Source organism: Flavobacterium sp. FlaQc-48, from assembly GCF_044007335.1.
Lineage (GTDB): Bacteria > Bacteroidota > Bacteroidia > Flavobacteriales > Flavobacteriaceae > Flavobacterium.
On sequence record NZ_JBIPCR010000009.1, the window covers coordinates 173,015 to 266,446 of the forward strand.

A 93,432-nucleotide genomic window follows, 5' to 3' on the forward strand; every position below is an offset into this window, starting at 1 on the left:
AAGTTGCTGCTTTATGGAACAACCAGATGCAGGCTTTTGTAGAAGGAATTGGATTGGGAATTCCGAGTAATACCAGTACAGATCCGCGTCATACGGCAAATGTAACCTCTGAATTTAACGGAGGAGCAGGAGGAGAAATTTCGATGTGGCCTGATGGTTTAGGAATGGCAGCCACTTTTGACCCGAAAATTGTAGAACAGTTTGGACAAATTGCCGCCAAAGAATATCGTGCATTAGGAATAGCGACGGCTTTATCTCCTCAAATCGATTTGGGTTCAGAGCCCAGATGGTACAGAATTTCGATGACTTTTGGCGAAAGCCCGGCCTTAACCAGAGATATGGGGCGTGCTTATATTGACGGTTTTCAAACCTCATACGGAAAAGACGAAATCAAAGATGGCTGGGGTTATAAAAGTGTCAACGCCATGGTAAAACACTGGCCAAGCGGTGGAGCCGAAGAAGGCGGTCGTGACGGACATTGGGCTTACGGAAAATTTGCTGTTTATCCCGGAAATAATTTGCAGCAGCATATTGACCCGTTCATCAATGGGGCTTTCAAATTAAAAGGAAAAACAAGCAAAGCTTCGGCAGTGATGCCATACTATACCATCACTTTTGATCAGGATAAAAAATATAAAGAGAATGTAGCCAACGGTTATAGCAAATACATCATTACCGATTTGTTAAGAGACAAATACGGCTACGATGGTGTAGTTTGTACCGATTGGTTAGTGACTGGAGACGAAGGAAAAACACCTAATCTTTTTGCCGGAAAACCCTGGGGAGTGGAGCATCTTTCGATTGCAGAAAGACACTACAAAGCCATTGTTGCAGGAGTAGACCAGTTTGGTGGGAATAACGATAAAAAACCAGTGCTGGAAGCTTACCAAATGGGAATTAAAGAATTTGGAGAACCTTTTATGAGGGCACGTTTTGAGAGATCCGCAGTTCGATTATTAAAGAATATTTTTAGAACAGGACTTTTTGAAAATCCTTATTTGAATATCGCCGAAACAAAAGCAATTGTAGGGAATCCTGAGTTTATGAAAGCAGGTTATGAAGCGCAGTTAAAATCCGTTGTATTATTGAAAAACAAAGCTTCGGTTCTTCCTGTAAAAGAAAAGAAAACTGTTTTTATTCCGAAAATTTATACCGCTTCCACCAAAGACTGGTGGGGCGTTGCAAGTCAGCCAAAACTGGAATATCCGGTGAATCTGGATCTGGTAAAGAAATATTACAATGTAACCGAAGATCCCACAAAAGCTGATTTTGCGATTGTTTTTGTAACAAGCCCGCAAAGTTTAGAAGGCGGTTATGACTTAAACGACAGAATGAATGGAAGCAATGGTTATGTGCCTATTTCATTGCAATATGGAACATACACCGCAACCGAAGCCAGAGCCAAAAGTATTGCTGCCGGAGATCAGGTGATCGATCCAACGATTACAGACAGAACTTATAAAAACAAAACGGTTACCGTAGCCAACACCATGGATTTGAGAACGATTCTGGACACCAAAGACATGATGAAAGGCAAACCGGTTATTGTTTCGGTTACAGCTTCTAAACCAATGATTTTTAATGAATTTGAAAGTAAAGTTGACGGAATTGTCTTAAATTTCGGTGTTGCTACACAAGCGGTTTTAGATATTATTTCAGGAAAAGCGGAACCATCAGGATTATTACCGGTTCAGATGCCGGCCAATATGGAAACGGTAGAAAAACAATTTGAAGATGTTCCTTTTGATATGGTTTCGCATAAAGACAGCGAAGGGAATGTTTATGATTTCGCTTACGGATTGAACTGGAAAGGGGTTATAAAAGATGCCAGAACAGAAACGTATAAGAAGTAATAGTTTTAATCTCGCAAAGACGCGAAGGCGTAAAGTTTTTTTATTTGGGTTGAGATTTAATTTCACCAAGACGAAGTTGCAGGAGCAAAGTTTTTTATACGCCCATAACACAATCTTGTCATCCTGAGGAACGAAAGATTATACGAGTAACTAGACCAAAATTGGTAACCCTGTATACGGCTTCTTGTGCGATCCTTCGTTCCTCAGGATTAAAAAACAATAAAACCACACATTATATGAAAAATAAAATCACAATATTATTCGCTTGCTGCATGCTTTTAGGCGCAACAGCTCAAGCCCAGGAAACCATAAAATTATATGCCGGAAAAGCACCGGGATCTGAAAACTGGACCCAAAAAGAAGCACAAATGTACTCTGACCTTTTTAAGACTGAAGTAGTATATAATGTTACAGATCCGTCTTTATTGGTCTATCAGGTTCCAAAAGGAGTGAAGAACACCGGAACGGCTATCGTAATCGCTCCGGGCGGAGGTTTCCAGAGTTTGTCCATCAACAGAGAAGGAAAAGAACTGGCTGAGATGCTGAGCAAAAAAGGAATCACGGCTTTTGTTTTAAAATACCGTCTGAACAAAACCGAAACTAATGATCCTGCAAGAGAAATGATGGAGAAATTGAAAGATAGGGCGGCTTTCGAAAAGAACTCTTTGACCACTATAAAATTAGCAGCACAAGACGGGAAAACAGCTTTGAAATATGCTCGTGACAATGCTTCAAAATACGGAATAGATACTCAAAAAGTGGGTATTATCGGGTTTTCGGCAGGAAGTACTGTAGCTATGGAAACGGTTTTAGAAAACACACCAGATCAATTGCCTGATTTTGTAGCCAATATTTACGGAGGTCCAAGACCGGAACTTTTAACGGTTGCGACTCCGGAGAAAAAAATTCCGATGTTTTTATGTGCAGCAAGTGATGATCAGTTAAAACTGGCTCCAAGAAGTATTCAGATGTACAATAAATGGCTGGAGGCAGGACAAAGTGTTGAGTTGCACATGTACTCAAAAGGCGGACACGGTTTTGGGACAGGAAAACAAAATTTACCTGTAGATTCATGGGAAATCCGTTTTGAAGAATGGCTGACATTACAAGGATTTTTGAACTAATAAAGAGAACTAATAAAAAAATAACACATAAAAGCATCGAGATGGGCTAAAAAAGAGCGCGAAAAAGCAAAAATATTTTCTTTCACAAAGCTAAAGCTATGTGCATTAGAAAAAGTGAAACGCCTTCTTACGGATTACAAAGCGATGTCTCTATGTGTTAAAAATAATTACACCAATTGGATTAAAGAGACTATTTAAACTATCTATATTATGAAAAACAATATTATAAAAACAGGAAAAATAACGCTTTTGACAGCGTTGGTCCTTTCTAATTTATCGTGGAATTCTGTTCCAGGTGACGAAACCAATCCACCGCTCATAACAATTAAAGGATTTACGTTTACGGATTTTAACAGAAATGGAAAATTAGATCCTTGGGAAGATACGCGTCTTACTGTCGATCAAAGAATCGATGCGATTATCAAACAAATGACCAATGCTGAAAAGGCTGAACTGCTTATCGGAACCGGAATGCCGGGAATCGAAGTTTTGACAGGTCCCGTTGGAGATTCTAAACAAGGTTTGGTTCCCGGAGCTGCGGGAGGTACTGCTGCTTTTGAACGATTCGGAATTCCTGCAACTGTTGTGGCCGATGGTCCAGCTGGTTTAAGAATTCAGCCAACGAGAGAAAATGACTCTAAAACGTATTATGCCACAGCATTTCCGGTTGGTACGGCTCTGGCTTCAACCTGGAATAAAGCGCTTTTAGAAGAAGTTGGAAAAGCGATGGGAAATGAAGTAAAAGAGTATGGTGTGGATGTTTTATTGGCTCCGGCCTTGAACATTCACCGAAATCCTTTGAACGGAAGAAACTTCGAATATTATTCTGAAGATCCTTTGATTTCAGGAAAAACAGCAGCGGCAATTGTAAATGGGATTCAGTCACAAGGCGTGGGAACTTCGATCAAACACTTTGCTGTGAATAATGAAGAAACCAATCGTTTGACAATCAATGCTCACGTTTCAGAAAGAGCGATTAGAGAAATCTATTTAAAAGGTTTTGAGATCACGGTAAAAGAATCTCAGCCCTGGACCGTAATGTCATCTTATAACAAACTGAATGGTGAATATACTTCTGCCAGAAAAGATTTACTGACTCAGGTTTTAAGAAACGAATGGGGTTTTAAAGGAATTGTAATGACGGACTGGTTTGGAGGTTTCCCGGGTTTTGAATCGATACAAAAAGGTTTAAGTTCTGATGTGGTACAACAAATGATTGCCGGAAACGATCTGTTGATGCCGGGAATTCCGGTTCAGAAAAAAGCCTTGTTAGAAGCTTTAAACTCCGGTAAACTATCTCAGGAAGTAGCAAATACAAATGCGAGAAGAATTTTAGAATATATTTTTCGCACGCCCACTTTCGCCAAATACAAATACAGCGATAAACCCAACTTAAGTAAAAATGCAGAAGTAACCAGAAACGCTGCAGCAGAAGGAATGGTTTTGCTTAAAAACACAAATAATGCCTTGCCTTTTGCCGACAAACAAAAAGAAGTCTCCGTATTTGGGGTTACTTCTTACGCCTGGATTACCGGCGGAACAGGAAGCGGAAGTGTGAACAATAAACACACGGTTTCTCTTTTAGAAGGGTTAACAGCTGCAGGTTATAAATTAGACAAAGAATTGGTTGATTTGTACCAGCCTTATGCAGAAAAAGAAGTAGTGGCTGAAAAAGAGAGAAGAAAAGCCAGAGGAATTTTGGCTTTGCCGGAAAGACTTCCGGAAATGAAAATGGATGATGCTTTTATCGCTAAAAAAGCAGCAAGTTCTGAAATAGCCTTTGTGACTTTAGGAAGAAATTCAGGAGAAGGCGGGGACAGAGTTGTCGATAATGATTTTAATATCGCAAATGAAGAGATCGAAATGCTGGATAAAATTTCAAAAGCTTTTCATGCAAAAGGAAAAAAAGTAGTGGTTATTTTAAATATTGGCGGGGTAATCGAAACAGCCTCATGGAAAGATAAAGTAGACGCTATTTTATTAGCATGGCAGCCAGGTCAGGAAGGCGGACATTCTGTTGCAGATGTAGTTTCGGGAAAAATAAATCCGTCAGGAAAATTAACCATGACTTTCCCGGTAAAATATTCTGATACACCTTCTGCAAAAAATTTCCCTGGAGTTCCTGTTCATAATCCAAAAGAAGTAACGTATGAAGAAGGCGTTTATGTAGGATACCGTTATTACAATACATTTAATGTAAAACCATCTTACGAATTTGGTTTCGGAAGCTCCTATACTACTTTTGATTATACAGATGTAAAATTAAGTGCACCAACTTTCAAAGATAAATTGACGGTTTCAGTTACAGTGAAAAATACTGGAAAAGTAGCCGGAAAAGAGGTAGTACAAGTTTACCTTTCGGCTCCTGCAAAATCAATTGATAAGCCAAAAGAAGAATTAAAAGCCTTTGGTAAAACCAAAGAACTGAAACCGGGAGAAAGCCAGACTTTACAATTGACTTTATCTCCAAAAGACCTGGCCTCGTTTTTAGAAAACAAAAGTGCCTGGATTGCCGAAGCCGGAACCTATAAAGTTTTGGTGGGAGCTTCTTCATCAGATATTAAAAAAGTTACTGAATTTTCGGTAGCCAAAGAAATTACGGTTGAAAAAGTGAAGAAATCTTTTGAACTGGATTCAAAGTTTACAGAGCTTAAACCTTAAGTTTTTTAGTTAGTTATTGTTAGTAAAAAAGCCTTTGAAACAGTTGTTTTGAAGGCTTTTTTTATGCTCTGGTTTTATTTGGAATTCTAAATTAAGGACCTCAGCGTATCTAAAAATGCTTTTACAGTTTTCTTTTCATACGCTTCTTTGATCGATATGACCATAGCAGTTCGTATCATGTTTTTTCCATCAATTGGAATGCTGTAAATACCTTTTTCATTCTTAATAGTTGTCTGTGTCAGGATGGTATACCAGTTTCCGCTTCGAACAAGCTCCAAAAGTGTTGGAATGTCATTGATTTCAATGGCAATTTTAGGGTATAGCTCTTTTTTAATAAAAGCATCATTAATAAATTGTGCGGTGTTATATCCTTTGGCAGGAAGAGCAAGAGGGAGTTCGCTTATTTCCTGCAATGTTATAGAAGCCCTGTTTTTTAAATCAGATTGGGTTGATGTTACGAGAGTCATAGGAGACGTAAAAAGAGCCTCATATTTAAAAAGATTTTCCGTAATAATCTCTTCAAATGTCAGTATAACATCTAATTCAAAGTGATTTAGTTTTTCGAGCAATTCTTTAGAAGTTCCAAAAACAATTTCGAATTGAATTTTAGGATATTGAGGAGCAAATTCAATCAGTGTCCGAGTGACGATATCTCGTAATGCGTAAGTGACCCCAATCGAAATTTTTCCTGTATTCAGATTGTTTAAATCTTTTAATAGCTGAAGACCATCATTAGCCTTGTTAATACTTTGCAAAGCATAAATAGAAAATAATTCTCCTGCTTCTGTTAGTGTAATTCGCTTGCCTATTCTGTTAAAAAGGGGGATTTTTAGTTCTTCCTCGAGTTGCTTAATTTGTTGTGATAGAGTGCTTTGGCTAATATGTAAACTGTTAGCGGCTTCTGTAAAATTGAGTAATTCTTTGGCTTTAAGGAAATATCTGAGCTGTCTGAGTTCCATTCTAAATCGGTTTTATCGATTGATGTGATAGAAAAATAACGTTTTACAAATATAGAATTATTATTGAAATTTGTAGTACTAAATTAATAGAGGCTCCTGCCTTAGTGGTTATGAATATTTTCAGATCTTTAAAGTACAGAAATTTTAAGTTATTTTTTTACGGCCAGTCCATATCCCTTATGGGAACCTGGATGCAGAAAACCGCAGTAAGCTGGTTGGTCTATCGCTTAACAGGGTCGGCATTTTTATTGGGAGTAGTGACGTTTGTGAGCCTGATCCCTTCTTTGGTACTTTCGCCTTATGCAGGAAGTTATGTCGATCGCCACAACCGATTTAAGGTCATGGTTAACAGTCAGATTATTTCGATGCTTCAGGCGGGAGCTCTGGCGGCTATGCTTTATTTCAGGTTCTACAGCATGACAGGCATCATATTGTTGAGTCTTTTACAGGGAATCGTGAATGCTTTTGATGTAATCTGCCGTCAGACATTAATGATTGATATGGTCGACAATGCCGGGGATTTACCCAATGCAATTGCCTTAAATTCAACTATGACAAATCTGGCAAGAGTAATTGGCCCTGCCTTAGCCGGAATTGTATTGAGTACTCTTGGTGAAGATTTTTGTTTTATAAGCAATTTCATGAGTTATATACCGGTTTTAATATGTCTGTACCTGATGAAAATGAAAGTTGTAGTCAATGTAAAACCACAGACTAGTTTATGGGAGGAATTAAAAGAAGGTTTTGAATATATTTCGACTGAGAAAGATCTGATGAGCCTTATTGTCCTTTTGTCGGTAAGCAGTTTGTTTGTGCTGCCTTTTAACACTTTAATGCCCATTTTTGCCAAAGATTTGTTTCATGGTACAGCAAAAACGTTTAGTCTTTTTGAAAGCGCTATGGGTTTTGGTTCTGTATTAAGTGCCATTTATTTAGCCAACTTAAAATCGAATAACCATCTTGTTAAGACTATTATTATATCAGGTTTTCTTTTTGGCGGAAGTGTTTTATTATTGTCTTTTTCAAATATTTTACTTTTGTCTTTATTGTTTATGGCGATAAGCGGAATAGGGATGATGGCACAGTCGGCGGCAATTAACACCTACATTCAGGCACATGCCGCGCCACATATGAGGGGCAGGGCAATCAGTTATTACATAATGGCTTATCAGGGTGTTATGCCGGTGGGAAGTTTATTAATAGGGGTTCTTGCCGAGGTTCTGGGCCCAAAAGAAGCGGTAGCTATATCGGGATGTATCGGAATTTTATCCGTTTTGGTGTTTATTTATTATAAGAAGCGTTTTTTTGCACCTCCCGTACCAGTAACAACATTAGAAATTAAAAAACTTTAAAGCTATTTCAAATGAAAATTATTCCCTTAAATCATGGTATTTATGCTGTGAATAAACAAAAAATATTTAGTTCTTTTTCGTTGGAAAATGCAAATGAAGAGCAGTTAAAAGAACTAAAGATTGCGATATGTCCGTTTTTGATTGTATTAAAAAATGAAATAATTCTTTTGGATACCGGGCTTGGTTTTATAGAAAATGGGGCTCCGGTGCTTTTGCATCTTATAGAAAAAGCGGGCTATAAGGCAAATCAAATTACAAAAGTGCTGATTTCACATTTTCATAAAGATCACATTGGAGGAATTGGCTTTTTTGATGAACGGGATGAATTTGTACCCAATTTTCCAAATGCGGTTGTTTATATGCAAAAGAGAGAATTGGATTTTGCATCAGAACAAAAACAAAGCCCTTCGTATGATTTTAAAATACTCAATCAGTTAAAATCATTGCCAAATGTAGTGATGCTGGACAATGATAAAGGTGAAATTACAAAGGAAATCTCTTATGAGGTTTCTAAAGGGCATACACCATTCCATCAGGTTTTCCGGATTAAGGAAGAAGATGAAATTGCTTTTTACGGAGCCGATGATTTGCCACAAAAAGCCTATTTAGAACTTCATGTTGCTTATAAAACAGATTACGATGGCAAACGTGCTATGGAATCAAGAAAAAAATGGGAGAAGGAAGCCAGAGAACAACACTGGAAAGTGCTTTTGTATCATGATATGAAAACACCTGTTTTGGAATTTTGATTTTAGAAATATGAGAGAGAATAAAGACAATAGAATAAAGAGAATAGAATGGAGAGAATAGAATGGAGAGAATAGAATAAAGAGAATAGAATAAAGAGAATAGAGAAGAAGGGTAGTTGTGAGGCTATCCTTTTTAGTTTAATCTCAAATTTTTCTTTTTTCCAAACAATAAAAATAAAATGCTTTTGATTTTTTCGTCAAGCGAAGAACGCAGAATCGAGAATGCTTTAGTAATCTGGGCTTCAACCGTTTTGATCGAAACATCGAGATGTTCGGCAATTTCGATATTCGTCAGACCTTCTTTTTTACTTAAAATAAAAACCTCTTTGCATTTTGGCGGAAGGTTCTGAATCTCTTTATTAACCACATTCAGAACACGCTGAAATGATTCAGAATCTTCTTCCTGAATAACAGAATGTAAAGCATCATAATACGATTTTTCCAGTGAGAACAGCGATTGGTTTTTGCGATACAAATCGATGAATTCATTGTAAACCAATTTATAAAGAAAACTTTTTAAAACATGATCAGTTTTTAATCTGGTGCGTTGTTCCCAAACTTTAATAAAAACATTTTGAACAATGTCTTCAGCACTGTAAACATTTTTAACAAGGCTGTTGGCATAGACACAAAGTTTGTGATGATAGGTATCGATAAGATAAGAGTAGGCCCTTTCGTCTCCTTTACTAAGAGATTCAATTAAGGTGGCATTATCTTTATAAGCATCGATCTTCATAGAACCAAATATATAAATTAATAGTTTTTAAGGCTAAAATTCGGGCTGTATTTAATGAAATTGGGCCTTTTTTTTATTTTCTATTTGAAAATTAGTACAAATAAAAAGAATCAGAAAGGCCGGAATAAAAGCATTTACTATTTTATCTCTATCAAATTAGTATAGTTTATTGAAAGAAAAGACTTGTGAAAAATAAAAAAATCATTAAAATAAAAAAAACTTTATCAAATTGTTAGGGTTTTGTTTTTTGGATTCGTAATAATATTAAAAACAAGTAAAATGACAGTGAAAAAGTCAGAACGATTAATAGTTAAATTTATCACAAATCAGGCCAGTAAGGACGAAATTGAGATTCTTACTGAATGGTTAAAAGAGGATGAAAATCAAATTGCATTTGATGATTTTGTAAAAATTAATTATGCAATAGATAGTTCTGTGTACAATTTTGATTCAACCGAAACCAAAAGACTATTAACAGAGAGAATTCAAAAAGAGAATAATATTTTTTACAAAAGAAGATTTTCATCCTATTACAAATATGCAGCCATTTTAATCCTGGTTTTAGGCGGATTTTATTTTTATAAGAATTCAAACCTTACTCAGTCTAAACAAAATGTTGTAATCCCGAGAGAAGATGAAATTGTATTGCAGATTGGTAATGAATCAGGACAAACAATTGATCCGGCAGACGCACGAAATGTGACGGACAAATTTGGAAATATAATTGGAAAACAAGAGAAAAACAGATTGGTTTACAGCGGTACGAATACAGACGGAAAACTGGTTTACAATACAATAAAAATTCCGTATGGGAAAAAATTTGAAGTCCAGCTGTCTGATGGAACACTGGTACACCTAAACGCCGGAACTACATTGCAATATCCGGTACAATTTGTAAAAGGCCAGAACCGTCAGGTATACCTTATTGGAGAAGCTTATTTTGAAGTAGCAAAAGACAAAGCCCACCCGTTTACGGTGAATACACAGGAGGTGAATGTTGAAGTTTTGGGAACGAAGTTTAATGTTAATACTTATACAGAAAATACAACCACTGATATTGTGCTGGTCGAAGGTAAAGTTTCGCTTTATAAATACCAGAAAACAGACCATAATCAGGTGTATTTAAAACCGGGAATAAAAGGTTCCAATATAAAAGGACAACCGGGCATTACCACAGAGCAAGTCAATACGGATTATTATACAGCCTGGGTAAAAGGAAGCCTGGTGTTTAAAAATGCTTCTTTTGATGATATTATCAGAAGACTGGAACGTCAGTATAATGTGACTTTCATTAACAGAAATAAAATGCTTGGAAAAGAAATTTTTAATGCCCGATTTGATAACGAACCTATCGAAGCCGTTTTAAAATATTTCAGCGACAGCTACGCCATAGATTATATTATTGACAGGGATAAAATTACGATTAAGTAGAGCGTATAGAATAAAGCGTATAGAGTAAAGAGAATAGAGTAAAGAGAATAGAGTAAAGAGAATAGAATAAAGAGAATAGAATAAAGAGAATAGAATAAAGAGAATAGAATAAAGAGAATAGAATAAAGAGAATAGAATAAAGAGAATAGAATATAGAATACAGATATGGTTAGAGTTTAAAATCAACAATCTAAAGCTTAAAAAAATGCCTATGTAACAAAAATCCAAAAGAAAAAGGATCGTTAGGAATAAAAAAACCGGAAAATGCGCCAACATTTCCCGGTAGAATAAATGCGATCAGTTAATTAACCAACCAACATTAAAAAAACATTTTAAAAGTATGAAAAAACTATTGAACAAAATCAGGTTCGACGAGCCTTTTTTGAAATTTGATTTGAAGATGAAATTGACCACATTATTTTTATTAACCACTCTTACAGTTATGCAGGCTGGAGTTACTTACTCACAAAAGGCAAAGATGTCTTTCAGTGCAAATAATATGACGGTGGGAAAAATCATAGAGAAACTTGAATATACAACAGATTACCGATTTGTTTACAATGTCAGATCAGTAGATTTAAACAGAGTAATAGATATAAATACAAGTAATGTTACTATAGAAACGATTTTAAGTACAATCTTTAATAATACCGGTACAGATTATAAAGTTTCAGGAAATCATATTATTTTAATGGCCAAAAAAGCGCCAATAGAAAAGCCTGAAAAAAAAGCTGAAGTAGATTTTATCGTAAAAGGTAAAGTAACTGATGAAAAAGGAATTCCGTTAGCGGGTGCCGCCGTTTCTGATAACGGTTCGGGAAGAGGCGTTCTGACGGATTTTAACGGAGATTATCAGATTATTGCCACTAGTAGTGAAACAACACTGGCTTTTGCTTATCTGGGATTTATCAGACAGGAAATAAAAGTAGAAGGCAAAAATGTAATTAATGTTGTTCTGAAAGAAAATACGCTTCAATTAGAAGGATTAGTGTTAACTACAGGTTATCAGAATATTACGGCTGAAAAATCGACAGGATCATTCTCTAATTTAAAAGCAAAAGATTTTGCCGAGCAGCGTTTAAGCAGTATCGATAAAATTTTAGAAGGACGTATTGTTGGATATCAGGATGGAAAAATTCGTGGTACAACCTCTATGATGACTGGAGGAACAGCACCTTTGTATGTTATTGACGGTTTTCCTGTTGAAAACACAAGATTAACGCCTTATAATACACTAGAAGAGAATCTTCCAAGTCTGAACTTAGAAGATATTGAAACCATAACAGTTCTAAAAGATGCTGCGGCATCATCTATTTATGGTGCTCGTGCAGCAAATGGAGTTGTAGTGATTACGACAAAAAAAGCAAAAGCAGGAAAAACAACAGTTTCATTTTCAAGTAATTTAACAGTTACTCCTTATAGAAATTACACTGGAAACCTGACTAATTCTGCTGATATTATTGGTTTGGAAAAAGGATGGGCAGATGGAAATCCTAATTTAAAAACGGCTAATGCAAGTACGTATGCACAATCATTGTTAAATAATGCAGTATTTACAAGTTTAGGAATGCAGACTCTTTTAAATGGTTATGCAGGGAAAACTTCAATGGCAGAAATGAATAACCGTCTTGATGCACTGGGGGCTCAAGGTTATAAATACTATGACGATGTAGCGCGATATGCAAAACGCGATCAGTATTTTCTACAGCACAATCTTAGTTTAGGAAAAGCGACAGAAACGAATGCTTTCAACGCTTCTTTGACTTATAAAAGTAATCAGCTTGAGGATATTTATTCTGAAAATCAAACAGTTGGACTTAATTTAAAAAACTCAACTCAAATTAACAGCTGGTTGTCTTTGGACTTAGGGACTTATGTTAATTATGGTAAAGGCGATACGCAAAGTTATAACCCTGTTAATTCACCTACTAGTACAGTTAACGCTGGTTATAAACATCAGCCATACAATCAATTAGTTAATAACGATGGAACTAATTTTGTTTCTACACCAGAATCCCGCTACAATAGTTTTACACTTAATTCTATAAAGAATTATGGTCTTTATAATATGAACATAACTCCGATGGATGAGTTGGGAAGAAATTTAATTGAAAGTAGAAATTTCTTAAACAGAACCTATGCAAAGTTTAATGTGAAATTTAGTCACGCATTTACATACAACGCAATGTTTCAATATGAGTTTGGTTCAGATCGTGCAAGCCAGTTATTGGATAAAGATTCCTATTATGTGAGAAACAAGGTAAATGGAATGGTGACAATTGTTAATAATAAGGCCGTTTATAATCTGCCTTATGGAGATATTATAAAAGAAACAAATCAGTATTCTAATGCTTATAATTTTCGTCAACAGTTAAACTTCAATCAGACTTTTGCTGAGAAGCATGATTTTTCTGCGATTGCAGGTATGGAAATTCGCCATTCTAAACAAGAATATAACGACAATACAAGATACGGGTATGATTCACAGACCTTAGGTTTTGCGCCAGTAAATCAAGCCGATTTATTAAAAGTATACGGGACTGTATTTGGTGGTTCAATGTCACAAAACGAGTTTTCATTAGAAAAAGAATTGCAAAATCGTTTCGTTTCTGTTTATGGAACCGGTGGTTACACTTATGACAAAAGATATACACTTTCCGGAAGTATTCGCTGGGATCGTTCTAATCTTTGGGGAACAGACAGTAAATACCAAAACAAACCAACCTGGTCAACAGGAGCAGGATGGAATATTGATAAAGAATCCTTTTTTGATGTTGCGTGGATAGATGCAATTAAACTTCGTGCTTCATACGGTATTGGAGGAAATATTGCCAAAGATTCTGCGCCGTACTTAACAGCATATTACAATTCTAACTCCAATGTTGGAGGAAATCAGGGAACCGTCAGCAAAAGACCAAACCCGGAATTGTCCTGGGAAAAAACAACAACAACCAATATCGGTTTAGACTTTTCATTATTTAAAAGCAGATTAGACGGAACTTTGGATTTATATAATAAAAAAGGAGAGAATTTGTTAGCGAGCAGTCAGGGAATTCCAACAGAAGGATGGGGGTATTCGACTTACACGCTTAACAATGGACAAATGACCAATAAAGGTGTCGAAGTTACCTTAAGAGGAACTATTGTAAAAACACCTTCATTCTCTTGGGATGCATCTGTTTTATATGCTTACAATAAAAACAAAGTCGATTACGTAAATGTAAAAGCTCCGGTTTATTACCTGCAATTAGATTATCCACAGGCTTATCCAAGAGTTGGAAATAGTTTTAATACCATCTATGGCTACAAATGGGCTGGCTTAAGCAGTACAGGATTACCTCAGGTTTATGATGCTGCAGGAACGGCAGTAAAATACAATCCGGGACAAGTAGATGCTATTGAGGATTTTGGTTCAACAGTTCCTACGCATAGTGGTTCTTTCCATACTTCGGCTAATTATAATAACTTCTCGCTTTCGGCACTTTTCATTTATGAGTTAGGACACAAAGTAAGAAATACATTCCTGCCCATGCTAAGCAATAATTACAATGGAGCAGCGGGAGGTTACGTAACGGATATTACAGTAGTAAACAACCATATTGCAGACCGTTGGATGCAGCCTGGAGATGAGGCTTTTACAAATGTTCCGAGAGCAGTATACGAATATGATCCTGAATTTAATTCCGATTCCCGTACTATTTATTCCTATGCAGATATTAATATTCTGGATGCTTCAAATGTAAGATTAAGTAATGTTTCGCTAGCGTACCAAATGCCGGCCGCACTGATTAAAAGAGTAAAATTAGATGGTATACGCTTCAATTTAAACGCAGAAAACGTGTACACTTTTGCTAAAAGCAGAGATGCTAAGTACCTGATAGGCGGTTTCACATCTCCAAGTTTTGTTTTGGGCGTAAATGTTAATTTCTAATTTATAAAGACTAAACGATGAAAAATATATATATAAAGATAGCGTACTTATTAGCTTTGGGATTGACTTTAGCATCTTGCGAAAATTACCTGGATGATATTCCTAAAGGATCAAAATCACCAACTACATTAGCAGATTATGAAGCTTTTTTACGTGACGAGTACACCAACCACAGAGTTGATATTACCGGGGCGTCGCAATTATTAAATGATCAATATGTAACTGTTGCCAGTTTAGCCAGCAATAGATTGTATAGTGCAAATTATATGTGGGACGAAAATGCCGACCGCGTTGCATTAAAAGTATCAGATGAAACTACATATTACTCAAGTTATGCCGGAATTTCGACTTTTAATTTAATTATTGAAAATGCATTAAGCACCACTAAAGCTACAGAAGCAGAACAAAGAGTAGTCTGGGCAGAAGCAAAAGTATTGCGTGCCATGAACTATTACAACCTGGTTAATTTTTATGCAGATACTTATGTAGCTTCAACAGCTTCAACAAAATTATCAGTTCCGTTGATTACAAGCGCCAATATTAATGCGCCAAGCAAACAGGTAACCATTCAGGAAATGTATGATTTTATTCTGAATGATGTTAAAGAAGCTTTGCCGTATTTATTAAAAGTTTCGCAAACGCCTTTGCATCCAAATTTAGGGGCAGGATATGCATTTTATTCAAGAGTTTATCTGCAAATGAATAACTATACAGAAGCTTTAAAATATGCAGATCTGGCATTGGCAGAGAATAATAAATTATATGACTGGATTGCGTATTACAATACCAATAAAGCAATTATCGATGTTCCAAATTCGTATACGACTACTACATCTCCAATGGGGTATACGTATGTCGAAAACTATACCTATCGTCATGGTACTTATTCTAGTTTAACCACAGAAAACAGTATTCCCGTAGAGCGTGCACAACGTTTTGAAGCCGGAGATGCCAAATTTATCTCTCGTTGGAAACTTTACACGGTTGGTGCAGAAACGTATTATAGAAGAACCTTATCAGGTGCTTTTAATTTTGGAGGTATCACCACCGTAGAAGTCTATTTGATTAAAGCTGAATGCCTGGCCCGTGCGGGGCAAATCAGCGATGCCCTCACCATATTAAATACAGTTCGTAAAACCCGTATCCTCCCGGCTTCTTATCAGGATATTTCGACTACAGATAAAACAACGGCTTTGAATGCTATCTACAGAACAAAAAACAACGAACTTACGAACACGTTGATTCCTTTTGCAGATGCACGCCGCTTAAATGCCGAAGGTGTTTATAAAGTAAGCTACACCAAAACAGCAAACGGAACGACTTACACATTAAAATCAGATTCCCATTTATGGACTATGCCATTTCCTCAAGGGGCTACACAAAACCCAGGAAACGGAACCATAACCCAAAATGTAGCGAAATAAAAATCCCAAAGCTTCCTGAGTAGGAATTCCGAAAGGGGGAGCTTTTCTAAAACATCAATCAAAAATGAATACAATTAAATATAAAATATTTGGATTGTGTCTCGTTTTGTCTATGGTTTCCTATAGCAATCAGGCACAAACTAAAAAAGCAGCTCCACAGTCTTACACGCTCGAAGGAAACATCAAAGGCCTGGAAGACGGAACCACAATTCAGTTAATTCCGGGGGCAACACATTCAGCAGAATCTGCCGTTGCGGAAACGACAAGTAAGGATGGCAAATTTACCTTTACTGGAAAATTAAATGAGCCGCGTTTATTTTATGTCTCATTTGGAAAAAATAAAGGAGCAATTCCAGTTTTAGTTGAAAATGCTAAAATTAAACTAACAGCTGAGGCTGAAGTTCCAAAAAAAGAAGACGAAAGATTTAATTTTAAAAATGAAGTCATTACCGGATCAAAAGCGAATGATTACTATAAAAAAGAAACTGCTTTTAGAGAAGATTTAAATAAAGATTACGCAGATTATCATAAAGGTACCGAAGAATTAGCAAAACTATATTCGAAAGCCAGAACAACAGGAAATAAAAAAGTAATGGATTCGATTGGAAATTCTCCTGAATGGAAAAACTTTGAAGCCAAAGAAAAAGCATTTTTTGCCAAAGTACAATCCAGTTCAGAAAACCTGATTACCAAACATAAAGCGACCTGGTGGGGACCCTTTTTTATGATGACACAATACAGTTATTTCACACCCGATCAAAAGCCGGTTTTTGCACAGTTTTCAGAAACAGCTAAAAAAAGTTATTACGGACAATTGGTAGATAAGGATTTAAATCCGAAGTCTTTGATTGGTACAAGTGTTGCCAATTTTGGATTAAAAGACAAAGACGGAAAAGCATACAATGTAAAAGATATCGTAGCCGGAAAAAAATACATTTTAATTGATTTCTGGGCATCTTGGTGCGCGCCATGCCGTAAAGAAATTCCAAATCTAAAAACGGCTTATACAGCTTATGCAGATAAAGGATTTGAGATTTTAAGTATCTCAATTGATAAAGATGAAAAAGCATGGCTTAAAGCATTGGGACAGGAAAATATGCAATGGCACAATCTTCTGGACGATAATAAAGTAAGCAATGCATTTAATGTAAAAACAATCCCGGCAACGTATTTAGTGGATAGTAAAGGGGTAATTATCAGCGATAATCTAAGAGGTGCAGCATTAGAGGAAAAATTAAAAGAATTGCTTAAATAGTAATAGTCAATTAAAAACAGGCATTAAGAAAAAACGCTAAGATCCAAACAGCTATATGAATTCAGGCAAGTGAAACGCCTTTTTTAAGCTTTCAATCGCTATGTCTCAATGTGTTAAAAAAATACAGGCAAAAACAAAAAAAATAACAATATGAAAAGTACCATCTTAAAATCAGGTTTAGCCGCTTTAGCGCTAATGACCACAATAACTTCCTGCTCTAAAAAGGAAGGTTTTACTATTAACGGAACAATTTCCGGATTAGATAAAGGAACCGTGTATCTCGAAAATACAGATGAAAAAGGAAATAAAAAAATAACAGACTCAGCTCAGATAAAAGAGGGAGTTTTTACATTTACAGGAAAAGTAGCTGAGCCGTTGCTGTATACAATAAAATTAAAAGGTCAGGAATATGGTGCTTTTCTGTTATTAGATAACGAAGACATTAAGATTGAGGCTAAAAAGGATTCTATTTTTAAAGCCAAAATTACCGGGGCAACCCAATACGATATTTACCAATCGTATTACAATAACGAATTCAAAAAAATACAAGCTATTGCCGGGCCCATTTATAAATTATCAGATTCTTTACAACAAAATGGAAAAGTAAAACTAACGCCGGAACAACAAACGATGATGGACAAAAAGTGGAAAGATCTACAAGCTTTCGCTGATGACTTAACAGATAAATATATATTAAAGAATAAAGATAAAATAGGTGCTGCACTAATAATCAGTGACCGAATTGTATCTTACGGGACACCGGAACAGGTAAAAAAATATTATGCTGTATTATCTCCTGAAATTCAGAAATCATTTTACGGAAAACAATTAAAAGCAACCATAGATCTTAATGAAAAAACAGCTATAGGATCTGTTGCCCCTGAATTTTCTCAAACCGACGTAACCGGAAAAGCCGTAAAATTATCCGATTACAAAGGAAAATACGTCTTACTGGATTTTTGGGCGAGCTGGTGCGGACCATGTCGTAAAGAAAATCCAAACGTAGTTTTGGCCTATAAAACCTACCACGACAAAGGATTTAATGTTTTAGGCGTTTCACTGGATGATAAAAAGAAACTTTGGGAAAAAGCCATCGAAAAAGACGGACTAACATGGACACATATTTCGGACTTAAAAGGATGGAAAAATGATGTTGCTGTTTTATACGGAGTAAAATTAGTACCCACTAATTACTTAATTGGACCTGACGGGAAAATTGTAGCCAAAAATCTTAGAGAAGAAGAACTTCAATCAAAACTGAAAGAAATTTTTAGTAAATCCTAAATAAGTTTTTTAGTCACAGTCACAATTGTCAGTTTTTTTGGGCAGTTTTTTCAAAGATTTCAACTGAAAACTATAAAAAAATATCACAAAAATGAAAAAATACATCTTTCTGGGCTATTGCTCATTAGCTTTCTTTACCCTGGTTTCAGCGCAGAACAAATCAATTAACTTTAAGAAAATAAAAGAGTTAGGCGGAATCGAAGAATATTTATACCAGCCCAACGGCATGAATGTTTTGCTTTTGCAGGACAATGCATCACCTGTGGCGACCGTACAAATTGTGTATCGTGTAGGGTCTAAAAATGAAGTTTTAGGAAATACGGGATCAACGCACCTTTTAGAGCATTTAATGTTCAAAGGAACGCCAACTTTCAACAAGAAAAATGGAAATACGATTACGGATGTACTTCAAAATACCGGAGCACAATTGAATGCGACAACCTGGTACGATCGTACGAATTATTTTGAAACCTTACCAAGTGATAAAATAGCATTAGCCCTTCAAATAGAAGCGGACAGAATGCGAAATTCTTTATTATTGAAAGAAGATAAAGAAGCCGAAATGACTGTGGTCCGTAACGAATTCGAGCGTGGCGAAAACAATCCAAACAGTTTGTTGGACAAAGAAATCTGGGCATCGGCTTATATCGCGCATCCGTACCATCATTCAACAATTGGCTGGAAATCAGATATTGAAAAAGCGCCAATCGAAGTATTACGTAATTTCTATAATACGTATTACTGGCCGGATAATGCAACTTTAACCATTATTGGAGATTTCAAAAAAGAAAAGGTATTCGAATTAATCGAGCAATATTTTGGTACAATTACCAAAGCACCAAACGCAATGCCACAACCCTATACCGAAGAACCTCAACAATACGGTCCCCGTAAAATAGTGGTTAAAAAACCGGGAGAATTGGGTGTGGTAAACAAAGCCTATAAAATTCCCGGAGCCTTGCATGAAGATGTACCGGCCTTAAATATTTTGGGAGAAATCATTGGTTCCGGGCCATCAGCGATTTTAAATAAAACTTTTGTAGATACCCGTTTGGGAATTTACGCTTATGCGAATGCTACAAATTTTAAAGAAGTGGGACTTTTTACCATTGGAGTTGGTTTTCAAACGACTTCGAAACATGAAGACATCGACGCTAAAATAAGCGAAGTAGTACTTAAAATTCAGAAAGAAGGCGTGACTCAGGATGAGGTAAATCGTGTCGTAGCCAAAATTAGTGCACAAACTATTTTAGCCCGTGACGGTTCCGGAGTTATTGCATCTGAGCTTAACGAAGCTATTGCAGCAGGAGACTGGACAGATTACATCACCGGAGTGGACAGATTAAAAAAAGTGACGCCAGCAGATGTTCTGCGTGTCGCTCAAAAATATTTAGTCGAAGATCAAAGTACAACCGGATATTTCATTCCGAAGCAAAATGGTACGCAAAATAAAGATACAGCTCAGGCCCATAATTTTATGCCGGAAAATGGACCGTTTTATTACAGAGATCCAAAACACGATCACGACCACGAAGAAGCTGCGGAATCTGTTTTATTGAAACAAATACATAACGCAGCAGAACTTGAAGAGAAAAATGGGGCAGAAAAAACAGCTTCTGCCTACAAAAGAGAAAAAGTAGCAGGAATTGATATTGTTTCAGTTAAAACATCGGCTAAGGATTTCGTGACTGTTGCAGCCAGTATTTCATTAGGAAACTATGCAAACGAAACAAAAAACACGATGATTCCGTCCTTGGCAGCATCTATGTTATCCAAAGGAACAACGCTGAATGACAAGTTTAAATTCTCGGAAAAACTGCAAAAATTAGGGGTAAACTTAAATGTAAATGCCTCGGTTTTTAAGATAAATATTGGTTTTAAATGTTTAAAAAAAGATCTGGATCAGGTAATTGCACTATTAGCAGAAGAACTTAGAAATCCTTTGTTTGATGCCAAAGAATTCGAAAATTTAAAGCAGCAATTCATCGGAAACACCCAACAAAGTTTAAACGATCCGGGCGAGAGAGGCAGCATCGCTTTGTCGCAGGCTATTTATCCAAAAGCAAACCCAAATTATAGTTTAAGTGTAGAGGATAATATTGCCAATATTAAGAACGCAACCTTAGATGAGGTTAAGGCTTTCCATAAAAAATATTTCGGACCGGCATCGATGCACTTGGTAATTGTAGGAGACACTGAAGGCGCAAACTTAAACGCATCAATAAAGAAATCATTCAAAAACTGGAACGGTGGAGTAGTAGAAAACATGAAGTTTGAAGAAGCTGTAAAATCACCTTCAAAAACGCAAGTCGTTACCATTGCTGAAAAACCAAGCGCCGAATTATTCATCGGACAATACACCGGTTTAAAAAGAGCCGATGCTGATTATATTCCGTTTTACATTGCCAATTATACTCTGGGTGCCGGTTTTGCCGGACGCTTGATGCAAACGGTTCGTGACAATGACGGTTTAACATATAATATTTCATCCGGAATGGGCGGAAATATCAGCACTGGAGGTTACTGGATGGTAAATGCTTCGTTTAATCCAACTTTATTTCAAAAAGGCTTAGACGCGACTATGGTTCAGATCGATAAATGGGTCAAAGACGGAATTACCGCAGCAGAACTTGAAAACAAGAAAACCAACTTAATTGGAAGTTTTAAAGTAGGAATGTCAACCACAAACGGAATGACCAGAACGATTTTAAGCTTTATCGAAAGAGGTCTGGAGCCCAATTACATTGAACAATATCCAAAAGATATTGAGAAAGTAACGTTGGAACAAGTCAATGCTGCCATCAAAAAGTATATTCAGCCGGACAAAATGATTGTCATTAAATCAGGTTCACTGGATAAGGATGGTAAGCCTTTGCAATAGCTGTTCTTTAGGAGCATAGTAACCGCATTCTTTATCATCCCCAGGAACGGGGTATGACACATCAGGCTCAACAACGATTGTCAATTTACTTTGTGAAATCTCTACTGCGATCACTTGTTCCTCGGGATGACAAGATTGTATTGCAAACTTTGATAAAGTTACCGCAATCCAATATTGCGACCGCGACTTGAAACCTGAAACCTGAAACCTGAAACCTGAAACCTGAAACAATTTTAATAGTAGTCTTTCATTTTTTTCATATTAGAAACTGAATTAGTAAGCAAATTTTCTAAGAAAGACCGTAAAAGAGCTGTTTGCCAACAGCTCTTTTTTTCCAAAAATATCAAACCAAAACCAATGAAAAATAGTATTGTAACCCTTATGCTGCTGGTGACTTGCAGCATATTCGGGCAAATGTACAATCCGGTAAAATGGAGTACTACTGTCGAGAAAATATCAGATAAAGAATATATTTTAAAAGCTAAAGCATCCATACAATCCGGCTGGCATTTGTATGGTCAATATATTGAAGAAGGCGGGCCGTCGCCAACTGCTTTTACCTTTAAAAATGCGAAGAAAAAATTCGAATTAATCGGAAAAACAACTGAAGACAAGGGACATGAAACAGTAGATAAGATCTTCGATATGAAAATTAAGTATTTTGAAGACAAAGCTGTTTTTACGCAGAAAATAAAATTGACTTCAGATGAAATTCCAAATATCGCTGCTGAAGTCGAATTTATGGTTTGTGATGACAGCAATTGTTTACCGCCATCATCTGAAGAATTATCTTTTAAAATTCCGAGTTCTGAAAAATTGGCTTCCGCCGAAGAAAATACTCTGATCCCTAAGGAAGATGCTGTAATAACAAAAGAAAAAACGGTTATTACAGGAGGAGAAAAAGCAGTTGTAAAAGACACTAAAAAAAATGAATCCAGAGGATTAGTAAGCATTTTTATAATTGCCTTTTTATCCGGTTTTGCCGCTTTGTTAACACCATGCGTTTTTCCGATGATCCCAATGACAGTGAGTTATTTTACGAAACAAAGCAAAACCAAAGCAGCCGGAATCAGAAATGCTTTGATCTACGGATTTTCGATCGTGATTATCTATGTTTTATTAGGTTCTATTGTAACCGCAGTTTTTGGTGCCGATTCGCTGAATGCATTGTCTACCAATGTTTGGTTTAACCTGATTTTCTTTGTTTTGTTAGTCGTTTTTGCCTGTTCATTTTTAGGTGCTTTCGAAATCATGTTACCCAATTCCCTTGCCAACAAAGTCGATTCTCAGGCAGATAGAGGAGGACTGATTGGAATTTTCTTTATGGCTTTGGCATTAGCCATTGTATCTTTCTCGTGTACAGGGCCAATTGTAGGAACATTGTTAGTTGAAGCCGCTTCAAAAGGCGGAATTGCGCCAATCGTGGGCATGTTAGGATTCTCGATCGCTATTGCTTTGCCATTTTCTTTATTTGCTGCATTTCCGGGCTGGCTGAATGCCTTGCCAAAATCGGGCGGATGGCTGAATACCGTAAAAGTGGTTTTAGGATTTCTGGAATTGGCTTTGGCATTCAAATTTTTATCCAATGCTGATCTGGTTTTGCAATTGCATTGGCTGGAAAGAGAAGTTTTCTTAACAATCTGGATTGCTGTTTTTGGCGTTCTCGCACTTTATTTATTTGGAAAAATTACTCTACCTCATGATTCCCCGTTAAATCATATTGCTGTCGGAAGACTGATTTTTGGATTACTTGTTTTAAGTTTTACGATTTATTTGATTCCCGGACTTTGGGGCGCACCTTTAAAACTAATTAGCGGATTTCCGCCACCCATGCACTACAGCGAATCGCCGGACGGATTTGGAGTTTCTAAAAGTTCTGGCGAAACAAAATCAGATTTGCCGGAAGGAGCTGAATTTGGTCCGCAAAATATCATCACATTTCATGATTATAACAAAGGAATGGAATTCGCAAAAAAAGCAGGAAAACCGGTTTTGTTAGACTTTACAGGATATGCCTGTGTGAATTGCAGAAAAATGGAAGAGTTAGTTTGGTCGGATCCTAAAGTTTTAGGTGTTCTAAAGAATCAGATAGTTTTGATTTCGCTGTATGTGGATGATAAAAAAGAATTGCCGCAAAACGAACAATACGTTTCTGAAACCACAGGTAAAAAAATCAAAACGATTGGAAACAAATGGAGCGATTTACAAATTAAAACCTATAAAGCCAATGCTCAGCCTTTTTATGTAATCGTAGACCATGAAAGTACCAATCTAACGGAGCCTTCAGCCTATAATCCGGATATTGAAAATTATTACAATTGGCTGAATTCAGGAATCAAAAAATTCAAAAAATAAACTTGTTTTAAAAGAAATACTATAATGAATGCTATTCTCAATAAAACGGAACCCACACTATTAGAACGTTATTTTTCTAAGTTTAGAGAAAACACCATTGGCGTAAATCATACTTTCGAATCAATTTACGGAAAACAAAAACTACTCTATGCCGACTGGATTGCCAGCGGACGATTGTATTTGCCGATAGAAGATATCATGCTCAATAAAATTGGTCCAATGATCGCCAATACCCATTCGTTTTCAAGCGAAACAGGTAAAGCTTCAACTTATGCGTATCAGCATGCAAGAGATTTAATCAAAAAGCATGTCAATGCAAACGGGCAAGATTGCCTGGTTGCAACCGGAACCGGAATGACTGCCGCTTTATCGAAGTTACACCGCATTATGGGTTTACGTTCCTATGATAATATTTACAACGTAAAACTACATTTTGATGATGAAAGACCAGTCGTTTTTATCACACACATGGAACATCATTCCAATCAGGTTCCGTGGTATGAAACCATTGCCGATGTAGTGGTTTTACCGCCAAATGGAAACAATTTGGTTGATCCCGAAACCTTGTCGGCAGAACTTAAAAAATACGCAGACAGAACTTTAAAAATTGGGTCGTTTACTGCTTGTTCTAACGTTACCGGGATGATTACGCCTTATCATGAACTGGCCAGAATAATGCATCAAAACGGAGGTTTTTGTTTTGTCGATTTTGCAGCTTCAGCGCCTTATGTTCCAATCGATATGCATCCTGAAGATCCGGACGAACAATTAGATGCGATTTTCTTTTCGCCACATAAATTCCTGGGAGGCCCCGGGACTTGTGGAATTTTGGTTTTTAATGAAAAATTATACCAATCTGATTTTCCGGATAATCCGGGAGGAGGAAATGTAAAATGCACGGATCCCTGGGGTGGTTACCATTACAGCGATGCCATCGAAATAAAAGAAGATGGTGGAACCCCGGGCTTTCTGCAAGTGATGCGAACGGCTTTGTGCCTGGAATTAAAAGACCAAATGGGGATCGAAAACATGAAAAACAGAGAAAAAGAGCTTTTAGATCTTTGTTTTTCAGAACTTCAACAGATAAAAGGATTATCTATTTTGGGAGATTTAAATAGGGAAAGAATTGGCTGCGTTTCTTTCACTATAGAAAACATTCATTACAACTTAATCGTCCGGATTATAAACGATCGTTTTGGAATTCAGGTTCGTGGCGGCTGGTCATGTGCGAGTACATACGCACATTATTTGTTTGATATTGATAACGAAGAATCAATGGTAATGACAAACGAACTTCTTCAGAAAAATCTAAGCAATAAGCCAGGCTGGGTCCGAATATCATTGCATCCCACAATGGCAACCGAAGAATTATTGTTTATTTGTAATGCCATACAAAAAATAGCTTCGTATTATGCAGAATGGCAGGAAGTGTATCGCTATAATCCAACAAACAATGAATTTGAAAATATTGTAAATCAGGAAACCATTGCCGAAAAGGTAAAAGAATGGTTTTGTTTAGAATAAGTTTCTAACAGATTTATAAATCAAAAGGTTTGAATCAGATCATTTTTGATTCAAACCTTTTTTTATTTTTCATGAAGGTGAAAAGCCTATTTCACCTCTTTTACGCTGTGTCCATAGACTCCAAAAGATAAAATAATAACAAAACACAACAGCGGAATAATATATCCCGACTGAATATCGTCGTGTTTCATATCAATCAAAGTCCCCATTCCGTAAGGAAGGATTGCACCGCCAACAATCGACATGACCAACCATGAAGACCCCGTTTCCGTATTCGATTTTAAGCCCACAATACCTAAAGAAAAGATCGTTGGAAACATAATCGACATAAAGAATCCGATTCCGCCAAGCGCGTAGATTACGTAAATTCCGGTTCCATAGATCGCTACCAAACATAATAAAATACTGCAAACGCAATAGATCGAAAGCAAAACATAATCTTTAACGAATTTTAAAAAGAATGTTCCAATAAAGCGTCCCGCCATAAACAAGAACCCATAAATACCAAGATAATATCCGGCTGTTTTTTCGTCTAATCCTCCGCCTTGCTGTGCAATCCTGATAAAGAAACTCGTAATACAAACCTGGGCACCAACATAGAAAAACTGCGCTGCCACAGCCCAGCTTAAATGGCGAAATTTTAATACAGAAAAGAATCCCGGTTTTACTTCAACTTCTGCATGTTGTGCTTTCATTGAAGGCAAATGCATGAAATAAAATAAAATAGCAACTAAAACCAATACCGTTCCCAGAATAATATAAGGCAATTTTACTGATGAAGCTTCTTCCAGCAAGTAGGCTGATCTTGCAGCGTCAGACATTGCGGCCATTTGTTCCGGTGTATGATTTTTTCCCGAAAGAATAAATAAAGAACCCACAATAGGAGCGACCATTGCTGCCAATCCATTGAAAGAGGCGGCTAAATTCAATCGTTTAGAAGAAGATTCCGGAGGTCCTAAAATCGCAGCATACGGATTGGCACTCGTTTCCAGAATTGTTAATCCACAGCCAATCACAAATAAAGCAAACAAGAATAATTCGTAAGTTCGGGTATTTGCAGCAGGAACAAACAGAAAAGCACCTGTTGCGAAAACCAATAATCCGGTAATAATGCTGTTTTTATAACCAAAGCGTTTAATTAACATTCCTGCCGGAATAGCCATTACAAAATAAGCGAAAAAGACCGCCGTATCAATCAATGTCGATTGGCGATTGTTTAATTCGCAAGCCTTTTTTAAGTGCGGAATTAAAATAGAATCCAGATTGTGTGCCATTCCCCAAAGGAAGAATAAGCTGGTAATTAATATAAAAGGCAAAAGGTATTTTGTTCCTGTTCCTTTTTCTGTAACGACCTCATGTTGATCGCCAATTTGGTTGGTTATTTGCATAGTTAGTTTTTTTTTTAAGTTAATAGGTTCAAAGGTGCATAGTTATAAAGGCTCAAAGGCTCAGAGGTTCAGAGTTGCAAAGGTTTTAGGTTCAAAGTCAGGAAACCTTTGTCTCTTTGTCTCTTTGTCCCTCTGATCCTCTGTTGACTAGTAATAAATGGTCACAAACAAGAACAACTTCCCCTCTCTGATTGATTATTTCAACGTGTTCTGTGACAGTTCCCATATCCGGTTTTTTGGCTTCTCCTTTTTCCGAGATCGTAATTTCAGAATGAATGGTGTCGCCAATATGTACCGGTTTTACAAAACGCATTCTGTCATATCCTTTAGAAAAAGCTTCCGGATTAATTTCAGATGCGGTCAGGCCAATGCCAATGCTAAAAACCATGGTACCGTGGGCAATACGCTGTCCAAAAGGTTGTGTTTTGCACCATTCTTCATCCATATGATGCGGAAAAAAATCTCCCGTATGACCAGCGTGAACCACAAAATCGGTTTCGGTTATCGTTCGCCCAAAAGTGACGCGCTTGTCACCAATTTGATACTCTTCGAAAAATGTTGATTTGAAATACATATATTTTTTAGTTTGATAAAGGTTAGAGTTTAGGAGTTAGAAGTAAGATTTTTAGAGGCAAGAAGTAAGATTTTTAGAGGCAAGAGGCAAGATGCAAGATGAAAGATGAAAGAGGCTAAGTTTATATGTTAAAAGTGAAATGGAAATAAAAATTATTTAATATCAATTGTTTCAAAATAACGATCAACTAACATCCTATATCTCACATATCAAATCTCAAATCTTTCATCTTGCATCTTGCATCTCACATCTTTCATCTCACATCTTGCATCTTTCATCTTGCATCTTTCATCTCACATCTCACATCTTGCATCTCACATCTTTCTTCCAAATTATAATTCGCCAAGAGTAACCCCGCCGTTTTTATTACTGATATAACAGGCTTCAACGACTTTCATGGTGTCGAGGACGTCCTGAACGCTTGCCAGTAATTGGGTATCTGAACCTTCTTTAAAACGCATTAGGTTGGACATTGTTCCTATAAAAGCTTCGGGAAACCATGAGCCTTCAAGTTTAATTTTTTGCCATTCGTATTCGCCTTTTTCGTTTTCTAAAGCATATTCGAATTCGTCCGGCAGTCCATCAGGATAATTCATTAACAAACCCATTTTGGCTTTTATAGCGCCTTTTGTTCCTTCCCATTTGATATAACTTTCCTCGTGTTTAGGGCCAAAATGATGATCATGGTTGGTATTGATCACGACATGTTTGTCTTCTCCATAATCTAAAATGATGGTAGAGCGGGAGGAGGATAATTTTTTTAGCGGATGTTTGGCCGTTTTGGCCATCACACTCTTCGGATTTCCCAAAAAGGATCTGATGCAATCGATATAGTGAACGCTGTGAAAAAGAATTTCCAATCTGGGGTGTTCCTTAATTAATGGAAACAATTCCCAAGGCGTGTTTACAGTAACTTTAAATTCAAAATCATACAATTCACCAATAATTCCTTCATTGATTAAATGTCTTGCAGCGCTTACAAAAGACGCAAAACGCAATTGAAAATTAATCGCCGCAACCAGGTTTTTGCGTTCACAAACCGCTACGATTTCACGTGCCTGAGCCAGATCATTTCCCATGGGTTTCTGAATCAAAACTGCGGCTCTGTCAGGCAGTTGTTCCAATATTTCGATGTACTGATCGGGTAGAACTGTAATGTCATAAACAGCGTTTGACGGCGCATTTTTAACCGCATCTGCTACATTTTCAAAAACATGTGCAATCCTGAATTGTTTCGCCAGATCATGTGCTTTAGAAATCGTTCTGTTGGTGATGCCAAAAACAGTAAAACCGGCCATTTCGTAAGCAGGCAAATGCGCATCTTTTACAATTCCGCTTGCGCCGATAATGATAATAGGCTGGTTGGTTTCCGGTAATTTAGGTTGATAGGGAATATTCATGTCTATTCTATTTTTTGAATATTAATTTGAGTCTCTTCTAATAATTGTGCCGAAGGAATATCACTATTTATAGCTTTTAAAACCATATGATCGATAAATTCAGCAACTTTTGGCCAAATTGGCGTTTGTGGTAATGTTAGCGCATTTTCGTGAAGCATTTCCAGTTTATGGTAAAACGGAATTAAAGTATTAATTTCTTTATCTTTCCAGGTCGATTTTCGGCAGCCAATTCCGCCTTCTGTGGTCAATAGTTTATCACTTTCCGGAGTAGTGGCAAATCGTAAAAAATCGTAAGCTAATCTTTTGTGTTTGCTTCCCGAACCAATTGTATACAACCAATACACATTCAAAGAAGCTGTTTTATGATTCGGATCGGATGGGAGGGAAGTAATATCAATTTTCCCTTTCACTTTTGATTCTTCGATAACTTCAGCCATCGAAGCAAATCCGAACCAATTGATAGCCATTGCTGCTTGTCCTTCAGCGAAAGCCATTCCCGCTTCAACCGAGCCAAATTCTTTCGACCTGGGATGAACGGCATTTTTGTCATTTACGATTTTACGATAAAAATCTAAAGCCTGAACGGCTGCTTCACTATGAATGGAGATTTGATTTTTCTCGTTGATTAGAGAGCCGCCACGAGTCCATAACTGCAGGCAGAAATCAAAAACCATATTGTGCCCGTCCGGATAATTGGCAAAAATACAGCCGTATAGATTTTGTTCGGGACGGTTAAAGAATGTTGCAATTTCTGTAAATTCTGCCCAGGTTTTTGGAGTAGAAAGCGCGTAACCAAACTGCTTCTTGAAATTTGCTTTTTCAGTTTCGTTTTCGAATAAATCCTTTCTGTAAATTAAACATTCAGGGCCATCGTGAAAAGGAAGCCCGTACGTGCCATTATCCAGTTGTTGTAAATGCAAAAGCGATTTGTGCCACCCGTACGGATAACTTTCAGGAGGATTTTCTGCTATGAATGAATACAAATCAAGAACCGCTTTTTCGTGTACGGCATCAAAAATCCAATCGGTATTGAGGTGCGCAATATCCCATTTCCCTTCTTTTAAACCCTTTTTTAAAATTGTAGTTTCATAAAGTTCGTGCAATTCGAGCGGAATCATTTCGGCTTCAGCCTGAATATTATTTTTAATACAAAATAAATCCCATAGCTTTTGCAGCGTACTCTCGAAAGGATCGAATTTTCGGATAGCGATTCTTATTTTCTTCATTATACAGCTATAAATTCTTTAATAATTTTATCATTATCCTGCCCTAATTTTGGAGAACCTTTGCCAGATACTAAATATTCTCCATCAATTTTAATGGGGCATCTTGTCGTTTCATAGGAGTAACCATCCAGCATTGTTACTTTTTGTGTAAAGTCTAAAACTTTGAAGCCTTCTTCGGCAAAAAGCTGTTGATAGTTTAAAACTCCGGCACACCAAATGTCTGCGGGTTCTAAAATATTCAGCCAGTGATCAGTACTCTGAGTTTGCAAAAGTGTCGCGAGAATATTTTTTATTGCATCTCTTAAAGTGAATTTATTTTCAGGAAACGCCAAAAGTGCATCGCATTTTAAAAGTGAAGCCAGAACCGGAATAGAGCCCATCGCCAAGGCCAGAAAGCCATTTTGGGTTTTGTAAATTCCATAAGGCGCGCCTAAATAAGCGTGAGCATTATTCGTTTTAGTCCGAACCGGTAATTCACCGCCATCATTAAAATAGGTCGTGATGGTTTCAAACTGAAAATCAAAAGCCGATTCTAACATGCTGACCTGAACTGAAGCGCCAATAGTATGAGTGGCTTTTCGGTATAAAGCCGCCAAAATTCCCTGAGCCAAATGTGCTCCGGCCAACATATCGACAATCGATAAACCCATTGGAACCGGACCATCATCCTGATTACCGCTCAGCCACGTTAAAGCCGTTAAGGATTGTAAAAGTAAATCCTGTCCCGGTAAATCTTTTAGATCCGGATGGTCGCCAAAACCTGAAATCGAAGCGTAAATAACATTTGGATTAAAAGCTTTGACGTCATTATAACTTAAACCAATGCGTTCCATAACTCCCGGTCTGAAATTATGCATCACGACATCAGCTTTAGCCAATAGTTTTTTTAATTTTTCAAGTTCCTCAGGTTCTTTAAAATCTATGGCAAACGATTCTTTATTTCTGTTAATGGTATGAAAAACAGAAGATTCACCATTCATAATCAGATCTGATGTATATAAAGTCCGGCAGATATCGCCTGTTCCCGGTTTTTCAATTTTTATCACGCGTGCCCCCAGATCAGCCAATCGCAAACTTGCAGAAGGACCTGATAGAAACTGGCTAAAATCTACTATTAAATAATCCTCTAATGGTTTCATGCGTTGTTTAAAAATTGTTCGTGTATTTTTGAATTGTCTTCTCCAACTTTAGGAGCTGCTTTTGTGCTCTTTAAAATTTTTCCGTCAAGCTGAATGGGGCTTCGGGTTGTGACCAAAGTTTCTCCATCAGAATTTTTGACGGTTTGTTTCAGTTCTAGTTCTTTTACAAAAGGCTGGTTGTCGAGTTCTTCATAATTGAATACTTTTCCGCACCAGATTCCTTCTTTTTGAAGTAATGTTGTCCAATAATCAGCTGTTTGAGTTAGGAGTTTTCCGGCTAATATTGCTCTGATTTCATCTCTTTTTTCAAACCACAGCTGTTTCTCACTATATTTTTTTAAATCAACGCCAAGCGTATTTCCAATAAAAAGCAAATCGCCCATCGCTAAGGAAAGAAAACCGTCCTGAGTTTGATATACGCCGTAGGGAGCACTCAAAAAAGCATGTGCACTTCCTTTAATATCGCCTCTTTCCGGCAACTGACCTCCATCATTTAAGAATGAAGTAAGGGCTTCAAACTGTACATCCAAAACAGACTCTAATAAACTTACTTCGACCAAAACCCCTTTTCCGGTTTTGACTCTTTTGAGTAATGCCGCTAAAATACCCTGAACAAAATGATTTCCGCACATTAAATCGGCCACAGCCAGACCAAACGGAACAGGTTCCTGACTTTTTCTGCCGCTTAACCAACTCAATCCGGATAAGGATTGCAGTAATAAATCCTGTCCCGGTTTTTTTGCCCAAGGACCTTTATCTCCGTAACCTGTAATAGTTCCGTAGATTATTTTTGGGTTGATGGACAATGTTTCATTAAAATCCAATCCTATTTTTTCCATGACGCCCGGCCTGAAATTATGGGTCATAATATCAGCCTGAGCGATCAGTTTTTTAATCAAAATTAAATCTTCAGGGTTTTTAAGATCAGCTGCAAAAGATTCTTTATTTCTGTTAATGGTATGAAACAGCAAACTGCTATCGTCGACAAAAAGATCTTTGATGCTCAATTGCCTGCACGCTTCCCCTTTTACCGGACGTTCGATTTTGATCACTCTGGCACCTAAATCAGCCAATTTTAATCCTGCTGACGGACCTGCCAAAAACTGGCAAAACTCCAATGCAACTAATCCTTCAAGTGGTCTCATGTGGTTTGCAGGTTTAGCGATTTTGCATAAAGCGAATTCAGGACTTCTAAAACCAATTCCTCATCTCCGCCATTCATCAGATAATCACGAACCACATCGCCTGCATGATCCTGAAAATACATATGTCCGGAATATCTTGGACGTAAAAAAGCACGTTCTAAAGCAGGTAAGGTATTCTTGAAATAGTCATGCGTTAAAGCATTAATTCGGTCACTTTTCCAGGCTTGCAGATGCCCCGGTTGTCCGCCATTATCAGCGAATATATTTTGTTGAACCTGTGATGATCCCGTAAATTCAGCATAAGCAATCGCTTCGGGAATATTTTTGCTGAAGGAAGAAACGGCTAAACCGGTTCCGCCCAAAGAACTAATCATCGGGTTGTTATTCAAACGGACCAAATCATAAAAATGAAGTAAGTTTTTGCTGTAACCTGTTCTCGAATAGTTAGAATATCCGTAGGCGAAAGGGCAGTAGGCAATTGCATCAGAATTAACCATAGCCTCATAAACCTGAATTGGATTTCTGTTAAAATTAGCAGGATCGATTAACTGTGCCAATTCGCGGAACATTTGTAAAGCCTTTTTTCCAATTTCTACTGAGATTACTTTTTCATCAGACTGAAACGGAGCTTCGCCCAAACTACAGCAATACATATAAAAACTCATCAAAACATCAACCGGAATTCCGGCAAAAGCCACTAATCCTTTTTTGGCCAGAGCCAATACATCATCATAGGTCTGAGGTACTTTTAAACCTTGTTTTTCTAAAATATCCAAACGTGCAGCTGCAACCGGAGTCGCGGCATCAATTGGTAATGCCCATAATTTGTCGCTAAAAACGTAACTTCCGTATGAACGCCCAACTGTATTGAGTTCCTGATCTTTTATATAGTCAGCAGAAAGGTGATCAGAAAGAGAAAGGATAGCATTGGTGTGCGCACCAAAACCTGTCCACGGATGATCGATTACCAATAAGTCGAATTTTTTAGCCAAATCTTCAATCGATGCGTCGGCAAATTCCTGCAGACTTCTTTTCTCCCAGGTAATTTCAATATTTGGATGTAGTTCTGTAAACCTTTGTGCTGTTGCAACCATTGGCAATAAACCTCTTGTATGATTCCACGTTATGCCTTTTAATAGTATCATTTTTATCGAATTATGTTGTCTTGATATTAGGTAGAATTAATAAATGTAAAAATTACAATTACAAAATTAGAAATAAGATTGAGATGACCAAGAAAATGTAACTTTTTACATTGATTTTTTTGCGTATAGTTTCATTGAAGGTTATTTTTTTTACAATGCCAATAAAAATTGTTATAATTTTTTAAAGAAAGATCATTTTATTATATTAGTAAGAAAATAAAATGTAAAATTATATTTAATCGATTACATTTGTAATTGTGTTTTTTACATTTATTAATTTCAGAAAACTATAACGATATAATTAAAGACTAAATACGAATAAAACATGTTTTCATTACAAAATAAAAAAGCTGTAGTAACAGGAGGAGGTAGCGGAATTGGCAGAGCCATTGCAACATTGTTTGCAAAACAGGGTGCAGAAGTGCATATACTGGATTTAACTGTAGAAAGTGCTCAGGAAGCAGTTGAAGATATTAGGAAATTAGGCGGCAATGTTTTTTCGCATGCCTGTAATGTGGCGAGTCAAAAGGACGTTTTAGCAACATTTGAAGCCATCGGGAATATTCATATTCTGATCAATAATGCCGGAATTGCTCACGTAGGTAAGGTAGACACCACTCCGGAATCTGATTTTGATCGGGTCATGGAAGTAAACGTAAAAGGAGTTTACAATTGTTTGTTCGCAGCAATCCCACAATTGAGACTTTCAAAAGGTGGTGTAATTATCAATATGGCATCCATTGCGGCATGGGTAGGCATCCCGGATCGATTTGCCTATTCTACTGCAAAAGGCGCGGTTATGGCCATGACTTTATCTGTGGCAAAAGATTATATCAAAGATAATATCCGTTGTAATTCGATTTCTCCTGCGAGGGTTCATACGCCATTCGTAGATGGTTTTATTTCGAAAAATTACGCTGGAAAAGAAGCCGAAATGTTCGAAAAATTATCACAATCCCAACCAATCGGACGCATGGGGAAACCGGATGAAATTGCCGCTTTGGCTTTGTATTTATGCAGTGACGAAGCAGGATTTATTACCGGAAGCGATTACCCAATCGACGGAGGATTTATTAAATTAAACAACTAGAGAAAGCTGCTAAGATTCTGAGATACTAAGTTGCTAAGTTTTTTAAGATTTAGGAAATTAGTTTTCAAGCTGTCAGGATAGCAACTCAACAACTTTAAAATAAATAATTAACAAAGTTGCTAAGATACTAAGTCACTAAGACTCTAAGCTAAAAAAAACTTAGAAATTTAGCGACTTTGTGCCTTAGTGACTAAAAAAAACAAAATATGAAATTAATACGTTTTGGAGAAATTGGAAAAGAAAAACCAGGAGTTTTAATTGGTGAAAAAAGATATGATGTTTCGTCAATTGTTTCAGACTTTAACGAAAGTTTTTTTGAAGAAAACGGTTTAGAAAAATTACAAAAAGCATTAGACAGTAATCCGGTTTTACCGGAAGTAGATGCGAATGTGCGTTTAGGATCTCCGGTGGCAAGACCGTCAAAATTAATTTGTATTGGTTTGAATTATGTAGATCATTGTGTAGAAACAGGCGCACCAATTCCAACAGAACCTATCATCTTTTTTAAATCAACCACTTCTTTATGCGGCCCTGATGATGATGTAATTATTCCTAAAAATAGTGTAAAAACAGACTGGGAAGTAGAACTGGCATTTGTTGTAGGGAAAAAAGCGAGTTATGTCGAAGAAGCTGAAGCTCTTGATTATGTTGCGGGATATGCTTTATTGAACGATTATAGTGAAAGAGAATTTCAGATTGAGCGTGGCGGACAATGGGCAAAAGGAAAAGGATGTGATACATTTGCGCCTCTCGGACCCTTTTTGGCAACAAGAGATGAAGTAAAAGACGTTGATAATTTGTCGATGTGGCTAAGCGTAAACGGTAAAAAGTTCCAGGACAGTAATACCTTAAATCTGGTTTTCAAAATCCCATATTTAGTACATTATTTAAGCCAGTTTATGACCTTGCTTCCTGGTGATATTATCAGTACAGGAACACCTCCGGGAGTTGGATTAGGAATTAAACCCGACCCAATTTACCTTAAAGCGGGGGATGTGGTAGAACTTGGAATAGAAGGTTTAGGTACAAGTAAACAAACTGCGGTTGCATATCAGAAGTAATCTAAAACAAAATTGAGAATGAAATTTATTGTATGTGAAAAACCACAGGAATTCAAATTAAAAGAAAAAGAAATACCGGAACCAAAAGAAGGTGAGGTATTATTAAAAATAAAAAGAATAGGAATTTGCGGAACTGATATTCATGCTTTTGGCGGAACGCAGCCTTATTTTGAATACCCAAGAATTTTAGGGCATGAGCTGGCCGCAGAATATGTAAAAGGAAATGCAAAAGGTTTTGAGCCGGGAGATAAAGTAACTTTTATTCCGTATTTCAATTGCGGAAAATGTGTGGCCTGTAGAAACGGTTTAACCAATTGTTGTGTGAATATCAAAGTTTTTGGAGTTCATATTGATGGCGGAATGGCCGAATATGTGACGATTCCGGAGCAGTATTTACTGCACGGGCAGGGATTAGATTACGATCAGCTGGCATTGGTAGAACCGTTGGCAATTGCTGCACATGGTGTTCGAAGAGCCGCTGTCGGACCTAATGATACTGTTTTGGTAATGGGCGCCGGACCAATTGGTATTGGATTGATTCAGTTTGCGAAAATTGCAGGCGCAAAAGTGATCGTGATGGACATCAACGAATACCGATTGGGTTTTTGCAAAAATGAACTGAATGCCGATGCGACAATAAATCCGTTAAACGAAAATGTTACTGCAAAACTGGCTGAAATCACCAATGGCGATATGGCCAATGTGGTTATTGATGCCACGGGAAACAGAAATGTAATGAATGATGCTTTCAATTATATTTCGCACGGCGGAAGATTTGTTTTGGTAGGGCTTCAAAAAGGTGAATTAACGTTTAGTCATCCTGATTTTCATAAAAGAGAATCGACTTTGATGAGCAGCAGAAACGCCACCATTCAGGATTTTGAATATGTAATGGAATGTCTTAAAAACGGAAAAATTGATCCTAAAAAGTACATCACACACAGAACTGGTTTTAGTGATATGATTGACAATTTTGGAAAATTGATTGATCCGAAAAACAATGTGATCAAAGCATTAATAGAATTAGATTAATTCATTGCGTATACTATTTAAACACATAGAAACATAGGTTTTTAAAATTATTAACTAAGATATTTTTCAGAAAATCAAGATTTTTTTCACCTAGCGAAATCTATGGGATTTATTTGAAGTGAAACAACTTTTTTAGATTATGAAAATTATGTTTCCAGGTGTTTAAAATTTATAACTACGGATAATCTCAAATAACCACAAAAAATGGATTTAAATTTAAAAGGTAAAATTATTGTCGTGTCGGGTTCGGCTGGCAAAGAAGGAAGTATAGGAGAAACGATAATCAAAAGACTGGCAGATGAAGGTGCAATTCCGGTACTTGTCGATAGGAATGACAGAGGTTTTGGTTATGCCGAAGCACTTCAAAAAAGAAATATAGATTCATTATTCGTTAAAACAGATGTCACGGATCCTGTTGAAATAGAAAATGCCGTTAAAAAAATCGTTGCAAAATACGGTAGAATAGACGCTGTGATCAATAATGTTGGCGTGAATGACGGAGCAGGTTTAGATTCTAGTTATGAGGATTTCATGAATTCGTTGAAACTGAATGTAGTAAGTTATTTTTTATTGACAAAATATGCGCTTCCATACCTGAAAGAATCGAGAGGAAATATCCTGAATATTGGTTCAAAAGTAGCTCTAACAGGACAGGGGGGAACTTCAGGTTACGCTGCTGCCAAAGGTGGGGTTTTAGGGTTAACCAGAGAATGGGCAGTTGATTTAATTCAGTTTGGAATTCGTTCGAATGCCATTATTATTGCCGAAAGTTTTACGCCGGCCTATGACGATTGGTTGAAAACACTTCCGGACGGTGAAACGGTTTTGAAGAAAATCAACAAAAGTATTCCGTTTGAAAGCCGAATGACCAAAACAGAAGAAATTGCAGATACAGCACTTTTCATCATTTCTAATCGTTCATCGCATACAACAGGACAATTTGTTTTTGTTGATGGCGGTTACGTGCATTTAGATCGTGCCTTAATCAGCGATGTAAATTAATATAAGATGAATAATCGTATTGATTCACATCAGCATTTTTGGAAATTTGATCCCGTAAGAGACAGCTGGATTGATGATTCGATGCAAAAGATCCAAAGGGATTTTTTGCCCGAAGATCTTTTACCGCTGCTTCAGCAGAATCAATTTTCTGGTTGCGTAGCCGTTCAGGCCAGTCAGTCTGAAGAGGAAACGGAGTTTCTTTTAGATTTAGCTTCAAAAAATGATTTTATAAAAGGAATCGTGGGTTGGGTTGATTTAAGAGTATCAAATATAGAAGAACGACTGCATCACTTTTCTTCTTTTAAAAAGATAAAAGGATTTCGGCACGTGGTACAAGGCGAAGCCGATGATTTTATGTTTAGAAAGGATTTTCGTAACGGAATTTCAGCTTTAAAAAAGTTCAATTATACCTATGATATTCTTATTTTTCATCGTCAGTTAACGGCTACAATAGATTTGGTACAACATTTTACGGATCAGGCTTTTGTAATCGATCATATTGCAAAACCGGATATAAAATCAGGTGATAGTGCTTCCTGGAAAAAAAGAATCGAGGAAATAGCAAAATACGAAAATGTAAGCTGTAAAATCTCAGGAATGGTTACAGAAGCTCACTGGAATAATTGGAAACCTTCTGATTTAAAACCCTATTTAGATGTTATTTTCGAAAATTTCCCAGCCAATAGATTAATGTTCGGATCAGATTGGCCCGTTTTGAATGTCGCATCAAATTATTCCGAAGTCGTAAAAACTTTAGAAGATTATATTTCGCAACTTTCTATAGAAGACCAGAATAAGATTTGGTTCGGGAATGCGAGTTCTTTTTATAATTTATAAAGAATTTTATCATTCTCCTTACATAATTAAAGCCGACGGGTTTGATCTTGTAGAAGGCACAATCTCGTCATCTCGACGAAATGACAAAGAAACTTAATAAAAAAGCAGGCTTTCCATCGGAAAGCCTGCTTTTTTATTAATCTATAATCTATAATCTATAATCTATAATCTATAATCTATAATCTATAATCTATAATCTATAATCTATAATCTATAATCTATAATCTATAATCTATAATCTATAATCTAAAACTTCACAGCCCCTTTAGGAACAGTCTCCCCAATAGTAGTTTTCTTTGCAAAATCAAAATTAGCTGATGAAGCAAATTCAATATTCTGAGAAGCCTCTCCATTAATAGAAATTGCTTTTGCTGATGTCGAATTGAATTCTACATTTTTCAAAGACAGATTTTTAGCATTATAAATTTCGAATACATTGCTGTCTGCAATATCCAGTTTTGCATTAGTGATTTTGATTCCCTTAGCATCAATGATCGAAAAACCTTTTTCTGCTGTAGCGATTAAGTTGGAGATTTCGATATTCTCTAAATTCATTTCAGGCAAACCTTGTAGAAATACGGCTTGCTGAGCGCCTTTAATCGTCACATTTTTGATTGAAATGTTTTTAAATTGTGGCGTTTCAACAGTGACAGGCATTGCTTTATTAATAATTTTATCTCCACCTTCTTCTAACGTTTCTGCTATTGATTTTCCTCCGTAATACAAATTAAAAGAAATAGCCTGCGACGGAATATCTGTCATAAAAATATCAGAGATATAAATGTTTTCCACCACACCGCCACGTCCACGGTTACTTTTAAAACGAAGACCAACGTCAGTTCCCATAAAAGTACAGTTCGATACATGCATGTTTTTTACACCACTGGACATTTCGCTTCCAACCGTTACACCTCCGTGTCCGTGATACACGATATTATTTTTTATGATGATATTCTCACAAGGAACGCCACGATCACGACCGTCTTTATCTTTTCCTGATTTAATACAAATCGCATCGTCACCCACATCAAAACTTGAATTTTCGATGATCACATTTTTGCAGGATTCTACGTCAAGACCATCGCCATTTTGTGAATACCACGGATTACGAACGGTAACATTACGCACAATTAAATCTTCAACCATTAATGGATGAATGTTCCATGCCGGAGAATTCTGAAATACAGGGCCATCAAACAAAACTCTTTTACTGTTTTGAATACTTACCAGCACCGGACGCAAAAAGTCATGAATTTTTTCAAAATCTTCTTTCGTTTTTAAGTCAGGGCGTACATTTTGATCGGCTCCTTTAGAAGCATTCATGAAAACTTCTGACGGATACCAGCTTGTTTTGTCTTTATTCAGAACACCGCCTGAAGCAACAAATTTTTTCCATTGCCCCTCCGTTAATTTACTCTTTTTAACCTGTCTCCAGACTTCACCTGAACCATCCCAGACACCGCTTCCGGTGAAAGCAATATTTTCAAGGTTTTTACCATAAATAGGAGAGATGCAGCGCCATGTATTCAATCCTTCAAAACTCGTCTCTATAATCGGATATAAACTCTTGTCAGGAGAGAATTTGATTAATGCTCCGGTTTCGGCATGCAATTCAAGGTTGCTTTTTAAAATAATAGGTCCGGTAAGCCAGATTCCCGCAGGGATAATTACTTTTCCTCCGCCTTTTTTTGAAACTGCGTCTATAGCATCAGCGAAAGCCTTAGTATTGAGAACATAACCGCCATTTACAGCACCAAAATCTTTTATGTTCACACTGTTTTTTGGAATTACAGGTTCTTTGACCTTTGCCATTTTAAACTCAATGTTTTTGTAAGTGTCATAGGATTTCGAATTCTGGGCGACAATGTTCTGCGAACAACTTGCAATCATAATTGCCAAAGCAATACGTAAAAAGTTAATTGGGTTAGTTTTCATTGATATTGTATTATGGTTAAAATTTGAATCTGAGTTGAAAGGTTTTATTTGCTGAATCTGTTTAATGATCCTTATTTTTTTATTGATAAGGAAAAAATAAATTACTATTAATCATAAAACTTAAATGTAATCGATTACACAAATCTATAAAAAAATATTCTAAATATTCCCCTTAATCGAAAGATTGCCACAAAAGAAATAGTAAAAGTTAAGAAAATATCTTTTATCCCCGTTCATTTCAATAATAGCAGGAGGGTACAGGATACTTATATTTTTATGTTCTTCTAAATTGTGCCATATATTTAAGGTAAATGTTAAAATGTCTACTGATGTAAAGTTTTTATTACTTTAAATTATTCTCCTAATAATTTTAATACCAAAAAAAGTTTAAAAATTCAAAATAATGCATTCAAATTCCTTTCGTAAAATTTTCATTGTTTTTTTTATTTTCTGTACCGTCTTTTCAGCCAACGCTGCTGAGATTTGGGTTTCCCCAAACGGAAAAGATACCAATGTAGGGACAAAATCAAATCCTGTAGCAACGGTACAAATGGCAATGCGAAAAGCCAGAGAACTACGCCGATTAAAAGATCCGTCTGTAAAAGGAGGGATTCAGATTATCATAATGAACGGTACTTATTATTTAAACGAACCATTGTTTGTGAGACCTGAAGATTCAGGAACTCCGGAAAGTCCAACCACAATTGTGTCAGATCTAAATGCAAAACCAATAATAAGCGGGGGATTTGAAATTAAAAACTGGAAAAAAGCCCCAACTATAAACGGAATAAAAAAAGCGAATGTCTGGGTGGCGGATGCGCCTAAAATAGCAGGCGAAATTATTAATTACCGTCAGTTATGGGTCAATGACAAAAAAGCGGTGCGTGCTAAGAGCACTTCCGGAAACACCATGGACCGTATTTTGTCCTGGGATCATGAATCGCAAACGTGTTGGATTCCGTTTAAAGACAAGTCGATTAAGTTTGAGCCGGGAATGGAAATGTTCATCACACAATGGTGGTCAGTGGCCAATCTTCGAATCAAAAATATCGAAATTCAAAAAGACAGTGCAAGACTTTCTTTTGAACAGCCGGAAAGCCGTATTCAGAGCGAACATCCGTGGCCGGCACCATGGATTTCGAAAAACAACGGAAATTCAGCTTTCTTTTTAAATAATGGGATTTCGATGCTGAATGAAGCCGGAGAATGGTATTTGGATAAGAAAAATGCCAAAGTCTATTATATTCCAAGAGCCGGAGAAAACATGAATTCGGCTAAAGTTACCATTCCGGTTTTAGAAAATTTAGTAGAAGTAAAAGGCACTATCGATGCTCCGGTACATGATTTTAGATTTAAAGGGATTTCGTTTCAGTACAGCAATTGGCTTCGTCCTTCGCAGCAAGGTCACGTTCCGTTACAGTCCGGTTTGTATTTATTGGATGCTTATAAATTAAAGATTCCAGGAACTCCCAATCAGGCCAGTTTAGAAAATCAGGCGTGGGTAGGAAGACCAAGAGCGGCTGTAGAAGTGAATTATGCTAATAATATTCAGTTTGAATCCTGTCGTTTTGAGCATTTGGCCTCAACGGGATTAGATTTGAATAAAGGAACAAATCATAATATCGTAAAAGGAAACTTATTCAAAGACATTGGCGGAAGCGCTATAAACGTTGGAGTATTCTCAGAAGAAGCTTTTGAAGCCCATTTACCATTAAATGTAAAAGACGAAAGAGAAATTTGTTCTGATGAATTAATTGCGGATAATTTGATTACCAATGTTACCAATGAAGATTGGGGAACGCTGGGAATCAGCGCAGGTTTTGTTCGCAATATTACGATCGAACACAACGAAATTTCAGATGTATCCTACTCCGGAATCGCAATGGGCTGGGGCTGGACACACACGGCAAATGTGATGAAAAACAATAAAATACTTGGGAATAAAATTCATCATTATGCCAAACATCTTCATGATGTTTCGGGCATTTATACCCTTTCATCACAGCCAAACAGCAGAATCGAAGAAAATTATATCGATAAGGTTTACAACAGTCCTTATGCACACGATCCGTTTTTGTGGCTGTATTTGTATACAGATGAAGGAAGTCAGGGATTTACGATCAAAAACAACTGGATTGCGACCGAGAAAATCCTTAAAAATAATAATGGTCCCGAAGGCAATATCTGGCAGGATAACAATCCGTATGTAAGTACTAAAATCAAAGATGCTGCCGGAATCAGAGCGCCCTATACGGACTTAACTAAAGAAGTTTTTATTGATGAAAGCTGGGGATTACAAGAATTGCCAAAATCGGTTGCGATCGAATTAACAGGATCTGATTTTGATATCGAAAAAATAAAATCAACTATAAAAGGATTCCGAATTGTAGGTGAATCGTTGTACCAATGGAAAAATCGCTTGGTGATTTATGGTAAGATGAATCAGCCGGAAAGAACAAAGCGAAAGCTGGCGTTGGCTTTTCCATCCCTTCAAATTAAAATCTTTGAAAATCCGATTTATGATTTCCAAAATTTTGACAGATGCAAAGAGTCAAAACCGGCATCAGAATGGGAGAATATTGTTTTGACAGCCAATTTGGTCGATGATCCAAAGTTGCAAAAGGAATATGTTGATTATCATACCACACAATTCGAAAAATGGCCGGAAATCGCAAAAGGTTTCTGTAATGCTGATTTTCAGCAATTGCAGGTTTTCAAAAATGAAAAACAACTGATACTGATTATCAGTATCCCAAAAGGAGAAAATCTGGATAAACTGAATCCAAAAACAACCCAAAATAATCCGCGCGTTGACGAATGGAATGCTTTAATGAAAAAATACCAAACCGGAATCGAAGGAGCAAAACCAGACGAAACCTGGATATTTCTAAATAAAGTAGAATCGAAATAATTACATATTATTATCCTAATAGGTTTTAAAAACGAGTTAGGATACTATGGAAAATCTAACTATCAAACCAAAAATATAAATGTTAAGAATAGCCATTTTAGGACTCGGAGAAGGCCGAAGCACCATGTCGGCAGCTTTAGGAAGTTCAAAATTAGAACTCGTAAAAGTATGCGACAGAAATGAAGAATTGTGTAAAAAGAGAGCAGGGGAATTTGATTTCCATTCGTACACCACCAATTATGATGATTTATTAAAAGATGATTCCATTGATATCATCGCCATTTATACCCCCGATCATTTGCATGCCGAGCATATAAAACAAGCATTATTGCACGGGAAACATGTAGTTTGTACCAAACCTTTTATCGATGATCTTTCAGATGCCGCAGCACTTTTAGAACTCAGTAAAAAAACAGGTAAAAAGGTTTTTATAGGTCAGAGTTCACGATTTTTTGAACCTGCAAAAAGACAACGAAAAGATTATGAAGAAGGATTAATAGGTGATTTAATCACGATTGAAGCGCAGTATCACGCTGATCACAGATGGTTTTTAGAGAAAGAATGGTCGTTGTTGCAGTCTTTCAAATGGTTGTACGGAGGTTTAAGCCATCCCGTTGATTTCATCAGATGGTATTTGCCTAATATCGAAGAAGTAATGGGGTACGGAATGATCAGCAGTAACGGAAGTGCTGCAGGTTTGAAAAATGAAGATACGATGCACTTTATCTTCAAAGCAACAGACGGAAGAATCGCCAGAGTAAGTGGAGTATATACTTCGCCAACGCAACCTGCGCAGCGTGATAGCGGAATGAGCACGATTTTAAGAGCAACCGAAGGCGCAAGTCAGGCAGATTACCATGAATTGCGTTATGCGGTTACTGACAAAACCGGAGAAGAAAAAGTAATTACGTGGGGAGATTCAGCCTTAAAACATTATTTCCGTTTTGAAGGACAAAGCCATCACGCAGGAGAATATCAAAATTATCTGGAATATTTCGTAGACAGCATCGAACTTAATTTCACGGCTTATCCGGATATGGAAGAAGGCATCGGAACCGTAGCTTTATTGCAAGCAATGGACAGATCACTGCAAACCGGATTGCCAGTAAAAATAGCTGACGTTCTTAACGAATACGGACTATGAACAGCATCTACGATAAATTAACAACGCTCGATTTTATAATTGTTGCCGTTTATCTGGTAGCTTTATTAATTATTGGCTGGGTAGTAAGTGTCAAACAAAGCAAGAAGAACGAAACCCTTTTTCTCGCCGGAAACTCACTAAACTGGTACAGCATTGGGTTCAATATGTGGGGGACAAATGTTGGTCCGTCATCTTTATTGGCATTTGCGAGTATTGGTTACGCCACCGGAATTGTAGCCGGAAATTTTGAGTGGTATGCTTTTGTTTTTTTACTGCTTTTGGCAATGGTTTTTGCACCGCGTTATATTGCGAGCAAAGTAAGCACGATGCCGGAATATATGGGAAAACGCTATGGCGACAGCACACAAAATATTTTGGCCTGGTACGCTTTAGTCAAAATTTTGGTAAGCTGGTTATCATTAGGATTATTCAGCGGAGGCGTTTTAGTACGTCAGATTTTGGGAATCCCGATGTGGCAGAGCGTGACCGTTTTAGTGATTTTTTCAGGAATTTTTACTTTCGCCGGAGGACTAAAAGCGATTGCAAAAGTCAATGTTTTTCAGATGATTTTATTAATTGTCGTTTCATTAACCTTATCTTATTTAGGTTTACAAAAATTGGGAGGAATAGATGTCTTAATTGCTAAGACACCTTCTAATTTCTGGAATTTAGTACAGCCCGCAAACGATGCGCATTATCCGTGGCCTGCCATTTTATTAGGATATCCTGTTGCTGCTGTAGCTTTCTTTTGTACCGATCAATCGATGGTGCAGAGCGTTTTAGGAGCGAAGAATCTGGAACAGGGACAATTGGGCGTAAACTTCATTGGCTGGCTAAAGGTGATGGCGTTGCCCTTGTTTATTTTACCGGGAATTTTGTGTTATGCTTTATATCCTGAATTAGGCAAAAACTCTGATTTGGCTTATATGACCATGGTGACAAACCTTTTCCCTAGCGGAATGAACGGTTTGGTAATTTGTGTGATGATTGCTGTTTTGGTAGGAACAATTGGTTCGTCGCTGAATGCGTTAAGTACCGTCTTTACGAATGATATTTATGTCAAGAAATTCAACCCGACAGCGACTATAAAAGATCAGATTAAGATTGGAAGAATCACCATTGCAGCCGGATGTTTGTTTGCGATTCTGATCGCCATTGCAATCGACAATATAAAAGGACAAAATCTATTCAATATATTTCAGGCGGTTTTGGGCTTTTTAGCACCTTCATTATCCGTTGTCTTTTTGTTGAGTATCTTCTGGAAACGGACGACAAAGAAAGCAGTAAACGCAACATTATCCTGGGGATCTGCTTTTAGCTTATTCGTTGGGGTTTTGTATCTCTGGATTTTCCCTGCTGATGTTTATACCATCTGGCCACACTTTTTATTGATATCCTTTTACATTTTTGCCGTTTTATTGGTTGCAGCAGTTATTATTTCATTATTGGATAAAAGCCCGGAAACCAATTTTTCAGTTGAAGTTGATATTCCTAAAACGAGTATGAAAGTTAAGCTGTTGTTTGGTTTGTTGGGATTAACGATTTTGGCTTTGTATTTTGTTTTTAATGGGAATTAAATAACTCAGAAACATTTCAACCATAGCCCAAGGTTTCAACCTTGGGAAGCATAATGTTATATATTTTGCGCCCTAGTGGTTGAAACCACTGGCTATGTTTGGAAATGCTATAATAGTAATTAGTCTATTTAAGGAAAACCTTATTCTTTTAAAAGTTACTCTTGATAAAGCAATTGCTGTTAAAGCAGATGAATTTGTAGGATTGTAATTCAAGCCACTCTTTGGAGTGGTTTTTTTATGGATATTTTTTATTTTAAAATTTCTGAAGTAAAGATTTTAAAAAAAAATAAAGTCTGATTATTAGCTTTTAGTAGAAACTAGCAACTCTCGAATATCAACTTTCAAAAACTTAGAAATCTCATAAAGTGTTTCAATAGAAGGCTGATATTCATTCGTACACCAACGAGAAACAGTCGATACGGTTTTGCCTAAATGTTTGGCTAATTCCTTATTACTTCTATTGTTTTCAACTAAAACAACCTTTATTCTATTTAGCTTAAGTTTCGACATAATGTTGATTTATTGCTTTTTCATGCAAATATGATATATTTTAAATATAATAAAAAGTATAGTGTAATTATTCAAAAGTGCTATGAAATTATAATTTAATTAGATCTTGTTATTATTTGTAATAAAATTTTTACTACATTTGCTTTAATGAAAGAAAAAACTGAAATAAAGCGATCAGAAAAACGACAATTAAAAATCCATCGAAAATATATTCGAAGATCATATATGCGTTATGTTATATTTCCTGAAATCCGACTTTGTGGGAAGTGGCTCAAAGATATCGGCTTTGAATGCGGACAATCTGTAACAGTTTTACATGAGAAAAATAAAATCATTATCACGGCGAATGATGAAATTGAAAAGAACAAAAAGTAAGGATTGCTAATTATTTTTAATGAAAATGATACTCAGAGATAAACTTTAAAAAATAATTAATAATGCTTCAGAATCCCCGAAGCATTTTTTTATGACGATTTTTAAGTAGTCTGAATGATAAATCTCACAAGCCATTATCTATTTGAAAAAAAATCAAATAAAATTTAAAGAATTAAATAAAAAAATGGGACTAAAATTACAGTCATGGTATAAAAAAGGTTAATTATTCCGCGTAAACAGGACAGTACAGGTTGTGAAATGTAAAAATAACATTTATCTTTAGCCTTAAATTATTTTTATATGAAGAACCAATTTTCAATTTCCAGATTTTTGTTTGTTTGTCTTATTTTTTGTCCTTCCGTTTTTCTGTTTGCGCAGGAAAAATCAAAAGAAGCGACATGGATCTGGTATCCAGGAGATTTTGAAGTTTGGTTAAGCAATAAAATGCAAGTAAAACGTACAGAACGTGAAGCGGTATTTCCACCGCTTTGGCAATATTATAGTCCTTATGCGCTGGTAACTTTTCAAACAGAAGTAGACATTCCAAAACCAGACGAGGTAAAAATCTATTCAGAAGGACCTTTTCAATTACTTTTAGATGGTGTTCAGGTATATGGGCAGCCAAAATCAATAACAATTCCTGCCGGAAAACACAAAATTTCCTTTAAAGTTTATAATCAGGAAGTACTGCCGGCTATTTATATTGATGGTAAATATGTTAAATCTGATGCATCCTGGAAAGTGACCAACGAAGACAAACTTTGGATTGACGAAACTGGAAAAGCACAGCAATCCGGTACACCTTGGGTGCCTGTTGGTTCTTGGAATTTTAATGCACCGGAGCATAAACCTTCGGGATTTAAACTGACAACCAAACCTATGAATGCCAAAAAAACAGAGAAAATAGGAGCTGGTCAATTAGTAGATTTCGGGAAAGAAACGTTTGGTTATATCAAAATTCACGGATTAAAGGGAAAAGGTAAAGTAGCTCTTTATTATGGTGAATCCCGTGAGGAAGCACTGGATTCTGCCAGATGCGAAACCTTAGATCATTTATCTTTTGATGGAAACCAGTCTGAAACGTACACACATGACGGATCTAAAGCATTCCGCTATGTTCAGGTACAGGCAGATGCAACGGTAAAATACGATTCTATTTCGATGCTTTATGAATATTTGCCATTAGATTATCGTGGTGCATTCAAATCTTCAGACGAACAATTGAATCAAATTTGGGATGTTTCGGCTTACACAATGCATCTAACGTCCCGCGAATTTTTTATAGACGGAATCAAACGCGATCGTTGGGTTTGGTCTGGCGACGCTTATCAAAGTTATTTAATGAATTATTATTTATTCTTTGATTCAGCTTCTGTAGAACGAACCATGTTAGCGCTTCGCGGAAAAGAACCTGTAACGGCGCATGTTAATATCATAATGGATTACTCGCTTTATTGGTTTGTGGGGGTTTACGATTATTATTTGCACACAGGCGATACGAAATTTATCGAAACTTTTTATCCGCGAATGAAGTCACTTATGGAATTCTGTTTAAAAAGAAGAAACACAAGCGGATTCCTGGAACCTTTAGAAGGCGATTGGGTGTTTATTGATTGGGCAGACGGTCTGCCAAAAACAGGAGAAGTTAGTTTTGAGCAAATGCTTTTAGCAAGAAGTTTAGAAGCGATGGCGGTTAGTGCTGAAATTGCAGGTGAAAAGGAAGACCAAAAACAGTATCAAAAATTAGCGGATGATTTAAAAACAAAATTATTTGATGTGTTTTGGGATAAAAAACAAAACGTCATGAAGCACCAGCGCATAAACGGTAAAGTGGAAGACATTGTCACCAGATACGCTAATATGTTTGGTATTTTTTTCAATTATTTTAATGAAGAGCAAAAACAAAGTATCAAAAACAAGGTATTGCTCAATGATAATATTCTTAAAATTACAACACCATACATGCGTTTTTACGAGTTAGAAGCTTTGTGTGCTATGGGCGAACAGGATTACGTCTTAAAAGAAATGAAAGATTATTGGGGCGGAATGTTAAAAGAAGGCGCAACATCTTTCTGGGAAGAATATAACCCAAACAAAAAAGGAGCAGAACATTTAACCATGTACGGACGCCCTTATGGTAAAAGCCTTTGTCATGCCTGGGGAGCAAGTCCGATTTATTTATTAGGAAAATATTACCTGGGCGTAAAACCAACTTCACCGGGATATTCAGAATACGAAATCAAACCTAATTTAGGAGGTTTAAAATGGATACAAGGAAAAGTGCCAACACCAAAAGGAGAAGTAGAATTGTATTGCAGTACCAATGAAATCAAAGTAAAAGCAGCTGAAGGCGAAGGGAAATTGATTTTTGAAAGTTCAACCAAACCCAAAACAAATTCAGGAACGATTACAACATTGGCTAAAAATAAATACCAGCTGATTATTAAGCCTAATGTAGAATATGAAGTGAGTTATAAAGCACTATAATTTTACGTTTAGTTTGTCATTCCGACGAAGGAGGAATCACACGCGTAACCACAAAGATTGTCACGCCATTTTTGTCATTTCGAGGAACGAGAAATCTTCGCAAGTAGCTCCATAAAGATTGATCTGCCAGGCGTGCTCAGCAAACGAAAATTTCTCCTCCGTCGAAATGACAAGATTGAGGGAATTCAGAATTCATTAAATAATAAAAAACCAATGTTTTCAAAAAATACAAAATACAATTTCAAATTAAAAACAGCTTTCCTGATGCTGTTAACTGTCTGCATTCAAGTTTCAGCACAAAACAGCGCATGGAAACCCGCTTCTTTTGAAGTTATACAATCAAATTACAAAACATTCCAAACAACGCAATATGCGCACATATTTTCAGGAAGCAAACATAATATTGTTCGTTTAGCGCCGGAATTGCAAGGTTTGCAAGGTGTAGAACTTCCTTTAGAGGCATATAAAAAAGGAACAAACGCTCCTTTACAATTAAAATTCAAAGAACCGGTTCAGGTTTTAATTGGTGTTTTTAAGGAAAACAATGCAGAATATCTTCAGGCTGATAAATTGCTAAATGCAAAATTAGTTTTAGAAAATGCAGTAACAATAACAGGTTTACCGCCAGTAAATGTTTATTCGGTTTCTTATCCAAAAGGAACTCAAACTATAAATCCGGGAAAAGGATTATTTGCCCTTTTAGGTGTTGTGAAAAGCAGTCAAAAAGTAACCTTTAGAAACGCAGTACTTCCGGACGGTAAATTATGGAATCCAACATTTATCGTAGAAGGATTTTCAGACGAGAAACCGCTGTTTGAAATTGTTGGCGGAGAAAATAAACCTGTTGTAGAAGAAGGAATGCCCGGAACAGAAGGAATTCAAGGCGGTTTTGAAGGCGGACGCGTGGTAAAAGTTGGTGATACGTATCATATGTTTCCAACCGAAAGAGCCGGAGAAAAAGGAGTAGATTATTATTACGATCGCGTAAAAACCAGAATTGGGCACTGGACCAGTAAAGACGCTATTCACTGGAAAAGAGAATCGACGATTTACCAGGCCAGCGGCACATATGCCGTAACCGAAGATGATAACCCAATGAATGATCGCCGTGCCGCTATTTGGTCGTATATGCCGGTTTTTAATGAAAAGGCAAACAAATGGTACGGCTATTATTTGGCCTATACAGTGAGTAAAGAAATAGAACCCAATCATTCCTTTGGAAGGATTTGGAGATGTGAATCAACAGTAGACGGAATCAATGGAATTGGCGGGCCGTATAAGGATATGGGCATCATCATGGAACCCGGATTAGACTCAGAACCATGGGAAGGGCGTCAGGGCGTGGCTTCGTTTTTTCCGTATAAAGTAGGCGATAAGTATTTTGGTTTTTATAGCGGAGCGTATCCGTTTAATTCCTGGGCAGATTATCCAAAGAAATCAGGAAAAGGCTGGTTTGTGGCTTTAGCCGAATCAAAAAGTTTAGAAGGTCCATGGTCAAGAATAAAAGAGGGCAATAATCCGATAAGGACAATGCATCCGTTTTTTGTAGAAAATCCAATTGTGAGTCAGCTTCCAAACGGTTTATACATTGCCATTTTTGACGGAGGACCGGACGGTTGGGGACATCATTTACCCAACATGATCGCCTATTCAATATCAAAAGATGGCAAAAATTGGGGAGAGGCAAGATATCTGCCCATAGAAACAAAAGTCGATAAATGGTGGGATATCATGAGAACGCCATTATGTCTAATTCCAGAAGGAAATGACGTTTACACTATTGTTTACGCTGCAATAGACCTGAAAAGAAGATTTCACCCAATGGGAATGGTTAAAGTAAAACTAAACAAAGAAGTGATGGAAAAGAGATTGAAAGCTTTGGAATAGAGAGAATAGAATAGAGAGAATAGAATAGAGAGAATAGAATAAAGAGACAAGAGTAAAGAGTAAAGAGTAAAGAGTAAAGAGTAAAGAGACAAGAGTAAAGAGACAAGAGTAAAGAGACAAGATTATAAAACCTTTGCGGCTCTGCGACTTTGCGAGATTATTTTATCGACTTGATTTATAAAGAAAAATAAAAAAAACTCAATGCCTTAGCGCCTTCGTGGCTAAACCATAACAAATGAAAATTAATTACCTATTTATCGCCATTACTGCAATTTTAATAAGCAGTTGTGCGACCACAAAATACAAGAAAAGAGACATCAACGAAACCGTAATGCAGGAGATTTACAACGAGATCAAAACGCCTTACAAATACGGTTTGGTTATGGTTCCGACTGACAACTCCTATAAAATGGATTGCCCAAGTGTATTCAGAAAAGACGGTAAATGGTTTATGACCTATTTAATTTATGACGGAAGAGGTTATGAAACCTGGCTGGCAGAAAGCGACGATTTACTTAACTGGAAATATTTAGGAAAAGTGATGTCTTTCTCAGAAAACGAAAAACATTGGGATGTCAACCAAAAAGCCGGATATATTTCGTTGCAGGATCCAACATGGGGAGGAAGCTACGAATGGGAAAAATACGATGACAAATACTGGATGAGTTATTTTGGCGGAGACAGTAAAGGTTACGAAGCAGGCGTACTATCGATCGGAATGGCTTATACAAAAGAAGCTCCGACAAAACCACATGAATTCCAAAGGTTAGAAAATCCGGTTTTAACGCCAAAAGACAAAGACGCCAGATGGTGGGATAATAGTACGATGTATAAAAACAGTGTGATTCGTGACAAAGATAAATTGACAGGACATAATTTTATTATGTACTACAATGCCCGTGGTGATAGTATAAATCCTGCTAAAGGCGCAGAGCGTATTGCGATGGCAGTTTCGAACGATATGAAAGAATGGAAACGCTATGGTGATAAACCATTAATCAATCATCATAAAGGAATCTCAGGAGATGCCTATATTCAGCGTATTAACGATACTTGGGTGATGTTCTATTTTGGAGCTTTTTGGACGGGTTGGAATCAAGGTGCATTTAACCGTTTTGCTGTTTCGAATGATTTAGTAAACTGGACCGACTGGAAAGGTGAGGACTTAGTCAAATCTTCTGAACCTTACGATGATATGTTTGCGCACAAATCATTTGTAGTAAAACACAACGGAGTGGTGTATCACTTTTATTGCGCCGTAAATAAAGCAGAACAAAGAGGGATTGCAGTAGCAACATCTAAAGATTTAGGGAAAAGCGAAATGAATTTTGTGGCGCCGCCGGAGAAGAAAAAATAGTTTTTAGTCTCATTTTCATTAGTAGTGATTAAAGATGTAGTCCCTACAGGACATTTAGATAGAGGGTCGATTTTTGTTACCAACATTTAATCTCTACGAGATATTCCGTTAGGAATTAAATGTTGGTAGTATCAAGGTTATGAATATTAATTTTTTGGATGCTCCGTTAGGATTTTAATTTAGGTAGGAATCAATATTTAATCTCTGCAAAATATTCCGTTAGGAATTAAATGTCGGTAGCAAATAATATACGTAAAATGAATTTTGTCCCGTAGGGACTACACAATATAATTAGACAATAATGAATAATATAAAAATAATGTCAATTCATATTTATCAATTTTTCAGGTTTCGATTTTCGAATCACATTTTGCATTTCACAATTTGCATCTTGCTTCTAACAATTAGCGGTCATGCACAATCCGTAACAGGAGAACCTGCGGGAATTCCTGAATTGAATAAAAAATACGAATTTGCTCCATGGGAAGATCCAACGGTTACAAGTATCAACAGACAACCATCAAGAGCAACGGCATATTCATACACCAATGTTGAAGATGCCTTAAAAGGTGACAGAACAAAAAGCCGGCTTAAAATGCTGACCGGAGATTGGGATTTTAAATACGCATCGAATCTCAAAGAAGCTTCGAAAGATTTCTATAAAGGAAGAGTTGCCGGCTGGAATAAAATAGAAGTACCATCAAACTGGGAATTAAAAGGTTATGATATTCCCATTTACAAAAGTGCCGTTTATCCTTTTAGACCTATAAATCCGCCTTTTATTCCTAAAGATTATAACGGAGTGGGTTCGTATCAACGCAGTTTTACCGTTCCCGAAAATTGGAAAGATATGACCGTTACTTTGCATTTTGGTGCTGTAAGTTCCGGATTTCAGGTTTGGCTTAACGGAGAATTTTTAGGGTATGGAGAAGATAGTTTTCTGCCTTCGGAATTTGATATTACGCCCTATTTAAAAGAAGGCGAAAATGTAGTTTCGGTTCAGGTAATTCGCTGGACAGACGGTTCGTATCTTGAAGATCAGGATCATTGGCGTGTAAGCGGAATTCAGCGTGAAGTTTTTATTATGGCAGAGCCAAAATTACGCATTCAGGATTTCTTTTATCAGACTAAATTAGATAAGCAATACAAAGATGCTTCTTTTCAACTGCGACCAAAAGTAGAAAACCTGACAGGCGAAAAAATCAAAGATTATACTTTTCAGGCACAATTGTACGATGCCAATAATGTGGCTTTATTCAAAGAACCACTTCAAAAACCGGTGATCGATATGATCAACGAAAGTTATCCCCGTTTGGATAATGTACGTTTTGGAATGTTTAAGGAAAATATCACTAATCCAAAAAAATGGAGTTCTGAAGAACCTAATTTGTACACTTTGGTAATGTCGATAAAAGATGCAAACGGAAATATTACAGAAGCTAAAAGCTGTAAAGTTGGTTTTCGATCGATTGAATTCTCGAAGGAAAACGGTAAAATGCTCATCAACGGAAAAGAGACTTATGTGTATGGCGTAAACCGTCATGACCATAACCCAACAAGAGGAAAAGCCGTTACAAGAGAAGATATTAAAGAAGATATTACAACGATTAAAAAGTTCAACTTCAACTTTATCAGAACCAGTCATTATCCTAACGATCCGTATTTCTATGATTTATGCGACCAGTACGGAATCATGGTGATGGACGAAGCCAATCAGGAAACTCATGGTATTGGCGGAAAACTAAGCAACGACCCAAAATGGACAAATGCGTATTTAGAACGTATGACGAGAATGGTCGAAAGAGATAAAAACCATCCCTCAGTTGTGTTTTGGAGTTTAGGAAATGAGGGCGGAAAAGGACCAAATCATGCTGCAATGGCAGGTTGGGTTCACGATTTTGATATTACGCGTCCGGTACATTACGAGCCGGCACAAGGAAACCCGAGATTAGACGGTTATATCGATCCGCTTGATCCAAGATATCCTAAAACAATCGATCACGCTTACCGATTCGAAAATCCGCAAGACGAGCCGTATGTCGATATGGTCAGCCGATTCTATCCGGGAGTTTTTACACCAAAATTTCTGGTAGATCAAAAGAAAGATACACGTCCAATTATTTTTGTGGAATATTCTCATGCAATGGGAAATTCAGTTGGAAACTTAAAAGAATTATGGGATGAATTCCGTTCGCTTCCCAGAGTTATAGGCGGTTGCATTTGGGAGTTTAAAGATCAGGGATTAGTAAAAAAAGATCCGGCAACGGGTCAGGAATTTTTTGCTCACGGTGGAGATTTTGGAGAAAAATACCATGACGGGAACTTCAATACAAAAGGAATTGTAGATTCTAACGGAAAACCAAAAGGTTCTATTTATGAAAACAAATGGATTTATCAACCGGCGACAAGTACGTTAAAAGAAAATTTTCAATTAGAAATCAAAAATCGTCAGGCCGTAAAATCTTTAGCTGCTTATATTCCGGTTTTAAAAATTGTAGAAAACGGAAACGTGATCAAAACTCAAATTCTAAAACCTTTCAATTTAGAAGCAGGACAATCTGCCATCTTAGATGTAAAACAATATCTGCCTAAATTGAAAAAAGATGCCGAATATTTTCTGAATATCGAGTTCCAGCTTTCAAAAGAGGAACTATGGGCTCCTAAAGGCTATACAGTTGCAGAGGATCAGTTTTTGTTGAAAAAGCAAGACGTAACAATTGATTTTAAAGAGAAAGATTCTAAATTTAAAACAACAGAAACCGACACGGATTTTAAAATAAAAGGAAAATCATTTGAGATCAGTATTAGCAAGGCAAACGGAGCTTTGAGCTCTTATGTTTTCAATGGCGAAGAACAGGTTTTTGCTCCATTGTTACCTAATTTTGTGAGACCGCAGACGGATAATGATAAAAGAGGATGGAAATCACACAAACTTTTAAAACCCTGGTATCAGGCAAAACCGAAAGTGGTAAGCACGAAAATGGCGATTGCAATTGACGGAACGATAATTACCAGCGAATATGAAGTTATAAAAGACAGTGCAAAAGTTCAGGTTGTTTATAATATCAGTGAAAATGGAATTATAAAAGTGAATTACAGTCTCAAAGCAACAAACAAATTACCCAACATTCCAAAAATCGGAATGCAAATGGGAGTTCAAAGAAAATTCGATCAGATTTCGTGGTACGGAAAAGGAGAATTAGAGAATTATAGCGACAGAAGTTTTGGTTCATTCGTTGGGAAGTATTCGTTGCCAATTAATGATTTTCTGGAGCATTATGTAAAACCTCAGGAAAATGCAAACAGAACCGAAGTACGATGGATGGCTTTTACAACGCCTCAGAAAAATAAAGGTTTGCTGGTGGTTGATGATGCCAAAGTTTTAAGCATGAGCGCATGGCCGTATACACAAGAAAATTTAAGTGCCGCCAAACATACTTTTGATCTTAAAGATCCGGGATTTTTAACCGTAAATATCGATTTGATCCAAATGGGAGTGGGAGGAAACGACAGCTGGACTATAGTAGCGCAGCCGTTAGAACAATATCAGATTAAGTCAGGAGATTATCAGTATAGTTTTTATCTGGTTCCTTTTTCAGGTTCGAAAAATGGATTGGATGAAAGCTTGAAAAAATTTAAGTATTAAGGATTCTCTTAACAGGTTTTCAAAACTTGTTAGGTATAATTTGAGAACTAATACGCAGTTAAACCCGACAGGTTTTTAAAACCTGTCGGGTTTGCCAAACGAATGAATAAATAATAGTAAGAATGTTTAATAAACAACACTTTTTTCTTTTTGGAATTGACTTTCGACTTTCGACTTTTCGACTTTCGACAATCTTCATATTACTTGTCACGGGATTCGTTTCCGCACAGGAAATCCATAAAAAAGAAAATAATCCGTTTCAGCCTACAATCGAATCCTCCAGACCCTGGGTATATTGGTATTGGATGCAGAGTGCTTACTCAAAAGAAGGCATCACAGCCGATCTCGAAGCGATGAAGCAAGCCGGAATTGGAGGTGCTTATTTAATGACCATTAAAGGGCCTGCAAATCCGCCATTGATAAATCCTCCGGTTTTGCAACTGAGTCCTGAATTCTGGACTTTGGTGCGTTGGGCTTTAACAGAAGCAGATCGTTTAGGCGTAAAAATCGCTTTTCATCCCGCTGACGGTTTTGCCGTTGCCGGAGGTCCCTGGATTACGCCTGAAATGTCGATGCAAAAAGTAGTTTGGGCCGATATTACGGTAAACGGAAATAGTTTCAAAAACCTGCAATTACCAACGCCAAACCATTACAAAGACTATTATAAAGATATTGCCACATTTGCTGTTCCGGTTAAGGAAGCATACACAACATCCAATCAAATTCGTCCAAAAATTACTTCAACATTACCGAATTTTGATGCGTCATTTTTAAGTGATACCAGCAAAGACGATCAATTTAGATTAAAGGAAAAAGGTTGGGTTCAGTACGAATTTGACCAGCCGTTTTTATGCAAATCGATTCAGATCGAAACCAAAGGAAATAATTATCAGGCGCATCGTTTAATTATTGAAGTAAGCGACGACGGTAAAAATTTTAAAAGCCTTGGACGTCTGATAACTCCGCGTCACGGCTGGCAGGATGTCGATGCTTTTTACACACATAGTATTGTGCCAACGAAAGCCAAATATTTCAGGTTTGTTTATGATCCGGAAGGAACTGAACCTGGAGCAGAAGATTTAGATCCCGCAAAATGGAATCAGGGATTGAAAGTGGCAAAAATACTCTTGTCGAATGAACCCCTAATCGATAATTATCAGGGAAAATCAGGAGCGATTTGGCGTTTGAGTCCACAAGTAACAGATGCGGTAATCAATAAATCTGATTGTATTGATCCATCAAAAATGATTAATATTTCGAAGTTTGTGGATGCAAAAGGAATTCTCAACTGGAAAACGGCTTCGAAAGAAAATTGGCGTATTATCCGTTTTGGATATACTTCTACCGGACATGAAAATGCAACTGCAGGAGCAGGAAGAGGTTTAGAAGTGGATAAATTTAATGCCGAAGCAGTGCGTTTTCAATTAGACCATTGGTTTGGTGAAATGTTAAGAACTGCAGGACCGGAACTGGCTTCGAAAGTGGTAAAAATATTGCATATAGACAGTTGGGAATGCGGCAGCCAGAACTGGTCACCGATTTTTAGGGACGAATTCAAAAAGAGAAGAGGCTACGATATTGTAGATTATTTGCCGGTCATGGCAGGAATGCCTGTAAAGGATATTCAGACTTCAGAAAAAGTATTGTATGATGTGAGAAAGACGATTTCAGAATTAATTGTTGATAATTTCTTTGGCACTTTGGCTGACGAAGCTAAAAAAGCAAACGTCAAATTTAGTTCAGAGAATGTGGCACCAACCATGATGAGCGATGGACTTTTACACTTTAAACATATCGATTATCCTAGCGGAGAATTTTGGCTGAAAAGCCCAACACATGACAAACCAAATGATATGCTGGATGCCATTTCGGGCGGGCATATTTACGGAAAAGACATTATTCAGGCAGAAGCTTTTACAGAGTTGCGAATGGACTGGGACGAACATCCCGGCAATCTTAAAACAATGGCAGACAGAAATTACGCGCTGGGAATTAATCGTTTTTTCTATCATGTCTTCGTTCATAATCCGTGGACAGATCGTAAACCGGGAATGACGCTAAACGATATAGGAACTTATTTTCAAAGAGACCAAACGTGGTGGAAACCCGGAAAAGCCTGGTTTGATTATTGTCAGAGAGTTCAGTTTCAATTGCAAAAAGGAAAACCTGTTGTTGATTTGGCCGTTTTTATTGGTGAAGATTTACCATCGCGTTCGGTACTTCCGGATCGTTTGGTACCTTTTATTCCAAATGTTTTTGGGGCAGCGCGAGTTGAAAGTGAAACCATTCGGTTAAAGAATGAAGGTCAGCCCAATATTAAAATTCCAAAAGAAGTTACTTCTACTAAGAATTCAACGGATTTATCGCAATGGATCAATGCCATGAATGGTTATCAATATGATTCGTTCAACTCCGATGTTTTGTTGAATAATGCCAAAGTCGAAAACGGAAAAATAATTTTCAGTAATAGTATCGAATACGGTGCATTATTATTTCCGGGAAGTCATAAAATGGCTCCGAATAAAATGATTTCTTTGGCTGTAGCCGAAAAAATACTGCAACTCATAAAAGAAGGAGCAACTGTTTTTATTGATGAAAAACCAGATCTGCAACCCGGAATGCAATCAGAAGAAGATCATAAAAAATGGCAGATTGTTTTAGATGAAATCTGGAACAATAAACAGAATGCTTCTTCATGGAAAATCGGAAAAGGAACGGTTATTAAATTGCCTTATCAGGGAAATGACTTCACGTCAATAGGAATTGAGCAGGATATTTATTTTCCAAAATTAAACAGAGCTGATTCCCAAACGATTGCCTGGACACATCGAAAATCTCCAACAGAAGATATTTACTTTATTTCTAATCAGAAAGAGGAAAAAAGAGAGCTTGAAGCCTCATTTCGTGTTGCCGGAAAAAAACCGCAATGGTACAATCCTGTAACAGATAAAACGTCAGTTTTACCGAATTGGAAAGCCGTAAACGGACGTACAATTGTGCTTTTAACGTTAGATAAAAATGAGTCCGGTTTTGTGATTTTTAAAGAAGAAACAAAAGAGGTTTTAGCAAAAGGAGATCAAAAGAATTCAGAATTTGAAACAGTTCAGACCCTGGATGAAAAATGGGAATTGCAATTTGATCCTGAATTTAACGGACCAAAAGAAGTGATAAAAACGGATCGACTTTTTGACTGGAGCACGTCAGAGAATGATCAGATTAAATATTATTCAGGAACAGTAATTTATAAAAAAGAAATTAACTGGAAAGGAAAAAACACTGATAAAATCTGGTTGGATCTGGGTACAATTGCCAATCTCGCAGAGGTTACCATTAACGGAAAAGACTGCGGAACACTTTGGACTTTTCCTTATAAGGTTGACGTTTCTGAAGCATTAAAAAAAGGAAAAAATACAATCGAAATAAAAATTACAAATACCTGGGCCAATAGATTAATTGGTGATGAAAAATTATCAAAAGAAAAAAGATTAACCTGGACAACAGCACCTTTTAGATTAGAGGGAGAACCATTGTTGAAAGCGGGATTATTAGGGCCGGTTACGATTTTGAAAGAGATTTGTGGAGAGATTATTATCAAAATTCGTGAATTCGTGGCGAAAAAAAATTAAGAAATGATACAATTTAAAAAATCAATTATTGCACTTCTTTTGCTTTTTGGAACTTTCCAAATCAATGCAAAAATCAAGCTTCCGGCATTGTTTTCGGATAATATGATGTTGCAGCAAAAGTCGAATGCGCCAATGTGGGGCTGGGCAGAAAAAAACGGAAATGTCACGATTAAAACATCATGGAATTCAAAAATCTATAAAGCCAAAGCAGACAAGCAGGGGAAATGGAAAGTAGCATTACAAACACCAATTGCAGGCGGACCTTTTACTATTGAAGTGACAGAAGGAACAGAAAAAATAACCGTAAAAAATGTATTGATTGGTGAAGTTTGGCTCTGTTCAGGACAATCGAATATGGAAATGCCTTTGAAAGGTTTTCAGGGGCAGCCTGTCAAAAATGGAAATGAGATCATTGTAAGATCAACCAATAAGAACATCCGTTTGATTACAATTCCAAGAGCGACTGTTTTAGAACCGTTGGAGGATTTTGAGGGGAAATGGGAAACAGCTTCTCCAAAATCGACGGCTAATTTTAGCGCAACGGCCTGGTATTTTGGTTCGCTTTTACAACAAGTTTTAGACGTTCCGGTGGGATTAATTCATGTTTCATATGGAGGTTCAAGTATGGAAGCGTGGATGAATCAGGAAATGCTGAAAGATTTCGCAAGCGCTAAAATCCCAACGAAAAAAGAAGACCTGGCAAAAGATCCAAATCGTGTAGCAACCACTTTATTTAACGGAATGCTTTCTCCTGTAATTGGTTACGGAATCAAAGGCTGTATCTGGTACCAGGGCGAATCGAATTACGAAAGAGCTGATGAATACGCAGCATTAATGAAGAAAATGGTAAGCAGTTGGAGAACGTTGTGGAAACAAGGCGATTTCCCTTTTTATTACGCCCAGATTGCACCGTTTAATTATGCTTCATTTCATCCAAAAGATTATCTGGAAAAATACAATTCGGCTTATTTGAGAGAAGCACAATTAAAGGCTGCAAAGGAAATCCCGAATTCTGCTATGGCGGTTTTAATGGATATTGGCGAAGAAAATAGCATTCACCCAATGGACAAGGAAAAAGGCGGAAACCGACTGGCTTTTCAGGCTTTGGCCAGAACCTACGGAATTGAAGGTTTCGAATTTGAAAGCCCGAAATACAAATCGATGGAAATAAAAGAAGGTTCAGTAACCGTTTCTTTTGATGATGTTGCCAACGGAATTACGTCTTATGATAAAGAAGTAACCGGTTTTGAATTGGCAGGAGAAGACAAAGTGTTTTATCCGGCAAAAACCGTAGTAAGAAGAAAATCAGTGGTTTTAACTTCTGATAAAGTAGTAAAACCCGTTGCAGTACGCTATTTATGGAAAGATTTTGCAAAAGCGGAATTGTTTAGCGCCGGAGGTTTGCCTGTTTCTTCTTTCAGGACAGATGAGTGGTAATTTTTTTTAACCATATAAGTTATATAAGACCATAAAAGCAAGGTCTTTCTAAATGTAAGTTATAATCATAAAAGTTAGAAGCTCGAACTTAAATTATCCTATATCCCTTATATGGTTTAATAAGCAGCATTCTATAATACATAATAAGCTTGAAAAATAAAATAGTAATATTTATTCTCTTCACCACGCTTTGCCTTAAAGCGCAAATCCCCGTGCTTAATAATTACAATCAAATCTGGAACACACAAAGCAATAATGCATCTGAATCGATGCCTTTGGGCGGTGGCGATATCGGTTTGAATGTCTGGGTAGAAAAAGGAGATTTGTATTTTTATTTTTCGCGCAGCGGAACTTTCGATGAACACAATACGTTGCTGAAATTAGGTCGCGTAAAAGTGTCTTTAACGCCAAATCCTTTTAAGGATAACGAAGATTTTCATCAGGAATTGGTATTGAAAGACGGTTTTGTTACGATTGCGCAGAATACTGCCAAAATCAAGGTTTGGATAGATGTTTTTCAACCTATTATTCATCTGGATTTAGAAAGTAGAACGCCTGTGAAAATGACCGCTTCTTATGAAAGCTGGCGTTATAAAAACAGAGATTCAAAAGGAAAAGCAAACAATGCCAATTCTTATAAATGGGCGCCTCAGGGAGAAATTATAACTTATAAAGATTCTGTTTCATTTGAAAATAATGGTGTAAAATTCTATCACAGAAATCGAGAACAAACCGTTTTTGATGTTGCGGTAAAACAACAAAAAATGGAATCGGTAAAGGATCAAATGCTGAATCCCTTGGCGAGTCTTACTTTTGGCGGATTTATGACCGGAAACAATTTAAAACCTGATGGAACTTATACGGGAACGTATCAAAATACAGATTTCAGGGCATTCAGCCTTTCGAGTATAGAACCTTCTAAAAAACAATCTTTAGAGCTTTATTTGAATACCAGTCAAAAAGATATTCAGACTTGGAATACGGATTTAAAAAATCAAATTTCAGCAAATAAAAATACTGTAAAACAAGCAGAAAAAAACACGATCCAATGGTGGAATAATTTCTGGGACCGAAGCTTTATTTATACTCAAAAAAGTGATTCTTCGGCAAAAGATTCCGTCTATCAAATTGGACAGAATTATCAGTTGTTTCGTTATATGTTAGGAGCTAACGCTTACGGAAAATATCCAACAAAATTCAATGGCGGACTTTTTACGGTTGATCCTGTTTTTACCAATCCCGATTTGAATTTCACACCCGATTTTAGAAATTGGGGAGGCGGAACAATGACGGCTCAAAATCAGCGATTGGTTTACTTTCCGATGATCAAAAGCGGTGATTTTGACATGATGAAATCGCAGTTGGATTATTATCTGAGTTTACAAAAAAACGCTGAATTAAGAAGTAAAGTATATTGGAAACATAATGGAGCCTCATTTACAGAACAGTTAGAAAACTTTGGTTTACCCAATCCGGCAGAATACGATTGGAAACGCCCGGCAGATTACGATCCCGGAATGGAATACAATGCATGGTTAGAATACGAATGGGATACCGTTTTTGAGTTTTGTCAAATGATGTTACAGCAAAAAGAATACGCGGGAGAAGACATTCAAAAATACAATTCATTTATCATCAGCTGTCTTCGTTTTTTTGATGAACATTATCAATATCTGGCCAAACAAAGAGGTCGAAAAGCGTTGGATGGCAATGGTCATTTAGTACTGTATCCGGGTTCGGCAGCAGAAACGTATAAGATGACGTATAATGCAAACAGTACGATTTCGGCTTTACAAGTACTTACAGAACAGCTATTAAAACTTTCACAGAAAGAATTATCGAAAGAAGATTTAGAATACCTGAAAGGTTTTCAAACCAGAATTCCGCCTTTGAATTTTGGGGAGACTGATCATCATAAAGTATTAGTTCCGGCAAAAACATGGGAACGAATTAATAATTCAGAAGTTCCGCAATTGTATCCGGTGTATCCGTGGGGAATTTACGGCATTGGGAAACCGGATTTAGAAACGGCCCTAAATACATGGAAATACGATACAGATGCGATAAAATTCAGAAGTCATGTGGGCTGGAAACAGGATAATATTTTTGCTGCAAGATTAGGATTAACCAATGAAGCAGTAAAATATAACGTGTTGAAAATGGCCAATTCAGACCGAAGGTTTCCGGCATTTTGGGGTCCGGGTTTCGATTGGGTCCCTGATCATAATTGGGGCGGATCAGGAATGATTGGCATGCAGGAAATGCTTTTACAGGAATCAAATGGAAAAATTTATCTTTTTCCGGCCTGGCCAAAAGACTGGAATGTCCATTTTAAATTACATGCAAAACAAAATACAACCGTTGAAGCTGAGCTTATTGATGGGGAATTAAAAGTTTTAAAAGTCATTCCCGAAGAAAGAAAAAAAGAGGTGATAAATCTGCTGGGCAAATCAGTAGAAGAAAAAATAAAATTAAATTAAAAAAACATGATACAAAAATTCGTTAGTTCTTTTGCTTTGGCATTACTTTTTGCTGCAAATGGACAAGCACAATCTGAAAAACAAATCGTAAAAGTCGATTTTGATTTTTTCCAAAGAAGATTAGAGGAAGTTCACGATCCTAACTACGATTCGTGGGTGATTAACGATGGTAAAGAAGCGGAGAAATCCTTCAATAATGTAACTTTTAAACTAAAGGGAAATTTTACTTCAAAATGGTATAAAGTGGGCATGAATGCGCCTTTTTATAACAGATTAGGTAGTGACGGATTGGTTACTGCTGAAAATTTAGAACTAAAAATAAGCGGATTAAAAGAAGGGAAACATACACTTTTGACCTTTCATAATGCTTTTGATGTGATTACGGGAAAGACGTTTTCGCCCATCAAAATTTATGTAAACGGAAAACTTACAGAGACAGTAAATGCAAGTCAGAGAGCCAATGCAAAGATTGATGCTGCAATGGCCTATACTACTTTTAATGCAGAGAAGTCTAAGGATGTTATCGTTCGTTTTGAAATCGATCCCACTACAAATCCTGATATTGTAAAACAAATTGTGATTAATGGTTTTGAAATCGATACGCCAAATTTACTGAACCAGGCGCGTTCTCCGGAACCCAAAAATGGTGATGAACATTTTGAAGCAGACAAAAACAGAGTTTTAAAATGGGATGCTCCAAGATATGCCGTAGCGCACAAATTCTATTTTGGAGAAGATAAAAACGCTGTGACCAATGCCACAGAATCTTCAAAAGAATACAAAGGAAAATTAAACGAAACCGTATATCCTGTTTCGGATTTATACACAGGATCAACGTATTACTGGCGTGTAGATGAAGTAGACAGTAAAGGCGATGTGACTTTGGGAAATGTATGGTCGTTTAAACCGGCACAACTGGCTTTTCACGGAGCAGAAGGATACGGGCGTTATGCCGTAGGAGGAAGAGGCGGAAAAGTGGTGGAAGTAACAAATCTTAATGATGACGGACCGGGAAGTTTACGTGATGCGGTAAATCAGGAAATTGGTCCAAGAACAATAGTTTTTAATGTGTCAGGAAATATTAAACTGGCATCCAGATTAGTCGTAAATCAGCCTTATATAACAATCGCCGGACAAACGGCTCCTGGCGAAGGAATCACACTGAGCAGAGCACCAATTGGTCTTACAGGAAATGATGGGATCGTACGATTTTTGAAAGTGAGAATTGGTGGCGGAACTACTTTTGACGGAATGGGATTAACGGGGGCAAACTACAGTATTATTGATCATTGTTCAATAAGCTGGACAATCGATGAATCGTTTAGTTCTCGCGGAGCACATCACATTACGTTACAGAGAACTTTAATTTCGGAGGCTTTAAATGTAGCAGGACATGATAAATATGAAGCCGGAAAAATGCACGGATATGCCGCAACAATTGGTGGTGATATTGGTAGTTTTCATCACAATTTACTGGCGCACAACTACGGCCGTAACTGGAGTATTGGCGGTGGGTTGAACGGTGACGGTTATTATTCCGGTAAAGTGGATATTACCAATAATGTGGTGTACAATTGGGGACATCGAACAACTGATGGCGGTGCAAATGAAGTCAATTTTGTCAATAATTTTTACAAGCCCGGAGCTTCGACCAATATTTTTGTTGCCTTAAATGCGCAGCACGAAGGAGTTGGAAAAGGAATGCAGCGTTATTATTTTAACGGGAACGTGATGCCGGGTTATTTTGATGAGAAATCTCAGGAAAAAGGAAGAAAAATGACCGTATCCAATAAAGAGATGGTCAATTATGAAACTTTCGTTGACAAGCCATTTTTTCCATCGTTTGTAACCACTCAGTCGGCCAGAGCGGCTTATAAAGATGTACTTTCAAATGTTGGTGCGAATCAGCCGTTCTTTGACAAACACGATAAGCGAATTGTAGAGGAAACCCTGAAAGGAACTTATACGTATAAAGGAAGCAAAAGCGGTTTAGGCGGAATGATCGATAATGAAGCGGATGCCGGAGGATGGCCAAATTTTGCCACAGAAACCCGCCCGGCTGATTTTGATACAGATCATGACGGTCTGCCAAATTGGTGGGAAAAAGCATTTGGTTTAAACGAAAATTCAAAAGCAGGAGATTTCTCTGATGCTAATTCAGATACAGATAAAGATGGTTTTACACAATTAGACAATTATTTAGATTGGCTGGCAACACCTCATTATTTTTTAAATTCCGGAGGAAAAGTTGTTTTTTCAGCGCAGGATTATTTCAAAGGATATGAAAAGAAACCAGTGTATACTTTCTCTGAAGTAAAAAATGGAAAAGTAACTTTAAAAGGAAAAGAAGTTCAGTTTACGGCAACTAATAAAGGTTTTGCATCCTTCATCATTTCGGTAAAAGATGCCGATGGAGATTCAATGAGCCGAGTAATTAATTTCTTTGTGAAATAAAATTATTGCACGCAGATTTAGCTGATTTAAGCAGACCAACGCAGATTTTGCAGATAAAAAAATCCGTTATAATCCGCATTTTGCTTTGGCAATCCGTTTTTATCAGCGTTACAAACCACAATCTACAATACCAAGAACATATTCAAAATGAAAAAGCATATAATTCTATTATCGACAATACTTTTTTCTACTTCCTTTTTAGCACAGAACAAAGGATTGGTAGCCAATTCTCAAAGTCCGTATTCTAAATTGCAAAGTGTAGGTTTAGAAGATGTAAAATGGACCAATGGTTTCTGGAAAGAACAATTTGATGTAGAGACCAAAAATACACTGCCATATATGTGGAATCTCTATCATAACGATTCCATTTCGCATGCGTATAAAAACTTCGAGATTGCTGCAGGTTTAATGAAAGGAAAATTTAGCGGACCTTCTTTTCATGACGGTGATTTTTATAAGATTTTTGAAGGAATGGCTGCTGCTTACGCTGTAACAAAAGACAAAAAACTAGATCAGGAAATGGATAAAGCAATTGCGCTTTTCGCTAAAGTACAGCGCAAAGACGGTTATATTCATACGCCGGTTTTAATCGACGAGCGCTGGGGAACTTTGGGACCTGAAGAAGTTAAAAAACAATTGGGTTTCGAGAAATACAATATGGGACATTTGATGACCGCTGCCTGTATTCATTATCGTGCAACAGGGAAAACTAACTTTCTAAATATTGCAAAAGGCGTGGCTGATTATTTGTATGATTTTTATAAAAAAGCATCACCGGAATTGGCCAGAAATGCCATTTGCCCATCTCATTATATGGGAATTGTCGAAATGTACCGAACCACTAAAAATCCAAAATATTTAGAACTCGCCAACAATCTGATTGATATTAGAGGAACTACAGATGACGGAACGGATGATAATCAGGACCGAGTTCCTTTCAGGCAGCAAACTACTGCAATGGGGCATGCTGTAAGAGCCAATTATCTCTATGCCGGAGTAGCTGATTTGTATGCAGAAACGGGAGAAAAGAAGTTACTGGATAATCTGGAATCGATTTGGGATGATGTTACGTACCGAAAAATGTATATCACCGGAGCATGTGGAGCTTTATACGATGGAGTTTCACCAGACGGAACTTCTTACGATCCTACAGTGGTTCAGAAAATTCATCAGGCGTACGGAAGACCTTTTCAATTGCCCAATGCAACAGCACATACCGAAACCTGTGCCAATATTGGAAACGTCCTGTGGAACTGGAGAATGCTTCAGATTACCGGAGATGCCAAATATGCTGACATTGTAGAATTGGCTTTGTACAATAGTGTTTTATCAGGAGTAAACCTTGAAGGAGACAAATTTTGTTATAACAATCCATTGAATGTTTCTGATGATTTACCTTTTCATCAAAGATGGGGGAATGAACGAGAAGGATATATTAAATTATCCAATTGCTGTGCACCAAATGTTACCCGAACAGTTGCCGAAGTTGGAAACTATGCTTACAATCTTTCGAAAAAAGGTTTATATGTAAATTTGTATGGAAGCAATACTTTAAATACAAAAACGTTAAGCGGAGAATCATTAGAAATAGAACAGCAGACTAATTATCCCTGGGATGGAAAAGTAGTTTTGAAGATTACAAAAGCACCAAAAGACATTCAGACTTTTTTTCTAAGAATTCCGGGCTGGAGTCAAGATGCATCAGTTTCAATTAATAATAAAAACAGTACTGATAAGATTATTTCAGGAACTTATTTCAAAATAAATCAAAAATGGAAAAAAGGAGATGTTATTGAATTGAATCTTCCAATGCCGGTTGAATTGATGGAAGCCAATCCTTTAGTAGAAGAAGTTAAAAATCAGGTTGCCGTAAAAAGAGGTCCCTTGGTGTATTGCTTAGAATCAGATCAGCTTCCGGTAAGTACGAGTGTAAATGATGTAATTTTAAATTTGAATTCTGATTTCAAAATTGATTTTACAGAATTAAAAAACAGAAAATTGATCACCATAGAAGCCAATTCGACAATTGCTGATAATTCCTGGAACAAGACACTTTATAAACCAATTGCGGCAAAAGACGGAAAATCAGTGACTATAAAATTGATTCCGTATTTTGCATGGGGAAATAAAGGAAAAGGGGAAATGACCGTTTGGATGTCACACTAAAAAATACCCGAATCTTTCTCAAAGTTTTAATAACGATAAAGATATCGAGAACATTTAAATAAAAAACATGAAATATATACTGGCCTTATTTTTATTAGCAACCACTTTTTTGCGTGCTCAAACCCTTGATAATCGGTTTGAATTAATCGTCGCAAAAGATGGCTCCGGTGATTTTAAAACGATTCAGGAAGCGGTAAACAATGTTAGAGATAATGCGGATAAACGCGTGGTGATAACAATAAAGCCCGGAATCTATAAGGAAAAATTGGTTATCCTGCCTTCTAAAACATTCATTACTTTAAAAGGAACTGACAGAGATAAAACTATTATTTCTTTTGATGATTACTCAGGAAAGCCACTTAGAGAAATAGATGCATCGGGCAAGAAGGAATTTGGGACTTCAACTTCCTATTCTTTTTTAATTCAGGGAAATGATTGTACACTCGAGAACCTTACTGTCGAAAATACAGCAGGAAGAGTAGGGCAGGCGGTGGCATTGCATATCAAAAGTGATAGGGTTATAGTGAAAAACTGCAATATCTTAGGAAATCAGGATACGCTTTATTTATCAGAAGGTAATACCCGCAGCTATTTTGAAAATTGTTTCATAAACGGTACAACCGATTTTATTTTTGGTGCTGCCACAGCATATTTTTATAAATGTACTATCGAGAGTTTAACGAATTCCTATATTACAGCTGCTTCAACTCCTAAAGACCAGCCTTATGGTTTTGTTTTTACTGATTGCAGGCTTACAGCAAAAGACACTACGGTTAATAAAGTTTTTCTGGGACGACCGTGGAGACCTTACGCGCAAACCATTTTTATAAACACAGACTTAGGTTCACATATTATCCCGGAAGGCTGGAATGCCTGGATCGATTCACGATTCCCTGATAAAGATAAAACGGCTTATTATGCTGAATATGCAAGCAAAGGAACAGGTGCCAAAAACATATCCGAAAGAGTTTCATGGTCACACCAGCTAAAAAAAGCAGATGTAAAGAAATACAGTAGAGATGTAGTTTTTAATGGTTGGAATCCCAATAAATAACAAATTGATATTAATGAAAAATTTAAAAATTGCTTTAATTACAATAAGTTCAATTTTTATATTGAGCGCTTTTAGTTTTAAATCTAAAACAATGACAATTTATTTAATTGGAGATTCAACAGTGGCTGATTATTCGCTTGAAGAAGAATACCAGACCAAGAAATTTCCGCAGGTAGGCTGGGGACAAATGTTCCAGCCTTTTTTTGAAAAAGACAGTCTGAAACTTGTAAAAAGCTTTTTAGGCAATGCCACTCAAGTAAAAATTGACGACAGGGCCAAAGGTGGCAGAAGTACCAGAACCTTTTTTCAGGAAGGACGCTGGGCAGCGGTTTATAAATCACTCCAAAAAGACGACATGGTCATGATGCAGTTTGGGCATAACGACGCCTCGGTAGAAAAGACAGAGCGTTATGTAAACATTGAAGGATATAAAGAGTTTTTGCGTCTTTTTATCAATCAAACCAGAGAAAAAGGGGCAACACCCGTACTTTTGACTCCAGTAGCCAGAAACTATCCCTGGAAAGACGGCAAATTAACAAACGTTCATGGCGAATATCCTCAAGCGGTAAAAGATGTGGCAAAAGAATTGAACGTTAAATTGATAGATCTAAATGAATTATCTATGGAATTTTTCTCTTCTAAAGGACAGGATTTTGTTACGAAAAATTACTTCATGAATTTCGAAGCTGGTGCATTTCCCGCTTATCCCGACGGGCAAAAAGATAACACCCATTTTCAGACTGCAGGCGGCAGGGAAGTGGCAAGATTAGTTTTTAATGCCATGAAAAAAGGCTAGTTTTTATTACATTATTTCCTTTTAGACTAGTTGCAATCTTTTATAGAATTGAACAAAATTTATTCTTTTGTTGAATGTAACAAGACTATAAATTTAATTGGTCAGAATTTACGTTTAAAAATAAAAACTTTTTTTAAATATATATAGTAAGTTTTTATCTTCCTTTCTCTGGTGTGCTGTAGGGTTTTTAGTAAGGTATAAGTGTAGTTTTTACATAAAAGCCGAAATGAATACGAAAGAGATATCATCTTTAATCAATTCTGTATCAATAGACAACTTGCCCGATTTTACGAATTAAACAACAGACAATTACTTTTACTACTTTTTTTTCTTCTTTTTGTATAAAAGAGGTTTTTGTATTGGATTATAGTCAAACATATTCCTCGTTTTTTCATTTCACTATATTAATTCTTTCTTTTTTTTATTAATATTGTTTTTTTAAGTGTAATTTTTTGGGATAATAGTATTGAAACAGGATAGCACAGGACGGTTGTAATACGCAATCGTTATATTTTTGGTTCAAAATTAATAAATGTGTTTTGGACATTTAATAAACGTTTTAAGATTTCTTTGGATTTTGTTTATTAAATAAAACATATTAAACATGACTAACACTTAACAAATTACTAACCTAACCAAAAAAAACATTTATGAAACAAACACTTATAAAGAGATGTAGTTTTCTTTTGTTTACATTAATGACTGTGCTGAGTTATGCTCAAAACTCAACCACTTACACTACTGTAACCGTAACAGGAACTGTTACTGACAATTTAGGAGGCCAGTTACCCGGAGTTAACGTAACTGAAAAATCTACAAAAAATACAGTGACAACAGATTTTAATGGGCAGTACACAATTAAAGTAAAAAGCGGAAGTACATTAGTTTTTTCTTTCATTGGAATGAAAAAATCAGAAATAGCATTAAACGGACGTACTATTCTTAATGCGAAATTAGCTGAAGATTCTAACCAACTGGACAATATTGTTGTAGTAGGTTACGGTACTCAGAAGAAAAAAGAACTTACAGGAGCTATTGCTACGATCAAACCAGATGATTTAATGGATTTACCGGTAGCTAATTTATCTGATGCTTTAAAAGGATTGGTCCCGGGGCTTTCTGTTTCAGGAGGTTCAGGTCGTCCGGGAGATGCTTCAAATATTCAGATTCGTCAGTCTTTTGGTTTTTCTAAAGATGGAAATTCAACCATACCTTTAGTAATCATTGATGATATGATTCAGGTTGATCCAACAAACGGTAAACCAACATTAGAGCAATTCAACAGATTGGATGCTTCTGAGATCGAAAGTATTACGGTTTTAAAAGATGCTTCTGCGGCAATTTACGGAGCTCGTGCTTCACAAGGTGCTATCGTGGTAAAAACGAAAAGAGGAAAAGCAGGTAAAGCCAAATTTTCTTATAACAGTCAATTTGCCGTAAATGATGCTGTGAGTCATAGTAAAGTAATGAATGCTTATGAGTTTGGCGTTTTCAGCAACAGATTCTTAATAAATCAAACTCCAACTATTGACCCGATTAAATTGTATTCTGCTGCAGAATTAGAGCAAATGAAAGGTTTAAATAATGACTGGTTAAAAGAAGCCTGGAAACCGGCTATCCAACAAAAGCATTCCTTTAACGTAAGCGGAGGAGGTGAAGATATTACCTATTTTGCAGGCGCAACTTACTTTACTCAGGATGCGAATTTAGGATATCAGAAATATGACAAATGGAATTTCCGTACCGGACTTAATGCTAAAATTGCAAAGAACTTAGAATTATCAGCATCTATTTCAGGAAATTCAGGAACTATAGATAAAACGTTTAGTAAAGCATCTGCCAATATTAGTGATGGTAGTTTTGCCTCTTCTGCAGGTGGCGAACAGGCTGATTATGGTTTCTTGTTACACATGCCACAGCACGTGCCATGGCAAACTACAATTGGTGGTCAGCAGTATTATGTATCACCATTTCCAAACTCCAATAAAAACTTAGGAAGTGCAAATGCCAATACTACAATTGCCGGATGGAATTATTTTGCCAATTTAAACAATGGTTCACATCAAATTAGTGATGATAATTCGACTAATGTAAGTGCGTCGTTGAATTATAAGGTAGCTGCTGTAAAAGGGCTTTCGGCTAAAGTTTCGTATTCAAGAACACAAAGTTCTAACTATACAGAACAAATTCAATTACCTTATGATTTAGTAAGAATTAGAAATTATGAAACGGCAGACAATCACCTCGCAAGCGCAGCTGATCCAAGTTTTTATAATCTTACAACAAATCCTCAAGGCGATTACCTTTTAGAAACTAACGTAAGGAACTCCAGGGTTTATTACAATAATAGTGATAGCAAAAGTACTCAGGGCGATTTTATGATCAATTATGAGAGAACTTTTGGAGATCATCAAATTGGTGCAATGGTAGGTGGTGAGGCATCTGAAATATACAATACAACTACACGTTTGGCTTACGAACAAACTTCTAAAGATTATTTAGGAAATTACGCTACAGCCGGAATCTTAAATGCTTCAAACAGTATTGCAACAAAAGTAGAGGGAGGAACATTATCTTATTTTGGACGTATTAACTACAGTTATAAATCAAAATATTTGGCTCAATTTCTTTTCCGTAGCGATGCTTCTACAAAGTTTGCACCGGAACATTACTGGGGATATTTTCCATCGCTGCAATTGGGATGGGTAATTTCTAAAGAAGAGTGGTTTGCAAGAAATGTAGCGTGGGTTGATTTCTTTAAAATTCGTTACTCTATTGGGAAAACAGGAAAAGATAATCTTCAGCCTTGGAAATGGGTTCAGTTTTATGATGTTATTGTGGATAAAGGTTTCCAATTTGGAGGTGCTGGTGGAAAATATGGCTCTGGTTTAACGCCTAGAGTAAATCCAAACAGAGATGCAACCTGGGATACAACAGTAAAAAACAACCTTGGTTTTGATATTAATGTGTTAAAAAACAGATTAAATTTCACAGCAGATTTCTATTATGACAAAACTAGTAATATGTTAACCGATATGAGTAGTGCTGCCGGTGTACCCATTTCTATTGGAGGAGCATTTGCAGAACAAAATTACGCAGCTGTTGATGCTTGGGGATCAGAGTTCAGCCTTAACTGGAGCGATAAAATAAAAAGTGATGTGAGTTATGATATCGGGATTAACTTTAGCTACGCAAATAACGAAGTAAAAAAATACCCAACTCAGGCCATTGTTGCTCCGTCTAATAATGCAGTTAGAGAAGGACAATCTATAGGATTTAATCCGGTTTGGGGATTTGCAACCTGGAAAGGAACTTCTACAGGTGACGGTATTTTACGCACAGATGCAGACATTGCTAATTATTGGGCTTACCTTACTGAACGTGCAACTGCTGCAGGTACAGTACCAAGATATTTTGACATCAATTCTGCTTCAGGAATCAGAAAAGGTTCATTAGCTTATCAGGACGTTGCAGGACAACTTAACCCTGATGGAACTTTAGGAGCGCCAGACGGTCAGATCATGAAAGAGAATGATTATGTGAAACTGGCTAATAGCAGCAGAACGTATGGATTTACGACAAACTTAGGTTTTAAAGCAAAAGGTTTTTATTTAAGAACACAAATTTCAACTTCATGGGGAGGAGCTACTTTTGTAGATTTAGTACAACAAGGAACTTCTTCTGCAGCAAGTATGTGGTCGCATGAAACTTTCTGGAATGATATGTATGGAGACGATAATCCGAACGGAAAATATCCTAATATGGCACAATGGGCTTACATGTCAGGACCTTCAGATTTTTGGCAACTAAATACTTTCCGTTGTTTTGTTAGAAATTTAAGTATCGGTTACGATATCCCTAAAAAAGTTTTTGCAGATACAAAAATATCAGGTATAACACTAGGTGTAACAGGTAATAACCTTTGGGATTTATACAATCCTTATCCGGATCATTACCGTAATATGTATGACAATTCTTCTGTTGGTTATCCTACACTTAGAACATGGTCGTTTAATTTCAACATCTCATTCTAATTCAAATTCGATGACAATTATGAAAACAAGATTTAATATATATATAACGTTAGCACTTACATTAGTTTTAGGTGCCTGCAGTGATAGCTTTCTGGAAGACAAAAAAAATTACGGTTCTTATGATGATACGTTTTATCAAAGTCAGGAACGTACACAAGCTTATGTAGACAATCAGTATTATGATTTTTTCAGCGCTTATAAATCGCCAATACAAAGTGTAGTGGGATCTTATACCGATACCAATTCACGACTAACCGAAGAGTTAGGAGGGACACAGGATTATATCAATCCAAATAAAACCCTAATAAATGCAGCTGATGCCAGTGCCTATTATGGGGCTAAAATTGGGACAGGTATTACGAATAGTCCTTATAACAGAATCAGAGAGTGTAATAACTTACTGGAAGATATTGATGTAAAAGGTGCCAGTCTTGATAAAACATTTCGTGATCAGGCTAAAGGACAAATGTATTATTTACGTGCTTTACAATATTTTGATTTAATGCGTACGTATGGTGGTGTTCCAATTGTAACAACAGTTCAGACAGCAGCAGCAGATAACCCTGCAATTCAATTACCAAGAGCAAAAGTTTCAGAGGTAGTAGATCAAATCGTCAAAGATTTCGACATGGCAGCCAGTTTATTGCCTGGAACATGGGCTAGTGCAGCTGTAAACTATGGACGAGCTACAAAAGGAGCAGCATTGGCCCAAAAAGCCCGCGTATTATTAACTTATGCAAGCCCTTTATTCAATAAAAACTGGGATGGTTCTAATGAACGTTGGGATGCTGCTTTAAAAGCCGGATTGGCAGCAGAAGCTCAATTAACAGCAGATGGCTATGGATTAGTAGGAAGTAATGCTAAACAATGGGAGCAAATGTTTCTTGTTGATAATGCTTTCTGTCCGGAAGCAATTACGGTACAATTTGCTCAGTCCGGTACTGATGCTCAAACAAGTAATAACTCTTGGGAAAGAGCAATTCGTTTGCAAGGTCAGGGTGGCGTTGGCGGAGGAACACCAGCACCAAAAGAAATGATTGATTTATTCCCAATGGCAGATGGTAGAAGACCTACTGCGGCTAACGGATATAATGATTTTACGTTCTTTGTAAATCGTGATCCGAGATTTTACAGAACTTTTGCTTTTTCAGGAGTGAGATGGGCATACAAAGAAAATACAACTGCGGTTCTTTGGACATACCGTTGGTTAGATGCATCAAGTAAAATTGGTTATGCCGATGGAAACAGTTCAGCTTCAAGCCCTGCTTTCGTTAGAAAAATGACAAATTTAACAGCTTCTAATGCAACCAATTTTCAATATTCGCCAACTGATATTTTTGAATACCGTTATGCAGAATTATTATTGAATATTGCGGAATGTTATGCAGCATTAGGACAAACAGGAAATACTCTGGCTTATTTAGGAAGAATTAGAAACCGTGTGGGTATTCCTTCTGCAAATAATTACGGAATCGGAACATTATCAGATAAATATGCAGCAATCGAAGCTGTATTATATGAGCGCAGAGTAGAGTTGGCTTATGAAGGAAAACGCTATTGGGATGTACAACGCTGGATGCTTTACGATAATGCGACACTTCCAGGTGTTACTGGCGGTACAGTTAGCAAATTAGGATTAGCGCCAATTAACGGAACACAACGTACAGGAAACTTTTTACAATATAAAAATACAGCTGCATCCATTACAGTTGATCCCTTGGCAGCTGCAAGAGCAAGTGTTGTAGCGGATCCTGATGCTGCTAATTTCACAGCACAGCTAGCAACTTTAGCCACTTTTTATAATACCAATTTTACACGAACACCTTTAGTTACCCCAATGGATAATTTTAATGGAGCTGCAGTTAAAATTAAATTTAATCCAAATTATTACATCAGCGGATTGAATAGTACCGCTTTAACTCAAAACACATGGTTGCAGCAAACTATTGGTTGGAATGATGCTAACGGTGGTGCCGGAACTTTAAACTATCAGGAATAAAAATAAAATAATAAAAAACGATCACCTGTATTCATTATGATACAGGTGATTTGTTTAAAAACGCATACCATAATTAAAAATTAACATGAAAAATTCCGCATTATCTATTTTATTTCTCCTTGTTTTGGGAAATTTCGAGTGTTTCGCTCAATATCCAAAAATAAGCCCTGAAATTCAGGCGCAGGAAAAAGCAATTAAAGAAGAGGCTTCAAGACTTTCTGATGAAGCCTGGGAAAAAGCACTCGTAATTATCGAAGAAGAAGCTAAGCATGGTAAACCCTATATTCCGTGGGCGTCAAGACCAAATGATTTACCACAGGCAGAGATTCCTGCATTTCCGGGAGCCGAAGGTGGAGGAATGTTTACGTATGGTGGTCGTGGCGGAAACGTGTATACAGTAACAAGTCTGGAAGACAGAGGGCCTGGAACTTTACGTGAAGCGTGCGAAAAAGGCGGGGCAAGAATCATCGTATTTAATGTTGCCGGAATCATCAGGATTAAAAGTCCGTTGATCATTCGTGCGCCTTACATTACAATCGCGGGACAAACGGCTCCCGGTGATGGAATTTGTATTGCAGGAGAATCAGTTTGGATCGATACGCATGACGTAATTATCAGACACATGCGTTTCCGTCGTGGAGAAACTTTCGTAGGCCGTCGTGATGATGCTATCGGAGGAAATCCGGTCGGGAACATCATGATCGATCACGTTTCTGCCACCTGGGGATTAGACGAAAATATGTCAATTTACAGACACATGTACAGTCCGGGTGCAGGTTATCCTGACGAAAAGAAACCTACCGTAAACATTACCATTCAAAACAGTTTATTCGGAGAAGCCTTAGATACTTATAACCATGCTTTCGGAAGTACGTTAGGAGGAGAAAATTGCGCTTTTGTTAGAAATATGTGGGCCAGTAATGCCGGTAGAAACCCTTCGATTGGTTGGAACGGGATTTTCAATTTTGTAAACAATGTGGTTTACAACTGGTACAACAGATCAACAGATGGGGGAGATTATACAGCAAATTACAACATCATCAATAACTTTTACAAACCGGGACCAGTTACAGATTTAACACAGCCCATTAGCTACAGGATCTTAAAACCGGAATCAGGAAGAAGTAAATTACCTTATATGGTTTTTGGAAGAGCTTATGTAAACGGAAACGTAGTTAACAATAACGAAAAAGTGACCAAAGACAACTGGGATGGCGGAATCCAGATCGAAAATAAAAAAGGAGAACTGATGCCGTATGACGAAGCCAAAGATTATTTCGCTAAGATGAAAAGCGACAGAGCGTTCCCAATGCCATGGTTTAATAAATTTATGACTGCAGAAGAATCATACGATTTTGTACTTAAAAACGTAGGGGCAACTTTACCAATAAGAGATAAAGTAGACGAAAGAATCGTAAGAACAGTAAAAACAGGAGTTCCGGAATATGCAAAAGGATTAGAGAAAAAAACATTCTACCAATTCGAGCACAGACGTTTACCAATGGATTCTTATAAACAAGGAATTATCACTGATATTTCTCAGGTAGGCGGATACCCTGAATATAAAGGGAAGCCGTATGTTGATACTGATAAAGATGGTCTGCCGGACAAATGGGAAAAGAAACATGGCCTAAATCCTAATGATGCTGCAGATGCAAAATTAGACTCAGATAACGACGGATACTCCAATATCGAAGAATACCTCAACGGTACAGATCCAAACCAAAAAACGGACTGGAAAGATTTAAGCAACAATCATGAAACTTTAACCAAGTCTATACAAGAATAATTTAGAGACAAAATAAGTAAAAAAAAATCTGCTCAATCTGTTCAATCTGTGTGAAAAAAAATAACTCGCAGATTGAGCAAATTAGGCAGATTTTATAAAATTATTCTAACTCATAATCTTTATTAAAATGAAATCAATTAAAAATACAAGTGTTTTGATGCTGTTACTGCTATTCTTTACCAGTATCGCACAACAACATTTAGATCCGGAATATATTAAAGTTACCAATGAAAGAGCCACTAAAATTGTAGCTAAACTGGAATTGAATAATCCGGAAAAAGAAAAAGCAGTTATAGATATTGTGGCGCAGCAATTCAGGGATTTAAGTACTATTCAGGATCCCAGAGATGCTGAAATCAAAAAAGTAAAAGAAGATACCGGTTTATCAAAAGAAAAGCAAAACGAAAAGATTGATAAACTAAAAGCAACAGCAGATAAGTCGATCGAAAAACTGCACAAATCCTATTTGAAAAAGTTAGGAAAACAATTATCAGAAGATAAAATAACAGAAGTAAAAGACGGAATGACCTACGGAGTTTTACCAATCACTGTTGCCGGTTATAATGACATGTTGCCTAATTTAACGGCTGCACAAAAAGAGTATATTTATAAAGCTTTAGTAGAAGCAAGAGAACACGCTATGGATGGTGGATCCTCTAAAGAAAAACACGGTTGGTTTGGAAAATACAAAGGAAGAATCAACAATTATCTATCTAAAGAGGGTTACGATTTAAATAAAGAAAGTGCTGACTGGCACAAACGTATCGAAGAAAGAGAGAAGAATAAAGTAAAAGATCCGACTTCGAAAGAATAAATTTCTTAAAACTTTATATCAAAAACGATCAACCAAAGAATATCATTTCATGTACAATATTTTCCCCAACCGTACTTTAAAAAGAACATTTATGGCGTTGTCATTTTGTTCTCTTGTATCATCGGCTTATGCACAATATCCTGTAATTCCAAAACCAGTTCAGGAAAAAACGGACGCTCTTTTAGCGGATGAAGAAAAAAGACTAAGTGAAATTTGGACCGCCAATTACAATATCATTCAGGCTGAAGCTAAACAAGGAAAACCCTATTTACCCTGGGCTTCCTATCCCAAAGATTTTGTCCTGGGCGATATTCCTGCTTTTCCGGGAGCCGAAGGTGGCGGAGCATTTACACAAGGAGGTCGTGGCGGAAAAATATTTGTAGTTACGAGCCTGGAAGACACCGGAAAAGGAACTTTTCGTGAAGCCTGTGAAGCTGTTGGAGCAAGAACAATTGTATTCAACGTTTCAGGAATTATTCAGCTAAAAAAACGAATCAGCATGCGTGCGCCATATGTTACCATCGCAGGACAAACGGCTCCGGGTGACGGAATTTGTATTGCAGGTGAAACTTTAGAAATCGATACACACGACGTTATCATCAGACACATGCGTTTTCGCAGAGGTGCCACAGAAGTTACCCGTAGAGATGATGCGCTTGGAGGAAACCCGATGGGAAATATTATCGTTGACCACTGTTCTGTAAGTTGGGGATTAGATGAAAATATTTCATTATACAGGCATCAGTTTGCAGCTAATGCAAAATCGAAACTGGAGAAATTACCCGCTTGTAATATTACTATTCAGAACACTATTTCTTCCGAAGGTTTAGACACATATAATCATGCTTTTGGCAGTACAATTGGCGGACTAAACAGCACGTTTATGCGCAATTTATGGGCCGATAACATTTCAAGAAATGCGTCTATAGGAATGTACGGTGACTTTAATTTTGTGAACAACGTAGTATTCAATTGGTGGAATCGCACTCTTGACGGTGGTGATTATCGTTCGATGTTGAATATTATCAATAATTATTTCAAACCAGGACCAGTAACACCAACAGATCAGCCAATTCGGTACAGAATTGTAAAACCGGAATCAGGTTATATCGAACCCAAACAATATGGAAGAGCTTATGTTTCAGGTAATTTTATGGTTGGATCGCCAGAAGTTACAGCAGATAACTGGAATGGTGGTGTACAACTGGAAGATCTTCCGGAAGCGGAAACAAAATCATTTTTGGAAGCGATCAGACAACCAAAGCCATTTTCAATGCCCAGGTTTACCATTATGACGGCAGAAGAAGCTTATGAATTTGTATTGAATAATGTGGGGGCCACTTTTCCAAAAAGAGATATTGTTGACGAAAGAATTATCAAACAAGTCCGTACAGGAAAAATTGAAGCTAAGGACGGATTAGAAAATGCAATTGGTGCAGCATTTATCAAAAGAAGATTACCGGCAGATTCGTATAAAAAAGGAATTATAACTCATCCCGATCAGGTAGGCGGTTATCCGGTTTACAAAGGTAAAGCTTATAAAGATTCTGATAATGACGGAATTCCGGATGCATGGGAGAAGAAATTCGGTTTAAATCCAAATGATGCTTCAGATGCCAATAAAGATGCAAACGGAGACGGTTATACCAATATCGAGAAATATTTTAACGGAATTGATCCAAAATCTAAAACGGACTGGACAAAACCTGAAAATAATACGGATACGTTATCTAAGCTAAAAGGATTAGTACAATAGTTTATTTCATGCAGAGCTAACAGGTTTAAAAAACTGTTAGCTCTTAAAATGGTAGAAAATAGGTTTGTATGAACGTATTAGTTCTTAAATGATTATTTTTAAAAAACTAAAGTCTGAAATTCTAAGAAAGTCAAAATAATAATGAATTTTACCCAACTAAGAAATAGAATCTCCTTTCAAAAGAACAAACTGTTTTTGTTCTGTGTCATTTTGTTTCTAATAGCAAATACAGGAACAGCACAAAGTACATTTACAGACATCATCAAAACCAAAGAAGGGAAACTTTCTTTTACAGCGGATCCTTTAGGAAACCAAATTCCTGATTTTTCATACGCTGGCTATATGGCATCTGAAAAAGCAATTCCTAATGTTGAGAATAAAATTTTCGTTCCAAAACAAGAAGAAGATGCTACCCAAAGAATTCAGGCAGCGATAGATTATGTTAGTAATCTTAAACCAAATAAAGCAGGTTTTCGCGGAGGCGTACTTTTAGATAAAGGAACTTTTAAAATTGCCGGAACTTTATTCATTAAAAAATCAGGCGTCGTTTTACGCGGAAGCGGAAACAATGAAAACGGAACCATTCTATTAGGAACCGGATTGAAAAGAGAAGCTCTAATTAGCGTTCTTGGAATTGACGATAAAAAACCGGGAGAAACTTTCGAATTCAATACAAGCTATACACCACTTGGGACAAAAATAATTCAATTAAAAAATGCCTCAAAATTAAAACCATCAGATGAAATTATCATCACAAAACCTTTAACCGTAAATTGGATTAAGGAATTAAAGATGGATGATTTTGGTGCAGAAACCGGTTGGATTGGCTGGAAAAAAGACGATTGGGATATTTCATGGAACAGGGTTGTAACCAAAATAAATGGCAATGAAGTAACCTTAAATGCTCCGTTGACCATGACTTTGGATGAGGTTTACGGAACGGCAAAAGTAACAGCTTGTTCATGGCCTGGAAGAATTGAGCAAATCGGGATTGAAAATATTCTGATGAAATCAACTTATGATCAGACAAAACCAAAAGACGAAGAACACAGATGGTTTGGCATTAGCATAGAAAACACAAAAAATGCCTGGGTAAAACAAGTTAATTTCAGGCATTTTGCCGGAGGTGCAGTTTCACTGTTAAAATCGGCTCAACAAATTACGGTTGAAGATTGTATCGCAACTGAACCAATTTCTGAAATTGCCGGTTTTAGACGACATACTTTTTATACCGAAGGCCAACAAACTTTGTTTCAGCGTTGTTACTCAGAATATGGCTACCACGATTTTGCAGTAGGCGGCTTTGGAACAACAGGTCCAAATGTGTTTATTCAGTGTGAATCGTTTTTGCCTTTCAATAATAGCGGAGCCATTGGCAGTTGGGCAACAGGAGTATTATTTGATGTTTCTTACATAGACGGGCATGCTTTAAGTTATAACAACAGAGAGCAAAACGGAAGAGGTTCAGGATGGACTGCCGCCAATAGTGTTATTTGGGAAACTTCGGCATCTAAAATAGAATGTTATAATCCGCCAACAGCACAAAACTGGGCTTTTGGAACCTGGGGCGGAATTATGGCTGGCGACGGTCATTGGAAAGACGTAAACGGTCATATTAGCCCGAGAAGTTTGTTTTATGCACAGTTAGAAAGTCGTTTGGAACAACTTCCTATGAAACCGTTTATTTATGATTTAGGTTCAGAACCTTCCTCAAGTCCTGCTGTTGATGTGGCACAAGAATTAACTAAAAATTCAGTTGCCCCAAAAGAAAGTTTACTGGAGTGGATTGCTGAAGTTTCAAAATCAAATCCAATTGATACGAACGCTTCAGGACTTAAAAATGCCAATGATTTAAAAATAAATTCGGTACAAAAAATAATTTCAGATACAAAAATTATCACAAAAAATGGCTGGCTTACTTATGATAATAAAGTAATTGCCGGAAATAGATTAAATGTGCCCTGGTGGCGGGGAAGTTTGAGAGACAGCGATATTTCTAAGTCATTACCGGATATTACAAGATTTGTTCCGGGAAGAACCGGAACCGGATTTACAGATAATATCAACGAAGTAACAGAATATTTGAGTACCAACAATATGGTCGCCTTAGAACATAATTACGGATTATGGTACGAACGAAGAATGGACGATCACGAACGCGTTCGCCGTTTTGATGCCGATGTTTGGCCGCCATTTTACGAACAGCCATTTGCAAGAAGTGGTCAGGACTTCGCCTGGGATCAATTGAGTAAGTACGATTTGACAAAGTTTAATGACTGGTACTGGGATCGTTTGGCACTTTTTGCTGATTTGGCAGAAGCGAAAGGACAATTGTTAGTCAATCAACAGTATTTTCAACATAACATTATAGAAGCCGGAGCACATTGGGCGAGTTCCCCATGGCGTTCGGCAAACAATATAAACAGTACCGGTTTTCCGGAACCGCCGCCGTATGCAGGAGACAAACGTATTTTTATGGCAGAACAGTTTTATGACATTACGAATCCTGTTAGAAGAAAATTACACGAGGGTTTCATCAGAAAATCACTGGAAAATTTTCAGGATAACAGCAACGTAATCCAATTGACAAGTGCGGAATATACAGGACCACTTCATTTTATGCAATTCTGGCTGGACGAAGTTCAAAAATGGAAAGACGAAACCGGTAAAAAAGGAATTATTGGTTTAAGCGCCACAAAAGATGTTCAGGATGCTATTTTGAATGATGTACAAAGAGCCAAAACAGTAGATGCAATTGATATCCGATACTGGTATTATAAAGAAGACGGATCGGCTTATGCACCCCAAGGAGGTCAGAATTTAGCACCAAGACAACACGCCAGAAAATTAAAAACCGGAAAAGAAACAGAAGATCAGGTTTATCGTGCCGTTCGTGAATACCGCGAAAAATACCCTGAAAAAGTAATTCTGTATTCAACAGATGGATCTCCAAAATTCGGATGGCCGGCTTTGATGGCCGGAGCCTCTTTACCAAATATTCCAAAAATTGGGCTTCCGGTATTTTATTCCGCTTTAAGCGAAATGAAATTAATAGACGGAAATACGTTTTCAGACAAACTTTGGAAATTAGAAAATAAAGGAAAAAGTTACCTTTTTTATGCGAAGAATCCACAAGATATTTCAATCGATTTGTCAGATTACAAAGGCACTTTCGAAGTATATGAAATTAATGCATCAACAGGAACTTTCATTAAAAAAGCAAATGTCAGTGCAGGAAAACAAATAGTAATTCCACAAGCGGAAATCAAAGAAAAAGTAATACTTGTAGTAAAAAGAGGTTAACCACAGATTAAAAAGGTTAAAAATTAAAATGAACCTGCTCAATCTGCGAGAAAAATTTAAAGACAAAGCCTGGAAAATCCATTAAAGCAGTGAATCCCGATAGCTATCGGGAGTGGCAAAAAATTAACAACACAATTCAAAAATAAACCAAAATGAATCTGAAAATTAAATATTTATACGCCCTAAGTATAAGCTTTTTGTTGACAGTACAAAGCGGATTTTCCCAATCTGCGCAAACAAAAGGCACTCTGCCTCAACTTAAAGTTTCAAAAAATCAGCATTATTTCGTAACCGGAGATGAAAAACCATTTTTCTGGTTGGGAGATACAGGTTGGTTAACTTTTGGTAAATTAGACAGAGCAGGAATTGATAAATACTTTAAAGACAGAAAAGAAAAAGGGTTTAATGTAGTTCAGGTGATGGTGTTGCATACTTTGAATGTCACCAATGTGTATGGTGATATGGCGTTGATTAGCGAAGATGTTTCAAAGCCTTTGATTACTTCGGGAAATAATTTCAAAAATCCACAAGAATATGATTATTGGGATCATGTTGATTATACTTTAGAGGTGGCTCAAAAAAACGGTATTTATGTGGCGATGGTTCCGGTTTGGGGAACCAACGTTTCTAAAGGAAATAAAGTCAGCAAAGAACAAGCTATAGCATATGCAAAATTTTTAGCCAATCGTTATAAAAACAGAACCAATATCATCTGGTTAAACGGAGGTGATACGCACGGAAATGAATTTATGGACATCTGGAACGCGATCGGAAGCACTTTAAAAACCAATAATCCCGATCAGTTAGTAACATTTCATCCCTTTGGAAGAACAGATTCTTCTGAAAATTATCACAATGCAAAATGGCTGGATTTCAATATGTTTCAGTCAGGACATCGCCGTTATGATCAGGACACTTTGCCAAATAGTTTCAAAGAAGACAATTACAAATTTGTTCAAAGAGATTTAACCTTAAAACCAACAAAACCTACATTAGACGGAGAACCGTCTTACGAAGGAATTCCGCATGGTTTACACGATACCTTACAGCCAAAATGGACAGACAATGATGTAAGACGATATGGCTACTGGTCAGTTTTTGCGGGTGCTGCAGGATATACTTATGGACATAATGCCGTAATGCAAATGTTTAGAAAAGGTGATAAACCAGCCTACGGAAATAAAGAATTATGGACCTCTGCCATTAATGCGCCCGGAGCAAGACAAATGGTGCACATTAAGAAATTAATGTTGGCGTTTCCTTACTTAGAAAGAGTTCCGGATCAGTCCTTAATTGCCAATCAAGGCGAAAAATACGATGATCTGGTAGCAACAAGAGCAAATAATTATGCACTGATTTATACGTATACCGGTAGAAAAATAGCCGTGAATATGGGAAAAATCAGAGGAGATAAAATAACCGCAAGCTGGTACAATCCAAGAACCGGAAAACAAACAAAGATCGGAATTATAGAGAATAAAGGAGTACAGGAATTTCAGCCGTCCGGAGATAAAAAAGACGGAAATGACTGGGTTTTGATTTTAAGATCCAGGTAACCAAAATCTTGTCATCCCGGGGAAAGAGGGATTTTCGCAAGAAACTAACAAAAGTTTTATCAAGCTTGCGGAGCTACTAACGGAGATTTACTTCGTCTGTTCGCTATTGCTTGGGTTTCCTTGGTCGAAATGACAAAAATGAGAAAAACAACAACAATGAAAAACATACTAATCATACTCTGCTTCATCACAGGATTCAACACTGCTTTCGCGAATGACGGCTGGTTAAATATCCTAAACGAAGGAGGAAATAACAAAGGCATAAAATGTACTGAAGCCATTCAGAATGCAATTGAAAAAGCATCTAAAAATGGGGGTGGAACCCTCTTTTTCCCTGCCGGAGAATATTTAACAGGAGCACTAAAACTAAAAAGTAACATTACGATTCATTTAGATTCCGGAGCACTTTTGAAATTTTCAGATAATTTCGATGATTATTTGCCTTATGTAGAAATGCGTTATGAAGGATTGGTAATGCAATCTTTTTCGCCATTATTTTATGCCAAAGATGCAGAGAATATCACCATCAAAGGAAGAGGTGTAATCGACGGTCAGGGAAAAGCATGGTGGAATGAAGTCTACCGCATTGAAACGGCAAAAGGACCAATTCCGTTGACGAAATACCAGAAAATGTGGGAAGAGCAAAACAAGGGAATTGTTTATTCAGATTATTATAAAAGAACGATTGACAAGAAATTTTTCAGACCCTCTTTTTTTCAGGCTTATAATTGTAAAAACATCTTAATCGAAGGAGTTACATTTCAAAATTCTCCGTTCTGGACCATAAATCCAGAGTTTTGTGATAATGTAACGGTAACAGGAATTTCAATTTTCAACCCGCATTCGCCAAATACAGACGGAATCAATCCCTCATCCTGCAAAAATGTTCACATTTCGAATTGTCATATTAGTGTTGGAGATGATTGTATTACGATCAAATCGGGTAGAGATGAGGACGGCCGTAAATATAACCGGCCAACAGAAAATGTTACAATTACCAATTGTACCATGTTAAGCGGTCACGGCGGTGTGGTGATTGGAAGCGAAATGTCCGGCGGAATTAAAAAAGTAACGATTTCAAATTGCGTTTTTGACGGAACAGATCGCGGAATCCGTATCAAAGCAGCTCGTGGTCGTGGCGGTATTGTAGAAGATATTCGTGTCGATAATATTGTAATGAAAAACATTAAAGAAGAAGCCATCGTGCTGAGCCTTTTTTATGACAAAGATACCAAAGTAGAACCCGTAACGGAGAAAACCCCTATTTTCAGAAATATTCACATGAGTAATATTACGGGTTCAAATGTAAACAAAGCCGGACAAATTTTAGGAATTACCGAAATGCCCATTCAAAATATTACCTTCTCCAATATCAATATGGATGGAAATGAAGGTTTTACGGTAAGCACAGCAACGGACGTTGAATTTCATGATGTAAAAGTAAACGCCTCAATGGGTTCCTCTTTTAAAATATCCGATTCAAAAAATATCATTTTAGATAACGTTGGTTCATCTACACCAATAAAGGGAGTTCCGGTGATCAAACTGGATAATGTTTCGAATATGATGATCAATAATAATTTTCCATTTAATGCAACGGATGTTTTCATTGAAGCCAATGGAAAAGAAACAAAAAATATCTTCCTTAAAAATAATGTATTTAACAACGTAACAACAGCAGTTAAAAAAGGAACAGCTTTAGATAAAAAAGCCATTACAGAATAAAAATTGGTGAGTCAACTTTGTCAAAGTTCGAAACTTTGACAAGTTTAAACGAGATACAACATGAAAAAAATAGTCATCATCATAACCCTTTTCGTTTTTGCGATGAGTTACTCGCAGAAAAAGAAAGACATTTATCTTTTTACATCGTTTAGAGAACCGGCAACAGAAGGTTTGTATTTAGCCTATAGTGAAGACGGTTACAACTGGAAGGGCCTTGAAGGATCTTTTTTGAAACCCGAAATTGGTGCAAGCAAAATAATGCGTGATCCGTCGATTGCAAAAGGCGCAGACGGAACCTATCACATGGTTTGGACAACAGACTGGAAAGGCGGAAACGGTTTTGGATATGCCAGTTCTAAAGATTTGATGCATTGGTCAAAGCAGGAATACATTCCGGTGATGAAAAATGAACCGGAAGTAGTAAACGTTTGGGCACCAGAAATTTTCTATGATGATGTCAAAAGAGAATACATCATTATTTGGGCCTCCACAATTCCGTTCCGATTTGAAAAAGGAGTAGAAGAAGAAAAGAACAATCACAGAATGTATTATGTAGCTACAAAAGATTTTAGGACGTTCTCAGATGCCAAATTATATTACGATCCGGGTTTTAGCGTAATCGACTGTGTCATTGTAAAGAAAGGTAAAAAGGACTACGTTTTGGTTTTAAAAGACAATACAAGACCAATGCGTAAAATTGAAGTAGCATTTGGTACATCGCCTTTAGGGCCATTCGGTAAAAGATCAGAACCCTTGACGGAGTATTTATCAGAAGGGCCAACGGTAGTTAAAGTCGGTAAAAATTGGTTGTTGTATTATGACAATTACGGCTCAAAAAATTATAAAGCATTAAGTACTTCAGATTTTGTTCATTTTGAAGATGTTTCCTCAAAAATAAGCCTTCCCGAAGGACACAAACACGGAACGATCACCACAATTTCTGAAGAAGTTTTAAAAGGATTAACTGATAGAAAATAAAACACAGATTTCACTAATTAAAAATTAGAAAAATCTATTTAAATCTGTGAAATCAATGGTAAAATGTAAAAATAAAACATCTTCCTAATCTGCTAAATCTGCGTGAAAAAATTTACTCTAGCAGATTTAGCAGATCAGGAAGATAAAAATAAAATAAAAATGATTACTTTCCAAAACATAAAAACCAATATCTTAACTACAGCCACAATTCTATTGATTTGTACCGCTGTAAATGCCCAGAACGACACCGTGCGTTATGTTGGTAAAACCCTTTCAAATGTCGATTATCATCACGGGCAGTTAAGTCCGGCAGTTGGAGTTCACGCTACACAAATTATGCGTGCCAGCCGTGAACATCCTGAAAAAGCAGATGGTTTTGGCTGGACTTACAATCATCAGCCTACAATGGCATACTGGAATGATACCTTTTATCTTCAGTATCTGAGTGATCCTGCGGGAGAACACATTCCGCCAAGCCAGACCGTCATTATGACTTCAAAAGATGGTGTGACCTGGAAAATGCCAAAAGTAATTTTTCCTGTTTATCATATTCCCGACGGATGGAAAAAAGAAGGCGTAGAAGGAGTTGCCAAAAATCTGGATGCTATTATGCACCAAAGAATGGGTTTTTATACTTCAAAAGACAAACGACTTTTTGCTTTGGCGTATTACGGAATTGCAATGGATGAAAAAGACGATCCGAACGACGGAAAAGGAATTGGACGTGTGATTCGTGAAATCAAAAAAGACGGAAGTTTTGGCGAAATTTATTTCATCAGATACAATAAATCGTGGGACAAATCAAAATCGGCTTTTCCTTTTTATACCCGGGCAAAAGACAAAGGTTTGAAAAAAGCATGCGAAGAAATCCTTTCAGATCCTTTAATTTTACAACAATGGGTTGAAGAAGCAGATAGAGATGACGAATTGATTCCGTTAAAGAAACCCTATAAAGCCCTTAGTTCTTATCATTTGCCAAACGGAGATGTAGTGGGTTTATGGAAACATGCCTTAACATCTATAAGCAAAGACGGCGGAAAATCATGGGAATATATGCCAGTTCGTGCTCCCGGTTTCGTAAACAGCAACGCTAAAATCTGGGGACAAAAAACATCAGATAATCGTTATGCTACCGTTTATAATCCGTCAGAATACCGTTGGCCTTTGGCAATTTCAACCAGTGACGATGGATTAAATTATAAAGATCTATTATTGGTTCACGGCGAAATAAGCCCGATGCGTTATGGTGGGAACTACAAATCTGCCGGTCCGCAATATGTAAGGGGAATTTCAGAAGGCGACGGAACTCCGCCCGACGGAAAACTTTGGGTGAGTTACAGTATGAACAAAGAAGATATTTGGGTAGCGTCGATTCCGGTTCCGGTAGTTGCTAAAGTTACGGAAGATGTAAATGATACGTTTAACGAACTTCCTGACGGACAAGAATTAAAATTATGGAATACTTACGATTTATCCTGGGCTTCCACCAAAATAGAGAAGAAATCAGATGGTAAAAAATGGCTGACTTTAAGAGATCAGGATTATTTTGATTATTCCCGTGCAGAGCGTGTTATTCCGTTTGCCGAAAAAATGGAAGTAACTTTCACCGTTAAACCGGAACAAAACAATCACGGTTTGTTACAGGTTGAATTTCAAAACAAGCAAGGATTACCTGCTGTAAGACTGACTTTTGATTCAGATGGACAATTGAAAACAAAAACCGGGGCCCGCTCGAATACCATCGCCAAATACGAAGCCGGAAAAGAATACAAAGTAAACGTGAAACTAAATGTTAAAACACGTTCTTATACCATAAAAGTAAACAACGAAAAAGAGTCAACAAGAATCTTTTACGCTCCGGTAGAGGGTTTTGAACGCATTATGTTCCGTACAGGCGAACAAAGATATTCTCCAAACCCGGATACAGAACCGGACACAGACGATTATGATGATCTGCCCCAAACCGGAAAACTAATCCCCGAAGCGGTATTTAATATCCAGTCGTTGATTACGAAAAAGTTATAAAATAAAACGCGGATGAAACGGATTCGCTAAAGCGAAGATGAAGATTGATGCGGATTCTTTATCTAAATAGTACAATGAAAAAATCCGTTTTTATCTGCGTTTTTACGAAGTAGATCCGTGTCATCCGCGTTCAAAATCTCAACAATAAGAAATGAAGAATTTCAAAAATATAGTAGTAGCTATTTGTCTTTTAGTAACTCTGGTTTCTAAAGGGCAAATTTTGCCTGTACATCTAACAACAGAAATGGCTCAGAACCCATTAGCCGTGGTTCAAAATCAGCCGAGATTAAGCTGGCAATTGGTTTCAAAAGAATCCAATGCCTCACAAATTGGTTATCAGGTTTTGGTTGCCTCTTCTGAAGAAAAGTTAAAAAATGACCAAAGTGATATTTGGAACAGTGGACGAGTAAATTCAGATAAAAATTTACAGATCGTGTATGGAGGAAGCCCTTTAAAAGCTGAAACTAAATACTTCTGGAAGGTTAAAGTCTGGAATCAGGCAGGCAAAATTTCTAAATGGAGTACAACCGCATTTTTCAGAATTGCCCCTTTAGACACAACTTTGAATCCAACCTGGATTGGAGCTATTACAAAAGCGAATAGTCATTTACCGGAAGGAAGAAATTACCATACGGCCACTTTTAACAGACAAAAGAAAGATGCCATAATTAACGCTTCAGATTCTTTGTCACGCAGAAGTATTATGCTTCGTAAACCATTTACGGTTGCAAAAGAAATTAAAGAAGCAGAAGTATATGTTTCGGGCCTTGGACATTACGAACTAACGATTAACGGAAAGAAAATAGGCAATAGCGAGTTCGCTCCTTTATGGACAGATTACGACAAAACGGTTAATTATAATACCTATGAATTAAGCGCTAAAGAACTGAAAAACGGCGAAAATGTAATTGGCGTTCTTCTGGGAAACGGAATGTATAATACACTTGCCGAACGATATACCAAGTTTTTTGTGAGTTTTGGCCCGCCAACTTTATTTCTAAAAATGAAAGTGGTTTACAAAGACGGTTCCGAGGATGTAATAAAGTCCGATGAAAGCTGGAAATACAGTAAAAGCCCCATTACATACAACAGTCTTTTTGGAGGAGAAGATTACAACGCCAATTTAGAACAAAAAGGCTGGAACGAAGCTGGATTCAATGATTCAGATTGGAAAAAAGTGGTGGTTCAGGAAGCACCAAAAGGAGTTTTAAGAGCACAAACGGCACCGCCCATTACGATTCAGAAACACTATAATGTTGCTTCTGTTAAAGAACTGAAACCTAATTTTTATGTTTTTAATATGGGACAAAATCTTTCAGGATTTACAACCATAAAAGTCAAAGGAAAGAAAGGTCAGACCGTTCGTGTCTGGGTGGGTGAAGGTTTAAATGATGATGGAACTGTAGGGCAGGGAAGATCGGGAAAACCCTATTATTATGACTATACCTTAAAAGGGAATGGTGTAGAAGAATGGCAGCCAAAATTTAGCTACTATGGATTTCAGTATGTTCAGATTGAGAACATCAATTACAAAAAAACGAAAAATGAAAATCTGCCAACCTTAGTAGATTTAAAGTCCAATTTTATTTATAATTCGGCGGGAGAAGCAGGAACTTTTGAATCTTCGAATACCATTTTCAATAAAACACATGAATTGATCAACAATTCCATAAAAAGTAATTTTCAGAGTGTTTTTACCGATTGCCCGCAACGCGAAAAATTAGGCTGGTTAGAAGAAATTCATTTAAACGGCCCGGGATTAATGTTCAATTACAATCTGGAAAGTTATATTCCGTCGACGATGCAAAACATCTCAGATTCGCAGCGAGAAAATGGTTTAATTCCAAGTATCGTTCCTGAATATGTTGTTTTTGGAGGCGATTTTACAGATTCGCCGGAATGGGGTGTAACGGGAGTAATTCTGCCGTGGATGTATTACCAATATTACGGTGATGCTTCCTTAATCGGGAAATATTATCCTGTAATGAAAAAATATGTCGATTATTTAGGAACAAAAGCAACCAATCATATTGTTTCGCACGGATTAGGCGACTGGTACGATTACGGAACACATGCTGCGGGGTATTCAAAAAATAGTCCGGTTGCACTTTCGGCAACTTCTCATTATTTTTATGGAGCAAGTTTGGTGGCAAAAGCAGCGAAATTGTTAAACAAAACGGATGATTTTACTAAATATGAAACGTTGACTTCTGATATAAAAAATGCTTTCAACAAGGAGTTTTTCAATCCTGAAACCAAACAATACGGAACCAATAGCCAGTTTAGTAATGCCGTTCCCGTTTATATGGATATCGTAGAACCGCAATACAAGGCTGCAGTAATGCAAAATTTACTGGCAGATATAAAAGCAAAAGGCGACAGATTAACAACAGGTGATGTTGGAAACCGTTATTTATTCCAGACTTTGGCTCAAAATGGTGAAAACGAAACGATGTATAAAATGAACAATCATTATGATGCACCGGGATATGGCTTTCAGATCAAATTTGGTTTAACCACTTTAACAGAGCAGTGGGATCCCAGAAAAGGAAATTCGTGGAATCATTTTATGTTGGGACAAATTGAAGAATGGTTCTATCAAAGTTTAGCCGGAATTGTGGCAGATCATAAAAACCCGGGTTTCAAACATTTCTTTATTCAGCCGGAAATTGTGGGCGATATGACTTTTGTAAAAGCAACGTACCAATCGATTTACGGAACTATTGCTTCGGACTGGGAAAAGAAAGACGGAAAATTAATTCTAAAAGTTGAAATTCCTGTGAATACTTCGGCAACAATAAAATTGCCGGTGGATAAAAATTCAGAAATAAAAGTAAACGGAAAATTGACAAAGAATTTAAATTTAGGTTCAGGAAAATATACAATAGAATGTACAATATAAATGACACACGGATGACACAGATTCGCTAAAGCGAAGACGCGGAAAAACGGAATTTTAAATCAATTATCCCTTTAGGGATTTAATGCAACAATAAAATTGCCGTTGGATAAAAATTCAGAAATAAAAGTAAACGGAAAATTGACAAAGAATT

Annotated in this window: 55 protein-coding genes (1 of these 55 running past the window's edge); 44 read left to right on the plus strand and 11 right to left on the minus strand. The window is 36.9% G+C overall.

Translation table 11 applies throughout. The features are described from left to right. From ACHRWY_RS15675 to ACHRWY_RS15685, 3 genes are all read left to right on the plus strand, one after another. Positions 1 to 1,853: the 3' portion of a glycoside hydrolase family 3 N-terminal domain-containing protein gene (locus tag ACHRWY_RS15675; protein ID WP_395355911.1), read on the plus strand. The gene continues 457 nt to the left of window position 1, outside the view; only the last 1,853 of its 2,310 coding nucleotides appear in the window; its start codon lies beyond the left edge, outside the window; its stop codon occupies positions 1,851 to 1,853. A 236-nt stretch (positions 1,854 to 2,089) separates the two neighbouring features. After that, positions 2,090 to 2,977, plus strand: coding sequence for an alpha/beta hydrolase (locus ACHRWY_RS15680; RefSeq protein ID WP_395355913.1), 888 nt, complete (start codon positions 2,090 to 2,092; stop codon positions 2,975 to 2,977). A 210-nt stretch (positions 2,978 to 3,187) separates the two neighbouring features. Beyond that, on the plus strand, positions 3,188 to 5,638 hold the full coding sequence (locus ACHRWY_RS15685) for a glycoside hydrolase family 3 C-terminal domain-containing protein (RefSeq protein WP_395355915.1): 2,451 nt from the start codon (positions 3,188 to 3,190) through the stop codon (positions 5,636 to 5,638). Positions 5,639 to 5,724: 86 nt separating this feature from the next. Here the strand turns inward: ACHRWY_RS15685 and ACHRWY_RS15690 are convergent, their stop codons facing one another. Further along, positions 5,725 to 6,597 carry a LysR substrate-binding domain-containing protein gene (locus tag ACHRWY_RS15690; protein WP_395355916.1) on the minus strand — a complete coding sequence of 291 codons (873 nt, stop codon included), beginning with the start codon at positions 6,595 to 6,597 and terminating at the stop codon, positions 5,725 to 5,727. A 110-nt stretch (positions 6,598 to 6,707) separates the two neighbouring features. Here ACHRWY_RS15690 and ACHRWY_RS15695 point away from each other — a divergent pair, with 110 nt between their 5' ends. Then, positions 6,708 to 7,949 carry an MFS transporter gene (locus ACHRWY_RS15695; RefSeq protein ID WP_395355917.1) on the plus strand — a complete coding sequence of 414 codons (1,242 nt, stop codon included), beginning with the start codon at positions 6,708 to 6,710 and terminating at the stop codon, positions 7,947 to 7,949. Between the two features lie 11 nt (positions 7,950 to 7,960). After that, positions 7,961 to 8,698 carry an MBL fold metallo-hydrolase gene (locus ACHRWY_RS15700; protein WP_395355919.1) on the plus strand — a complete coding sequence of 246 codons (738 nt, stop codon included), beginning with the start codon at positions 7,961 to 7,963 and terminating at the stop codon, positions 8,696 to 8,698. Positions 8,699 to 8,831: 133 nt separating this feature from the next. On the opposite strand, the gene ACHRWY_RS15705 is transcribed toward ACHRWY_RS15700, so the two are convergent. Next, on the minus strand, positions 8,832 to 9,434 hold the full coding sequence (locus ACHRWY_RS15705) for an RNA polymerase sigma factor (protein ID WP_395355921.1): 603 nt from the start codon (positions 9,432 to 9,434) through the stop codon (positions 8,832 to 8,834). Between the two features lie 279 nt (positions 9,435 to 9,713). Here ACHRWY_RS15705 and ACHRWY_RS15710 point away from each other — a divergent pair, with 279 nt between their 5' ends. The 8 genes from ACHRWY_RS15710 (at position 9,714) to ACHRWY_RS15745 (ending at position 25,519) form a co-directional block, all read left to right on the plus strand. After that, on the plus strand, positions 9,714 to 10,865 hold the full coding sequence (locus tag ACHRWY_RS15710) for a FecR family protein (protein WP_395355922.1): 1,152 nt from the start codon (positions 9,714 to 9,716) through the stop codon (positions 10,863 to 10,865). A 340-nt stretch (positions 10,866 to 11,205) separates the two neighbouring features. Then, positions 11,206 to 14,796 (plus strand): SusC/RagA family TonB-linked outer membrane protein, encoded by a 3,591-nt coding sequence (locus ACHRWY_RS15715; protein WP_395355923.1) that lies wholly within the window; start codon positions 11,206 to 11,208, stop codon positions 14,794 to 14,796. A 17-nt stretch (positions 14,797 to 14,813) separates the two neighbouring features. Further along, the gene (locus ACHRWY_RS15720; RefSeq protein ID WP_395355924.1) at positions 14,814 to 16,220 is read left to right on the plus strand and encodes a RagB/SusD family nutrient uptake outer membrane protein; all 1,407 of its coding nucleotides are present in this window, start codon (positions 14,814 to 14,816) and stop codon (positions 16,218 to 16,220) included. Positions 16,221 to 16,284: 64 nt separating this feature from the next. Continuing rightward, positions 16,285 to 17,475 carry a redoxin domain-containing protein gene (locus ACHRWY_RS15725; RefSeq protein ID WP_395355926.1) on the plus strand — a complete coding sequence of 397 codons (1,191 nt, stop codon included), beginning with the start codon at positions 16,285 to 16,287 and terminating at the stop codon, positions 17,473 to 17,475. A gap of 150 nt (positions 17,476 to 17,625) precedes the next feature. Beyond that, positions 17,626 to 18,759: a redoxin domain-containing protein gene (locus tag ACHRWY_RS15730; protein ID WP_395355927.1), complete on the plus strand. Its 1,134-nt coding sequence runs from the start codon at positions 17,626 to 17,628 to the stop codon at positions 18,757 to 18,759. A gap of 91 nt (positions 18,760 to 18,850) precedes the next feature. Continuing rightward, positions 18,851 to 21,640 carry a M16 family metallopeptidase gene (locus ACHRWY_RS15735; protein WP_395355928.1) on the plus strand — a complete coding sequence of 930 codons (2,790 nt, stop codon included), beginning with the start codon at positions 18,851 to 18,853 and terminating at the stop codon, positions 21,638 to 21,640. 357 nt (positions 21,641 to 21,997) lie between these two features. After that, positions 21,998 to 23,995: a cytochrome c biogenesis protein CcdA gene (locus ACHRWY_RS15740; protein ID WP_395355929.1), complete on the plus strand. Its 1,998-nt coding sequence runs from the start codon at positions 21,998 to 22,000 to the stop codon at positions 23,993 to 23,995. Positions 23,996 to 24,019: 24 nt separating this feature from the next. Beyond that, a complete protein-coding gene (locus tag ACHRWY_RS15745; RefSeq protein ID WP_395355931.1) occupies positions 24,020 to 25,519 on the plus strand; it encodes an aminotransferase class V-fold PLP-dependent enzyme in 1,500 nt (499 codons plus the stop codon). 86 nt (positions 25,520 to 25,605) lie between these two features. Here ACHRWY_RS15745 and fucP read toward each other — a convergent pair whose 3' ends face one another. The 7 genes from fucP to ACHRWY_RS15780 all read right to left on the minus strand — a co-directional run bounded on the left by fucP (position 25,606) and on the right by ACHRWY_RS15780 (position 33,536). Continuing rightward, positions 25,606 to 26,907, minus strand: a complete 1,302-nt coding sequence (gene fucP / locus ACHRWY_RS15750; RefSeq protein ID WP_395355933.1) for an L-fucose:H+ symporter permease — start codon at positions 26,905 to 26,907, stop codon at positions 25,606 to 25,608. 97 nt (positions 26,908 to 27,004) lie between these two features. After that, positions 27,005 to 27,481 (minus strand): MaoC/PaaZ C-terminal domain-containing protein, encoded by a 477-nt coding sequence (locus ACHRWY_RS15755; protein WP_395355935.1) that lies wholly within the window; start codon positions 27,479 to 27,481, stop codon positions 27,005 to 27,007. A 332-nt stretch (positions 27,482 to 27,813) separates the two neighbouring features. Continuing rightward, a complete protein-coding gene (locus ACHRWY_RS15760; RefSeq protein WP_395355937.1) occupies positions 27,814 to 28,881 on the minus strand; it encodes a Gfo/Idh/MocA family protein in 1,068 nt (355 codons plus the stop codon). 2 nt (positions 28,882 to 28,883) lie between these two features. Then, positions 28,884 to 30,107: an extracellular solute-binding protein gene (locus tag ACHRWY_RS15765; protein WP_395355939.1), complete on the minus strand. Its 1,224-nt coding sequence runs from the start codon at positions 30,105 to 30,107 to the stop codon at positions 28,884 to 28,886. After that, positions 30,107 to 31,246, minus strand: coding sequence for a CaiB/BaiF CoA transferase family protein (locus tag ACHRWY_RS15770; RefSeq protein WP_395355941.1), 1,140 nt, complete (start codon positions 31,244 to 31,246; stop codon positions 30,107 to 30,109). Before ACHRWY_RS15770 ends, ACHRWY_RS15765 begins: the two co-directional genes overlap by 1 nt. Next, on the minus strand, positions 31,243 to 32,391 hold the full coding sequence (locus tag ACHRWY_RS15775; RefSeq protein WP_395355943.1) for a CaiB/BaiF CoA transferase family protein: 1,149 nt from the start codon (positions 32,389 to 32,391) through the stop codon (positions 31,243 to 31,245). Before ACHRWY_RS15775 ends, ACHRWY_RS15770 begins: the two co-directional genes overlap by 4 nt. Continuing rightward, on the minus strand, positions 32,388 to 33,536 hold the full coding sequence (locus ACHRWY_RS15780; RefSeq protein WP_395355945.1) for an ABC transporter substrate-binding protein: 1,149 nt from the start codon (positions 33,534 to 33,536) through the stop codon (positions 32,388 to 32,390). Before ACHRWY_RS15780 ends, ACHRWY_RS15775 begins: the two co-directional genes overlap by 4 nt. A gap of 325 nt (positions 33,537 to 33,861) precedes the next feature. Here ACHRWY_RS15780 and ACHRWY_RS15785 point away from each other — a divergent pair, with 325 nt between their 5' ends. From ACHRWY_RS15785 to ACHRWY_RS15805, 5 genes are all read left to right on the plus strand, one after another. Next, entirely contained in the window at positions 33,862 to 34,626 is a 765-nt protein-coding gene (locus tag ACHRWY_RS15785) for an SDR family NAD(P)-dependent oxidoreductase (RefSeq protein ID WP_395355947.1), read from the plus strand. A 206-nt stretch (positions 34,627 to 34,832) separates the two neighbouring features. Then, complete coding sequence (locus ACHRWY_RS15790; RefSeq protein ID WP_395355948.1) at positions 34,833 to 35,687, plus strand: fumarylacetoacetate hydrolase family protein; 855 nt, start codon at positions 34,833 to 34,835, stop codon at positions 35,685 to 35,687. 18 nt (positions 35,688 to 35,705) lie between these two features. Further along, the gene (locus ACHRWY_RS15795; RefSeq protein WP_395355950.1) at positions 35,706 to 36,719 is read left to right on the plus strand and encodes a zinc-binding alcohol dehydrogenase family protein; all 1,014 of its coding nucleotides are present in this window, start codon (positions 35,706 to 35,708) and stop codon (positions 36,717 to 36,719) included. A gap of 204 nt (positions 36,720 to 36,923) precedes the next feature. After that, positions 36,924 to 37,721 (plus strand): SDR family oxidoreductase, encoded by a 798-nt coding sequence (locus tag ACHRWY_RS15800; RefSeq protein WP_395355952.1) that lies wholly within the window; start codon positions 36,924 to 36,926, stop codon positions 37,719 to 37,721. Between the two features lie 6 nt (positions 37,722 to 37,727). Then, positions 37,728 to 38,558, plus strand: a complete 831-nt coding sequence (locus tag ACHRWY_RS15805; protein ID WP_395355953.1) for an amidohydrolase family protein — start codon at positions 37,728 to 37,730, stop codon at positions 38,556 to 38,558. Between the two features lie 246 nt (positions 38,559 to 38,804). On the opposite strand, the gene ACHRWY_RS15810 is transcribed toward ACHRWY_RS15805, so the two are convergent. Next, complete coding sequence (locus ACHRWY_RS15810; protein WP_395355955.1) at positions 38,805 to 40,493, minus strand: glycoside hydrolase family 28 protein; 1,689 nt, start codon at positions 40,491 to 40,493, stop codon at positions 38,805 to 38,807. Positions 40,494 to 40,896: 403 nt separating this feature from the next. Between ACHRWY_RS15810 and ACHRWY_RS15815 the strand changes: the two genes are divergently transcribed. From ACHRWY_RS15815 to ACHRWY_RS15825, 3 genes are all read left to right on the plus strand, one after another. After that, positions 40,897 to 43,404 (plus strand): L-rhamnose mutarotase, encoded by a 2,508-nt coding sequence (locus ACHRWY_RS15815; RefSeq protein WP_395355957.1) that lies wholly within the window; start codon positions 40,897 to 40,899, stop codon positions 43,402 to 43,404. Between the two features lie 79 nt (positions 43,405 to 43,483). Continuing rightward, positions 43,484 to 44,548 (plus strand): Gfo/Idh/MocA family protein, encoded by a 1,065-nt coding sequence (locus ACHRWY_RS15820; RefSeq protein ID WP_395355958.1) that lies wholly within the window; start codon positions 43,484 to 43,486, stop codon positions 44,546 to 44,548. Next, positions 44,545 to 46,125, plus strand: a complete 1,581-nt coding sequence (locus tag ACHRWY_RS15825; RefSeq protein ID WP_395355959.1) for a sodium:solute symporter — start codon at positions 44,545 to 44,547, stop codon at positions 46,123 to 46,125. Before ACHRWY_RS15820 ends, ACHRWY_RS15825 begins: the two co-directional genes overlap by 4 nt. A 300-nt stretch (positions 46,126 to 46,425) precedes the next feature. Here the strand turns inward: ACHRWY_RS15825 and ACHRWY_RS15830 are convergent, their stop codons facing one another. Beyond that, positions 46,426 to 46,635 (minus strand): helix-turn-helix transcriptional regulator, encoded by a 210-nt coding sequence (locus ACHRWY_RS15830; protein ID WP_395355960.1) that lies wholly within the window; start codon positions 46,633 to 46,635, stop codon positions 46,426 to 46,428. A gap of 147 nt (positions 46,636 to 46,782) precedes the next feature. Between ACHRWY_RS15830 and ACHRWY_RS15835 the strand changes: the two genes are divergently transcribed. The 23 genes from ACHRWY_RS15835 (at position 46,783) to ACHRWY_RS15945 (ending at position 93,281) form a co-directional block, all read left to right on the plus strand. Further along, on the plus strand, positions 46,783 to 47,010 hold the full coding sequence (locus tag ACHRWY_RS15835) for a SymE family type I addiction module toxin (protein WP_395355961.1): 228 nt from the start codon (positions 46,783 to 46,785) through the stop codon (positions 47,008 to 47,010). A 300-nt stretch (positions 47,011 to 47,310) separates the two neighbouring features. Continuing rightward, positions 47,311 to 49,497 (plus strand): alpha-L-rhamnosidase C-terminal domain-containing protein, encoded by a 2,187-nt coding sequence (locus ACHRWY_RS15840; protein WP_395355962.1) that lies wholly within the window; start codon positions 47,311 to 47,313, stop codon positions 49,495 to 49,497. Positions 49,498 to 49,710: 213 nt separating this feature from the next. Further along, positions 49,711 to 51,384, plus strand: a complete 1,674-nt coding sequence (locus tag ACHRWY_RS15845) for a hypothetical protein (protein WP_395355963.1) — start codon at positions 49,711 to 49,713, stop codon at positions 51,382 to 51,384. A 235-nt stretch (positions 51,385 to 51,619) separates the two neighbouring features. Then, a complete protein-coding gene (locus tag ACHRWY_RS15850; RefSeq protein WP_395355964.1) occupies positions 51,620 to 52,741 on the plus strand; it encodes a glycosylase in 1,122 nt (373 codons plus the stop codon). Between the two features lie 391 nt (positions 52,742 to 53,132). After that, complete coding sequence (locus ACHRWY_RS15855) at positions 53,133 to 56,387, plus strand: glycoside hydrolase family 2 TIM barrel-domain containing protein (protein ID WP_395355965.1); 3,255 nt, start codon at positions 53,133 to 53,135, stop codon at positions 56,385 to 56,387. A gap of 122 nt (positions 56,388 to 56,509) precedes the next feature. Continuing rightward, entirely contained in the window at positions 56,510 to 60,013 is a 3,504-nt protein-coding gene (locus tag ACHRWY_RS15860; RefSeq protein WP_395355967.1) for a glycosyl hydrolase, read from the plus strand. A 3-nt stretch (positions 60,014 to 60,016) separates the two neighbouring features. Further along, positions 60,017 to 61,450: a sialate O-acetylesterase gene (locus ACHRWY_RS15865; RefSeq protein ID WP_395355969.1), complete on the plus strand. Its 1,434-nt coding sequence runs from the start codon at positions 60,017 to 60,019 to the stop codon at positions 61,448 to 61,450. A gap of 212 nt (positions 61,451 to 61,662) precedes the next feature. Next, entirely contained in the window at positions 61,663 to 63,930 is a 2,268-nt protein-coding gene (locus ACHRWY_RS15870) for a DUF5703 domain-containing protein (protein ID WP_395355970.1), read from the plus strand. Positions 63,931 to 63,936: 6 nt separating this feature from the next. Further along, positions 63,937 to 66,384 carry a polysaccharide lyase family 1 protein gene (locus ACHRWY_RS15875; RefSeq protein ID WP_395355972.1) on the plus strand — a complete coding sequence of 816 codons (2,448 nt, stop codon included), beginning with the start codon at positions 63,937 to 63,939 and terminating at the stop codon, positions 66,382 to 66,384. Positions 66,385 to 66,531: 147 nt separating this feature from the next. Then, the gene (locus tag ACHRWY_RS15880; RefSeq protein ID WP_395355973.1) at positions 66,532 to 68,550 is read left to right on the plus strand and encodes a glycoside hydrolase family 127 protein; all 2,019 of its coding nucleotides are present in this window, start codon (positions 66,532 to 66,534) and stop codon (positions 68,548 to 68,550) included. Between the two features lie 67 nt (positions 68,551 to 68,617). Further along, positions 68,618 to 69,604: a pectinesterase family protein gene (locus ACHRWY_RS15885; protein WP_395355974.1), complete on the plus strand. Its 987-nt coding sequence runs from the start codon at positions 68,618 to 68,620 to the stop codon at positions 69,602 to 69,604. Between the two features lie 91 nt (positions 69,605 to 69,695). Further along, the gene (locus tag ACHRWY_RS15890) at positions 69,696 to 70,400 is read left to right on the plus strand and encodes a rhamnogalacturonan acetylesterase (RefSeq protein ID WP_395355976.1); all 705 of its coding nucleotides are present in this window, start codon (positions 69,696 to 69,698) and stop codon (positions 70,398 to 70,400) included. Positions 70,401 to 71,050: 650 nt separating this feature from the next. Beyond that, a complete protein-coding gene (locus ACHRWY_RS15895) occupies positions 71,051 to 74,434 on the plus strand; it encodes a SusC/RagA family TonB-linked outer membrane protein (protein ID WP_395355978.1) in 3,384 nt (1,127 codons plus the stop codon). Between the two features lie 19 nt (positions 74,435 to 74,453). Then, positions 74,454 to 76,433, plus strand: a complete 1,980-nt coding sequence (locus ACHRWY_RS15900) for a RagB/SusD family nutrient uptake outer membrane protein (protein ID WP_395355980.1) — start codon at positions 74,454 to 74,456, stop codon at positions 76,431 to 76,433. A gap of 85 nt (positions 76,434 to 76,518) precedes the next feature. Continuing rightward, positions 76,519 to 78,222, plus strand: coding sequence for a polysaccharide lyase (locus ACHRWY_RS15905; RefSeq protein WP_395355982.1), 1,704 nt, complete (start codon positions 76,519 to 76,521; stop codon positions 78,220 to 78,222). A gap of 127 nt (positions 78,223 to 78,349) precedes the next feature. Continuing rightward, entirely contained in the window at positions 78,350 to 79,036 is a 687-nt protein-coding gene (locus ACHRWY_RS15910) for a DUF3826 domain-containing protein (protein ID WP_395355983.1), read from the plus strand. Between the two features lie 49 nt (positions 79,037 to 79,085). Then, entirely contained in the window at positions 79,086 to 80,792 is a 1,707-nt protein-coding gene (locus ACHRWY_RS15915) for a polysaccharide lyase (RefSeq protein WP_395355985.1), read from the plus strand. A 210-nt stretch (positions 80,793 to 81,002) separates the two neighbouring features. Further along, a complete protein-coding gene (locus ACHRWY_RS15920; protein WP_395355986.1) occupies positions 81,003 to 84,095 on the plus strand; it encodes a DUF6298 domain-containing protein in 3,093 nt (1,030 codons plus the stop codon). A 152-nt stretch (positions 84,096 to 84,247) separates the two neighbouring features. Beyond that, positions 84,248 to 85,651 carry a glycoside hydrolase family 140 protein gene (locus tag ACHRWY_RS15925; protein ID WP_395355987.1) on the plus strand — a complete coding sequence of 468 codons (1,404 nt, stop codon included), beginning with the start codon at positions 84,248 to 84,250 and terminating at the stop codon, positions 85,649 to 85,651. 156 nt (positions 85,652 to 85,807) lie between these two features. Further along, on the plus strand, positions 85,808 to 87,376 hold the full coding sequence (locus tag ACHRWY_RS15930) for a glycoside hydrolase family 28 protein (protein ID WP_395355989.1): 1,569 nt from the start codon (positions 85,808 to 85,810) through the stop codon (positions 87,374 to 87,376). A gap of 60 nt (positions 87,377 to 87,436) precedes the next feature. After that, the gene (locus ACHRWY_RS15935) at positions 87,437 to 88,354 is read left to right on the plus strand and encodes a glycoside hydrolase family 43 protein (protein ID WP_395355991.1); all 918 of its coding nucleotides are present in this window, start codon (positions 87,437 to 87,439) and stop codon (positions 88,352 to 88,354) included. Between the two features lie 102 nt (positions 88,355 to 88,456). Then, a complete protein-coding gene (locus ACHRWY_RS15940) occupies positions 88,457 to 90,379 on the plus strand; it encodes a six-hairpin glycosidase (protein ID WP_395355992.1) in 1,923 nt (640 codons plus the stop codon). A gap of 151 nt (positions 90,380 to 90,530) precedes the next feature. Continuing rightward, entirely contained in the window at positions 90,531 to 93,281 is a 2,751-nt protein-coding gene (locus ACHRWY_RS15945) for a glycoside hydrolase family 78 protein (protein ID WP_395355994.1), read from the plus strand. Positions 93,282 to 93,432: the final 151 nt, after the last annotated feature.

What these genes read in the sequence shown, in the direction of transcription:
- ACHRWY_RS15680 (WP_395355913.1), top strand. Translation starts at nt 2,090, where the DNA reads ATGAAAAATAAAATCACAATATTATTCGCTTGCTGCATGCTTTTAGGC.
- ACHRWY_RS15685 (WP_395355915.1), top strand. Translation starts at nt 3,188, where the DNA reads ATGAAAAACAATATTATAAAAACAGGAAAAATAACGCTTTTGACAGCG.
- ACHRWY_RS15690 (WP_395355916.1), bottom strand. Translation starts at nt 6,597, where the DNA reads ATGGAACTCAGACAGCTCAGATATTTCCTTAAAGCCAAAGAATTACTC.
- ACHRWY_RS15695 (WP_395355917.1), top strand. Translation starts at nt 6,708, where the DNA reads ATGAATATTTTCAGATCTTTAAAGTACAGAAATTTTAAGTTATTTTTT.
- ACHRWY_RS15700 (WP_395355919.1), top strand. Translation starts at nt 7,961, where the DNA reads ATGAAAATTATTCCCTTAAATCATGGTATTTATGCTGTGAATAAACAA.
- ACHRWY_RS15705 (WP_395355921.1), bottom strand. Translation starts at nt 9,434, where the DNA reads ATGAAGATCGATGCTTATAAAGATAATGCCACCTTAATTGAATCTCTT.
- ACHRWY_RS15710 (WP_395355922.1), top strand. Translation starts at nt 9,714, where the DNA reads ATGACAGTGAAAAAGTCAGAACGATTAATAGTTAAATTTATCACAAAT.
- ACHRWY_RS15715 (WP_395355923.1), top strand. Translation starts at nt 11,206, where the DNA reads ATGAAAAAACTATTGAACAAAATCAGGTTCGACGAGCCTTTTTTGAAA.
- ACHRWY_RS15720 (WP_395355924.1), top strand. Translation starts at nt 14,814, where the DNA reads ATGAAAAATATATATATAAAGATAGCGTACTTATTAGCTTTGGGATTG.
- ACHRWY_RS15725 (WP_395355926.1), top strand. Translation starts at nt 16,285, where the DNA reads ATGAATACAATTAAATATAAAATATTTGGATTGTGTCTCGTTTTGTCT.
- ACHRWY_RS15730 (WP_395355927.1), top strand. Translation starts at nt 17,626, where the DNA reads ATGAAAAGTACCATCTTAAAATCAGGTTTAGCCGCTTTAGCGCTAATG.
- ACHRWY_RS15735 (WP_395355928.1), top strand. Translation starts at nt 18,851, where the DNA reads ATGAAAAAATACATCTTTCTGGGCTATTGCTCATTAGCTTTCTTTACC.
- ACHRWY_RS15740 (WP_395355929.1), top strand. Translation starts at nt 21,998, where the DNA reads ATGAAAAATAGTATTGTAACCCTTATGCTGCTGGTGACTTGCAGCATA.
- ACHRWY_RS15745 (WP_395355931.1), top strand. Translation starts at nt 24,020, where the DNA reads ATGAATGCTATTCTCAATAAAACGGAACCCACACTATTAGAACGTTAT.
- fucP (WP_395355933.1), bottom strand. Translation starts at nt 26,907, where the DNA reads ATGCAAATAACCAACCAAATTGGCGATCAACATGAGGTCGTTACAGAA.
- ACHRWY_RS15755 (WP_395355935.1), bottom strand. Translation starts at nt 27,481, where the DNA reads ATGTATTTCAAATCAACATTTTTCGAAGAGTATCAAATTGGTGACAAG.
- ACHRWY_RS15760 (WP_395355937.1), bottom strand. Translation starts at nt 28,881, where the DNA reads ATGAATATTCCCTATCAACCTAAATTACCGGAAACCAACCAGCCTATT.
- ACHRWY_RS15765 (WP_395355939.1), bottom strand. Translation starts at nt 30,107, where the DNA reads ATGAAGAAAATAAGAATCGCTATCCGAAAATTCGATCCTTTCGAGAGT.
- ACHRWY_RS15770 (WP_395355941.1), bottom strand. Translation starts at nt 31,246, where the DNA reads ATGAAACCATTAGAGGATTATTTAATAGTAGATTTTAGCCAGTTTCTA.
- ACHRWY_RS15775 (WP_395355943.1), bottom strand. Translation starts at nt 32,391, where the DNA reads ATGAGACCACTTGAAGGATTAGTTGCATTGGAGTTTTGCCAGTTTTTG.
- ACHRWY_RS15780 (WP_395355945.1), bottom strand. Translation starts at nt 33,536, where the DNA reads ATGATACTATTAAAAGGCATAACGTGGAATCATACAAGAGGTTTATTG.
- ACHRWY_RS15785 (WP_395355947.1), top strand. Translation starts at nt 33,862, where the DNA reads ATGTTTTCATTACAAAATAAAAAAGCTGTAGTAACAGGAGGAGGTAGC.
- ACHRWY_RS15790 (WP_395355948.1), top strand. Translation starts at nt 34,833, where the DNA reads ATGAAATTAATACGTTTTGGAGAAATTGGAAAAGAAAAACCAGGAGTT.
- ACHRWY_RS15795 (WP_395355950.1), top strand. Translation starts at nt 35,706, where the DNA reads ATGAAATTTATTGTATGTGAAAAACCACAGGAATTCAAATTAAAAGAA.
- ACHRWY_RS15800 (WP_395355952.1), top strand. Translation starts at nt 36,924, where the DNA reads ATGGATTTAAATTTAAAAGGTAAAATTATTGTCGTGTCGGGTTCGGCT.
- ACHRWY_RS15805 (WP_395355953.1), top strand. Translation starts at nt 37,728, where the DNA reads ATGAATAATCGTATTGATTCACATCAGCATTTTTGGAAATTTGATCCC.
- ACHRWY_RS15810 (WP_395355955.1), bottom strand. Translation starts at nt 40,493, where the DNA reads ATGAAAACTAACCCAATTAACTTTTTACGTATTGCTTTGGCAATTATG.
- ACHRWY_RS15815 (WP_395355957.1), top strand. Translation starts at nt 40,897, where the DNA reads ATGCATTCAAATTCCTTTCGTAAAATTTTCATTGTTTTTTTTATTTTC.
- ACHRWY_RS15820 (WP_395355958.1), top strand. Translation starts at nt 43,484, where the DNA reads ATGTTAAGAATAGCCATTTTAGGACTCGGAGAAGGCCGAAGCACCATG.
- ACHRWY_RS15825 (WP_395355959.1), top strand. Translation starts at nt 44,545, where the DNA reads ATGAACAGCATCTACGATAAATTAACAACGCTCGATTTTATAATTGTT.
- ACHRWY_RS15830 (WP_395355960.1), bottom strand. Translation starts at nt 46,635, where the DNA reads ATGTCGAAACTTAAGCTAAATAGAATAAAGGTTGTTTTAGTTGAAAAC.
- ACHRWY_RS15835 (WP_395355961.1), top strand. Translation starts at nt 46,783, where the DNA reads ATGAAAGAAAAAACTGAAATAAAGCGATCAGAAAAACGACAATTAAAA.
- ACHRWY_RS15840 (WP_395355962.1), top strand. Translation starts at nt 47,311, where the DNA reads ATGAAGAACCAATTTTCAATTTCCAGATTTTTGTTTGTTTGTCTTATT.
- ACHRWY_RS15845 (WP_395355963.1), top strand. Translation starts at nt 49,711, where the DNA reads ATGTTTTCAAAAAATACAAAATACAATTTCAAATTAAAAACAGCTTTC.
- ACHRWY_RS15850 (WP_395355964.1), top strand. Translation starts at nt 51,620, where the DNA reads ATGAAAATTAATTACCTATTTATCGCCATTACTGCAATTTTAATAAGC.
- ACHRWY_RS15860 (WP_395355967.1), top strand. Translation starts at nt 56,510, where the DNA reads ATGTTTAATAAACAACACTTTTTTCTTTTTGGAATTGACTTTCGACTT.
- ACHRWY_RS15865 (WP_395355969.1), top strand. Translation starts at nt 60,017, where the DNA reads ATGATACAATTTAAAAAATCAATTATTGCACTTCTTTTGCTTTTTGGA.
- ACHRWY_RS15875 (WP_395355972.1), top strand. Translation starts at nt 63,937, where the DNA reads ATGATACAAAAATTCGTTAGTTCTTTTGCTTTGGCATTACTTTTTGCT.
- ACHRWY_RS15880 (WP_395355973.1), top strand. Translation starts at nt 66,532, where the DNA reads ATGAAAAAGCATATAATTCTATTATCGACAATACTTTTTTCTACTTCC.
- ACHRWY_RS15885 (WP_395355974.1), top strand. Translation starts at nt 68,618, where the DNA reads ATGAAATATATACTGGCCTTATTTTTATTAGCAACCACTTTTTTGCGT.
- ACHRWY_RS15890 (WP_395355976.1), top strand. Translation starts at nt 69,696, where the DNA reads ATGACAATTTATTTAATTGGAGATTCAACAGTGGCTGATTATTCGCTT.
- ACHRWY_RS15895 (WP_395355978.1), top strand. Translation starts at nt 71,051, where the DNA reads ATGAAACAAACACTTATAAAGAGATGTAGTTTTCTTTTGTTTACATTA.
- ACHRWY_RS15900 (WP_395355980.1), top strand. Translation starts at nt 74,454, where the DNA reads ATGAAAACAAGATTTAATATATATATAACGTTAGCACTTACATTAGTT.
- ACHRWY_RS15905 (WP_395355982.1), top strand. Translation starts at nt 76,519, where the DNA reads ATGAAAAATTCCGCATTATCTATTTTATTTCTCCTTGTTTTGGGAAAT.
- ACHRWY_RS15910 (WP_395355983.1), top strand. Translation starts at nt 78,350, where the DNA reads ATGAAATCAATTAAAAATACAAGTGTTTTGATGCTGTTACTGCTATTC.
- ACHRWY_RS15915 (WP_395355985.1), top strand. Translation starts at nt 79,086, where the DNA reads ATGTACAATATTTTCCCCAACCGTACTTTAAAAAGAACATTTATGGCG.
- ACHRWY_RS15925 (WP_395355987.1), top strand. Translation starts at nt 84,248, where the DNA reads ATGAATCTGAAAATTAAATATTTATACGCCCTAAGTATAAGCTTTTTG.
- ACHRWY_RS15930 (WP_395355989.1), top strand. Translation starts at nt 85,808, where the DNA reads ATGAAAAACATACTAATCATACTCTGCTTCATCACAGGATTCAACACT.
- ACHRWY_RS15935 (WP_395355991.1), top strand. Translation starts at nt 87,437, where the DNA reads ATGAAAAAAATAGTCATCATCATAACCCTTTTCGTTTTTGCGATGAGT.
- ACHRWY_RS15945 (WP_395355994.1), top strand. Translation starts at nt 90,531, where the DNA reads ATGAAGAATTTCAAAAATATAGTAGTAGCTATTTGTCTTTTAGTAACT.